The sequence below is a fragment of the Kitasatospora sp. NPDC092039 genome (genome assembly GCF_044756065.1).
Lineage (GTDB): Bacteria > Actinomycetota > Actinomycetes > Streptomycetales > Streptomycetaceae > Kitasatospora.
In genome coordinates, this window is the sequence record NZ_JBIVSD010000008.1 from 16,898 (window position 1) to 132,240 (window position 115,343).

Below are 115,343 nucleotides of genomic sequence, written 5' to 3' on the forward strand. Positions count from 1 at the left end.
GGCCTCGACGGCCTCCGCCTTGGGCTTGCGGGTCCGGGTGCGGGTGGCCTTCTTCGCCGGAGCCGGGGCCTCGGCGGCCTCCTCGGCGGCCGGGGCGGCCGCCTCGACGGCGGCCTCGGCGGCCGGGGCAGCGGCCTCGACGGCCTCCGCCTTGGGCTTGCGGGTCCGGGTGCGGGTGGCCTTCTTCGCCGGAGCCGGGGCCTCGGCGGCCTCCTCGGCGGCCGGGGTGACCGCCTCGACGGCGGCCTTGACGACCGTCACGGCCTCGGCCACGACGGCCTCGGCGACCGGAGCCGCCTCGACCGCCGCCACGGCCTCGGCAGCGGCGGCACCGCCGCGCGAGCGGCGACGGCGACGGCGCGGCGCGGCCTCGCCCTCGGCACCCTCGACGGCCGGAGCCGCCACGGCGGCCTCGGTCACGGCGGCAGCGGCCTCGCCCTCGGCGCCGACCGCCGAGCCCCGACGGGTGCGGCGGCGCTCACGGGTGCGGCGCGGCTTCTGCTCCTCGGTCTCGGCCGCCGCGGCACCGGCGCCCGGACGGCCGGAGCCGCCCTGACCGCCCTGGCCACCGCGACCACCGCGACCGCCGGCGCGGCCCGAACGGGCGCCGCGTCCACCGGTCTCGCCGAGGTCCTCGACCTCCTCCGCGTTGAGCCCGGCGCGGGTCCGCTCCGAGCGCGGCAGGACGCCCTTGGTGCCCGGCGCGATCTTCAGCAGCTCGTACAGGTGCGCCGAGGTGGAGTAGGTCTCCTCCGGGTCGTTGAACGGCAGGTCCAGCGCCTTGTTGATCAGCTGCCAGCGCGGGATGTCGTCCCAGTCGACCAGGGTGACGGCGGTGCCCGAGGCGCCGGCCCGGCCGGTGCGGCCGATCCGGTGCAGGTAGGTCTTCTCGTCCTCGGGGCACTGGTAGTTGATGACGTGGGTGACGCCCTCGACGTCGATGCCGCGGGCGGCCACGTCGGTGCAGACCAGCACGTCGACCTTGCCGTTGCGGAAGGCCCGCAGGGCCTGCTCGCGGGCGCCCTGGCCGAGGTCGCCGTGGACCGCGCCGGCGGCGAAGCCGCGCTGGGTCAGCTGGTCGGAGACGTCGGCGGCGGTGCGCTTGGTGCGGCAGAAGATCATCGCCAGCCCGCGGCCGTCGGCCTGGAGGATGCGCGAGACCATCTCGACCTTGTCCAGCGAGTGCGCACGGAAGATGTGCTGCTCGGTGTTGGCGACGGTCGTGCCGGTGTCGTCCGGGGCGGTGGCCCGGATGTGGGTCGGCTGGCTCATGTACCGGCGGGCGAGGTTGATGACCTGGCCCGGCATGGTGGCCGAGAACAGCAGGGTCTGCCGCTTGGCGGGCAGCATGGTGATGATCTTCTCGACGTCGGGCAGGAAGCCCAGGTCGAGCATCTCGTCGGCCTCGTCCAGGACCAGCGCGCGGACCTTGGACAGGTTCAGCTTCTTCTGCCCGGCCAGGTCGAGCAGCCGGCCCGGGGTGCCGACCACGATGTCGACGCCCTTGGTGAGCGCCTCCACCTGCGGTTCGTACGCCCGGCCGCCGTAGACGGCGAGGACGCGCACGTCGCGGACCTTGCCCGCGGTCTGGAGGTCGTTGGTGACCTGGGTGCAGAGCTCGCGGGTCGGGACGACGATCAGCGCCTGCGGGGCCTCGGAGAGCTGCTCCTCGGTGGCCCGGCCGGCGTCCACGTCGGCGCGCACGACGACCCGCTCGATCAGCGGGAGGCCGAAGCCGAGGGTCTTGCCGGTGCCGGTCTTGGCCTGGCCGATGACGTCGTGGCCGGTCAGCGCGACCGGGAGGGTCATCTCCTGGATGGGGAAGGGGTGGACGATGCCGACGGCCTCGAGTGCCTCGGCGGTCTCCGGGAGGATCCCCAGGTCGCGGAAGGTCGTCTTGATGGGTTCAGCGGTGGTGGACAGGGTGCTGCCTCTTCCGTGTGGAGGGGCCGAGAGCGAGCGGCGGGCGGGCAACCGCGCGGCTGCCTACGGGCCTGGGCGGCCCTGATACAGCTGCGCGGACGCACAACCGCGCCGGTCCCTGCGGCCGGCCGGTGCGCGCTGCCCTGTGCGGGGCGCGTCGCCGGCGGCGTCGGGGAGAGTTCCCGTGAGGGACCTGCGCGGGACCTCCGCCTCGGGGCGTGGTCTCGGCGGCCCTCGCTCGGCCACTGATGCGGTGCCAAGGCTTGAAGTCCAAGCCATGGTCGGAGCCGATCGGCTCTCCGACCGGGCATCCGCGTACGTGAGTACCCGTGCCTCCGGCGCGGACACGTCCGGCTGGACGGTGACGCTACGGGGGTCCGCGCGGGGTACCGAGACGGCGGTGACACCATGCGAACACGACGGGCTCCGTACCACCATACAGTCAGGCGACGACTCGAACACGTGACGCGTCTGACATTGCCCCCGGCAACCGCCACCGGACCGCCCGGTCCGGCCGGTCACCGGGCGTGCCCGGTGCTGGGGCGCGGGGGCCGGCGGGACTAAGGTTGCGGGTCATGGAGACCCATGGTGAGACGCAGGACGGGGCGGCCGGCTCGATCGGGGACTGGGCCGCGTGCTCGGCCGACCCCGGGTACCGGGCGGCGGTGCTGGACCTGCTCGGCGCGCTCGCGTACGGCGAGCTGAGCGCCTTCGAGCGGCTCGCCGAGGACGCCAAGCTGGCGCCCGACCTCGCCGACAAGGCTGCGCTGGCCCGGATGGCGTCCGCCGAGTTCCAGCACTACCAGCGGCTGCACGACCGGCTCGCCGAGATCGGCGCCGACCCGCAGGAGGCGATGCGGCCGTTCGTCGAGCCGCTGGAGCTGTTCCACCGGATGACGGCGCCCTCCGACTGGCTGGAGGGCCTGGTCAAGGCCTACGTCGGCGACGCCATCGCGACCGACTTCTACCGCGAGGTGGCCGTCCGGCTGGACGACGACACCCGCGACCTGGTGCTGAGCGTGATGTCCGACACCGGTCACGCCGAGTTCGCCGTCGACAAGGTCCGCCAGGCCATCGGGGCCGACCCCCGGGCCGGCGGCCGGCTCGCCCTGTGGGGCCGGCGGCTGATGGGCGAGGCGCTCAGCCAGGCCCAGCGGGTGGTCGCCGAGCGCGACGCGCTGTCCAACCTGCTGGTCGGCGGCGTCCAGGTGCAGGGCTTCGACCTGGTCGAGGTCGGCAAGATGTTCAACCGGATCACCGAGGCGCACACCCGGCGGATGGCCGCCCTCGGCCTGGCCTCCTGACTCTCGCTCCCGGCGCTTCGGCCCGGCTGCCGGGAGGGCCTCAGGCCGCCCGGTGCCGCCGGGCGCGGTGGGCGCCCGACCGGTGCGGGTGGTGCCGGTGCGCCGGGGCGCGCCCGGCGGCGAGGTCCGGCCGGGCCAGCAGCGAGGTGAGCACGCCCGCGGCCACCGCCGCGGCCGCCACGGACACCGCCGGCTGGCGCCCCTCCACGGTGAAGTGCGCGACCACCCCGCCGACCATGGCCGCCGCCAGCGCGGTGCCCAGGACCAGGGCCCGGGCGGCCCGGAAGTACGCGGGCAGGGCCAGCAGGGCGGCACCGGCCGTGACCAGGCCGACGAGGGCGAAGGCGATCGACTCGACCAGCAAGACTGCCTCCCGGGGGAACGGGCGTGCGGCACCGGCGCCGCACCCCTCGCCGTACCCCGCCCCACCCGGCCCTACACGCGACGGTGCCCCGCTCCCTCGCGGGAACGGGGCACCGGACGATCCGTGCGGCGGGCGCCTCAGGTGGTGCCGAAGCCGACTTTGCGGGCGGCCTGCTCGCCGATCTCCACGTACGCCAGGCGCTCGGCCGGGACGATGATGCGGCGGCCGTGCTCGTCGGACAGCGCGAAGATCTTCTCCGAGCCCTCCAGCGCCTTGGCGACCGCGCTCTGGACCTCATCGGCAGTCTGCGAGCTCTCGATCACGATCTCGCGAGGCGCGTTCTGCACGCCGATCTTGACCTCCACGGCTTCCGTCCCTCCGGGGTTGCAGCCTCCATGCACGGGCACCGGACCGCCTGGGACAAGCGTTCGCGGCGACCGTGCCGTACGGCTTCACCATAGAGCACCGGATCCCCGGCCAGGCGAAGGTCGGCGGATCAGCCCTGGTGGGCGGCGCCCTCGCCGGACTGCTCGCCCGGGTGCATCGGGAAGCCCTTCAGGCCGCGCCAGGACAGGCTGGCGACCAGCCGCACCGCCTCGTCGCGGGGGATCTCCAGGCCCTGCGAGAGCCAGTACCGGGCTGTGATCTGGGCCAGGCCGCAGACCCCGGCGGCGAGCAGCTTGGACTCCGCCTCGGGCAGGTCGGTGTCCTCCTGGATCACCTTGCTGACCAGCGTCGCGCTCGCCTCGGAGGCCCGCTCGACCCGCTCGCGCACGGCCGGCTCGTTGGTCAGGTCCGACTCGAAGACCAGTCGGAAGGCGCCGGACTCGCTGGAGACGTAGTTGAAGTACGCCTCCATGGTGTTGGCCACCCGCTGCTTGTTGTCGTTCGTGGTCGACAGCGCCTCGCGGGTCGACTCGACCAGGGCGTCGCAGTGCTTGTCCAACAGCGCCAGGTAGAGCTCCAGCTTCCCGGGGAAGTGCTGGTAGAGCACCGGCTTGCTCACCCCGGCGCGGTCGGCGATGTCGTCCATGGCGGCCGCGTGGTAGCCCTGCGCGACGAACACCTCCTGGGCGGCACCGAGCAGTTGTTCACGGCGGGCGCTTCGCGGCAGGCGGGCACCGCGCGGGCGCTCCTGCGCCTCCTGGATGGCCGTCACGGCGCTCCTCACTTCGGGGTCTGTTCGCTGCTGGCAAGAGAGCCGATTCTACTTTTCGGTAACCGCGCCCGCGTTCGGCGAAGGCGAGAAAAGACGATCGGCCTGGTTGTCAGGAGCCCACAATACGGCGCTGACCTCGGCCTCGGCAGTGGTGCGACGGAGGCGGCCGACGGCCGGACCACCCCGGGGGTCTCCGGCCGGGGCTCACTACCATCGTCCACCATGAGCAGCGCTGAGCAGCAGGTACGTACGGTCGAGGTCCCCGGCGCGGTGCTCGCGGTGCACCGCCCCGCCGCCGACGGCGCCCCCGGCGGGCGCGAGCCCGGGCTCTTCGTACACGGCCTCGGCGGCTCGGCCGCCAACTGGCAGGCCCTGATGGACCGGCTCTCCGGGCAGATCGACGGCGAGGCCGTGGACCTGCCCGGCTTCGGCCGCTCGCACCCGCCCGCCGACGGCAACCTCACCGTCTCCGGCCACGTCCGCGCGGTGATCGGCTACCTGGAGGCGGCCGGCCGCGGCCCGGTCCACCTGTTCGGCAACTCCCTGGGCGGCGCCGTCGCCGTCCGGCTGGCGGCCCTGCGCCCGGACCTGGTGCGCAGCCTCACGCTGGTCTCCCCGGCCCTGCCCGAGCTGCCCCCGCAGCGCTCGGCCTGGCCGACCGGCCTGCTCGCGGTGCCCGGGGTGCCCGCGGTGCTGCGCCGCCTGTCGGCGGGCGGGCGCGACGCCGAGGCGGCCACCGAGGACCTGCTGCGGCTGGTCTACGGCGACCCGGGCGCCCTGAGCCCGGCGGCCCGGGCCCAGGCGGTGGCCGACTACCGGCGCCGGCTGGAGGTGCCGCACGCGATGCAGGCGCTGGTCGGCTCGGCCCGCGGCATCGTCTCGGCGTACACCGAGCGCGGCGACCAGGCGCTGTGGCGGCAGGCCGAGCAGGTCGCGGCGCCGGTGCTGCTGGTGTACGGGCTGCGCGACAAGCTGGTCTCCTACCGTTCGGCCCGCCGCGCCTGCGCGGCCTTCGCGGACGCCCGGCTGCTGGTGCTGCCGGAGTCCGGGCACGTGGCGATGATGGAGCACCCCGACCAGGTCGCCCGGGCGGTGCGGGAGCTGATCGCGCGCGCCACGGGCTGAGCACGCACCGCGGGCCGATTGCGCGCCGTCGCCCGAAGACGCGCCGCGGGGGCTCAGGGCGCGCCGGGGCCGGACCGACCGCGCGCCCGGGCGGGCCGCGCGGGCGGCCGCGCATACCGCCCGGTAACGCCCCGGCCGGGGCCGAGGTCACGGCGGTTCACTCGATCAGGTGGCAGGCAGGCATGTGACCGATGGATCGGCCCGGGCCGGTCCTACCTTTCTGCTGTCGGACCGAACAGGTGTGGGGGAGTCGCGGCCGCCGGAGGGACCGGAGGGCGGCCGCGGCCGAGGGGTCCCGGCGGGTCGGGCCCGACCGCCGGAGCGGGCGGGTGCCCGGGGGAACGGAGCGCGGCGCGTCCGCGACCGGGCCGCCGGCGGGCCGCCCGCAGGCACCGCGGCGCCGGCCCGGGCGACCGGCCCCTCCCCCGACCGTCCCCGCCGCCGTGCGGGCCGCACCGGGCGACCGCCCGGGCCGCCCGGAAACCCGTCGATCCGTCCGCGATCCCGCCCAGCGAAACCGCTCTGCCCTGGAGGTCTCCCGTGCGCGTTGCCCTGCTCACCGAGGGTGCCCGTCCGCATTCCCAGCGTGGCGCCGGAGGCTGGTGCGAGCGGCTGGCCGCGGGCCTGCCGGAGCACGCGTTCGAGCGGTACCTGCTGACCGGCCGGGAAGCCCCGGACGGCGCCGCGGACCGGCCGTCGCCCCTCTGGCACGGCACCCACGAGCTGGCGCTGTGGGGACGCCGGCCGGGTGGCCGGGCCCCGGGCGCGGTGCGCAGACGCCGGTACGCCGGGGCGTACGAACGACTGGTGCGGGCGCTGGTGCTGCCGGGGGAGAGAGCCGGCTTCGGACCCGGGCTGTACCGGCTGGCGGCGCTCGCCCGGGAGGACGGCGCGCTGCCCGCCTTCCTGGCCTCCGCGCACGCCCGCCGACTGCTGGAACGGATCTGGCGGCTGCCCGGCGCGGACACCTCCGCCGGGCAGCCGCTGGTCCGCGACGTGCTGGTCGCGGCGGACCTGCTGGAGCAGTGCCTGCGCCCACTGTCCGCGCCCTGGTACGGCACCGGCCCCGGCGGCCTGGGCGCGGTCGACCTGTGCCACGTGGTCGGCGGCGGCCCGGCCGCACTGCCCGCCCTGGTGGCCCGGCACCTGCACGGAGTGCCGTTCGTGGTCACCGAGCACGGCCCGCACCTGCGCGAGCAGTACCTCGTCCGGCCGCTCCGAGCCGAAGGGCGCGCCGGTGCCGAAAGGGTGGGCCCCTGCTGCCCGGTGGCGGGCAAGGAGGGCGAGCGGCACGTGAGGGACGAGCACCGGAACGACGACCGTCGGCGCCGGGTCCGAGCGCCCGGAGGCGAGTGGGCGAGTCACGAGGCGCCGTACCGCTGGCCGGTGCGCGCCCTGCTGCTGTCCTTCTTCCGGGCGCTCACCGGGGAGACCTACCGGCAGGCCGCGGTACTCACCCCCGGCAGCGCCCACGACCAGCGGTGGCAGCACCGCTGCGGCGCCGACCCGGCTCGCACCCGGGTGGTGCACGAGGGCACGCCGGCGGTGGACCGCCCGGCCGCCGGGCCCGAGCCCGCGGCACCGACCCTGGTGTGGGCGGGCGCGCTGGAGCCGGGCCGGGACCCGGAACTCGCGCTGCACGCCTTCGCCCGGGTCCGCGCCGACCTGCCCGACGCCCGGCTGGTGGTGTACGGCGAGGAGACGGCGCCCGGCTACCGGGCGCACTGCGCGGCGGTGGCCGAACGGCTGGGGGCGGCTCCGGCGGTGGAGTTCGCCGGGCGGCCCGGCTCGCTCGCCGAGGCCTGGGAGACGGGCACCGTGGCGGTCTTCTCGGGGCGCTCCCAGCGCAGCGCCCGGCTGCTCGTGGACGCCATGCTCAGCGGCCGGGCGGTGGTCTCCACCGACGTCGGGGTGGCCCGCGAGGCGGTCGGGCCGACCGGACTGCTGGTGCCCGCCCGCGATCCGCGCGCCCTGGCCGGCGCCTGCCTCGCACTGCTGCGCGACGAGGAACGGCGGGCCAGGCTCGGGCTGGCCGGGCGGCTGCGCGCGCAGGAACGCTTCGCCGTGGAGCCGGTGATCGACGCCTTCCGGGAGATCTACCTGGAGCTGGTCTCGCGGTACCCGGCGTTCCCCGGCGCCGAGGACGGCCCCGCGCCGCGTCCGTTCGCCCGACCCGCCGAGTACTGGCTGGCCGACGGCCCGCGCGGCGGCGGCACCCCGCGGGACGGGAACGCGCAGGACACGAGCCCGGGGGCGGACGGCGTGCGGGAGCCGGCCGGGCGGCCGGCCGAACTCGCGGAGGCCGTCTGATGTCCGGCGACACCCTGCTCGGCGCCGGCGCGGACCCGGTGCGCGAGGTGATGGCGGAGCACCGCGAGCTGTGCGAGCGCGCCGTCGACCCGCTGGAGATCGCCGCCGGACTGGAGGAGGCCGGGCTCGGCCCGGACACCGCCGCCCGCTGCCGGCACGCCGACCTGTTCGCGCTGGCCGAGGAGCTGTACGCCCGGGTGCCCCGCCGCCCGCCGCCGCCCGGGCCCGCGGAGCCGCCGCCGCGCGGGGCCGCCGCCCGGGCCGCCCTGACCGCCGCCGCGCTGGCCGTGCTGCCCTGCACCGGGGTGGCCGCGCTCGGTCCGCGCTGGCCGGTGCTGCTGTCCGCCGCCGTCCCGCTGGTGCTGCTGCCCGCGCTGACCGCGCCGCCTCCACCGCCGTGCGCCGGGCCGGTCCGCCCGCCGGCCGCGCCGGGGCCCGCCCTGGGGCCGCCGCCCGAGCCCGCGCCGCGCCCCGGTTCCCGGCTGCGGCCGGCGGCGCTGGGCCACGGGCTGGGCCTGGCCGCGCTGCTGCTGCTCCCGTCGGCCGCGCCGGGCGGGGACCGCCCGCCGGCCGTCGCGCTGGTGCTGGCGGCGGCGGTGTCGGCCGGGTCGGCCGAGCGGGCGGCCCGCTGGTACCGGCAGGTCGGCCGCGGCCACCTGGGCGTGGCCGGCACCCTGGCCGAGTTCCGGGCCCGGATGCGGCCGGTGCTCCCGGTCGCGCTGGCCCTGCACCTGGCGGTGCTCGGGGCGCTGAGCTTCGCCGCGCTGGCCGTACTGGCCGTGGTCGCGCCGCGCCCGGGGCCGGGCCACGGCGGCGGGCTGCTGCACTTGGCGGCCGAGCGGGCCGGCCCCGCCCAGTGGGCGGTGCAGGGCGTGCTGGGCCTGCTGCTGGTCCTGCCGGTGCTGCTGGCGCGGTGCGGCCGGACGGCGGCCGCCGCGGCGGGGGCGTCGGCCGGGGCCGCCGCGGTGCTCGGGCCGCTGGCCCTGGGGCGCTCCGCCCCGGAGGCCTGGCTGCTCGGCGGCGGCACCGTCGCGGTGGCGCTGCTGGCGTACGCCGGGGCGGTGCTCGGCCGGGCCGGCTCGCACCGCTGAGCGCCGCCTGCCGAGCCGCCCCCCCGAGACGGCTCCGCCCGTCCACCCCGTCGATCCACCCCGGGATCCGCCGTGTGATCCCCGCTTTCGTCCCGTTCGTTGAACTCAGTCCGCCAGGTCGTCCCGAGCTGGCTTCGTGGAAGGACACCCCCGATGAGGGTGCTGCTGCTGGGCGCCGACGGCTTCATCGGCCGCCGGGTCACCGATCGTCTGCTGATGGACCAGGAGTTGCAGGTGACGGTGCTCGGCCGGCGCGACTCGGCCGACATCCGCTTCGACCTGACCACCGGGAGCCCGGGCGCGCTGGCCCGCTTCCTGGACGCGGTCGCGCCGCAGGTGGTGATCAACTGCGCGGGCGCCACCTACGGCAGCTCGCGCACCCTGATCCGGGCGAACACGCTGGCCGTCGCGACCGTCTGCGAGGCCATCCGGCGCAGCCGGGAGCCGGCCCGGCTGGTGCACGTCGGCTCGGCCGCCGAGTACGGGCCGGTGCCCGGCGGGGTGCCGGTGTCCGAGCAGGCCGAGCCCCGGCCGGTCGGCCCGTACGGGGTGTCCAAGCTGGCCGGGACGGAGCTGGTGCTGGCCTCCGGGCTGGACGCGGCGGTGCTGCGGGTGTTCGACGTGGTGGGCCCGGGGGCGCCGACCGCCTCGCTGTTCGGGCGGCTGGCCGAGGGCCTGCGGCGGGCGCTGGAGCGGGACGAGCACCAGGTGCGGATGCCGGACCTGTCCGGATACCGGGATTTCGTGGACGTGCGGGACGTCGCGCGGGCCATCCAGGCGGCCGCGGTGTCGGCCGCCACCGGGGTGGTCAACATCGGCAGCGGGCACGCCGTCCGGGCCCGGGACGCGGCCCAGCTGCTGGTGCGGGCCTCGGGCTTCGAGGGGCAGATCGTCGAGGAGAACCGGCAGGTCCTGCTGCCCGCGCAGGCCGCCGGGGCGGGCGGCGACCACCTGCCCGGCCACCACCTGCCCGGGCACCGTCCGGAGGGGCACCGCCCGGAGGGCAGGCCGGTGCCGGGCGAGCCGGTGCCCTGGCGGCAGGCGGACGTGCGCACCGCCCGGGACCGTCTCGGATGGCGGACGCAGGTGCCGCTGGAGGAGTCGCTCGGCGACGTCTGGCTGGAGACGGCCTGCCGGGTGTGAGCGCGCCGCGCAGTGCCCCGGGCCCGTCAACCACGGGCTCGGGGCGCCTTCTGGGCCCCCGTCGCCGGTTCCACGATCCGGCGCGGCCCGTCTCGCCCATCGGACGAGCTGTCTCGGAATAGCGAGGGGACGTGACACTGTTGGCCTAGAGAGCCACCCGCGTGGCGGAGCAACAACCCCACACCGAGGTTGGCCCTGGCCATCCGAACAAGACCCATCGGAGTCCCCGTGTCGTTGCCACCCCTGGTCGAGCCGGCCGACGAGCTCACCGTTGACGAGGTCCGCCGGTACTCCCGCCACCTGATCATCCCGGACGTGGGCATGGCGGGCCAGAAGCGGCTGAAGAACGCCAAGGTGCTGTGCGTCGGCGCCGGGGGCCTCGGCTCGCCGGCCCTGCTCTACCTGGCCGCCGCCGGTGTCGGCACGCTGGGGATCGTCGAGTTCGACGTGGTCGACGAGTCGAACCTGCAGCGCCAGGTGATCCACGGCCAGTCGGACATCGGCCGCTCCAAGGCGGAGTCGGCCCGCGACTCGGTCAAGGAGATCAACCCGTACGTGGACGTGGTGCTGCACGAGGAGCGCCTCGACAACTCCAACGTCATGGAGATCTTCTCCGGCTACGACCTGATCGTGGACGGCACCGACAACTTCGCCACCCGCTACCTGGTGAACGACGCAGCGGTGCTGCTCGGCAAGCCGTACGTGTGGGGCTCGATCTACCGCTTCGACGGCCAGGCCAGCGTCTTCTGGGCCGAGCACGGCCCCTGCTACCGCTGCCTCTACCCGGAGGCGCCGCCGCCGGGCATGGTCCCCTCCTGCGCCGAGGGCGGCGTGCTGGGCGTGCTGTGCGCGTCCATCGGCTCGATCCAGGTCAACGAGGCGATCAAGCTGCTGGCCGGCATCGGGGACCCGCTGGTCGGCCGGCTGATGATCTACGACGCCCTGGAGATGAACTACCGCCAGGTGAAGGTCCGCAAGGACCCGAACTGCGCCGTCTGCGGTGAGAACCCGACGGTCACCGAGCTGATCGACTACGAGGCCTTCTGCGGCGTCGTGTCGGAGGAGGCGCAGGCCGCCGCCGCCGGTTCGACCGTCACCTCGCAGCAGCTCAAGCAGTGGCAGGACGACAAGGAGGACATCTACCTCATCGACGTCCGCGAGCCCGGCGAGTACGAGATCGTCAACATCCCCGGCGCGGTGCTGATCCCCAAGAACGAGTTCCTGATGGGCGACGCGCTGGAGAAGCTGCCGCAGGACCGGAAGATCGTGCTGCACTGCAAGTCGGGCGTGCGCTCGGCCGAGGTGCTGGCCGTGGTGAAGGCCGCCGGCTTCAGCAACGCCGTGCACCTGGGCGGCGGCGTGCTCGGCTGGGTGAACCAGATCGAGCCGCACAAGCCGGTCTACTGACCGACGCTCCCCGCGGAAACGGGAAGGGCCCGCCGACCGGCGGGCCCTTCCCGTTTCCGCGGGGAGGCGCGGGCAGGCGCGGGAGGCTCAGGAGGACGGGGGCCGGCTCAGAGGGCGTTCCTGCGCTGGAGCACGTTGTAGGAGATCCAGCCGGGCAGCACCGGCAGCCAGAAGGTCAGCGCCCGGTAGAGGAAGACCGCCGGGGTGGCGATCGTGGGGGAGACGTCCGCGACGGTCAGGGCGCCGATCAGGGCGACCTCGACCGGGCCGATGCCGCCGGGCGTGGGGATCGCCGAGCCGGCCGCGTTGGCGGTCAGGAAGACCACCGCGACGGCCGAGAAGCTGACGTCGCCGCCGAAGGCCTGCACCGAGAAGTCCAGGCAGGCGGTGAAGGAGAGGGTCAGCAGCAGGATGCCGCCGAAGCCGGTGACCAGCTTGCTGGGCGTCTGCATCAGGTCGAGCATCCGCGGCACCACGCCGAAGAACAGCGAGCGCAGCCGGCCCAGGACGAACCGGCGCAGCGGCGCGACGGCGGCCACCACCAGGGCGAGCACGGCGGCGGTCAGCACACCGATGATCACCGCGCGGGAGGCGGAGAGGTCCCCGTTGGTCTGGCTGCCGGTGATCAGGCCGAAGCTGAACAGCAGCAGCAGGTGCCCGGCCAGGCCCGCCAGCTGGGAGGCGCCGACCGAGGCCACCGCCTGGCCGGAACGGATGCCGGCCTTCTGCAGGTAGCGGGTGTTGAGCGCGATGCCGCCGATCGCGGCGGGGGCGACCAGCTTGACGAAGGAGCCGGCCAGCTGGGCGGCGACGGTGCGCCGGAACGGCAGCCGCTCCGGGACGAAGCCGGTCAGGCTCATCGCGGCGGCGACGTAGCTGAAGGCGGCGGCGAGCAGCGCGGCCGCGGCCCAGGCCCAGTTCATCTGGGAGAGCTTCAGCTGGGCCGGCTTGATGGTGGTCAGGGCCAGGTAGGCGGCGAAGGTGAGCGCGATCACCATGATCAGGCTCTTCGGCTTCAGCCGTTCCAGCTTGGCCGGGGCCATCGGGGCCTCGGGGGCGATCTGGAGGATCTGGCCGCGGATGCGGCTCAGCAGGTCCTCGCCGGCCGCCGCGATGTCCTCCTCGGCCTGCTGCTGGGTGCGCTCGCCGGCCGCGACCTGCTCCAGCGCCCGGGCGCGCGCGGCGGCCTTGCGCTCCTTGGTGAGCTTGGCGAGGTCGACCCGGGTGGAGCGGCTCATGCCGACCGGCTGGAGCAGCGGCAGCGCCTGGGCCACCCGCTCGGCGCCGAGCACCGCGTTGGCGGTGGCGACGGCGCGCTCCGGGCCGATCCGCAGCGCGAAGGTGGTGAGCAGCTGGGCGACGTCGATCCGCAGGGTCAGGTCGGTGGCGGCGATGTCGCCGCCGGACAGGTTGACCAGGCAGCCGGTCCGCTCGTCCACCACCAGCAGCGACTCGCCGGTGAGCCGGCGGTGGGCGATCCGGCGCTCGTGCAGGGCGGCCACCGACTGCCAGATCGAGGCCATGACCGGGTCGGTGACCTCCTCGTCGGCCAGCTCGTCCAGGGTGCGGCCCTCGACGTTCTCGTACACCAGGATCGCGGCGTCCGGGCCGAGCTCGGAGGTGGCGACCAGCTGCGGTGCGCAGGCGCCCGAGGCGGCCGCCGCGTACGCGATCAGGGCCTCCTGCTCCAGCGCCTGGCGCAGCGACTGGGGGCTGCGGCGCACCGCGACCGAGCGCAGCCGCAGCCGCCGCCAGGCCCGGTAGAAGAAGCCGGAGGCCTGCTGCTCGCGGTCGATGATGTGCACGTCCAGCGGGGGGCCGCCCTGCTGGGTGACGTGGTAGCGGCGGGTGCCGCCGGGGGCGTCGGGGGCGCGCACGGCGCCGGCCGGGGTGAAGCCGACCTTGCGCAGGCCGATCATCAGGTGCTGGCCGGTGGGCCGGATGTTGGGGGAGCCGATCGCGTACAGCGTGCCGTAGGCGACGGACCAGCCGATCAGCACGGTGAGCATCAGCGACAGCGGGGTGGTGTAGCCGCCGAGCAGCTCGGTGACCCCGCTGAAGACCACCACCACCCACAGGGCGACCCGCCAGCGCGGCCGGCTCGACATGCCGACGGCGGTCATGTAGGCGATCACCGGGGCGAGGTAGCCGTGCACCGGGTCGGTGAGGGTGCCGTTGCTGTCCATCGGCAGCCGGGTCAGCGCGTCCCGGATGTGCTCGGAGGCGCCTTCGGCCACCCACCAGTCGATGCCGAGCGAGACGCCGTACGCCAGCACCGAGGCGAGCACGCCGTCGGCGACCCGCAGGCCGTCGCGTTTGATCAGCCGCTCGACGGCGAAGGCCAGCGGCACGGCGAGCACCGCGACGCTGGAGACCAGGCCGGTGAGGGTGGAGAACACCGCGGAGAAGTGCGGTGCGTTGGAGGCGATGTCCTGCTCGATGCCGGTGGTGGTCGAGGTGGCGATGCCGGCCAGCACGAAGACGGCGACTATCCCGAGGACGCCGGCCAGGAAGCGGATCAGGTCGGACGGGCGGTGCGCGCGGGCGGCGAGCAGCGGCTCGTCGACGTCCAGGTGCGGGGCGTCGTCCAGTGCGTCGTGGTCGCCGGACGGGGCGGCGGGGGCCGCCGGCTCCGCCGCCGGGGGTGCGGGGGTCTTGATCGTCCGGTCCTTGATCAGGGAGACTTCCGGCGTCGGCCCCGGTTCGGGCCGCCCTTCGCTCCCGCTCCCGGGCGCCGACGGCACGGCCGCAGCGGACTCGTCGGAGTCCTTGTCCACGCCCACGTCAGCCGTCCCGGTCATCTGGTCTTGTCCTCGTATCACCACTCACCGCCCCGGAAGATGGTGGCATGCCCCGGCCCCCCGTGCGGGACAGGGGCCGGATCGGGCGCGGCGGATCGTTCGTACGGGGCACCGGGCGCGCCCCCGTAGGGAAGAATGCCGCAGGTGACGGACGCAACACACGACGGTCCTCCGGGCGCCCTGCCGCCGTTCGCCGAACTGGTGCTCGACCTGACCGAGCGGATTCCACCCGGCCGGGTGATGACCTACGGCGACGTCGCCGAGTACCTCGGCCAGGGCGGCCCCCGACAGGTCGGCCGGGTGATGGCCCTGTACGGCGGCTCGGTGCCCTGGTGGCGGGTGATCCGCGCGGACGGCCGCCTGCTGCCCGGGCACGAGCAGCGCGCCCTCGCCCACTACGGCGAGGAGGGCACCCCGCTGCGCGAACTCGCCGACCCGCCCCGGATCGACCTCAGGCGGGCCCGCTGGGACGGCGAACCGATTTCGTAGGAAACCGCCGCACGGTCGGGATTGACGGGGCAGGATCGTAGGCTCGATGCGGGCGGGCCCGACGGGCCCGCCCCCGCCGTGCCCACCGTTCGACCCCAGGACCGTCTTAGTGAGTGAGCGAAGCGAGCGCGCCGCCGACAGGCGCGCTCGGGCGAACGCCCCTGCCGAGCGTGGCGAGGTGGGCGCGTGAGCTCCCCCTACCGGCTCGTGCGCAGCCCCCTCGTCCAGCCCGACCCACCCGTGCTGGACGCCTACCAGCGTGCCGTGGTCGAGCACGCCGGCGGGCCGCTGCTGGTGCTGGCCGGCCCGGGCACGGGCAAGACCACCACCCTGGTCGAGGCCGTCGCCCGGCGGATCGGGAACGGCACCGACCCCGAGCGGATCCTCGTCCTCACCTTCAGCCGCAAGGCCGCGACGGAACTGCGCGACCGGATGTCCGGCCGGCTCGGCGGCTCGGCCGCCGCCCCGCAGGCCACCACCTTCCACTCCTTCTGCTACGCCCTGCTGCGCGCCCACCAGGACCCGGAGGACTACGCCGAGCCGCTGCGGCTGCTCTCCGGCCCCGAGCAGGACGTCATGGTCCGCGAACTGCTGGCCGGCGGCGCCGAGGACGCCCGGCTCGGCCTGGGCCGGATCGCCTGGCCGCTGGACCTGCGGGCCTGCCTGACCACCCGCGGCTTCGCCGACGAGGTCCGCGCCGTCCTCGCCCGCAGCCGCGAGCTCGGCCTCGGCGAAGCCGAACTGGAACGCTTCGCCCAGGGCGTCCAGCGCCCCGACTGGGCCGCCGCCGCGCACTTCCTGGCCGACTACCTCGACGTGCTCGACCTGCGCGGCGTCCTCGACTACGCCGAACTCGTCCACCGCGCCGTGCTCCTCGCCGAACGCCCCGAGGTCGGCGAACAGCTGCGGCGGCGCTACGACGTCGTCTTCGTCGACGAGTACCAGGACACCGACCCCTCCCAGGTCCGGCTGCTGCGCCAACTGGCCGGCGGCGGGCGCGACCTCGTCGCGGTCGGCGACCCGGACCAGTCGATCTACGCCTTCCGCGGCGCCGACATCAACGGCATCCTCGACTTCCCGCAGACCTTCCGGCAGGCCGACGGCAGCCCCGCCGAGGTCAAGGTGCTGCGGGTCTCCCGCCGCTCCGGCGCCGTGCTGCTCGCCGCCTCCCGGGAGATCGCCCGCCGGATGCCGATGGGCCGGCTGCCCGCCGACAAGCTCGCCCAGCACCGCGCCCTGCTGCCCTCCCGCGAGGGCGGCCGGGTCGAGGTCTACACCTACCCGACCCCCGGCGCCGAGCTGGACTCGATCGCCGACCTGCTGCGCCGCGCCCACCTGGAGGACGGCGTGCCCTGGGGCGAGATGGCCGTGCTCGTCCGGGCCGGCGCCCGCTCCATCCCCGGCGTGCGGCGGGCGCTCGGCGCGGCCGGCGTCCCGCTGGAGATCGACGGCGACGACCTGCCGCTGCGCGAGGAGCCGGCCGTCGCCCAGCTGCTGCTCGCCCTGCGGGTCTGCGCCGAGCAGGCCGCCCGGGACCGCAACGGAGACCCGGACGCCCCCGACCCGCTCACCACCGATCTGGCGCACGCCCTGCTCACCGGCCCGCTCGGCGGCCTCGACGGCTCCGACCTGCGCCGCCTCGGCCGTGCCCTGCGCGAGGAGGAACGCGCTGCGCTGCGCGCCGCGGGCCGCCCCGCCACCGTCCCGCGCCCGGCCGGCGAACTGATCCGCGAGGCCCTCGCCGAACCCGAGCGCCTCGTCGCCCTCGACCCCTCGTACGCCCGCCGCGCCCGCGACCTCGGCACCCTGCTGCGCAAGGTCCGCGAGCAGCTGGCCGGCGGCAGCACCGCCGAGGAAGCGCTCTGGGAGCTGTGGGACGGCAGCCGCCGCTGGCGCGAGCGCCTGGAGCGGTCCGCCCTGCGCGGCGGCGCGGCCGGCCGCAACGCCGACCGCGACCTGGACGCGCTGTGCGCCCTGTTCGAGACCGCCGCCCGCGCCGAGGAGCAGGTCACCGGCCACCGCAGCGCCCTGGACCTGCTCGCCGAACTCGAAGCCCAGGACATCGCCGCCGACACCCTCACCGTCCGGGCCGTGCGCCCCGAGGCGGTGCGGCTGATGACCGCCCACCGCTCCAAGGGCCTGGAGTGGCGCCTGGTCGTGGTCGCCGGCGTCCAGGACGGCCTCTGGCCCGACCTGCGCCGCCGCGGCTCCCTGCTGGAGGCCGACCGGATCGGCCGCGACGGCCTCGCCGAACCGCTCTCCCCGGGCGCCCTGCTCGGCGAGGAGCGCCGGCTCTTCTACGTCGCCGCGACCCGCGCCAAGGAACGGCTGATCGTCACCGCCGTCAAGGCCCCCGCCGACGACGGCGACGAGCCGTCCCGCTTCCTGCGCGAGCTCTACCGCGAGGACGTCGACCCCAGGACCGGCAGGGTGGTCCGCCGCACCCCGCCGGTCACCGTCGAGGACGTCACCCACCGCCCGCGCCGCCCGCTGTCCGTCGCCGCGCTGGTCGCCGAGCTGCGCGCCGTCACCGTCGACCCCGCCCGCTCGCCCGCACTGCGCCGCGCCGCCGCCGAGCGGCTCGCCACCCTCGCCGCCGCCACCGACGAGGACGGGACCCCGCTGGTGCCCGCCGCCCGCCCCGAGCGCTGGTGGGGCCTGGACGACCCGACCTCCGCCCCCGAGCCGCTGCGCAGCGCCGACGCGCCGGTACGGCTCTCCGGCAGCGGGCTGGAGCAGCTGGAGAGCTGCTCCCTGCAGTGGTTCCTGGACAAGGAGGTCAAGGCGCGCGGCGCGGGCTCGGCCGCCCAGGGCTTCGGCAACGTGGTGCACGCCCTCGCCGACGAGGTCGGCTCCGGCCGCACCCCCGCCGACCTCGCCGTGCTCATGGAACGGCTGGACACCGTCTGGGACGCGCTGGCCTTCGACGCGCCCTGGAAGTCCCACCAGGAGAAGACCGAGGCCCGCTCCGCCCTGGAGCGCTTCCTCAACTGGCACGTCCTGGAGCGCGGCCGGGACCTCGTCGCCACCGAGCACGGCTTCGACGTCACCCTCGACGTCGGCGGCGTCTCGGTGCGCATCCGCGGCTCGATGGACCGGGTCGAGAAGGACGCGGCCGGGCGCGCCTACGTGGTCGACTTCAAGACCGGCAAGCAGGTACCCACCGACAAGTCGCTGCCCGACCACAAGCAGCTCGCCGTCTACCAGCTCGCCGTCCGGGCCGGCGCCCTCGACGAGCTGCCCGGCTTCACCGGGCACCCGCCGGACACCGGCGGCGCAGAACTGGTCCACCTGCGCGAGCCCGCCGCCAAGGCCGCCCAGGACGCCCCCAAGGTGCAGCGGCAGGAGCCGCCGGAGGGCGAGCCCTGGATCGAGAACCTGCTCGCCGAGGCGGCCGGGAAGGTCCTCGCCGAGCGCTTCGTCCCGCAGACCGGCGGCGGCTGCGACCGCTGCGCCTTCCGCCGCAGCTGCTCCGCCCAGCGCGACGGCACCCAGCTCGTCGAGTAGCCTCCCGACCCGTCGGCCCGGGGAGGGCGGCCGACCCGGCGGGACGGGATTGTCCGCCGCTCCGGTTACGGTTGCGGGGTGACCGCCGTGCTCAGCCATCCCGACCAGCTCAAGGAGCTGCTGGGGATCCCGTTCAACCGGGAGCAGATGGCGGCCATCGGCGCCCCCCTGGAACCGGCCGTGATCGTGGCCGGCGCCGGCTCCGGCAAGACCACCGTGATGGCCGCCCGGGTGGTCTGGCTGGTCGGCTCCGGCGCCGTACGGCCCGAGGAGGTGCTCGGCCTCACCTTCACCAACAAGGCCGCCGGCGAGCTCTCCGAACGGGTGCGCGCCGCCCTGCTCAGGGCCGGCGTGGCCGACCGGGACGCCGCCGAACCGCTCGGCGACCCGGAGATCTCCACCTACCACGCCTTCGCCGGCCGCCTGCTCAAGGAGCACGGCCTGCGGATCGGCATCGAACCGGACGTCCGGCTGCTCGCCGACGCCACCCGCTTCCAGCTCGCCGCCAAGGTGCTGCGCACCGCCCGCGGCCCGTTCCCCGCGCTCACCGGCACCTTCGCCAACCTGGTCGCCGACCTGACCGCGCTGGACGGCGAACTCGCCGAGCACCTGGTCGAGCCGCAGACGCTGCGCGAGTTCGACGAGCGGCTGCTGGACACCCTCGCCACCGTCAAGCTGACCAACGACGACCTGCGCGCCGTCCCGGCCACCGCCCGGGCCCGGCTGGAACTGCTGCGCCTCGTCGAGGACTACCGGCGCCGCAAGCGCTCCGCCGGGCTGATGGACTTCGGCGACCAGATCGCCGCCGCCGCGCGCCTGGCCCAGCAGCGCCCGGAGGTCGGCGAGCTGCTGCGCGGCCAGTTCCGGGTGGTGCTGCTGGACGAGTACCAGGACACCTCGGTCGCCCAGCGGCTGATGCTCGCCGGCCTGTTCGGCGCCGGACCGGAGGCGCCCGTCCCCGGCGGCGCAGGCCCGGACGGCACCCCGGACGACGGCGCAGGCCCGGACGACGGCGCAGGCCCGGAGGGCACCCCGCGCCGCGGCACCGGCGGCGGCCACCCGGTGACCGCCGTCGGCGACCCCTGCCAGGCGATCTACGGCTGGCGCGGCGCCTCGGTGGCCAACCTCGACGAGTTCCCCCGGCACTTCCCGAAGGCCGACGGCCGCCCCGCCGACCGCTACGCGCTCAGCGAGAACCGCCGCAGCGGCGGCCGGCTGCTCGCCTTCGCCAACGAACTCGCCGCCCCGCTGCGGGAGATGCACGAGGGCGTGGAGGCGCTGCGCCCGGCCCCCGGCGCCGAGCAGGACGGCTACGTGCGGGCGGCGCTGCTGCCCACCCACGCCGAGGAGATCGACTGGCTGGCCGACTCGATCGCCCACCTGGTGCGCACCGGCACCGCGCCCGGCCGGATCGCCGTGCTGTGCCGCGGCGGCGCGGCCTTCCCGGACATCCACGCCGCGCTGGTCGCCCGGGAGGTGCCGGTCGAGGTGGTGGGCCTGGGCGGGCTGCTGCAGCTGCCCGAGGTGGCCGACCTGGTGGCGGTCTGCGAGGTGCTGCAGGACCCGACGGCCAACGCCGCGCTGGTGCGCCTGCTGATCGGCCCGCGCTGGCGGATCGGCCCGCGCGACCTCGCGCTGCTCGGCCGCCGGGCCGCCGACCTGGTCCGGACCGACCGGCCCGAGGGCGTCGAGGCGCTGGCCGCGGCCGTCGCCGAGACCGACCCGACCGAGGTGGTCTCGCTGGCCGACGCGGTGGAGACCTTCCTCGACCCGGACCAGCCCGACGACCTGCCGTTCTCCGCCGAGGCGCGGGTGCGCTTCGCCCGGCTCGCCGCCGAGCTGCGCGAACTGCGCCGCTCGCTCGCCGACCCGCTGATGGACGTGCTGTACCGGGTGCTGTCCGTCACCGGGCTGGAGGTCGAGCTCGCCGCCTCCCCGCAGGCCCTGGCCGCCCGCCGGCGGGAGACCCTGCACGCCTTCCTGGACGTCGCCGCCTCCTTCGCCGACCTCGACGGCGACCCGGGCCTCGCCGCCTTCCTCGGCTTCCTGCGCGCCGCCCAGGAGTACGAGCGCGGCCTGGACAGCAGCCTGCCCGGCGGCGAGGACACCGTGAAGGTGCTCACCGCGCACAAGTCCAAGGGCCTGGAGTGGGACGTGGTGGCCGTCCCCGGCCTGGTGCGGGGCGCATTCCCGTCATCGAGCCCGCGCGAACGCTGGACGAGCACCAAGCGGGTGCTTCCGCACGCCCTGCGCGGCGACGCCGGAACTCTGCCCGACGTGCGCGGCGGGTGGAACGGGAAGTCGATGACGGCGTTCAAGAAGGAGCTGGCCGAGCACTCCGGCGTCGAGGAACTGCGCCTGGGCTACGTGGCGTTCACCCGGCCCCGGTCGCTGCTGCTGGCCTCCGGGCACTGGTGGGGGCCGAGCCAGAAGACCGTCCGCGGCCCGTCCGCCTTCCTGGAAGCGCTGCGCGAGCACTGCGAGCGGCCCGGCGCGGGCGAGGTCGAGCACTGGGCCGAGCAGCCGGAGAAGGGGGCCGAGAACCCGGCGCTGGCCGCCCCCGTCGAGCGCCCGTGGCCGCTGCCGCTGGACCCGGCCGCCCAGCACGCCCGCCGCCGGGTCGCCGAGGTGGTGCGCGCGCGGCTGGCCGGGCCCGTGGCCCGCCCGGCCGCCTCCGGGGCCGTCGGCCGGGCGCCCGGGGGCCCGTTGCCGGTGGGCCCGGCGCCGGCGGTCCCTTCGGCCCAGGGCGGGCCCGAGGCGGATGAGCTGGCCCCCGAGGAGCGGCGCCAGGTGGCCTCCTGGGACCGTGACCTGACCGCGCTGCTGGGGGAGTTGGAGCGCTCCCGGCGCACCGCGCGGGACGTGCCGCTGCCCGCCGCGCTGTCCGCCACCCAGCTGCTGCGGCTGGCCGCCGACCCGGACGGCTTCGCGCACGAGCTGGCCCGCCCGATGCCGCGCCCCCCGCAGCCGGCGGCCCGGCGCGGCACCCGCTTCCACGCCTGGGTGCAGTCCCGGATCGAGCCGCTGCTGCTGGTCGAGCCCGGGGCGCTGCCCGGCGCCGACGACGACGGCATCGAGGACGAGCAGGACCTGGAGCGGCTCAAGGAGGCGTTCCTGCGCACCCCGTACGCGCGGCGCGAACCCCACCGGGTGGAGGCGCCGTTCCAACTGGTGCTGGCGGGCCGGGTGGTGCGGGGGCGGATCGACGCGGTCTACCGGGAGGATGACGCGTTGTCGGAATCCGGTGGTGCGTCACGCTACGAAGTGGTGGACTGGAAGACCCACCGGGAGGAGACCGCCGACCCGTTGCAGCTCGCGGTCTACCGGCTGGCCTGGGCCGAGCACGCGGGCGTCGATCCCGAGCAGGTCACGGCTTCGTTCCTGTACGTCCGCAGCGGCCGGATCGTCCGTCCGACAGGACTTCCCGACCGAAAAGAGTTGGAACGGCTCCTGATCGGGAACAGTGACTATTGAGTCACGCAGAGCATCCAAGTCATCACGCCAGTGCCCGAAACCTGTGCGTCGTGCACGTTTCGCGCCTATTGTGGGGTCGGTAACCGGTCAACCCCCGAGCTCCGGCCGCCAGCGAGGCCCGTATTCCCTGACCCTCAGTCATCACCGCAGGTGCCCCCGGGCATCGGCGTCTTCTGCTGGAGAGACCGAAGTTGAGCGCGACCGGATGGATCAGAGAGCGGTTCACCGGGCCGACCCCGGGGCCCGCGCCGCGCGCGACCGGCACCTGGCCGAGGACGGCACTGGCGCTGCCGTTCATCGGCATGGTGCTGATCGTGGCCCTCGACTACCTCAGCGGCACCGAGGTGACGGTCGAACCGGCCCTCACCGCCGTACCCGCGCTGGCCGCCGTGGTCAGCCGCCGAACCTGGTACCCGCTCGCCATCGGTCTGGGCACCGAGGCGGCGGCCTTCCTGATGGCCTTCCGAGGCGACACCCTCGGCGAGTCCGTGCACGCCGCCAGCGTCTTCGCGATCCTGCTCGTCGCCACGATCGGCTGGGTCAGCGCCACCCTGAGGCTGCGCCAGGAACGGGCGCTGGCCGACGCCCAGCTGGTCGCCTCGATCGCCCGCCGGGTGCTGCTGCGGCCCGTCCCCGAACGGGTCGGCACCGTCCGGGCGGCCGTCCACTACGAGGCCGCCGCCGCCCACGCCCGGATCGGCGGCGACCTCTACGAGGTGGTCAACACCCGGCACGGGGTGCGGGCCGTGGTCGGCGACGTGCGCGGCAAGGGCCTCGGCGCGGTGGAGACCGCCGCCGCCGTGCTCGGCGCCTTCCGCGAGGCCGCCCACCAGGAGGCCGCCCTGGACCGGGTGGCCGGCTGGCTCGCCGTCAGCCTCGACCGCGCCCTGCACGAGAACGACCACCCGGGCGTGGAGGAGGAGTTCGTCACCCTGGTGCTGATCGGCGTCGGGCCCGACGGCGCCGCGGAGATCGTCAACTGCGGCCACCCCGCCCCGCTGCTGCTGCGCGGCGGGGAGGTCAGCGCGCTCGAACTCGCCGAGACCGTACCGCCGCTGGGCGTCCTCGACCCGGCCGACGTCCGCCCGCCGGTGCACCGGCTGCCGCTCCAGGGCGACGACCGGGTGCTGCTGTTCACCGACGGGGTGATCGAGGCCCGCGACCGCGCGGGCGTCTTCTACCCGCTCGCCGACCGCCTCCCGCACTGCGCCGCCGGCCGCCCGGCCGACGTCCTGCAGCGCCTGCACGAGGACGTGGTGCGCCACGTCGGACGCCAGCTCGGCGACGACGCGGCGATGCTGCTGCTCCAGTTCGACCCCCCGGCCACGCTCGGGCAGGAGGGCGCGCCCGCCGCGGCCACCATCCCCCAGCAGGCCGGGGTCCTGACGTCCCCGTAGCCGCCGCTACAGGGACACCTCGACCAGCAGCGGCCGGTGGTCCGACACCGCGGCGCGCGGCGCCGCGGCCGGGCCGACCGCCGTGCGCGGCACGCCGATCGCCAGCACGTGGTCGAACTGCACCGCGGGCCGGTGCGAGGGGTAGGTCGGCGTGCGCGCCAGGTCGTACCAGCCCTGCAGGCGGGCGCGCGGCTCGCGCACCCGGCGCCGGCGCGGCTCGGCCAGGGCCGGCCGGGCCCGCCGGGCCGCCCGCAGTTCGCGCACCCGCGCCCGCGGCGCGGTGCGCTCCAGCGCCGCCGCCCCGCCGAGCACCGTGCGCGGCACGGCGCCGACCAGGTTGAAGTCGCCCAGCACCAGGTACGGCTGGGGCAGGTCGGCGATCCAGCGGCGGATGCCGGCCAGCTGCGCCATGTTCCAGCCGGGGACGAAGGACAGGTGCGCCGCCACCACGGTGAACGGCCCGCGCTCGCCCTCCAGGACGGCCGCCAGCGCCGCGCGCGGCTCGTCCGGCACCGGGGTCAGTCCGCGCCGCCCGGCCACCCGCAGCGGCAGCCCGAACGGGGCGGGGGCGAACCGCCGGGCCCGCCAGTGCCGCACCGGAAGCCTCGTCAGCAGCGCCGTCCCGTACGAGGGCAGGGCGCCGTCGCCCACGTCGTCCGGCCCGTACACCCGCAGCCCGTTCGGGCCGGCCGGCTCCGGGACCCAGCCCGCCACCGGCGCGGGGCTGCCGTGCAGCGCGGCGGCGAAGCGCCAGTCCTTGGCGCCCATCGCCGCGGCCGCCACCGCCGCCTGGTCGGTGCCGCCGGAGCGCGACTGGTGCCGGTCCACCTCCTGGAGCGCCAGCACGTCGGCGTCCAGCGCGGCCACCGCGTCGGCCAACGGCGCGCCGGCGTCGGACGGGTAGGGCCGCGGGGCGCCGTCCGGGGCGAGCGGCTGGCCGTGCAGGAGGTTGAAGGTGGCGATACGCAACTGGCTCACACCGCACGACGGTACCCGCTCCCCGGGGCGGGCGGTCCCGGTCCCGGCTTGAGGCGGTAGGGCATACCGGGTATACATACTCGGTATGTCCATCCGTCACGGTCTGCTCGCCCTGCTCGACCAGGGCCCGCGCTACGGCTACCAGCTGCGCACCGAGTTCGAGGCGCGCACCGGCGCCACCTGGCCGCTCAACGTCGGACAGGTCTACACCACACTGTCCCGGCTGGAACGCGACGGCCTGGTCGAACCCGCCGGGGAGGACGACGAGGGCCACCAGTTCTACGCCGCCACCGACGCCGGCCGCGAGGAACTGCGGACCTGGTTCGACACCCCGGTGCCCCGCACCAGCCCCCCGCGCGACGAACTCGCGATCAAGCTCGCCATGGCGGTGACCGTCCCCGGCGTGGACGTCTCCGCCGTCGTCCAGGGCCAGCGCCGGCACAGCATCAAGGCGCTCCAGGACTACACCCGGCTCAAGGGCCGGGCCCTCGCGGGGGAGAAGCGCCCCGGCACGGCGCCCTCCGCCGGCAACGACCTCGCCTGGCTGCTCGTCCTCGACCAGCTCATCTTCCAGACCGAGGCGGAGATCCGCTGGCTCGACCACTGCGAGACCCGGCTCGCCCAGCAGGCCGAACTCCTGCAGAACCGAACCGCCGGGGCCGCCCGCGACGGTGCCGCGCCCGCCGAACGCGGCCGCCGCCTGCGCACCTGAGCCCCCGCGGCACCCGAACCACCAGGCTCGGCCCCGACTCCGAGCGCACACCCAGCACAAGGGGGGAATTCGTGTCCCACACCCAACAGGCCCGGCAGACGCCGGTGCTCCACCTGGAGAACGTCACCCGCGTCCACGGCCACGGCGCCGCCGAGGTCCAGGCCCTGCGCGGCGTCGACCTCAAGGTCCACCCCGGCGAGTTCGTCGCCGTCATGGGCCCCTCCGGATCCGGCAAGTCGACCCTGCTCACCCTGGCCGGCGGCCTCGACACCCCGAGCGGCGGCCGCGTCCTGGTCGAGGGCGTCGTCCTCGGCGGGCTCAACCGCAAGAAGCTCGCCCAGGTCCGCCGGCGCTCCGTCGGCTACGTCTTCCAGGACTACAACCTGATCCCGGCGCTCACCGCCGCCGAGAACATCTCGCTGCCGCGCGAACTCGACGGGCTGTCCACCCGCGCCGCCCGCCGCGAAGCCCTCACCGCCCTGGAGGAACTCGGCATCCCCGAACTCGCCGACCGCTTCCCCGACGACATGTCCGGCGGCCAGCAGCAGCGCGTCGCCATCGCCCGCGCCCTGATCGGCGACCGCCGCCTGGTCCTCGCCGACGAACCCACCGGCGCCCTCGACTCCACCACCGGCGAGGCCGTGCTCGCCGTCCTGCGCGCCCGCTGCGACGCCGGCGCCGCCGCCATGATGGTCACCCACGAGGCCCGGCACGCCGCCTGGGCCGACCGGGTCGTCTTCCTGCGCGACGGCCGGATGGTCGACGAGTCCGCCAGCCAGGACGCCGCCAGCCTGCTCGTCGCCGCCGCCACCAACAGCCAGAAGGTGGACGAGTGAAGCTCAGCGCCTGGCGGGTCGCCCTGCGCATAGCCCGCCGAGACGCCCTGCGCGCCAAGGGCCGCAGCGCCCTCGTCGTCGCCATGGTCGCCCTGCCCGTCCTCGGCGTCACCGGCGCCGACGTGGTCTTCCGCAGCGCCGAACTGTCCCCCGCCCAACAGGCGGTACGGATCATGGGCCAGGCCGCCGGCGAACTCGAACTGGTCGAACGCGGCTCCTCCGTCAAGCAGGCGCCCGACCCCGAGAAGGGCTTCAGCGTCCAGAGCCCCAAGGACGACGCCAAGGAGGGCCAGGCCCCCGCGTACACCGCCGCCCAGCGGCGCGCCCTCGACACCGCCCCCGCCGACCTCGCCCGCCAACTGCTCCCGGCCGGCGCCACCCTGGTGCCCGAACGCCAGGCCCCGTACACCGCGGCGAGCAGCAGGGACGGCCTGCTCACCACCCGGATCGCCGAGGCCGACCTGACCGACCCCGTCTGGCGGGGCCGGCTCGACCTGATCGACGGCCGCGCCCCCACCGCCGACACCGAGGCCGCCGTCACCTCGGACTTCCTCAAGCGCTCCGGGCTCAGGATCGGCGACCGGACCGCCGTCCGCGGCCTGGAGGGCAACCCCTTCACCATCACCGGCGTCTACGAGTACCCCGGCGAACTGCGCACCACCGAGATCACCGCCCGCCCCGGCACCCTGATCGACCGGCTCCCCACGCCGTCGGGCGGCGCCAAGGGCCCGGCCGGCCCCGACGGACCCACCCGCTGGCTGGTCAAGCTCCCGGCCGGAGCCGTGCTCGACTGGCACGAGGTCACCGAGGTCAACGAGTACGGCTTCCTGCTGACCTCCCGCGCCGTCCTGACCGACCCGCCGGCCCGCGCCGACGTCCCGTACTACGCGGAGTCGAGGACGCGCGGAGGCGACGGGACCAGCTACTTCAACCGCCGCGACGTCGTCGTCCTCGCCACCGTCGTCGGCATGGCCCTGCTGGAGATCGTCCTCCTCGCGGGCCCCGCCTTCGCCGTCGGGGCCCGGCGCTCCCGGCGGCAGCTCGGACTGCTCGCCGCGGCCGGCGGTGAACGCGCCAACGTCCGCGCGGTCGTCCTCGGCGGCGGCATCGTCCTCGGCGTCACCGGCGCCCTGACCGGCCTGGGCCTCGGCATCGGCCTGGTCGCCGCGCTGCGCACCCAGGCCGAGGAGTACTCCGGCCAGCGCTTCGGCCACTTCGACATTTCGCCGCTCGACCTGCTCGGCGTCCTCCTGGTCGGCCTCGTCACCGGGCTGCTGGCCGCCGTCGTGCCCGCCGTCCAGGCCTCCCGCCAGGACGTCGTCGCCGCGCTCACCGGCCGCGACACCCTCAAGCCCCCCAGCCGCAGGCTCGCCGTCCTCGGCCTGCTGATGCTCGGCACCGGCGCGGCCCTCGCCCTGTACGGCGCCACCAACGGCATCGGCAACAGCAGCTTCGCCGTCCTCGGCGGCTCGGCCCTCGCCGAACTCGGCATGGTCGTCCTGGTGCCCCACCTGGTCGGCCTGTTCGGCCGGCTCGGCCGCTGGCTGCCGCTCGGCCCCCGGCTCGCCCTGCGCGACTCGGTGCGCCACCGCGGCCGCACCGCGCCCGCCGTGGCCGCCGTGATGGCCGCCGTCGCCGGCTCCGTCGCGGTCAGCCTCTACATGGACAGCCTCGACGAGGAGTACCGGCGCGACTACGTCGCCTCCGGCCCGCCCGGGGCCGTCATGCTCGGCACCGGCTGGCTGGACCCCGCCGACGTCAAGCTGCTGCCGCAGATGCGCGAGGCCATCGAACACGGCATCCCCGACCTCGGCCCGCGCGCCGACGTCCAGCGCGTCCACCCCAAGGGCGACTGCTCCGAGGACGGCTACTGCGGCTACATCGGCGTCGAGGTGCCCAAGGAGGACCGCTGCCCCGCCCTCCTCCCGGGCGTCGACCTCCCCTTCGCCGAGCGCGAGCGGATCCTGGAGGCCGACGAGCGCTGCCACACCAACGACCGCCGCGGCGTCGCCTTCACCCCGCTGTCCGCCGGCGACGCCACCCTGCTGCGCAACCTCTACGGCGTCACCGACCCGAAGGCCGTCCAGGCCCTCGCCGACGGCAAGGCCGTGGTCTTCGACGCGCGCTACCTCAAGGACGGCAAGGTCGCCCTGGAGTACACCCTCCCGGGCACCGAGAGCACCGGCGGCTCCTCCGGGGACAAGCCCGTGCGCACCGAGACCGCCGTGGACGCCGTGCTCGCCGAGCCCTCGCTGCGCTCCCCCGGCCAGGCCGTGATCAGCCCGGCCACCGCAGCCCGGCTCGGCTTCAGCACCGCCCCGGGCGGATCGGTCTGGCTGCCCGCCGCGGTGCCCTCCGACAGCGCCCAGCAGAGGACCGACGGCGCGCTGGCCAAGCTCAGCGAGCACGACGTGATGAAGATCGAACGCGGCTACGAGTCCCAGGCCGACCTGGTCAGCCTCGGCCTGAACGTCTTCGCCGCCATCGTCGCCCTCGGCGCGGCCGGCATCGCCACCGGACTGGCCGCCGCCGACTCCCAGCGCGACCTGAGCACCCTCGCGGCGGTCGGCGCCGAACCCCGCATCCGGCGCACGCTGTCCGGCTTCCAGTGCGGGGTGATCGCCGCCATGGGCGCCCTGCTCGGCGTGGCCTGCGGCGTCGTGCCGGGCGTGGCACTGCGCAAGGTCGACGCCGCGTCGAGCACGTACCCCGGCATGAGCGCCGACGAGATCGCCAACAAGGCCACCCTGGTCTTCCCGTGGCCCACCGTCGCCGCCACCGTCGTGCTGCTGCCGCTGCTCGCGGCCGCCCTCGCGGCACTGATGACCCGCTCGCGGATCACCCTGCTGCGCCGTTCCGGCTGAGGCCGGAACCGTCTGCGCCACCCCCGTCCGCGGCACCGCCGCGGCGGGGGTGACGGACGTTACAGCCCCGACGGCGCCCGGCAGCCGGACCGCCGGGGCGGGCACCCGCACGGGCGAACTACAGTCGTCGGTATGACGAGAACCCCGGACAGCGTCGTCCGCTCCTACATCGACCAGCACCAGGCCGCCTTCCTCGCCGACCTCTCCGAGTGGCTGGCCATCCCGTCGGTCTCCGCCGACCCGGACCGGGCCGGCGACGTGCGGCGCTCGGCCGAGTGGCTGGCCGCCAAGCTGAGCGCGACCGGCTTCCCGGTGGCCGAGGTGTGGGAGACCGACGGCCTGCCGGCGGTGTTCGCAGAGTGGCCCTCCGGGGACCCGTCCGCGCCGACCGTCCTGGTCTACGGGCACCACGACGTGCAGCCCGCGGCCCGGGAGGACGGCTGGGACACCGAGCCGTTCACGCCGACCGTGGTCGACGGCCGGCTGTTCGCGCGCGGCGCCGCCGACGACAAGGGCCAGGTGTTCTTCCACACCCTGGGCGTGCGCGCCCACCTCGCCGCCACCGGCCGCACCGCGCCGGCCGTCAACCTCAAGCTGCTGATCGAGGGCGAGGAGGAGTCCGGCTCGCCGAACTTCCCCGCGCTGATCCGGCGCGAGGCCGGGCGGCTGGCCGCCGACGTGGTCGTCATCTCCGACACCGGCATGTGGTCCGCGACCACGCCGACCGTCTGCACCGGCATGCGCGGCCTGGCCGACGCCCAGATCGACCTCTACGGGCCGGACACCGACATCCACTCCGGCTCCTTCGGCGGCGCCGTCCCCAACCCGGCCCAGGTCGCGGCCGAGCTGGCCGCCGCCCTGCACGACGCCGACCGCAGGGTCGCGATCCCGGGCTTCTACGACGGGGTCGTCGAGCTGACCGAGCGCGAGCGCGAACTCTTCGCCGAACTGCCCTTCGACGAGGAGCAGTGGCTGAAGGTCGCCAAGTCGTACGGCACCCGCGGCGAGGCCGGCTACTCCACCCTGGAGCGGATCTGGGCCCGCCCGACCGCCGAGGTCAACGGCATCTGGGGCGGCTACACCGGCCCCGGCGGCAAGACCATCGTCCCCACCTCGGCGCACCTCAAGCTGTCCTTCCGGCTGGTCGCCGGCCAGGAGGTGGAGAAGGTCCGCGACGCGGTCCGGGCCTGGGTGGCCGAGCGGGTGCCCGAGGGCGTCCGGTACGAGCTGGTCTTCCCGGGCGCGACCCGGCCCTGCCTGACCCCGCTGGACCACCCGGCGCTCCAGTCCACCGTCCGCGCGATGGGACGGGCCTTCGAGCAGAAGATCCTCTTCACCCGTGAGGGCGGCTCCGGCCCCGCCGCCGACCTCCAGGACGCGCTGGGCGCGCCGGTGCTGTTCCTCGGCATCTCGGTGCCCTCGGACGGCTGGCACTCGGTCAACGAGAAGGTCGAACTGGACCTGCTGGCCAAGGGCGTGGAGACCGCCGCCTACCTCTGGGGCGACCTGGCCGAGAACTTCCGGCCGGGGGAATGACCCCCGCCGTGCGCACCACGGAAGCCAGATCACTCATCCGGATGATTCACCACGTGGGGATGGAACAGACGTGAGCACCGTGCCTGAGACCGAGCGCCCGCTGCACCTGGCACTGGCCCGGTCCGGGGTGGACCGGGCGGCCGAGCACCGTTTCGACGAGCCCTGGCTGGCCGCCGCCTGGAGCCACCCCAACACCCGGGTCCTGCCGATCGCCGGCGGCGAGGCCTTCGTGGTCGACACCGCGCAGGGCACCGAACTCGTGCTGCTGCCCTCCTTCGAGGCGCCGCAGAACGGCGACCGGTACTTCCTCGGCACCGACGAGGACGGCGTCTCGTACTTCGCGCTGGCCGGCGAGAGCCTGCCCGGGCGGCTGGACGGCGACGCCCGCCCGGCCGGGCTGCGCGAGGTCGGCGGGCTGCTGTCCGACCGGGACGCCGGGCTGCTGGTGCACGCCGTGGCGCTGGAGCACTGGCACCGGCTGCACAGCTTCTGCTCGCGCTGCGGGCACCCGACCGAGAAGGCCGGCGCCGGGCACGTGCGGCGCTGCACCTCCTGCGCGGCCGAGCACTACCCGCGCACCGACCCGGCGGTGATCATGGTGATCACCGACGAGCAGGACCGCTGCCTGCTCGGCCGCCAGGCGCTGTGGCCGGAGGGCCGCTGGTCGACGCTGGCCGGCTTCGTCGAGCCGGGGGAGTCGATCGAGCAGGCGGTGGCCCGCGAGGTGCAGGAGGAGGCGGGCGTGCGGGTCGGCGAGGTGCGCTACGTCGCCAGCCAGCCGTGGCCGTTCCCGTCCAGCCTGATGCTCGGCTTCACGGGCCGGGCGCTGCCCGGCGGCACCGAGATCACCGTGGACGGCGAGGAGCTGGCCGAGGCGCGCTGGTTCTCCCGCGAGGAGCTGCGGGCCGGGATGGCGGCGGGCGAGATCCTGCCGCCGTCCGGCATCTCGATCGCACGGCACCTGGTCGAGCTCTGGTACGGGGAGCCGCTGCCCTCGGCGGCGCGCTGGTAGTCCCGGCGGCGGGGCCGGTGGTCCCGGAGGCGCGCTGGTAGTCCTGGAGGCGGACCGGCGGCCCCGAGGCAGGAAAAGGGGGCGCGTGGCAAATTCCATGCGCCCCCCTTTTTCTCTCCAATCCCTTCCCGAATTCACCACGACCAGCTGTTCGTATCCGGACGGGCCAGTTCTGCTACCAGGAGGGGCCGGTGCGGGCGCGAAGTCAACCCGCTCGGACGATATTGCCGGAAACGGCTGAAACCGGCTCACCCCGCTCGCTACATTCACGAGGGTGACAATCCCCCGGGGCACCGCCCAATCCCCCAAATACCAGCGCCTCGCCGCGGACCTGCGCCGCCGGATCGCCGAGGGCGAGTTCACCGCCGACGCCGCCCTGCCGGTCGAGAGCGAACTGGAGCGCCAGTACGGCGTCGCCCGCAACACCGTCCGGCTCGCCGTCGACGTCCTGGTCAACGAGGGCCGCCTGGTCCGCCTCCAGGGCAAGGGCACGTACCTGCGCGAGCACCCCGTCCTGGACCACCGCGCCTACGGGCCCGGCCTGACCCCCGCCCCGCGCGACTGCCTCGCCACGCCCTCCGCCGTCTACCTCGGCGAGGCCGCCGAGGCCGGGCGGGAACTCGGCACCGACTTCGAGATGATGATCGTCCGGGCCCGGGTGGACATCGCCGAACGGCTCGGACTGCGCCCCGGCGAGGCCATCGTGGTCCGCCGCCAGCTGCGGCTGCTCGACCGCGAGCCGTACTCCATCGAGGAGAGCCACTACCGGGCCGGCCTCGCCGCCGGCACCCCGCTGATGGAGCCCGACCCGGTCGAGGGCGGCGACGAGGCGGTGCTCGCCACCCTCGGACGCACCGAGATCGGCGCGGTGGACCACCTGGTCGCGCGGATGCCGGGCCCCGAGGAGGCCCAGTGGTTCCAGGGCGGGCCCGGCGTCCCGCTGATGGTGCAGACCCGCGTCACCTACGACCGGCGCGGGCCCGTACGGGTCATCGAGACCCGCTACTCGGCCGACCGCAGCCGGCTCGTCTACGGCGTCGGCGACCTCGGCGCGCGCACCACCCTGCCCGCGCCCGCCGCGCCCGTCGACCCGGCCCGGGCCGACGCGCCGTGACGCGCGCCGGCCCCGGCCCGGCGGGGACGGGCCGGGGCCCGCGCCCTACGGGCTCGGGTCCTACGGGCTCAGCCCGGTCCGGCGCGGGCCTGATCGGGCGTCCTGCGGGCTCCGCCCCGACCGGCTCAGGCCGCCAGGGCCTTCTTGACCTGCAGCAGGCTCGGGTTCGTCATCACGACCTGCTCGCCCCCGCCGGCCGGCGTCACCAGCACCGTCGGAACGGTCTGGTTGCCGTTGTTCACCGACTCGACGAAGGACGCCGACGCCGGGTCCTCCTCGATGTTGATCTCGGTGTAGCCGATGCCTTCACGGTCCAGCTGGCTCTTGAGCCGGTTGCAGTACCCACACCAGGTCGTGCTGTACATCGTCACGCTGCCGGACATCGAGGGGGCTCCTTCGGAAGAGGGGTGCGTACGGTCTCCGGAGGGAACGTCCACCGGGCGGCGGGCATTCCGGCCCGCCGTCGACCGTCGTGCGGAGCGATCATCCTGCGATCGGACCGGGCCTGTGGACAACTCCGTCCGCGTTGTCCCACCGGGCTGAGAGGATGGAACGCATGCAGGAAGACCTCTTGAGCGGCAGCCCGTACGACGGCCCCCAGGGCTCCCCCTGGGCCGACCCCGGCGCCGCCACGGGCCCGGACGCCGTGCTCGCCGGGCTCGACCCCGAGCAGCGCGCCGTCGCCACCGCCCTGCAGGGCCCCGTCTGCGTCCTGGCCGGCGCCGGCACCGGCAAGACCCGCGCCATCACCCACCGGATCGCCTACGGCGTCCGCAGCGGCGTCTACCACCCCCAACAGGTCCTCGCCGTGACCTTCACCGCCCGCGCCGCCGGCGAGATGCGCGGCCGGCTGCGCCAGCTCGGCGCCGACGGCGTCCAGGCCCGCACCTTCCACGCCGCCGCCCTGCGCCAGCTCCAGTACTTCTGGCCCCGCGCCGTCGGCGGCCCCGTCCCCCAGCTCCTCGAACGCAAGGTCCAACTCGTCGCCGAGGCGGCCGGCCGCTGCGGCCTGCGCGTCCAGCGCACCGAACTGCGCGACCTCACCGCCGAGATCGAATGGGCCAAGGTCACCCAGACCGCCCCCGAGGACTACCCCGTCGCCGTCGCCAAGTCCGGCCGGGAGGCCCCCCGCGACCCGGCCGAGACCGCCCAGGTCTACCGCGTCTACGAGGAGGCCAAGAGCCGCCGCGGCAGCATCGACTTCGAGGACGTCCTGCTGCTCACCGCCGCCATCCTGGAGGACCGCCCGGACATCGCCGACCAGGTCCGCTCCCAGTACCGGCACTTCACCGTCGACGAGTACCAGGACGTCTCCCCGCTCCAGCAGCGCCTGCTCGACCAGTGGACCGGCCCCGACGGCGGCGCCAGCCTCTGCGTCGTCGGCGACGCCAGCCAGACCATCTACTCCTTCACCGGCGCCACCCCCGACTACCTGCTCAACTTCCGCAACCGGCACCCCGGGGCGACGGTGGTCAAGCTGGTCCGCGACTACCGCTCCACCCCCCAGGTCGTCCACCTCGCCAACGGACTGCTCGCCCAGGCCCGCGGCGAGGCCGCCCGGCACCGCCTGGAACTCGTCTCCCAGCGCGAGGCCGGCCCCGACCCCGTCTACACCGAGTACGAGGACGAGCCCACCGAGGCCGAGACCACCGGCCGCCGGATCAGGGAACTGCTCGCCGCCGGGGTGCGCGCCAGCGAGATCGCCGTGCTGTTCCGCACCAACGGCCAGTCCGAGGTCTACGAACAGGCCCTTGCCGACCTCGGCGTCCCCTACCAGCTCAAGGGTACGGAACGGTTCTTCGAACGCCCCGAGGTCCGCGACGCCGGCGTACTGCTGCGCGGCGCCGCCCGGGCCGCCTCCGACCCGCTCACCGACGGCGCCCCCGACCTGGCCGGCCAGGTCCGCGCCGTGCTGGCCACCCGCGGCTTCACCGCCGAACCTCCGGCCGGCTCCGGCGCCGTCCGGGACCGCTGGGAGTCGCTCGCCGCCCTCGTCCGGCTGGCCGAGGAGTTCGAACGCACCCGCACCGAGGCCGGCCAGGCCACCGACCTCGCCGCCTACGTCGCCGAACTGGACGCCCGCGCCGCCGCCCAGCACGCGCCCGCCGTCGAAGGCGTCACGCTCGCCTCGCTGCACGCCGCCAAGGGCCTCGAATGGGACGCCGTCTTCCTGGTCGGCCTCACCGAGGGCACCCTGCCGATCATCTACGCCAAGACCGACGAACAGGTCGAGGAGGAGCGCCGCCTCCTCTACGTCGGCGTCACCCGCGCCCGCAAGCACCTCAGCCTCTCCTGGGCGCTCTCCCGCTCCCCGGGCGGCCGGGCCAGCCGCAAACCCAGCCGCTTCCTGGACGGGCTGCGCCCCGGGTCCGCCGCCCCGGGCGCGCGCACCGGCGCACGCGGCGGGCGAGGGGGCGTCGAGCCCGGCGAACGCTCCGCCGCGCGGCGGGTCCGCGGACCGGTCAAGTGCCGGGTCTGCGACAAGGTGCTCACCGAGGCCGTCGAACGCAAGCTGCGCCGCTGCGAGAGCTGCCCGTCCACGATGGACGAGGGGCTGTACGAGCGGCTGCGCGAGTGGCGGGCCCGGCAGGCGAAGAAGCAGGGCGCGCCGGCCTACGTGGTGTTCACCGACGCCACGCTGATGGCGATCGCCGAGGACGTGCCCGCCGGGCGCGGCGAGCTGGCCGCCATCTCCGGGGTCGGGGCCATGAAGCTGGACAAGTACGGGGCGGCCGTGCTCTCGTTGTGTGCGGGGGAGGAGCCCGAGGAGGATCCGGACGACGTCGAGGACGGCGGTCCGGTCGATCCGGCGTGAGCCGGTCCGGGCGCGGTCCAGGGGGCCGCTTTTCGAGGGCTGCGCAACCCGATGTGTGACGTGCCGAAGAACTCGCGTGAAAAATAGTTTGCGCCGCGTACCGGGAGCGCAATAGCCTGCCGGAGCGGTCAAGGGGACGCGGTCGCACGGGGTGAAACCTGTGCCCACGCCCCTCGCCCGAGAGCTTCACCGAGACAGACATCCGAACATTCGGAGCCAGGGAGACCAGGCTCCGCGAGACGCCGAGAGGAGGCGAAGACAGTGGGAAACATCATGATCACCAAAATGACTGGCCAGACCGTTGTCGCTGCCTCCCTGCGTGCCGCCCGTCTGCGGGCGCTCGCCGAGCTCGGTGGAACCGGTCTGGGTCTCGACACCACCGGTGTCTCCGTCGCCCCCGTTGTCAGTGGTCTTGGACACACTGATCTGTGCTTCACGGGCAGCAGGAGCGTCGACGGCACCTTTGTCGAGACCGGTCTGTCCCGTGACTGGGCGTCGGTCGGCACGTCGTGCTCCCCGCGCGATGAGCGACCGATCCAGGCACCGAAGGCGGCCGTAGCCGCCGCCATGCATGGCGGCTATGCGCAGGTCATCGGTGCCGAAAACGCCCAGAAGCAGAACGAGCAGCAGATCAACCAGGCCAAGGCCGCCTTCATCGGCGCCATGGCCATCCGGATGCGGGCCTTCCGCGGCCCTGAACCCTGGAGAGAACGAACCTGAGCCAGCCTCAGGTCGGCACCTCCAGGGCCGCGGAACCCGTCACACCGGGATCCGCGGCCCTTCTGTTTTGTCCGGTACGCAAGACCACCCAGGCCCTCCGGGGCCTCCGGCCCAGCACCACCAGTCCCCTGGGCCGGAACCACTGAGAAAAGACGAGGAAGACGCCCACAGTGTCCACGGTCATCACACCGCCCACCCCGTCCGTACCGCCGACAAGCCAGATCACCAAGGCCGACCAGGCCGACCCCCCGGAGGTTCCTTCCATGCAGCTCAGCTCGATCGAGCAGGCCGAGTCCCTCGGTCTCCCCATCCCCTGCCGCGCCTTCGACCCCGAGGTCTTCTTCGCCGAGACGCCGGCCGACGTCGAGTACGCGAAGTCCCTCTGCGGCACCTGCCCGGTGAAGGACGCCTGTCTGGCCGGCGCACTGGAGCGGCGTGAGCCGTGGGGCGTCTGGGGTGGCGAGCTGTTCGTCCAGGGCGTCGTGGTGGCCCGCAAGCGTCCCCGTGGCCGTCCGCGCAAGACCGAGGTCATGGCGTGAACCCCGCCGACGAGCCCAGGGCCGTCCGCAGGGGAGAGCAGCCCCCGCTGGACAGCGCCCTCCGCCGATCCGTGCGGATCGCCGCCGCCAAGGCCGACGCCGCAGCCCGCATCCCGTTCCCGAGCAAGCACCACGAGCAGGACCACGACATGAACCCCGCCGCCGTCGATCCCACCGCCCGCGCCGAGCAGGCCACCGAACTCCAGACCCAGAACAGGATCCTCGAGATGCAACTCCTCCACGAATCCCTGGCCCGTGCCCATATGCAAGACAGGCTGCACGAGGCCGAGAACCAACGGCTCGTCACCCGGGTCATCCGGGCCCGCAGGCTCAGGCAGCGGGCCGAGCGGGCCTCGATGCGGGCCCGCAAGGCGCTCGCCGTCGCGCTGATGTAGAGCGCCCCCGTGGGCCCGTGTCCTTCGTGGGCCCTCGCCGGACTCCGGTCCACCCCCGTCGTGCCGCAGGCCGCTCCCCTTGGTGGGGGAGCGGCCTGCGGCCGTTGTCGCGGCGCCGGGGGTCAGTCCTCGCGGACCCGGGCGGGCTCGTCGGGCTCGGTGGACCTCGCCGGCCGGTGGTCGGCGAACTCCGGCAGCCACTCCAGCATCTCCGCGCGGAACGGCGCCTTGGCACCCAGCTGGCAGAGCACCCCGATGGTGCTCAGCGTCACCCGGTGGATCAGCAGGTACGCCGGGGGCAGGTTCAGCTGCTTGCCCAGGTTGTAGGCGGGCGAGCGCGGGTCGGCGATCCGGGCCGCCTGGGCGCGCATCCAGGTCCGGGTGAAGTGGAAGTTCTCCACCGCGGCCGGCTCGATGATCGGCAGCAGGTAGTCCAGTACCGCGTCCGGGTCCAGCCGGACCGAGGGCTTCACGAAGCCCTCCTCGCGCAGCATCCGGAGCACGCCCGCCGCGTCCCCGGCCAGCGCCATCCGCAGCGAGGCCCCGATCGGCGCGGGCAGCCCGCCGGGCAGCCGGTCCACGGTGCCGAAGTCCAGCACGCCCAGCCGCCAGCCCGACACCGGGCCGTCGTCCTTCAGCAGCCGGAAGTTGCCCGGGTGCGGGTCGGCGTGCAGCAGACCGGTCCGGGACGGGCCGGCGAACAGGAACCGGGCCAGTAGCTGCCCGGCGCGGTCGCGCTCCTCCTGGGTGCCGCCCGCGATCACCTCGGCCAGCGGGGTGCCGGCCATCCACTCGGTGACCAGTACCTGGTCCGCCTGGGCCACCACGCGCGGCACCACGATGTCCGGGTCGTCCGTGAACTCCTCGGCGTGCCGGCGCTGGGCCTGTGCCTCCAGCTCGTAGTCCAGCTCCTCCGAGACGCGCTCGCGCAGCTCGGCGATCAGCGGCTTGATGTCCAGCCCCGGAATCAGCGGGCCCAGCAGCCAGGCCACTCGGCTCAGCTGCGAGAGGTCCGCGAGCAGCGCGTCGCCCGCGCCCGGGTACTGCACCTTGACGGCGACCGTGCGGCCGTCGTGCCAGACCGCCCTGTGCACCTGGCCGATCGAGGCGGCGGCCGCGGGCCGGTCGTCGAACTCCCGGAACAGCTCGCGCCAGTCGTCACCGAGCCGCTGGGCGAGCGCGGTGTGCACCTTGGCGGCGGGCATCGGGGGAGCGGCGTCCTGGAGCTTGGTGAGCGCCGCCCGGTACGGCCCGGCGACCTCCTCGGGCAGCGCGGCCTCGAAGACGGACAGCACCTGCCCGAACTTCATCGCCCCGCCCTTGAGTTCACCGAGGACCTTGAACAGCTGGTCGGCGGTGGCCTGTTGGAGCTCGGCGGTGACCACCTCGGCGGAGCGGCCGCCGATCCGCCTGCCCAGGCCGAGCGTGGCGCGGCCGGCTATCCCCAGCGGCAGGGCGGCGAGCCGTGCCGTGCGGGTCACTGCCTTGCGCGGAAGATCGCTCACCCCGGGCCTCCATTCCCATGGCCCCCCGGTTCCGGGCGGCCGACCATCTCTACGCCATTGTGCCCGCTCCCCGCTACGCGCCCGCCGGAATTCCGCGGGGCGGGGCGGGAGCGGCCTCCCTTCGCGGGGAGTTGGGAGCTTGGTCCGGGTGGGGCGGGAGTGGTTTCCGGGGGGTGTGCGCAGGAAGTCGGCTCGGCCGACTTCCTGCGCGGAGGAAAGTTGTGACGTTGCTTGCTTCCCGGGGCCCCCTCCCCCCTCCCCCCACCCACCCTCACCACCCACCACCCGCCACACCCACCCACCACCCACCGCCCTGCCCACCCATCCACCCACCCGCCTCGTGCCCCGAGTGGTGGCTTCCCCGTTCCCGTGTGCAGGCCCACGCCCTGCCCGGGGCAGGGCGCGGGCCTCGGAAGGCCTCTCGTGCCCGCCCCCGTGGGGCGTCGACCCCGGTCCGGGGTTGGTCGGGACCACGGGCTCACCTGGCCGTCGGCTCGTCCGGCCGGGTGGGTGCCCGTGGTGCCGTGGGGAGGCCGGTGGCTGCCGAGCCGTGCAGCCGCCGGGCCTGCTCCCGTCAGTTCGGTCCTGCTCCTCCTGCTCCTCCGTCCCCGCTCCTCACGCCGGCGGCAGCGGCTGCCACAGGCAGCCGCAGTCCGGGTGCCCGCGCAGCCGCAGGCGCCGTGGCATGCCGTCCCCGGCCGAGACCTCGCACCAGCCGTCCACGCTCGGTGGCCGGCCGCCGTCCAGGAACACCTGGACGTGCAGTGCCGCCAAGCCGGCGACCGCCGTCGCCAGCGCCGTGTCGCACGCCGGGGTACGGGCCCGGCCGGGGCCTCCGTCGGCCAGCTGGGCCAGCACCCGTGGCCAGGCGGCGTCCTCGTCCTCCCGCCGCAGCACCAGGCAGTGCCCGCAGGCCGACATCCCGGGGATCACCAGCGGCCCGATGATGCCGAACTCCTCGACCACGCCCACGTAGAGGTGCGGCACCCCGGCCCGCAGCAGCAGCCGGGCCTCGTACGTCCCGCCCGCGAAGGCGGCGCTGCCGTCCCGGGGCGCGAGGACCACGAAGTCCGGTGGCGGGTCCCCGGGCCGGCGCCGGGGCACCGGGGCCGGAGGCCGGCCGGCGGCGCGCTGCACCGCCTCCCGGGCCGCCGTCGAGCGCAGCCGTCCGACGTCCCCGGGCGTCAGCCCGGCGGGGGAGCAGTCGCCGGGCTTCACCCGGCCGCCGTCCGCGACCGTGACCGTCCCGGTGCCGCCGGCGGCGAGCACCGCCGCCACGGCGGCGCCGACCCGGCCCGCGCCGCGCACCTCGATCCGGGTGTCGGCCCGGCGGCCCAGGACGGCCGGTGCGGCACCCGGGCCGGAGTGGACCAGGGAGAGCGAGGCGAGGTCCGGTTCGAGGACGGCCCGCTGCTGCGAGGGGAAGCGGGCCAGTGCCCGGGTGCCGGCCTCGGCGTCGTCCAGCAGGCCGGTCTCCTCCAGCCCGGTGAGCAGGGCGTCTGCCGGTTCGCGGCCGAGCCCGATGCGTTCGCCCTCGTCGAGGAGCTCCGGTCGGTCGCGCGTCCCGTCGAGCAGCGCGAGGAAGTCGCAGAGGGTCTTGTCGGCGTTGCCGAGTACCCCGGCGAACCGGGTGACGGTGCCGAACTGCAGGGTTTCCGAGTCCCGCCAGCTGCGGGACAGCGCGGGCTTGAGGGCGAGGCGCACGACGATCTCCCTTCCGATCGTTTCCAGACGGCTGACCGCAGCTTGCCCCATCGCGGCGGTGTCGTGCGGAAAGTTATCCACAGGGTCGTGCATATGATCACGCCATCCGTTCGCACGCCCTGTGGATAACCGGCCATCCTCCCCGGCGTCGGTTTCCGGACACCCGCCGTCGACTTTTCGTTCCCGATCACTCCATGAAAGATTCCGGCCATGGCAGCGGACTTCTGTCCGTGGTACGGGGTAACGTCGTGTGCCATGGCAGCCGAGCGGGACTCCCATCCACCGGCGTCGCGTCGGCGTGCCCGTGCCGCGTCCGGGTCGCAGGTGGCGGCGCCGAACACGCGCGGGCGCCCGGACCAGCGGCAGCAGCCGAGGCCGGCCCCGCCGCAGCCGCCGCCCACCGGCGCCGTGTCCTCCGAGGCGCACGACCGCAGCCGGGTCGAGGTGCGGCGCAGCGCCCGCCGCAGCCGTACCGTCTCCGCCTACCGCGAGGGCGACCGCACCGTCGTGCTGATCCCGGCCCGGATGTCGCACGCCGAGGAGCAGCGCTGGGTCGCGCAGATGCTGGAGAAGCTCGCCGCCCAGGAGTCCCGGCGGATCCCCGGTGACGAGGCCCTGATGGCCCGGGCCCGCGAGCTGTCGGCCGCCTACCTGGATGCCCGCGCCCGGCCCAGCCTGGTCCGCTGGGTCACCAACCAGAATTCCCGCTGGGGCTCCTGCACCCCCAGCGAGGGGACGATCCGCCTCTCCCACCGTCTCCAGGGCATGCCCGAGTACGTGCTGGACTACGTGCTGCTGCACGAGCTGGCGCACCTGCTGGTGCCGGACCACGGTCCGGCGTTCTGGGCCCTGCTGGAGGCCTATCCGCGGACCGAGCGGGCCCGCGGCTACCTGGAGGGCGTGGTCTCCGCCGCCCGGTTGCCGCACATCCCCGGCGCGCGGAACGCGGCCCCGAGTCCGGCCGGGCCGGATCCGGCGGCCTCCTGCGGCTGAGGCCGCGGCGGGATCAGGGCCGGGGCGGCGTGAGCCGGAGGCCGGTCGGTTCGACCGGAGGAACGACGGAAGGGGGCGCGGACCGACAAGGTCCGCGCCCCCTTCCGGTGTCGCACCTCAGCTGGTGAGCTGCCGTGCCCGGGCCACCAGGTCGCGCACCGAGTGGTCGGTGAGCTCCGGCAGCCGGTCGTAGTCGAACCAGCGCAGGTCCAGCGACTCCTCGCTGATCAGCGCCTGCGCGCCGGCCGGGGCCAGCGCGATGTACTGGACGTCCAGGTGGGTGTTCTCCGGCCGGTCCTTGCCGGTGCAGCGGACCAGGTGCCGGTCCAGCTTGGCCGGCACCGGGGCGCCGCCGCTCTCCAGCAGCACCAGGTCGGGGATGCCGGACTCCTCGACGGCCTCGCGCAGCGCGGCCGAGGCGAGGTCGCGGTCGCCCGGCTCGCAGTGCCCGCCCATCTGGAGCCACATGCCGACCTTGGGGTGCAGGGTGAGCAGCACCCGCCCGGCGGCCGCGTCGACGACCGCCGCGCTCGCCGTGATGTGCGCGGGCAGGCAGGAGCGGTAGAGGCCCTCCGGCTGCGCGGCGAGGTGCTCCAGGTAGTCGAGCCGCAGCCGCTCCTGGTCCTGGTCGGCGGGCCGCCACCCGGTCAGCGTGCGGACGGCGTCCGCGTGCAGGCCGGCGGCGGGGGTTCCGGTGCCGGCGGCCCCGGTGGCGGTCGTCTCGGTGGCCGTCATGCGGTGGGCTCGCCCTTTCCGCCGGTGCCGTCCTCGTCGCCCTTCGGATGCTCGTCCTTCTTGGTGAGGTCGGGCTTGCCGGCCGCGGCCTCGCCGAGCAGCTTGTCGAAGGCGTCGAAGTCGATGCCGCCCTCCAGGTCGTCGGCGGAGCCCCGGTGCACGAAGGCGTCCGGGTCGTCGAGGTCGGCGGCGGTGGGCAGCATGTCCGGGTGCTCCCAGAGCGCGTCGCGGCCCTCGATGCCGCGGGCGTCGGCGAGCAGCGCCCAGAGCCGGGAGGCGTCGCGCAGCCGGCGCGGGCGCAGTTCCAGGCCGACGAGGGTGGCGAAGGTCTGCTCGGCGGGCCCGCCGGCCGCGCGCCGGCGGCGGACGGTCTCGCGCAGCGCGCCGGCCTGCGGCAGGTGCGGTTCGGCGGCGGCGTGCACGACGGCGTCGACCCAGCCCTCGACCAGGGCGAGGGCGGTCTCCAGACGGGCGAGCGCGGCCTTCTGCTCGGGGGTGTCCTCGGGCTGGAGCAGCCCGCCGGCCAGCGCCTCCTGGAGGGCCTCCGGGTTGGTCGGGTCGAGCTGGCCGACCAGCTCCTCCATCCGGGAGGTGTCGACCTTGATGCCGCGGGCGTAGGCCTCGACGGCGCCCAGCAGGTGGGCCCGCAGCCACGGCACGTGGGCGAAGAGCCGCTGGTGGGCGGCCTCGCGCAGGGCGAGGTAGAGGCGGACCTCGTCGGCGGGCACGTTCAGGCCCTCGCCGAACTCGGCGACGTTCTGGGGCAGCAGCGCGGCCTTGCCGGCCGGGGCGAGCGGCAGGCCGACGTCGGCGGAGCCGACCACCTCGCCGGCGAGCGCGCCGAGCGCCTGGCCGATCTGGGTGCCGAACATGGCGCCGCCCATCGAGCGCATCACGCCCATCAGCGGCCCGGCCATGGCCTGCATCTCCTCGGGCAGGACGCCGCCCATGGCGTTGCCGACCCGCTCGGCGACCGGGTCCACCAGGTCCTTCCAGACCGGGAGGGTGGCCTCGATCCACTCGGCGCGGCTCCAGGCGACGGCGGTGCCGGCGCCGGAGGGGAACTCGGTGGAGCCGTCGAGCCACAGGTCGGCCAGGCGGACGGCCTCGACGACGGCGGAGCGCTCGGCCGCGCTGACCGAGCGGTCCTTGCTCTTGCCCTCGGCGGGCTCGGCGACCACGGTCTGGCGGGCGATGTTGGTGGCGAGGTCCCAGTTCACCGGGCCGCCCTCGAACGAGAGCATCTGGCCGAGCTGCTGGAAGGCGGCGCCGAGGTCGCCCGGGTTCATGCCGCCGAACATCGCGGCGAAGGGGTTGTCGGCGCCGGGGCCGCCCGGGGCACCGGGCATCCCGAACATCGCGCCGAAGGGGTTGCCGCCGCCGAAGCCGAACGGCTGCGGACCGCTGCCGGACTGCTCCTGGTCCTTCTTCTTCTGCGCGTCGTCGGGCTTGGCCTTGCCGTCCTCGGGCTCCTCGGGAGGAACGCCGAATCCGAAGGGAAGGTCGCTCACGGGGTCCTCGATCCGGTCGGCCGTCATGCGGGTGTGGCGGAAAAGTCTGCGCCCGGGGCGGCGGCGGAGTGGGGGACTCGGGGACGGCTCCCGTGCGGCAGGCCCGCGCCGGGTGCACCGCCGGGCCTTCGCCTCGGGCAGGATGGACGTACGTGACACACGTCCGTACGCACATAAAGCTAACCGTGGAGGATGGCCGGTGAGTTCCCCGCCCTCGGACGTTCGCTCTGGGCTGACCGGAGGAGAGGACGCGCCGGACACCACGGCGCCGCCGTCTCCAGCCTACGGCGGACGGCCGCTGACCGTGGCGGTCACCGGCGCCGCGGGGGTCCTCGGCGAGCGGGTGGCCGCCCGGCTGGTGGCGTCCCCGCACGTGCGCAGGGTCCTCGCGGTGGACGACCGGCGCGGCGATGTGCCGGGCGTCCAGTGGCGGGTGCTCGACGTGCGCGACCCGGCGGTGGCCGAGCGGCTGGCCGGGGTCGACGTGGTGGTGCACCTGGCGATGGACTTCGGCATGGAGTCCGACGCCCGGGCCCGCAGCGCCTACAACGTGCGCGGCGCCCAGACGGTGCTGACCGCGGCCGCGGCCGCCGGGGTGCACCGGGTGGTGCTGTGCACCTCGGCGATGGTCTACGGCGCGCTGGCCGACAACGAGGTGCCGCTCGCGGAGGACTCCGAGCTGCGGGCCACCGAGGAGGCCTCGCTGGTCGGGGACCTGCTGGAGATCGAGCGGCTGGCCCGCCGGGCGCCGCGCGCCCACCCGGGCCTCCAGGTGACGGTGCTGCGCCCGGCCGTGGTGGTGGGCCCCGGCGTGGACACCGTGCTGACCAGGCACTTCGAGGCGCCGCGGCTGCTGGTGGTGGCCGGTTCCCGGCCGTGCTGGCAGTTCTGCCACGTGGACGACCTGGCGGCGGCGCTGGAGTACGCGGCGCTGGGCCTGGTCGAGGGCGAGGTGACGGTCGGCTGCGACGGCTGGCTGGAGCAGGAGGACGTCGAGCGGCTGTCCGGGATCCGGCGGATGGAGCTGCCGGCCTCGCTGGCGCTGGGCACGGCGGCGCGGCTGCACCGGCTGGGCCTGACCCCGGCCCCGGCCGGCGACCTCGCGTACACGATGTACCCGTGGGTGGTGTCCGGCAGCCGGCTGCACGAGGCGGGCTGGCGCCCTGCGCACACCAACGAGCGGGTGCTGGCCGAGCTGCTGGAGCAGGTGTCGGGCAAGCACGCGGTGGCCGGGCGCCGGCTGGGCGGCAAGGAGGCGGCGACCAGCCTGGGGGCGGCCGGGGCGACGGTGGCGCTGGTCGGTACGGCGGCGCTGGTGCGCCGGGCCCGTAAGCGGCGGAGGTTCTGACCGGCCGCGCGAGCCGGTCGACCGGCGCCGCTTCTCACGATGCGAAATCTTCCCGTCGGGATGCGGAAGGCTCTTGCCGCGGACCGTCCCGGATGGGCAATCATGGGGTCATGTCCGAGAACCACGACCCCATCCGGCTGCTCGCCGTCCGCGACACCCCGCTCTCGCTGGACGAGGTGTACGAGGCGGTCGGCGACGACGCGGCCGGCGGCACCACCGTCTTCGTCGGGACGGTCCGGGACCACGACGGCGGCAAGTCGGTCTCCGTGCTGGAGTACAGCTGCCACCCCACCGCCGAGCGGGAGATGCGCCGGATCGCCGAGAAGGTGGCCGCGGACTTCCCGGTCCGGGCGCTCGCCGCGGTCCACCGGGTGGGCCGGCTGGGGATCGGTGACAGGGCCGTGATCGTCGCCGTCTCCTGCGACCACCGCGGCGAGGCCTTCGCGGCCGCCCGCCGGCTGATCGACGACCTCAAGCACGAGGTGCCGATCTGGAAGCACCAGGTCTTCGCCGACGGCGAGGAGGAGTGGGTCGGCGCCGGCGGCTGCTGAGACCGGTCGCGGCGCGCCGGAACCGGGAGGCACGACTCGCGCGTCCGTCGGGGCAGGCGCGCCGGGCCCTCACTCCAACGGGTCCGCGACGGCGCTGCGAATACTCCCTGGAAGTGAGCCGATCGGCCGTCCCGTAACCCGGACGGCGCCGGCCGCGTTGTCCGCCGGAGTGGTTAATCTGCTCATAGACACGACGAGCTGGGAGTACTGGTATGGGTGCGCTCGCCTGGCTGATCATTCCGGGTGTCGCCGGCATCGCCGCCGGCCTCTGGGCGGTGTGGGCCCAACGGGAGCCGCGGGCCACCGGGGACCCGGCCTCACTCGCCGAGCACCGGCGCTTCATGGCCGCCATGGAGCGCACCACCGCGGGCACCGCCGCCCCCGGTGAGGGCTCCGGCAGGTAGCCCGGCGGGCGCCCTTCGAGGCGGGTCCCGTACTGTCGAGGCATGCCACGCCGCTCCGCGACGATGCTCGCTGCCACCCTGCTGCTCATAGCGCTGCTCTGCGTCTCGGTGCTGATGAAGGTGCCGTACACGGAGATGAGCCCGGGGCCGACGTACAACACGCTCGGCAGCCAGGGCGGCAAGCCGGTGATCAGCATCAGCGGGCACGAGTCGTACCCGACGAGCGGTCACCTCAACATGACCACCGTCCAGGTCACCGGGGCCAAGTACGAGCCCAGCCTGGTCAACGCGGTGGTCGGCTGGCTGCGGGACGACGTGCTGGTGGTGCCGCACGACAACGTCTACCCCAAGGGGCAGTCGGACGCGGAGGCCAAGAAGCAGAACGCCGAGGAGTTCGCCTCCTCCGAGGACAGCGCCCGCACCGCGGCGCTCAAGCAGCTGGGCATCCCGGTCGGCAGCGAGCTGATCGTGAAGTCGGTCACCGCGGGCGCCCCGGCCGAGGGCCGGCTGCACGCGGGCGACCAGATCGTGGCCGTGGACGGCGTGCCGGCCGGCTCGGTCGAGCAGGTGGTCGCGGCCGTCACCAAGCACAAGCCGGGCGAGTCGGCGGTCTTCACCGTCGTCCCGCGGGTCAAGGACGCGAACGGCGCCGCCGCGGCGGGCGGGCGGACCGACGTCGCCGTCCCGACCGTACGGGCCAAGGACCTCGACCCCAAGGCCCCGGCCGAGCGGGCCGAGCTCGCGGTGGTGGGCATCGGCACCGGGATCCGGCACACCTACCCGTTCCAGATCGACATCGGCCTGCAGGACGTCGGCGGCCCGAGCGCCGGCCTGATGTTCTCGCTCGGCATCATCGACAAGCTCACCCCGGGCGGCGACCTCACCGGCGGCAAGTTCGTGGCCGGCACCGGGACCATCGACGACGACGGCAAGGTCGGCCCGATCGGCGGCATCTCGATGAAGCTGATCGCCGCCCGGGACGCCGGGGCCGAGTACTTCTTCACCCCGTCCTCGAACTGCGCCGAGGCGGGCAAGAACGTCCCGTCCGGGCTGACCCTGATCAGGACGGACACGCTGGACGGCGCGCTGAAGTCGCTGGAGCAGGTCCGCTCCGGGCAGACCTCCGCGCTGCCGTCCTGCACGGCCGAGTAGCTGCCGTCAGCGGCCGGGTGGCGGCGAAGCAGCCGCCGGACAGCGGCCGCCGGCCGCCGCCGGCAGCTGCCGGGGAAGGCGTCAGGCGAAGGTCGCCAGCAGCGCGTCGGTCAGGCCGGGCACCAGGTCGGGGCCGGTCAGCACCTCGCGGGCGACGTCCTTGGAACGCAGCCGCAGGGCGATCTCCTTCTTGCCGTCGCGGAGCACCGCGGCGGTGATCCGCACCTCCTCGCGCTTGGGGTGGTTTGCCACCCACTCGGCGAGCTGGGCGTCGCTGGCACCGCGCGGGCGGGACTGCTCGGCGCCCGGGGGCAGCATCAGGCGCTCGACGACCAGGGCGCAGCCGGCCACGGAGTCGGGCCAGGCGATGGTGCCGAGGAACTTGTCGAGCTCCATGCCGGCCGGCAGCTCGTCCTGCTCGATCGGGGTCAGGCCGGCCTGGTCGCCCTCGGCGAGGCCGAGCTGCTTGGCGATCTTCGGGTTGGCCTTGCGCAGGGCGGCGCTGTCCACCAGGGCGAACAGCCGGGCCGGGAGGTCCCAGCCGAGGGTGGCGGCGTACTCGTCGATCTCCAGCGCGGCCCGGGTCAGCGGGGTGGCGGCCGGGAGCTTGGAGACGTCGTCGGGGGAGTTGTTCAGATCAGACGCGTCGGACATGCCTCAATCCTCACACGCCGGGCGGGCCGCGCTCGCCGGGCGGTGCGCCGGGAGGGCGGTCGGGGGGACGGCGGGGAGGCGGGTCGGGAGGCGGCCGGGGTAGCCGGAGGGGCCGGGGCGGCGACGGCCGGGTGCGGTCGGATGTCGTAACCGTCTGCTAACGGTGGGAACTCGGCCAAAGCCTGGTTAAGTTTCTCTGACGACCGGACCCATTCAGACGACACAGCCGAGGTGCCACCGTGGTCTTCCAGATGCCCGAACGCTCAGGGCCGGGTTTCCGGCGCAGGGTAGGCCCGCCCTCCCGGCGGGCGCGGGTGGCCCTGCTGACCCTGGGCGTGCTCGCGGTGCTCTTCCTGCTGTTCGTCATGTTCGCGGGCTTCTGGACGGACTGGCTGTGGTTCAGGTCGGTCCACTTCTCCTCGGTGTTCACCACCCAGCTGTGGACGAAGGTCGGCCTGTTCGCGGTGTTCGGCGTGCTGATGGCGGTGATCGTCGGCTTCAACGTCTGGCTGGCGCACCGGCTGCGGCCGCCGCTGTCGGCGATGTCGGTGGAGCAGCAGAGCCTCGACCGCTACCGGGCCGGGCTGGCGCCGTTCAAGCGCTGGGCGCTGATCGGGATCTCGCTGGTGATCGGCCTGGTGGCCGGGGCAGCGGCCTCCGGGCAGTGGCGGACCTGGCTGATGTGGACGAACTCGACCTCCTTCGGTGAGAAGGACTCCCAGTTCGGCATGGACGTCTCGTTCTACGCCTTCGACCTGCCGTTCTACGAGTTCGTGCTGGGCTTCGCGTTCAGCGCGGTGATCGTCTCGCTGCTGACCTCGGCGCTGGTGCACTACCTGTACGGCGGGCTGCGGCTCCAGGGCCCGGGCCGCCGGGCGAGCGCGGGCGCGCAGGGGCACCTGGCGGTGCTGCTGGGCGTGTTCGTGCTGCTGAAGGCCGTCGCGTACTGGCTGGACCGGTACGCGCTGGCGGTGAAGACCGGCGCGTACAAGGGCGTCTCCGGCTGGACCGGCCTGCGCTACGTGGACGCCAACGCGTTCCTGCCGGCCAAGACCATCCTGTTCTTCGTCGCGATCATCTGCGCGGTGCTGTTCTTCCTGACCCCGATCCGCCGCACCTGGGCCCCGGCCCTGATCGGCCTGGGGCTGATGGTGCTGTCGGCGGTGCTGATCGGCGGGCTGTACCCGGCGATCGTGCAGCAGTTCCAGGTCAAGCCGAACGAGCAGGCCAAGGAGACGCCGTACATCCAGAAGAACATCGACGCCACCCGCCAGGCGTACGGGATCGCGGACGCGCAGACCACCCAGTACACCCCGCAGGGCACCACCAACGCCGACGCGCTCAAGCCGGACGCGCAGACCGTCGCGGACATCCGGCTGCTGGACCCGAACGTGGTCTCGCCGGCGTTCCAGTCGCTGGAGCAGCAGCGCAACTACTACGCCTTCCCGAACACGCTGGACGTGGACCGCTACGGCACCGGGCAGGGCAAGCAGGACAGCGTGATCGGCCTGCGCGAGCTCGACCTGAACGGCGTGCAGCGCAACTGGATCAACGACCACTTCAAGTACACCCACGGCTACGGTGCGGTGGTCGCCAAGGGCAACCAGGTCGACGACAAGGGCCAGCCGGTGTTCACCGAGTCGGGCCTGCCGGCCACCGGCACGCTGGGCGACTACCAGCAGCGGATCTACTACGGCGAGAAGACCACCACGTACTCGATCGTGGGCGGCGCCAACAAGGAGATCGACTACACCGATCCCAAGACCGGCCAGAACGCCGAGTACACCTACTCCGGCGGCAGCGGGGTCTCGCTGGACAACCCGCTGACCCGGGCCGCGTACGCGGTGCGCTTCGCCGAGCCGCAGATCCTCTACGCGGGGGCGATCACCGACGGCGCCAAGGTGATCTACAACCGGACGCCGAAGGAGCGGGTGGAGAAGGTCGCCCCGTGGCTGTCGATCGACGCCGACCCGTACCCGGTGGTGCAGGACGGCCGGGTGCTGTGGGTGCTGGACGGCTACACCACCTCGGACGGCTTCCCGTTCTCGTCGAAGACGACGCTGGGCGCCGCCACCAAGGACTCGCTGACCAACCAGCGCGGTGAGCTGCTGACCGTCGCCAACCAGGTCAACTACATCCGCAACTCGGTGAAGGCCACGGTGGACGCCTACACCGGCGAGGTGAAGCTCTACCAGTGGGACGAGAAGGACCCGGTCCTGAAGACCTGGATGAAGGCGTTCCCGGGCACCGTCGAGCCGAAGGCGGACATCCCGCAGACGCTGCTGCCGCACCTGCGCTACCCGCAGGACATGTTCAAGGTGCAGCGCGACCTGCTCGGCCAGTACCACGTCACCGACGCCAACTCCTTCTTCAACGGCAGTGACATCTGGCAGGTCCCGGTGGACCCGACCAGCGACACCAAGCAGGTCCAGCCGCCGTACTACGTGACGGTGCGGATGCCGGACACCAACGCCGCGAGCTTCTCGCTCACCAGCACCTTCGTGCCCAACCAGCGGCCCAACCTGGCGGCGTTCATGGCCGTCAACGCGGATCCGGGCGACGACTACGGGAAGATCCGCGTCCTGAAGATGACGGGCGAGAGCGGCGCCCCCGGCCCCGGCCTGGTGCAGTCGAAGTTCAACTCCCGCCAGGAGGTGGCCTCGCAGATCTTCGCGCTGAAGAGCGGCGGGGACGCCGAGCTGGAGTACGGCAACCTGCTGACCCTGCCGGTCGGCGGCGGGCTGCTCAACATCGAGCCGGTGTACGTGCGCGGGCGCGGGGCCAAGTACCCGACGATGCAGAAGGTCCTGGCGGTGTACGGGGACGACAACGTGGCGTTCGAGGACACCCTGGAGGCCGCGCTGAAGAAGGTGTTCGGCGGGGCGCCCCCGGCGACCACCCCGACCGTGCCGTCCACGCCGGGCACCCCGACCACCCCGACGACCCCGACCGCGCCCGCCACGCCGGCGCCGGGCGGGACGATCTCGCCGGAGCTCCAGAAGGCGCTCTCGGACGCGGAGAAGGCGTACAACGACAGCCAGGCCGCGTTCAAGAACGGTGACTGGGTGGCCTACGGCAACGCCCAGAAGGCGCTCGGCGACGCCCTGAAGGCCGCCGAGGCGGCCCGCGGCGGCAGCCCGGCGCCCGCCCCGACCGGCACGCCCGCCCCGGGTGCCACGGGCGGCGGAGCGCCCAGCCCGCAGCCGTAGCCGCTGAGCTGCGGCGACCGTTTTCCGTTCCACCCCGCGTCCGTGCTAGAGTTCAACTACCGACGCGGGGTGGAGCAGCTCGGTAGCTCGCTGGGCTCATAACCCAGAGGTCGCAGGTTCAAATCCTGTCCCCGCTACAAAGGCCAGAGGCCCGGAGGATCCTTCCTCCGGGCCTCTGGTGTTTCCCCCGCCGTCCGCCCGCCGCTCCCGTGGCGTTCCTCGTCCCGAAGCGGCGGGAACCGCTCCGGTACTATCGACCGTCGCCAAGGAGGACGGCAGCGGGGTTTGTGAGGTTGAAGTGTCGGGAAATCGACAAAGCGCCGAAGCAATTTCGTCGGCTTCGGGTCGGCCCCGCCGGAATTCGGCCGGGGCAGGTGTACGCGGGTACTGGGTGATGCGACGATGGGACACATGGGGGACGGCGCACGGCCGCTGACCGGCCGTCGGGTCCGGCGCCTCTCCTGGGAGTCCCCCCGGTCGCGCGCCGGGGCACGATGCCGCGACACTCTGGGGGAGCGGGAGTCGGCATGAGGCTGATCGGCAAGTCAGGCGCCAGGTCCGCGGCGGCCGCCGAGGCGGACACCGACGCCTGGGCGGAGAGCACCGCCAGCCGCCCCGGAGCCCTGCCCGCCCAGCGCACCAGCGGACTGTCCGAACGCCCCCCGACCGCGGGCTACGGCCCCGACAGCCTCGTCCACGTGTCGACCCGTCAGTTCGCCTCCGCCGTCGGCGCGTACGGGGAGCGGCCCGGCGCGGAGCAGGCCGCCGGCGCCGCGCTCGACCCGGCCGGCCTCGACTCGACCAGCTTCGAGACCGCCCTCGCCGCCCGCGAGTCCGCCGCCCTGGAGGCCCGCCACCGGCAGGCCGCCGACGGCGGCGACCCGGACGCCGCCGGCCGGCTCGGCACCCTGCTGCTGCGCCGCGGCGAACTGGAGGACGCCGAGCCCTACCTGCGCGCCGCCGCGGCCGCCGGGGTGCGCGCCGCCGCCAACAACCTCGGCGTGCTGCTGCACCAGCAGGGCCACCGGGCCGAGGCCGGCCAGTGGTGGCGCCAGGCGGCCGTGGCCGGCAGCGCGCCGGCCGCGCACGCGCTCGGGCTGCAGCTGCGCGACCAGGGCGAGGAGGAGGCCGCCGAGTACTGGCTGCACTTCGCCGCCGACCACGGCCACCCGCTGGGCGCCTACGCGCTGGGCGACCTGATGGAGCACCGGCGCGACGTGCGCGCCGAGCGCTGGTTCAAGGTGTCCGCCGACGCCGGGCACCGGGAGGCCTCCTACCGGCTGGCCCGGATGCGCGAGGCCGCCGGGGACAAGGAGACCGCCGAGACCTGGTACCGCACGGCCGCCGCGCGCAGCCACGCCCGCGCCGCGCTGCGGCTGGGCGTGCTGCTGGAGGAGCGGGCCCGCACCGACGGGTCGCTGCTGGAGGAGGCGGCCCGCTGGTACCGGCAGGCCGCGCAGAACGGGGAGCCGCGCGCGGCCTGCGCGCTGGGCTTCCTGCTGCGCGACTCCGGGGACCAGGCGGCCGCCGCCGAGTGGTGGCAGGAGGCCGCCGAGGCCGGGGACGGCAACGCCGCCAACGCGCTGGGCGCGCTGCACGCGAGCCGGGGCGAGGCCGCCGCGGCCGAGCACTGGTACCGCGTGGCGCTGGACGCCGGCGACCAGAACGGCGCCTTCAACCTCGGCCTGCTCTGTGCCGGGACCGGCCGCGAGCAGCAGGCCGAGCAGTGGTACCGCCGGGCCGCGTACGCCGGGCACCGGGAGGCCTGCAACGCGCTGGCCGTGGTGCTGCTGCAGCGCGGTGACGAGTCCGGCGCCCAGCCCTGGTTCTCCAAGGCGGCCGAGGCCGGCAGCGTGGACGGCGCGTTCAACCTCGGCGTGCTGCACGCCGGGCGCGGCGAGCACCGGCAGGCCCAGGAGTGGTACGCGCGGGCCGCGGCCGAGGGGCACGGCGAGGCGGCCCTGCAGCTCGCGGTCGTCCAGGAGCAGCGCGGCAACCTGGCCGGGGCGCTGGAGCGCTACCGGCAGGCGGCGGCCGGCGGGTCGGCTGAGGGCGCGTTCCGGCTGGCCTCGCTGCTGGACCGGCGCGGGGACGCGGACGCCGAGGCCGAGCACTGGTACGCGGTGGCGGCCGACGCCGGGCACCGCCGGGCGCAGGTGCGGATGGGCGTGCGGGCGGCCGAGCGCGGGGCGCTGGAGATCGCCGAGAGCTGGTACCGGCGGGCCGCCGAGGCGGGCAGCCGCAGCGCGGCGTTCAACCTGGGGCTGCTGCTGGCCCGGCAGGACAGCGAGGCCGAGGCGATGCTCTGGTACACCCGGGCCGCCGACGCCGGGCACGGCCGGGCGGCGCTGCGCCTGGCGCTGCTGGCGCTGCGCCGCGGGGAGCCGGTGCACGCGGAGAACTGGTGCCGGCGGGCGATCGACTCCGGGCCGGCCGAGGTGGCCGAGCGGGCCGGGCGCCTGCTGGGCGCGCTGAGCGCCGAGCTGAGCGCGTAGCCCCCGGTCGGGCCGGGCGCCGCTGGGCGCGCCGAGCGCCGCGCTGGTCGCGCAACTACGCGGTCAGGGGCGGCAGTTCGGGCACAGGCCGCGGTAGGTGACCTCGGCGGCGGTGACCGTGAAGCCGAAGCGTTCGGCGGCGGGGAGGGCGGCGAGCGGGTCGCCGTGCGGGTGGACGTCGCGGATCGCGCCGCAGCCCGAGCAGATCAGGTGCTGGTGGGCGCGGTGGGCGTTGGGGTCGTAGCGCTTGGCGCGGCCGTCGGTGGCGACCTCCAGGACCTCGCCGAGGCCGACGAGTTCGCCGAGCGTGTTGTAGACGGTGGCGCGGCTGATCTCGGGCAGTCGGGCGGTCGCCCGGGCGTGCACCTCGTCCGCGGTGAGGTGGACGTGGTCGCCGTCCAGGACCTCGGCGACGACCCGGCGTTGCGAGGTCAGTCGCCAGCCTCGTGCGCGCAGTCTCTCCAGCAGGTCGCTCATGCCATCCAGAGTAGGTCAGGCTCCGAGATTGGTTCCAGTATTGACTTGGACAAAGTCCAAGTTAGGATCGTGTCATCGAGACCGGATACCGCGGAGGCACTCCCATGACGACCCAGGACGAGCTGCGCCCGACCCTGACCACGGAGGCGGGTGCCCCCGTCGCCGACAACCAGAACACCGAGACGGCGGGCGTCGGGGGCCCCGCGCTCATCCAGGACCAGCTCCTGTTCGAGAAGCTCGCGCACTTCAACCGCGAGCGGATCCCGGAGCGCGTGGTGCACGCCCGCGGCGCCGGCGCGTACGGCACCTTCACCGTGACCGCCGACGTGACGCCCTGGACCCGGGCGGCGTTCCTGTCCGGGGTCGGCAAGCAGACCGAGGTCTTCCTGCGCTTCTCCACCGTGGCGGGCAACCTCGGCGCGGCCGACGCGGTGCGCGACCCGCGCGGCTTCGCGCTGAAGTTCTACACCGAGGAGGGCAACTACGACCTCGTCGGCAACAACACCCCGGTGTTCTTCATCAAGGACGCCGTCAAGTTCCCCGACTTCATCCACACCCAGAAGCGGGACCCGTACACCGGCTCGCAGGAGGCGGACAACGTCTGGGACTTCTGGGGCCTGTCGCCCGAGGCCACCCACCAGGTGACCTGGCTGTTCGGCGACCGCGGCATCCCGGCCTCGTACCGGCACATGAACGGCTACGGCTCGCACACCTACCAGTGGCAGAACGAGGCCGGCGAGCACTTCTGGGTCAAGTACCACTTCAAGACCGACCAGGGCATCCGCAACCTCACCCAGGCCGAGGCCAACGCCCTCGCCGGCGAGGACCCGGACAGCCACCAGCGCGACCTGCGCCAGTCGATCGAGCGCGGCGAGTTCCCCAGCTGGACGGTGCAGGTCCAGATCATGCCGGCGGCCGACGCGGCGAACTACCGCTTCAACCCCTTCGACCTGACCAAGGTCTGGCCGCACGCCGACTACCCGCCGATCGAGATCGGGAAGCTGGAGCTCAACCGCAACCCCGACAACGTCTTCGCCGAGGTCGAGCAGTCGGTGTTCTCCCCGGCGCACTTCGTGCCCGGCATCGGCCCGTCCCCGGACAAGATGCTCCAGGGCCGCCTGTTCGCGTACGCCGACGCCCACCGCTACCGGGTCGGCATCAACGCCGACCACCTGCCGGTGAACCGCCCGCACGCCACCGAGGCCCGCACCAACGGCCGGGACGGCCACCTGTACGACGGCCGCCACGGCCGGCAGAAGAACTACGAGCCGAACAGCTTCGGCGGGCCGGTGCAGACCGGCCGCCCGCTGTGGGCCGCGACCGCCGTCGACGGCACCACCGGCAACCACGTCGCGCCCTCGCACGCCGAGGACGACGACTTCGTGCAGGCCGGCGCCCTGTACCGGCTGTTCTCCGAGGAGGAGAAGCAGCGGCTGATCGCCAACCTGTCGGGCTTCATCGCCAAGGTCTCCGCCGACCGCGAGGACATCGTGGAGCGGGCGGTCGACAACTTCCGCAAGGCCGACGCCGACTTCGGGCAGCGGCTGGACGCGGCGGTCCGGGAGCTGCGCAAGCAGTAGTCCGTCGGGCCGGAGGACGGCGGCCCCCGTGACCGGCTCCCACCGGTCACGGGGGCCGCGCCGGCTCTCAGACCGAGAGCCGGCGCAGGGCCTCCTCGTGTAGCAGGCCGTTGGAGGCGACGGCGTCGGCGCCGCCCGGGCCGGGGACACCGTCCAGGCCGGTGAAGCGGCCGCCGGCCTCCTCCACGATGATGCAGTTGGCCGCCATGTCCCACAGCGACAGCTCGGGCTCGGCGGCGATGTCGACGGCGCCCTCGGCGACCATCATGTAGGACCAGAAGTCGCCGTAGGCGCGGGTGCGCCAGCAGGCGCGGGTGAGGTCCAGGAACGGGTCGAGGCGCCCGCGCTCCTCCCAGCCGGTGAGCGAGGAGTACGAGAAGGACGCGTCCTCGATCCGGGAGACGCCGGAGACGTGCAGCCGGGAGGCCTTGGCCAGGCTGCGGCCGCCGAACGCGCCCAGGCCCTTGGCGGCCCACCAGCGGCGCTGCAGCGCGGGGGCGGACACGATGCCGACCACCGGGCGCTCGACGCCGTCCGGGCCGTCCTCCAGCAGGGCGATCAGGGTGGCCCAGACCGGGACGCCGCGGATGTAGTTCTTGGTGCCGTCGATCGGGTCGATCACCCAGCGGCGCGGACCCGAGCCCTGGAGACCGAACTCCTCGCCGAGGACGGCGTCGCGCGGGCGGGCGCGCTGCAGCACGCCGCGCACCAGCTCCTCGGCGGCCTTGTCGGCGTCGCTCACCGGGGTGAGGTCGGGCTTGGTCTCGATCTTCAGGTCGAGGGCGCGGAAGCGCTCCAGGGTGACCGAGTCGGCCGAGTCGGCGAGGACATGGGCGAGTCGGAGGTCGTCGTGGTAGTCGGCCATGCCGGAAACCCTAGCGAGCCTCCTCCGATCGGCACAGCCGGGCTCGCGGAGCGGGGCGGACCGGGTGCGGCGCGCGGACGCCCGGCGCGGTGCCGCTCAGTGCGCCGTGCCGCTGAGCTGGAGGCCGATGACGCCGGCGATCACCAGCGAGATCGAGACCAGCTTGAGCACCGAACTGCTCTCGTTCAGGAAGAACATGCCGTAGATCGCGGTGCCGGCCGCGCCGATGCCCGTCCACACCGCGTAGGCGGGGCCGACCGGCAGGCTCTTCAGGGAGAGGGTGAGCAGGCCGAAGCTGCCGAGGGCGAACACGCAGAAGCTGATGGTGGGCCAGAGCTTGGTGAAGCCCTCGCTGAGCTTGAGGTTGATCGCGAAGCCGGTCTCCAGCAGGCCGGCCAGGACCACCAGGGCCCATGCCATCGCGTGCCCTCCCTGTCGATCGACGGTCGGGCCGGGGACGGGCCGACCTTCCTATGATCACCAGGTGGGGCCGCTCCGACACCTCGAACGGGCCACCAACCCCGGGGAGGGGCGCGGCGCCCGCGGGCTCAGTCGGCCTCGCCCTCCTTGCTGGCCAGCAGCCGGCGCAGCGAGTAGAGCCGGGCGGCCTCGGCGTGGCCGTCCTCGACCCAGGCGTCCAGCGCGCAGTCCGGCTCGTCGTGGCTGCACGCGCGCGGGCAGTCGACGGTGCCGGGCTCCAGGTCGGGGAAGGCGTGGATGACCCGGGACGGGTCGATGTGCGAGAGGCCGAAGGACCGGAAGCCGGGGGTGTCGATCACCCAGCCGGGATCCAGCGCCTTCTTCGAGCCCGGCTTGGCGCCGGGCGGCGGCGGCAGCCGCAGCGCCAGGGCGGAGACGGTGGTGTGCCGGCCGCGGCCGGTGACCGCGTTGACCCGCCCGGTCTGCCGCTGGCGGTCCGGGACCAGTGCGTTGACCAGGGTGGTCTTGCCGACGCCGGAGTGGCCGATGAACACCGTGGACAGGCCGCGCAGGTGCGCGCGGACGGCCTCGGCGCCGGTGGTCTCCAGCTCGTCGCGGCGGGTGACCACGTAGGTGATGCCCAGCGGGGCGTAGGAGTCCAGCAGCGACGAGGCCGGGGCGAGGTCCGACTTGGTGAGCACCAGCAGCGGCTCCATGCCCGCGTCGTAGGCCGCCACCAGGCAGCGGTCGATCAGCCGGGGCCGCGGCTCCGGGTCCGCCAGGGCGGTGACGATGGCCAGCTGCTCGGCGTTGGCGACCACGATCCGCTCGTACGGGTCGTCGTCGTCCGCGGTGCGCCGCAGCACCGAGCTGCGCTCCTCGACCCGGACGATCCGGGCCAGGGTGTCGGCGTCCCCGGAGAGGTCGCCGACCAGGTTGACCACGTCGCCGACGACGACGCCCTTGCGGCCCAGCTCGCGGGCCTTCATGGCGACGACCTCGCGCTCCTGCTTCGTCCCCGGGTCGACCAGGCAGGTGATCCGGCCGCGGTCGACGGTCAGCACCATCGCCTCGGCCGCGTCCTCGTGCTTGGGCCGGATCCTGGTCCGCGGCCGGGAGCCCCGGCGGGCCGGGCGGTTGCGGATGTCGTCCTCGTCGGCGTCCTTGCCGTAGCGGCGCATGTGCTCAGTCTCCGCTCAGAGGTCCGCCGCCGCTTCGCCGAGCAGTTCGGCCCACATCCCGGGGAAGTCCGGGAGGGTCTTGGCGGTGGTGGCCACGTTCTCGACCTCCACGCCCGGCACGGCGAGGCCGAGCACGGCCGCGGCGGTGGCGAGGCGGTGGTCCTCGTAGGTGTGGAAGGTGCCGCCCCGCAGCGGGCGGGGGCGGATCCGCAGGCCGTCCTCGGTCTCGGTGACGTCGCCGCCCAGGTCGTTGATCTCCTTGGCGAGCGCGGCGAGCCGGTCGGTCTCGTGCAGGCGCAGGTGGGCGATGCCGTACAGGTGGGACTCGGAGTCGGCCAGCGCGGCGACGGCGGCGATCACCGGGGTGAGCTCGCCGACGTCGTGCAGGTCCGCCTCGATGCCGTGGATCCGGCCGGTGCCGGTGAACTGGAGGCCCTCGTCGGTGAACTCGCAGGCGCCACCCATCCGGGTGTAGATCTCGCGCAGCTGGTCACCGGGCTGGGTGGTGTGCCGGGGCCAGTCCCGCACGGTGACCCGGCCGCCGGTCACGAGGGCGGCGGCGAAGAACGGCGCGGCGTTGGAGAGGTCCGGCTCGACCACCAGGTCGCGGCCGATCAGGGCGCCGGGGGTGACCCGCCAGACGTCCCTCTCGCCGCCGTCCTCGGGGGCGTCGACCTGGGCGCCGGCGAGGCGCAGCATCTCGACGGTCATCCGGATGTGCGGCAGCGACGGGACCGGGCCGCCGACGTGGCGGACCTCGATGCCGTGGTTGTAGCGGGCGCCGGAGAGCAGCAGGGCGGAGACGAACTGGGACGACGAGGAGGCGTCCAGCTCGACCGGGCCGCCGTCCAGCGAGCCGGTGCCGTGCACGGTGAGCGGGAAGGCGCCGCGGCCGCCGTCCTCGATCCGGGCGCCGAGCGCGCGCAGGGCGTCGATCACGCCGTGCTGGGGGCGCTCGTAGCAGCGCGGGTCGCCGTCGAAGTGCACCGGGCCGTCGGCGAGGACGGCGAGCGGGGGCAGGAAGCGCATCACGGTGCCGGCGTTGCCGACGTCGACCGAGGCGGGGCCGAGCAGCGCGGGGGCGGGGATGACCCGCCAGGCCTCGCCGCCGCCGGTGCCGCCGGAGTCGTTGTTGACCTTCTCCTCGATGGTGACCCCGAGGGCGCGCAGGCCGTCGGCCATCAGCTGGGAGTCGCGGCTGCGCAGCGGGCGGCGCACCCAGCCCGGCCCGTCGGCGAGTGCCGCCAGCACCAGGGCCCGGTTGGTGACCGACTTGGAGCCGGGGATGGTGACGGTGGCGTCGACGGGGCTGGTCGCGACGGGGGCGGGCCACAGGGTCTCGGTCATGGGGCAAGTCTAGGGGCCGTACGGGAACGGAACGTGACTCGCCCGCTCGCCCGATCGCAGCTCGGGGCGGGGCTCGCCCGCTCGCCTCCGGGTTCTCGGACCCGGCGCCGACGGTCGGCGCTCCGGCGCTCGTGCCGGGCCGGCCGTTCCTCCGGCGGGCCGGGTCAGGAGAGCGGCTGGAGCAGCCAGGCGGCGCCGAGGGCGAGGCAGGCGAGGGCGACGAGCAGGAAGACGGTGACCCAGGCGAGGGCGGGGACGTGGGTGAGGCGGGCGAGCTGGTCGGCGTCGGAGTCGCGGGCCCAGCCGATCCGGCGCTGGTGCTGGAGCTCCAGGACGGGGCGGACGGCGCCGAGGAGCAGGAACCAGCAGCCGAGGTAGGCGAAGCCGGCCTGGACCTCGGCGCTGCCGAACCAGGAGACCAGGAAGAAGGCGCCGCCGGCGACCAGCACGGTGAGGAAGCCGAAGGCGTTGCGGATGCGCAGCAGCAGGGCGAGCAGCAGCACGATCGCCAGCCAGAGCAGCAGGGTGATCCGGTCGGCGGCGAGCAGGGCGGCGCAGCCGAGGCCGAGCAGGGCGGGGGCGGTGTAGCCGGCGGCGGCGGTGAGGACCATGCCGGGGCCGGTGGGGCGCCCGTAGGAGAGGGTGATCCCGGAGGTGTCGGAGTGCAGCCGGATGCCGGCCAGCTTGCGGCCGGTGGCCAGGGCGACCAGGCCGTGGCCGCCCTCGTGGGCGATGGTCACGGCGTTGCGCGCGACGTGCCAGAGCGGCCGGGCCAGGACGGTGAGCAGGGCGGCGGCGCCGGTGGCCAGGACCAGCCAGCCGGGTGGGGCGGTCTGGGTGCCGGTCACCTGGTTCCACAGGTCGCCGAAGGTGTGGTGGTTCGCGTTCATCGGTGTCTTCCCGCCTCCGTCCGCCGCACTGGGCCGTCGCGTTGGGCCGTTCGGGGCAGCCTCCCATGCGGGGGACGGGCGGGAGGGGGCGGGAGGGGGCGGGAGGTTCTGATCCGGACGGACGGGTCCGGCACACCGGCGGCATGGCAAGCTGGCCCGCATGTGCGGTCGGTTCGCAGCCAGCAGCAAGCCCGAGGACGTCGTCGAGCTGTTCGACGTCGAGCACTGGGATCCCACGGAGACCCTGGACCCGAACTGGAACGTCGCGCCGACCAACAGCGCCTTCGTGGTGCTGGAGCGGCTGGGCCGGGAGCGGCCGCGGCCGCTGCGGCAGCTGCGGGTGCTGCGCTGGGGGCTGGTGCCGCAGTGGTCGAACTCCGCCGAGACGGCGGTGAAGATGATCAACGCCCGGTCGGACACGGTGCACGAGAAGCCCTCGTACCGGCAGGCCTTCGCCGCGCGCCGGTGCATCCTGCCGGTGGACGGCTACTACGAGTGGCAGACGGTGCCGGGGGAGCGCGGCAAGGCGCGCAAGAAGCCGTACTTCGTCTCCCGGGCGGACGGCACCCCGCTGGCGCTGGCCGGGCTGTACGAGTTCTGGCGCAACCGGGCGGTGCCGCCGGGGCACCCGGAGGCCTGGCTGGTGACGTTCACCATCGTCACCACGGACGCCGAGGAGGCGCTGGCGCCGATCCACGAGCGGATGCCGCTGTTCCTGGACCGGCAGGACTGGGACGAGTGGCTGGACCCGCGGCTGACCGACCCGGACGCGCTGCGCCGGCTGCTGACACCCCCGCGGCCGGGCGCGCTGCTGGCCACCCCGGTGTCGCCGGCGGTCGGCAGCATCCGCAACAACGGCCCGGAGCTCAAGGAGCCGTGGGCCGAGGCCGAGTACGAGACCACCCTGTTCTGACCCCACCCGGCCTGTCCCGACCGGTCCTGAACTGTTCCGATCTGTTGTGCACACCCCTGGAGTCACCGCGATGAGCACCACCGAACTGGTCCCCACCGAGGCCGGGGAGGCCCGGGTCAGCTACCACCGGGCCGCGCGGCCGCGGGCCGTGCTGGCGCTCGGCCACGGTGCGGGCGGCGGGATCGAGGCCCGGGACCTGGTGGCGCTGGCCGGGCGGCTGCCGGCCCGGGGGATCACCGTGGCGCTGGTCGAGCAGCCCTGGCGGGTGGCGGGCCGCAGGCTCGCCCCGGCGCCGAGGACGCTGGACCTCGGCTGGCGGCCGGTGGCGGAGCGGCTGGCCGGGCAGGGGCTGCCGCTGGTGGTGGGCGGGCGCAGCGCCGGGGCGCGGGTGGCCTGCCGGACGGGCGCGGCGACCGGGGCGGTCGGGGTGGTGGCGCTGGCGTTCCCGCTGCACCCGCCGGGCAAGCCGGAGAAGAGCCGGGCCGGGGAGCTGCTGGAGTCCGGGCTGCCGACGCTGGTGGTGCAGAGCGCGGCGGACCCGTTCGGCGGGCCGGCGGAGTTCCCCGGGCTGCCGGCCGGGCACGAGCTGGTGGCGGTGCCGTACGGCAGCCACGGCTTCGAGGTGCCGAAGCGGGCGCCGGTCGGTCAGCAGGAGGTGCTGGACCTGATCTGTTCGTCGGTGGGGGACTGGGTGCTGGGGCTGCTGTGAGGCCGTGAGCGGGGAGTTTCCACTCGATCACTCGTGCGAGTGAATGCCCGGTGCGACCGGGAATGCGGGCGGGGCCGGCGTGGTTGTCGTCTCCGTCAGCAGGAGTCACCGGTGAGAGGCAGGGCAGATGGGTTCGATCGCGTGCCCGGAACGGCCTGAGGAGCGCGAGGCCACCACGGCGTTCGCACCCTCCTGGTCGGAGTGGCTTGACGCGGGCGAGAAGCCCGTCAGCCCGATATCCTCCATTTCTGGGCGGCCCGCCGTGGGCCGTACCCGTCATGCCGAGGAGGTGGGTCCGGTCGTCGGGACCGAGCACGAGGCCGAGCCGGGCCGTGGCCCGGACGAGGCCCTGCCTGCGGGCGAGGCGCTCACCGGTGAGGAGCTGGCCGAGGCGATCGGTGAGGACACCTACCGGGTGTCGGCGGAGGAGAGCGAGGAGGCCCGGCGGGAGCGCTTCGAGCGCGACGCCCTGGGCTACCTGGATCCGATGTACTCGGCGGCGCTGCGCATGACGCGCAACCCCGCCGACGCGGAGGACCTGCTCCAGGAGGCGTTCGCCAAGGCGTACGCGTCCTTCCACCAGTTCCGTGAGGGCACGAACCTCAAGGCCTGGCTGTACCGCATCCTCACCAACACGTTCATCAACTCGTACCGCAAGAAGCAGCGGGAGCCCCAGCGCACCGCGGCGGAGGAGATCGAGGACTGGCAGCTGGCCCGGGCCGAGTCGCACATGTCGACCGGTCTACGCTCGGCCGAGACCCAGGCGCTCGACCACCTCCCCGACAGCGATGTGAAGGACGCGCTCCAGGCCATCCCGGAGGAATTCCGGATCGCCGTCTATCTCGCGGACGTAGAAGGCTTTGCGTACAAGGAGATCGCGGACATCATGGGTACTCCCATCGGTACGGTGATGTCCCGGCTGCACCGCGGCCGCCGTCAGCTGCGCGGCATGCTGGAGGATTACGCCCGTGAGCGCGGGCTGGTCCCGGCCGGCAGCGGGGCAGGGCAGGAAGCGAAGGGCTCGGGCTCATGAGCTGCGGCGATCCGCACGAAACCGAGTGTGGCGAGGTCCTCGACCACCTCTATGAATTCCTCGACAACGAGATGCCCGAGGGCGACTGCGCGAAGTTGCGGGTGCACTTCGAGGAGTGCTCGCCCTGCCTGAAGCAGTACGGGCTGGAGCAGGCGATCAAGGCGCTGATCAAGCGCTCCTGCGGGTGCGACGACACCCCGACCGACCTGCGGAGCAAGGTGCTGGCCAGGATCGACTCGATCCGGGCCGGGCAGCGTTCGGGCGAGCAGGTGGTGGTCGCGGTGGAGACCACCGTCGAGCTGCACGCCGAGTCGGCCCGGCCGGCGCCCGAGCCGGGCGGGGCCGCGGAGGCGAAGCCGGCCGGGCGTTCCGGCGCTCCGGTCGAGGCCGGCGCCCAGGTGGAGTGACAGCCCGTCGGGCGAACGTCCGTGCGGCGAACGTCCGTACGGTGGTCGGCCGGGTGGCCGACCGCCGGGCGCGGTGGTCCGTCGGCCCGCCGGTGAGGGCGGGTCGGACGGTTCGGGCAAGGAGGGCCGCGGCCCCGGGAGTGCGAGCTCCCGGGGCCGCTGCCGTTCCGCCCGGATGCGCCCTCACTCGATCGAGTGAGTTGGCGGTGCGCCAACTGCGCCGTTGCGCCATCATGCGTCCCCATGCGGGGGGCGGCGGCCTATTCTCCTGACGGACACTCACCGTCGGTCCGCCCGACGTGTCGAGGCAACACGGGGTCCGTACGGCGGGGAGGTCGAGATCGCTACCGACTGTGGAGGACCGACCCTGCCGCGGGGGGCGGCGCGCTACCTGGTGGCCGTCCCGGTGGCGGCACTGTGCTGCCTGGTGCCGCTGCTGCCGGCCGCGGCCGCCCCCGGGGTGCCGCACTGGCTCGGCGCGCCGGTGGACTGGCCCAAGGCCGGGCTGCTGGCCTTCCTGCACGGCTGCTGGGAGTCCCTGGCCCAGGGCCTGCCCACGCCCTGCCTGGTGCTGGTGCGCCGGCTGCTGCGCCGGCTGCTGCGCCGGCCGGCGCCGCCCGAGCGCGCGCCCGCCCGGCCCGGGGTCCACGCCTTCTTCCCGGTGCTGTTCGCCGGGGTGCTGATGCTCCCGCCGGCCGCCGCCGCCCTGGTCGCCGTCCCGGCCGCGCTGCTCGGCGGGCCGAGCGGGCCCGGCTGCCGCCCGCGCCAGCTGTTCAACGGCTCCCAGCTCGCGCTGTGCGCCTTCGCCTCCTCGGCCGCCTTCCACCTGCTGCACGGCCCGCAGCTGCTGCTCGGCTCCCGCTTCCCGGCCGCGCTGCTGCCCGGAATCGCCGCCGTCGCGGTGTTCTGCCTGGTCAACGGGGCGGTGGTGGGCGCGATGCTGGTGCTCAGCGAGGGCCGCCGGCCCAGGGTGCTGCTGCGCGGGGCGCACTCGGCGTGCGGACTTCCGGTGCTGGTGCACGCGGCCGGCGGGCTGATGGTCGCGGTGCTCTGGCAGGGCCCGTACGGCGCGTTCGCGGCGCTGCTCACGCTGCTGCCGCTGTCCATCTCGGCCTGGGTGTTCGCCCAGGGCCAGCGCGAGCGGGACGCCCACCAGGCCACCGTGCAGTCGCTGGTGCAGGCCGTGGAGATCAAGGACTCCTACACCCGGGGCCACAGCGAGCGGGTCGGGCGGGCGTCGGTGCTGATCGCCACTCAGCTCGGCATGGAGGACGAGCGGCTGCGCACCCTGCGCTTCGCCGGCATCCTGCACGACGTCGGCAAGCTCGGGGTGGCCACCGAGCTGCTGCGCAGAAACGGTCCCCTCACCGAGGAGGAGCGCCGGGCGGTGGAGATCCACCCCGTGTACGGGTACGAGCTGGTGCGCGGGATCGACTTCCTCGGCGAGGCCCACGCCGGGATCCTGCACCATCACGAGCGGATGGACGGCCGGGGCTACCCGAGCGGGCTGGCCGGCGAGCAGATCCCCGAGTTCGCCCGGATCATCTCGGTCGCCGACGCCTTCGACTCGATGACCTCCACCCGCTCCTACCGGCGCGGGCGCCCGGTCGGCGAGGCGGTCGCGGAGCTGGAGCGCTGCTCGGGCAGCCAGTTCGACCCGGTGATGGTGCGGGCGCTGATCGACGCGCTGGCCGGGCACGACTGGCAGCCGGTGGTGCACCCCGAGGACTGCATCCAGGCGGTGCCGGACATCCCGCTCGGGGTGCCCGAGCCGGTCCGGGCGGCGCCGGGCCGGGTGCCGACCCAGGGCGGGAACGTTCCCGCGGCCGGGCAGCCGTGAGGCCCCCCGGGCGCGCGGCCCGGGGACGTCAGGGCCTCGGGTGCTCGGCCGACGGGCGTCGGGCCGCCGGTCGGGCGGTCGACCGGGCGGCCGCCGGTGCCGCCCCCGGGCGGGCGGTGCCCGGGTCCGGGGCGCTCGCGCCCCGGGTGCTGCAGCGCGCGATCCTGGGCCGCGCGCCCTGCGGACGCACCGCGCGCGCCGTGCACGCGGCGGCCGCCGCCCTGCTGGCGCTCGCGCTGGGCGCGGTCGCGGTGCGCGGGGTCGCCGAGCCCGGGGTGGCGCTGGCGTTCACCACCCTGATCGCGCTCGGCGAGTGCGTCCGGATCACCCTTCCGGGGGATCGGGAGCAGGCGCCCATCGGCGCGGCCGGCGCGCTGGCGTACGCCCTGCTCGGGCCGCTGCGCGGGGTGCCGACCGCGCACGGCACGCTCCAGGTGGTCGCGGTGACCGGGACCGGCCTTGTGCTGGCCTGGCTGGCGGGCCTCGTCCTGCCGCGCCGCGTCCTGCCGGACGGCCCCGGGCGCCCGGACCGCCGTCCGGCCTGGGCCGACCCGGCCCGCCGCGACGGCGCCGCCCGCCGGCTGCTCGCCGTCGGCTTCGCCGCCGCCGTCTTCCAGCCGCTCTACAACGGCGGCACGGTCGACCGCTTCTCGCCCGCGGGCCCGGCGTACGGGGCGTTCCTGACCACCGTCGCCGCGCTGGCCGCGCTCTGCGACGCCACCCTGGCGGCGCTGCTGCGCCGCTCCGGCGGCGGACCGCGGTTCCCGGCGGCGCTGGAGGACGAGCTGCGCTCGCTGTTCGGCATCGGCTCGGCGATCGTCGCCACCGGGATGCTGGTCAGCCTCGCGGCCGGCGAGGTGGGGCTCTGGGCGCTGCCGCTGTTCTGCAGCCCGCTGCTGCTCGCCCAGGTGTCCTTCCGGCGCGCCGCCGCCGTGCGGGCCACCACCGGGCAGACCATCGCCAGCCTCGCCCGGGCCACCGAGGTGGCCGGCTACACCCCGCACGGGCACGCGCGCAGGGTCGCGGACACGGCGTGCGCGCTGGGCCGCGAGCTGGGTCTGGGCACCCGCGAGCTCGCCCTGTTGGAGTACGCCGCGCTGATGCACGACGTCGGCCAGCTGTCCCTGGTCGAACCGGTGCCGGACGGCGCCACCGCGCTGCTGCCCCGCGCCGAGCAGCAGCGGATCGCCCGGCTCGGCAGCGAGGTGATCAGCCGCACCGGGGTGCCCCGGCAGGTCGCCGAGCAGGTCGCCCGGCTGGCCGACCCGTGCACCGGGCCGGCCGCCGAGGGGCCGGTGCCGCTCGCGTCCCGGATCATCCGGGTCGCCAACGCCCACGACGACCTGCTCACGGCGGCCCGTGGCCGGGGCGTCGGGGAGGCGGTCGGACGGCTGGAGGCGCTGGAGGCGCTGCGGCTGGGCCGCGGCCGGGTCTACGACGCCCGCGTGGTGGACGCCCTGGTCCGGGTGGGCGGGCAGGCCCGGCGCTGAGGGGCGGTCCGGGGGCGCGTGGGGCCCGCGGGGCCCGGGCCGTCCGCCGCCGCCGCGGGCCCCGGGGAACCGGGCCGCGGGCCCCAGGGGTTGAGCGGGCGGGATCGGGCAGGCAGGCTGGGGAGGGGCGGGCCCCAACCTCGGCGGTGGGGAGCGCGGGCGGGGGCGGGCGTGGTTGGATGCGGTCGTAGCGTGGAACACCGACCCGGGGCACCGGGCCCGCACGCCGTCCGAGGCGGTACGGGCACGGTGGCACGGGACTTGAGCGGACGACGACGGCAGGGACGAACGTGAGGATCTTCCACCGGGCACGGCACCGGCCGTCCGCCACCTGGCGGCAGACGACCGACCGGGCCTTCACGCTGATCGGCGACGGCCGCTACGAGGACGCCGGCGCGCTGCTGGTGATGGCCGCCGACCTGGAGCCGTGGCTCTCCGACTCCTGGTTCAACCTCGCCCTGCTGCACAAGTTCCGCCGGGACTGGGAGCAGGCCCGCTCGGCCGGCCTGCGCGCCGTCGCCCTGCTGGACCGCGAGCACGGCGCCCCGGACTGGTGGAACCTCGGCATCACCGCCACCGCCCTCCAGGACTGGCCGCTGGCCCGTCGCGCCTGGCAGGCGTACGGGCTGAAGCTGCCCGGCGGCCCCGGCGGGCAGCAGGACGGCCCGGTCAGCCTGGACCTCGGCACCACCCCGGTGCGGCTCTCCCCGGACGGCGAGTCCGAGGTGGTCTGGGGCCGCCGGCTGGACCCGGCCCGGATCGAGGTGCTGTCCATCCCGCTGCCGTCCTCCGGCCGCCGCTGGGGCGAGGTGGTGCTGCACGACGGCGCCCCGCACGGCGAGCGGGTCACCGACGGCGTCGCCTACCCGGTGTTCGACGAGATCGAGCTGTGGGCGCCGTCCCCGGTGCCGACCTACGTGGTGCTGCTGCAGGCCGCCACCGCCGGGGACCGGGACGCGCTGGAGCGGCTGGTCGCCGACGCCGGCTACGCGGCCGAGGACTGGACGTCCTCGGTGCGGCTGCTGTGCCGGGCCTGCTCGGAGAGCCGGATGGCCTCCGACGACGGCGTCGCCGCCCACCACGACCCGCACGACGACGGCGACGCCGCCCACCCCGGCCACCTCAGCCACCTCAGCCAGGGCGGCGCGGCCGGGATGTCCTGGCTGGTCGAGCGCGAGTGCGGGATCGCCGCGCCGGCCCACCTGGTGCGCACCCTGCTGGACCGCTGGGTCGCGGCCGCCCCGGCGAGCCGGGCTTACCGGGATCTCGAAGAAGTGTGCTGAGTACCCTGGTGAGGTAACGCGTACACCGACGGAAGCGGAAGACATGGCGGAGCAGGCCGAGCAGCACGAGCACGAGCACGACGTGGAGGGGGCGGCGCCCGAGACGCCCGTGAAGGTGATCGGTGAGGAGCCCGACCTCGGCAAGGGCACCGCGCGCCCGATCACCGTCGTCGGCAACCCGGTGCTGCACCGCGAGGTCAAGGACGTCACCGCGTTCGACGGCGAGCTGTCCGCGCTGGTCGACGACATGTTCCAGTCCATGTACGCCGCCGAGGGCGTCGGCCTCGCCGCCAACCAGATCGGTGTCGACCTCAAGGTCTTCGTCTACGACTGCCCGGACGACGAGGGCGTGCGCCACATCGGCCACGTGATCAACCCGAAGCTGGAGGAGTACCCGGCGGATCGCCGCCGCGGCCTGGACGACGGCAACGAGGGCTGCCTCTCCGTCCCCGGCGCCTACGCCGAGCTGCCGCGCCCGGACTTCGCCGCGGTCACCGGCGTCGACAAGGACGGCAAGCCGATCCGGGTCGAGGGCACCGGCTTCTTCGCCCGCTGCCTCCAGCACGAGACCGACCACCTCTACGGCACCCTCTACATCGACAAGCTGTCGAAGCGGGACCGCAAGGACGCCCTGCGGCAGATGGCCGAGGGCACCCCGAAGTACGCGACCGTGCCGAACGAGTAACCCGCCGAGGCCAGTCGGGGGGCCGGTCCGGGGATTCCCGGACCGGCTCCCGTCCTTTCGTGTCGGTCGTGTACCGGGGAGCGCTCGACCTGCCGTCACCCTGGGCGGCGAAGCGGCCGTGTCCGCTGTCTGCCGTATCGTTCCCGTGTCCGCCGCCCCACGAACCGGAGCCTTCCCCCGTGTCCTCGCCCGCGCCCTCCCCCCGCCCCGTCCGCGTGTTGCTGGTGGAGGACGACGAGCTGATGCGCCGTTCCTTCACCGTCGCCCTGGAGCGCTACGGCTACGAGCTGCGCGCCGCGGCGGACGGCCTCACCGCGCTGGAGCTGTTCCGGGACGAGCCGTTCGACCTGCTGGTCCTGGACGTGATGCTGCCCGGCCTGGACGGGATCGGCCTGTGCCGCAGGGTCCGGGAGAGCAGCCTGGTGCCGGTGCTGATGATGTCGGCGCGCGGTGACGGGCTCGACGTCGTCGCCGGTCTGGAGGCCGGGGCGGACGACTACGTGGTCAAGCCGGTGGACACCTACGTGCTGGTGGCGCGGATCCGCTCGCTGCTGCGGCGGGCGACGTACGCGACCGCCGCCCCGCCGGAGGAGGCCGCCGGCGGGGAGGTGTTGGTCTTCGGGGACCTGACCGTAGACACCGCCGGCATGGAGGTGTCCGTCGGCGGGGAGCCGGTGGCGCTGACCCCGACCGAGCTCAAGCTGCTGCTGGAGTTCGCCGCCCGCCCCGGGGTGGTGCTGGAGCGGCACACCCTGCTGCGCAACGTCTGGGAGTACGGCTGGGACGGCGACAGCCGGGTCGTTGACCTGTGCGTGCAGCGGCTGCGCCGCAAGCTCGGCCGGGAGCGGATCGAGACGGTCCGCGGCTTCGGCTACAAGCTCAGGCGGTGAGCATGCCGCCCACCTCTCCACCGCCCACCTCTCCACCGCCCACGTCCCCACCGCGCAGGACCTCCCTGCGCTGGAAGATCGCCGCGCTGGCCGCCGCCACCGCCTGCCTGGTCGCGGTGGCGGTCGGGGTGCTGGTGCACCTGTGGACCGACCAGGACATCCGCTCCCGGGCCGAGATGCGGGCCTTCAACGCGGTGTACGCCGCCATGGACGTCTACCGGCGCACCGGATCGCTGTCCGAAGGCGCGGAACTCGACCCGGCCGAGCTGCCCGCGCGACTGCGGCACCCGGCCGACGACCAGCGGCACACCGCCTACGACGGCGGCGCCGGCCCGAGCTACTGGGCCGCCCAGCGCACCGGCGGGCCGGGCAGCCCGGTGCTGGCCGTACGGGTCAACATGGCGTCGGAGCTGTCCAACCTGCCCCGGCTGGACGTGGCGATGGCGGTCGCCTCGCTGCTCGCGCTCGCGGTGGCGGTGCCGCTCGCCGGGTACGGGGCCGGGCTGCTCGCCCGCCGGCTGCGGCGGGTCGCCGAGACCGCGGGCCGGATCTCCGCCGGGGACGTCGACGCCCGCACCGGCCCCACCAAGGGCGGCGACGAGGTGGCCGAGATCGCCGCGACGGTGGACGCGATGGCCGACAGCCTCGGCCGACGGCTGCGCGCGGAACGGCAGTTCACGGCCGACGTGGCGCACGAGCTGCGCACCCCGGTCGGCGGGCTGCTGGCCGCCGTCGACCTGCTGCCGGCCGGGGAGACCGAGGACCTGATCCGGGGCCGGGTGCGGGACCTGCGGGGGCTGGTCGAGGACCTGCTGGAGGTCTCCCGGCTGGACGCCGGGGCGGAGCGGCCGGTGCACGTCCGCGTGCCGCTCGGGGAGGTCGTGCGGGAGGCGGTGGCGCGCACCGGGGCCGGGGCCGAGGTCCGCGTCGGGGAGCCCCTGCCGGTGGAGACCGACCCGCGGCGGCTGGAGCGGATCGTCGGCAACCTCGTCCTCAACGCCCACCGGCACGGCGCCGCCCCCGTACGCGTCACCGTCGAGGGCCGTACCGTCGTGGTGCGCGACCACGGCCCCGGCTTCCCCGCCGAGCTGCTGCGCCACGGCCCGCGCCGCTTCCACACCGGCGCCGCCGAGCGCGGCTCGGGCCACGGGCTGGGGCTGACCATCGCGGCGGGACAGGCCCGGCTGCTCGGCGCCGAGCTGCGGTTCGACAACGCGCCGGACGGTGGCGCGGTGGCCACGCTGCGGCTGCCGGACTGAGCGGCGCCCGTTCGGCCGGGTGGCCGGTGCGGCTGGGCGGTGGGAGCCGCTGAGCGGCCCCTGCTCGGTCGAGCAGTGGGGCGGCGGCTGCTACAGAACCGCTGCGAAGCGGAGCGGGCGCCGATACCCGGCGGAGCGGGGCCCCGATACGTGGTCCGGACACCCTTCGAAGTGCACCGATTCGCCCTTCGACAGGAGCCCTCCCCGTGACCGCCCACGCCCTCACCCCGTTCGTGACACCCGGGATCGCCGCCGCCACCGCCGACCTGACCAAGGTCTACGGCAGCGGCGACACCCGGGTCACCGCCCTGGACGGGGTCAGCATCGCCTTCCGGGAGGGCGAGTTCACGGCGATCATGGGCCCGTCCGGCTGCGGCAAGTCGACCCTGCTGCACTGTGCCGCCGGGCTGGACACCCCCACCTCCGGCTCGGTCCGGATCGGCACCACCGAGCTGGGCGCCCTGGGGGACCGGCAGCTCACCCGACTGCGCCGGGACCGGGTCGGGTTCGTCTTCCAGGCGTTCAACCTGCTGCCCACGCTGACCGCGCTGGAGAACATCACCCTCCCGCTGACGCTGGCGGGGCGGCGTCCGGACCGGGAGTGGCTGGATCGGGTGGTCGCGATGGTCGGGCTCTCCCAGCGCCTCGGCCACCGCCCGGCCGAGCTGTCCGGCGGGCAGCAGCAGCGCGTCGCGGTCGCCCGGGCGCTGGCCGCCCGCCCCGCGATCGTGTTCGGCGACGAGCCGACCGGCAACCTCGACTCCCGCGCCGGGGCCGAGGTGCTGGGCTTCCTGCGGGACTCCGTACGGGAGTTGGGGCAGACGGTGGTCATGGTCACCCACGACCCGGTGGCCGCCGGGTACGCGGACCGGGTGGTGTTCCTGGCCGACGGGCGGCTGGTCGACGAGATGGCGCACCCGACGCCGGACCGGGTGCTGGACGTCATGCTGCGTTTCTCCGGGGGCGCCCCCGGGACCCCCGCCCTCGCCGACTGAGCCCGTCCGTCCGCCCCCTGCTCCTACTTCCGAAAGCCACTCATGCTGACCACAGCCCTGCGCAACGTCCTCGCGCACAAGGCCCGGCTGCTGATGACCGTGCTCGCGGTCTGCCTCGGGGTCGCGTTCGCCTCCGGCACCCTGGTCTTCGCCGACTCCACCGCCGCCGCCCAACGAGCCGCCGCCACACGGAACTTCGCCGATGTCGCGGTCAGCGTCACCGCGAACGAGCCGGACGTGCTGACCGACGGCCTCGCCCGCCGGCTCGCGGGGGTGCCCGGCGTCGCGGCGGTCCGGCCGACCGCGGACGGGAGCGCCACCCTCAACGCGGCGGACGGCACCCCGCTGCGGGTGAAGCGGGGGACCAACCTCGCCGCCGGCTACGAGTCCGGGCGCCACCCGCTGGCGGAGGGCCGGGCCCCGGCCGCCGAGGGCGAGATCGCCGTCGACCGGGACACGGCGGCCGCGGGCGGCTACCACCTGGGAGACCAGGTCACGCTGGCCACGGACGGCCCGGTGATGACGGCCCGCCTGGTCGGGATCGTGGCCACCGCCGACACCCGGGTCACGGCCGGCGGCACGCTCACCCTGTTCGACCGGGCCACCGCGCAGAAGCTGTTCGCGGCTCCGGGGGAGTACACCGGCATCGACCTCGTCGCCGCTCCGGGTGTCGGCCAGTACGAACTGGCCCAGCGCGTCGCGGCGGTACTCCCGGCCGACCGGGCGCAGGCCACCACCGGGCAGGCGCAGGCGCAGCAACAGGCCCTCTACGTCCGCACGTTGACCCGCGGCTACCAGAAGATGCCGATGGTCTTCGCCGGGGTCTCGCTGTTCATCGGGTCGTTCCTGGTGGTCAACACCTTCACCATGCTGGTCTCCCGGCGGGGCCGGGAGATCGCGCTGCTGCGGGCGGTGGGCGCCACCCGGCGCCAGGTGGTGCGCTCGTTGCTGGCCGAGGCCGTCCTGGTCGGGCTGGCGGCGTCGGCGGTCGGGTTCGCGCTCGGGCTCGGCATCGCGACCGTCTTGCCCGGCCTGCTGAGCACCGACGGCAGCCGGCTGCCCGAGGGCCCGCTGGTGATCGGAGCCCGGCCGGTGGCGGCCGCGCTGTTCGTCGGCGTCGGGGTGACGGTCCTGGCGGCCTGGCTGCCCTCGCGGCGGGCGGCGCGGATCGCGCCGGTCGAGGCGCTGCGCGCGGTCTCCCGCCCCGCCGGGGGCTCCCGGCTGCGCGCGGCGGCCGGTACGGCGCTGCTGCTGCTCGGTGCCGGCCTGCTGGTCTCGCTGTCGGCCTCGGCGAAGGACGCCTCCGAGGAGAACCTGCGCAGCGCGATGCTCGGCTGCGGGACGCTGGTCGTCGCGCTGCTCGTCCTGGCGCCCTCGCTGGCCGTCCCGGTGATCCGGCTGGCCGGGCGGCTGACCGGCCGGTTCGGGATGACCGGGCGGCTCGCGCGGGAGAACGCCCTGCGCGACCCCCGGCGTACCGCGGCGACCGCCGCCACGCTGCTGATCAGCACCGCGCTGGTCAGCGGGCTCGCCACGATCGGCGACTCGACCGGCCGGGCCCTGGACCGGCAGGCGGCGGCCGGGCTGGGCGCCGACTACGTGATCAGCACCGGCAACACGATGACGGGCATCGACCCGGCGGCCGTCGGGCGGGTGTCCGGGGTGTCCGGCGTGCGGGAGGCGAGCGCGGTCGCGGACTCGACGGCGGTCGTCGGGGGCCGGGTCCGGGAGGTCTCCGGGGTCGATCCCGCCGCCGTCTCGCGGTTCATGAAGCTCGACTTCGTCAGCGGCTCGGCCGAGGACCTCGGGCCCGGCCGGATCGCCCTCTCGGTGAGCACCGCCCGGGAGAGCGGGGTCGACGCGGGCGGGCGGATCGAGGTTCGGATGGGCCGGAGCAAGGAGCCCGTGATGTACACCGTGGCGGGCGTCTACCGGGACAACCCCACCGCGCGGGACGCCGTCGGCGCCCGGGACGGGGTGCAGCGCGACAGCTACAAGCCCGGCTCCGTCCAGCGGATCCTGGTGCGCGGCGAGGGCACGTCCACGGCCGCCCTGCGGACGGCGGTCGGCGACAACCCGCTGCTGAAGGTGCAGGACCGGGCCCAGCTGGTGCGCGAGGCGGCGGGGACGGTGGGCGAGTTGCTCACGCTGATGTACGGGCTGCTCGGCATCGGTGCGGTGATCTCCGCGCTGGGCATCGTGAACACCCTGGCCGTGTCGGTCACCGAGCGGACCCGGGAGATCGGGATGCTGCGCGCCCTCGGCATGGACCGGCCCGGCATCCGTCGGATGATCCGCCTGGAGGCGGTGACGGTCGCCGCCTTCGGCACCCTGCTGGGCCTGGCCGGCGGCCTGTTCGGCGCCTGGGCGGTCGGCGCCCTGGCCGGCGGCGCGATGGACGGGTACGCGCTGGCGCTGCCCTGGGGGACGCTGGCGCTGGTGTGCCTGGCCTCCCTGGCGATCGGCGCGCTGGCGGCCGCGCTGCCCGCCCGCCGGGCGGCGGCGCTCGGCCCGCTGGAGGCCGTCGCGCAGGGCTGAGCGGCGAGCCGTCCCCGCCCGGCGTTCACGCGCCGGGCGGGGACGGTCGGGTTCCGTACGGGCGGTGGCGTTCCGCCCGGCCGTCAGCCGGGTGTGCCCGCGCCGGCCGTCGTGGCCGCCCGGCCGTCGGACGGGGGTGCGGATCAGGACTCGCCGTGCTGGCCGCGGGAGAAGATGGTCGGGCTGCCGGGGAGCTCCGGGTTCGCGCCGAGGTGGTCGGCCAGGTCGCGCACGCCCTCGGCGAGCGTGACCGCCGGTCGGTACCCCAGGCCCGTGAGCTTGGAGATGTCGCCGACCAGCCGGTAGGTGTCGTCCTCGATCTCCGGGATCACGCTGACCTCGGGTGGGACGCCGGTGGCCTCCCCGATCACGTTGACGAGGTCGCGCATCGACACCTCGGTGCCGGAGCCGATGTTGAACACCTCTCCCGGTTCGGCCCGGTCGGCGATCGTCAGCAGCCCCTGGACCAGGTCGGTGACGTGGACGAAGTCGCGGGTCTTGCGGTCGATGTCGCCCACGATCTGGATGGGCCGGTGGTTGAGGTGCCAGCGCAGGAAGCGTCCGACCTCGACCATCGCCTCGTGCGGGTTCTCCCCTGGGCCGTAGACGCAGAACGGGCGGCCGACCACCACCGGCAGCCCGCAGGCCCGGTGGAGGGCGAGGCAGGTGATCTCACCGCTGAGCTTGGACGCCCCGTACGGCACGAAGGGGCGGGTCGGGTGGTCCTCGTCCATCGGGAACCGCCGGGGTATGCCGTAGACGGACGCGGACGAGACGTAGACGACCCGGCGTACGGACGCCTTGAGGAGGGCCTCGGCGAAGGAGAGCGTGCCGAGCGCATTGATCTCGAAGTCCAGGCGGGGCTGGGTCACCGACAGGGTGCCGTTCGCGTTGGCGGCGACGTGGAAGGCCAGGTCGGCGTCGTCCACGGCCTCGGCGATGGCGTCGACCTCGCGGATGTCCAGCATGTGCAGGGTGGCCCCGGACGGCGCCGAGATGCTCGTCGCGGTCCGGGCGTTGTCGATGATCGCCACTTCCTTGCCCAGGAAGAGGAGGGCGTTGGTCAGGTGCCTGCCGACGAAACCCAGTCCGCCCGACACCAATACCTTGTCGTATTCTTCGAGCATATATTCGATATATCAGCCGTTGAACACGCCCGCGCTCCAGGCCTGCGGAACCGCGGCCGTCCGGGTGAAATATCGGGCGGACAGGAATGGGGCCGGTGCGGACCACTCGTCCGCACCGGCCCTCGGCCTCGGTTCAGGACTCCTACGGGATGAAGAGCCACTCCGGACCGTAGGTGGAGTGGGGGTCGCTGGGGAGCTTGACGGCGTTGATCCGCTCTGCGGTGTCGCCCAGGGCGCCCATGTCGCTGATCGCGTCGAACAGCCGGTCCGGGGTTCCGCCCCAGGCGTCGTGGAGGGCCTTCAGCATGTCGGTGTAGGTGGCGTTGAACTCCTGCAGCACGGCGGCGGTGGCCGCGTCGGGTGCGTTGGCGGGGTCGTTCGCCCAGCCGCCGGCGGGGACGCGGGCGACCGGTGCGGTGGGCGGGAGCGGAACGTCGGGGCCGGTGAACTCGAACTTCCCGGTGGCGGGGTTCTTCACCAGCTTCTTGCCGACGGCGATCTCCTTGAAGGCGTAGTAGTGGGCGAGTTCGTCCGTGGGCCCGGGGAAGGGATTGTTCGGGGAAGCCGTGGTGCCCTCGCCCTGGGTCTGGATGATGTCGATCGCCTTCAGGACGTCGTCGATGGTGTTCATCGCGACGATGTCGTTGCCCGCGCCGTGGCCCGACCCGAGCGGGAAGGTCACCTGGTTCTGCCCGGTCAGCAGGTGCGCGAAGTTCGGGAAGACATCGGCGATGCGCTGGTAGAAGGCGCCGATCGTGTTGCCGTCCGCGGCGAAGGCCAGCGGGTTCTCGGGCTTCTCGATGTCGGAGAAGAGGGTGGCCGACTCGCGGGTCAGCCCGCTGAGGAAGACCTCCAGCCCCGGGTTGACGCCACCGGGCAGCTCGCCGGGGTACTTGGGGACGGTGAGCGGGTCGATGAGGGCTACGGTGCCGCCGATGCTGGTGAGCATGTTGCAGACCAGGCCGAAGTGCGACATCTCGTCGAAGACGATCTCGCGGATGGTGCGGCGGACGGGCTGGGTCTTGTCGGTGATCGACCAGAGCGCGGTGGCGTAGGGCGGGATGGTGGAGAGCTCCAGCATGACCGCCCGCTGGAGCGCGTCCTTGAGCTCCTGCTCGCTCCAGTCCTCCTCGGCGATGTTCATGAGCTGGACGATCGCGTCGCTCTCGTAGTCCAGGATGCCGGTCGTCGCCACGGGGTACCCCTTTCGTTCGGCTGTGCGCCGGACCGTAGCCGGGGCTCGGTCGTCCGCAGGCGTGGAACGGCGGTGCGGCCCGGGAGTTCATCCGGACGGGCGCGCGTGGACCTGCGGCCGCCCCGCCCGGCGTTCATGCCGGGCGGGGCGGGGGAGTCCTGGCCGGCTGACCGCGGCTCGAACGACCCGGGCGGGTCGGCGCCGCTCCTCCCGGCCGAGGCCTGGTCGTCCTTCCTCTCCGGGGTCAGGTCCGGGGAGTTTCCGACCGACTGATGTCACAGCGGTGCCCCGCACGGGCTGTGGCCGTGCGGGGCACCGCTGTCGTTCGTTCTTCTCTAGAAGTCGTCGTCGAAGGCGACGGTGCCCTCGACGGCGACCTGGTACGCCGACACCCGGCGCTCGAAGAAGTTGGTCAGCTCCTGGACGTTCTGGAGCTCCATGAAGCCGAACGGGTTCGTCGACCCGTAGCGGATCGGCAGGCCGAGGCGCGCGAGGCGCTGGTCCGCCACCGCCTGCAGGTACTCCCGCATCGACGCGGTGTTCATGCCGGGCAGGCCGTCACCGCACAGGTCCTGGGCGAACTGGAGCTCGGCCTCGACGGCCTCCTCCAGCATCTCCGTGACCTGCTTGGCCATCTCGTCGTCGAAGAGGTCGGGCTCCTCCTCGCGGACGGTGTCGACCACCGACATGGCGAAGTCCATGTGCATGGACTCGTCGCGGAACACCCAGTTGGTGCCGGTGGCCAGGCCGTGCAGCAGGCCCCGGCTGCGGAACCAGTACACGTAGGCGAACGCGCCGTAGAAGAACAGGCCTTCCACACACGCGGCGAAGCAGATCAGGTTGAGCAGGAACGCCCGCCTGTCCTCCTTCGTCTGCAGCGACTCGATGTGGTCGACCGCGTTCATGTACTTGAAGCAGAACTGGGCCTTCTGGCGGATGGAGGGGATGTTCTCCACCGCGGCGAAGGCCGCGTTGCGGTCCTCCGGGTCGGGCAGGTAGGTGTCGAGCAGCGTCAGGTAGAACTGGACGTGCACGGCCTCTTCGAACAGCTGCCGCGAGAGGTACAGCCGCGCCTCCGGGGAGTTGATGTGCTTGTAGAGGCTCAGCACCACGTTGTTGGAGACGATCGAGTCGCCGGTGGCGAAGAACGCGACCAGTCGCCCGATGAGGTGCCGCTCGCCCTCGCTGAGCTTCGCCAGGTCCGCGACGTCCGAGTGCAGGTCCACCTCCTCCACCGTCCAGGTGTTCTTGATGGCGTCCCGGTACCGGTCGTAGAACGACGGGTAGCGCATCGGGCGCAGGGTCAGCTCGAAGCCGGGGTCGAGCAGCATCTTGCGGTCTTCGGACTGGGACATTACTGGCAGGCCTCGCAGGACTCGGGGTTCTCCAGGGAGCAGGCGATGGCGGCTTCCTGCTCCGGGGTGAGGGTCGGGCTGTTCACGGGCACGGGCGCCGGCGCGGCGGCGCGGGCGGTGCCGGACGCGGCCTGGGCGATGCGGGTGGCCGGGCGCGAACGCAGGTAGTAGGTGGTCTTCAGGCCGACCTTCCACGCGTAGGCGTACATCGAGCTGAGCTTGCCGATGGTCGGCGCCGCCATGAACAGGTTCAGGGACTGGCTCTGGTCCAGGTACGGCATGCGGGCCGCCGCCAGGTCGATCAGCGCGCGCTGCGGCAGCTCCCAGGCCGTCCGGTACAGCGAACGGACCTCGGCGGGCAGCCAGTTCAGCTCCTGCACCGAGCCGTTGGCGTCGCGCAGGGCGTCCCGGGTCTGCTGGTCCCAGACGCCCAGCTCCTTGAGCTCGCGCACCAGGTACGGGTTGACCTGGAGGAACTCACCGCTCAGCGTCTCGCGCTTGAACAGGTTGGACACCTGCGGCTCGATGCACTCGTACACGCCGGCGATGGAGGCGATGGTCGCGGTCGGCGCGATGGCCAGCAGAAGCGAGTTGCGCAGGCCGGTCTCGGCGATCCGGGCGCGCAGCGCCGTCCAGCGGTCGGCCCACTGCGGGGCGGCGCTCGGGAAGTGGTCGATGTGCAGCTCGCCGCGGGCGGCGCGGGTCTCGCCGTACGCCTCGTGGCGGCCCAGCTGCTCGGCCAGGTCGGCGGAGCGCTCGTAGGCGGTGAGCATGATGCGCTCGGCGATCAGCGTGGACAGCTGCTTCGCCTCGGCGGAGTCGAAGTCGATCCGCAGCTGGAAGAAGACGTCCTGGAGGCCCATCACGCCCAGGCCGACCGGCCGCCAGCGGGAGTTGGACGTCCCGGCCTCGGTGGTCGGGTAGAAGTTGATGTCCACCACGCGGTCGAGGAAGGTGACGGCGGTGCGCACGGTGGCGTCCAGCCGCTCCCAGTCCATGGCGCCGAGCAGGTCGGCGGCCGAGGCGCCGGAGGCCACGTGGGCGCCCAGGTTAACCGAGCCCAGGTTGCAGACGGCGGTCTCGGAGTCGTCCGTGACCTCCAGGATCTCGGTGCACAGGTTGGAGGAGTGCACCGTGCGGCCCGGCAGCGCGGTCTGGTTGGCGGCGCGGTTGGAGGCGTCCTTGAAGGTCATCCAGCCGTTGCCGGTCTGCGCCAGGGTCCGCATCATGCGGGCGTACAGGGTCTGCGCCGGGATGGTGCGCACGGCCTTGCCGGCCTGCTCGGCCTTGCGGTACGCCTCGTCGAAGTCGGCGCCCCACAGGTCGACCAGCTCGGGCACGTCGGCCGGCGAGAACAGCGACCAGTCCTCGTCGGCGTTGACCCGGCGCATGAACTCGTCCGGGATCCAGTGCGCCAGGTTGAGGTTGTGGGTGCGGCGGGCCTCTTCGCCGGTGTTGTCGCGGAGCTCCAGGAACTCCTCGATGTCGGCGTGCCAGGTCTCCAGGTAGACGCAGGCCGCGCCCTTGCGGCGGCCGCCCTGGTTGACGGCGGCGACCGAGGAGTCGAGGGTGCGCAGGAACGGCACGATGCCGTTGGACTTGCCGTTGGTGCCGCGGATCAGGCTGCCGCGCGAGCGGATGCGCGAGTAGGACAGGCCGATGCCGCCGGCGTGCTTGGAGAGGCGGGCGATCTGCGCGTAGCGGTTGTAGATCGAGTCCAGGTTGTCCAGCGGCGAGTCGAGCAGGTAGCAGCTCGACATCTGGGGGTGCCGGGTGCCGGAGTTGAAGAGCGTCGGCGAGGAGGTCAGGTACTCCAGGCGGCTCATCAGGCCGTACAGCTCGGCCACCTCGCGCACCGACTGCTCGCTGTCGCCGACCGCCAGGCCGCAGGCGACGCGCAGCAGGAAGTGCTGCGGGGTCTCGATCACCTTGCGGGTGATCGGGTGGCGCAGCAGGTAGCGGGACTGCACGGTGCGCAGGCCGAAGTACTCGAAGCGGTCGTCGCCCGCGGGGTCGACCAGCGCGTCCAGGGCGGCGGCGTGCTTGGCGACGAAGGCCGCGGTGGTGTCGCCGATCAGGCCCTCGGCGTGGCCGACGGCGATCGAGGCGGAGAAGGACGTCGAGCCCTGGCTGTTCGCCTCGTCGACGATCTCCAGGGCGAGCAGGCGGGCGGCCAGCTTCGAGTACTGGGGGTCCTCGGCGATCATCGACGCGGCGGCGTCCACGGCCAGCCCGCGGAGTTCGGCGAAGTCCGAGCCGGCGTGGCGGCCGCGCAGCGCGGCGGCGGCGACGTGGCCGGGGTCGACCTCGGTGAGGTCGGTGCTGCGGTCGGTGAGCAGCCGCAGCAGGGCGCCGCCGGGGTCGGAGACCGTCGGGTCGGTGAAGGCGGTACCGGAGCCCTGGGCGGGCAGGGTGGCTGAGGCAGCGGTGGTCAAGGCGCTCTCTCCTGGCGGCGATCGGCGGCGGTGATCGGGGGCCACCGGGCCGATCGGGGCAGGGGAGCACGGCACGAACGCAGACGGCGTCGCGCGACGGTGACTCCCCGGCCCGCCCGCGAGGCCCGGAGGGGTAATGCTCGTGCCGGCGCGGCCTCTGCGGGAGGGCCGTGGCGCACGCCGTCGGCAGGTACTCGGACTCGCGGGCACGGCTGCTGGAGCCGCCCGCACACCGCTGCGGGGCAGTCCCGGATTCGCACCGGGTTCCCCTGCATCGACAGCAGGAGTGAGCATACATGTAGTGCCGCCGGACTGCGGTGGCACCATATGTTGTGGCTGTCGTGTCGCGGGTGCGGATGTGGCGGGCGCCCGGTCAGTGCTTGAGATAGACCTTGTACGTACTCGAATCACCGGTCGGCGAGGTGAATTGGGCGATCAGCCGGTAGTGCCCGGCGTCGGCCAGGGCCGCGCTCAGGGCCCGGTCGGTGGCCCTCGGCGCGGTGCTGTCGAGGACGACCATGGTGAACCAGCCGTCGCGGATGGCGGCCACGCTGCCGTCGTCCCCGTGGTGCTGGACCCCGGCGCCGTCGCGGTACTCCGTACCGGCCCGCGCGGAGACCCACTGCTCGGGCCTGGAGACGCTCCCCAGGTAGTACTCGGCGAGTCCGTCGACCTCGGTGAGGTAGCGGCCCTGGGGCTCCGTGTGGACCCGCAGGACGGCCAGCAGGCGGCCGGAGTCGGGCCCGTTCTGGTAGCGCAGGGCGGACTGCTCCAGGCCGAGGGCGAGCAGGGCGACCCAGACCAGGATGCCCAGCTGGGGGTGGCGGAAGTGGGCGCCGACCAGCCGGGTCAGGCCGACCCCGGCGAGCGGGGCGGCGAGCAGCATGCCGTAGCCGAGGTGGCGGAACAGCGCGCCGGAGGTGCCGGTCCACAGGTGGGCGGCGGGCACGAGCAGGGCGGTGACGGTCAGCACGGCACCGAGCAGGGCCCGTTGGCCCCGGGTGGTGGGGACGGGGTCCTTCTCGGCCGCGTCGTGCTCGTTCATCTGCTCGCGGCGCGCGTAGGCGATGGTGCCGGCCACCGCGAGGACGGTGAACAGGCCGGCCCACTGGAGCGTGCCGAGCAGGATCGAGCCGGCCGAGCCGGGGGCATTGCCCTGCGAGGGCGACCACCCGGCGACCCGGCCGAGCGTTCCGTACGGGAGCAGCAGGACGAGGGTGCCGGCGCCCGTCAGCAGCGCGCGCAGGGCGGCCGGGCCGGCCCGGTGCCGCGGCCGGGCGCAGGCGAAGGCGAGGGCGACCAGGGCCGGGACGGCGAAGGCCGCGGAGTAGGCCACGGCGCAGGCCAGCGCCGCGGGTGGGGCGGCGAGCAGGGCCAGGGCCGGGTGGCGGCGGGCGGTGAACACCGTGGTCCAGGCCGCGAGGGCGACCAGCAGCACGGCGAGGGACTCGGGCGCGGCGTAGAAGCCGACCACGACGGTGGACTGGAGGACGGCGTACACGCCGATGGCGCAGATGGCGACCCGCTCGTTGAACAGCCGCCGGGTCAGCGAGTACAGCAGCACCGTGGTGAGCAGCGCGAAGCCGAGGCTGAGCAGCCGGGTGCCCCAGATGCCGCTGGCGTCGGCGGCGGCGCCCGCCAGCGGCGGGTAGAGCCAGGGCGAGCCGTGCACCCGGTCGACCAGGTCGGTGGTGACCGGGGTGCCGTGCATCAGGTTGGCCAGCTGCTGGCGACCGGCGACCATGGCGGCGGCCTCGTCGGGGTGGGCGGCGGCCAGCAGGCGCAGCGAGAGCGCGGCCTGGACGGCCAGGACGGCGCCCAGCAGGCCGCGGGCGATCCAGCGGCGGCGGGGGCTGGTGCCCGGGTCCCAGCCGATCGCGGGGACCTGCGGGATGGTGTACGGGGCCAGTTCGATGCCGTCGGGGTTGTCGACGGGCACGGGCGCCCGGCGCCTACGGCGCTCCGGGCCGTCCTGCGCGGGGATGTCCGGCACCGGGGCGGCGGGGTGGTCCGAGGTGGGGAAGAGGTCGTTGTCCATCAGGGGTTCCGGATGTCGAAGCCGTAGCGGGGGGCGGACACCCGCTTCTTGAAGGCGGCGAGGGTCTCCGGAACGGTCTCGACCCGCCAGTCCGCCCGCTTGACCATGTTGAACCAGATGAAGCCGACGATGTCGTCGTGCGCCTCCATCCCGGAGAACAACTGGTCGACGAAGGCCTGTTGGTGTCTGCCCTGCTCGGTCGCGGTCTCGCTGATGAAGAAGGGCTTGTCGCAGAAGGTGCGGATCTCGGCCATGGTGGGGCCGTACAGGCCCTCGAAGGTCTTGGGTCCGTCGTTGGTGAAGTAGCCGGTCATGCCGGCCCAGTCGACGTAGGTGTCGCCGGGGTAGTACGGCGCCAGGCGGGTGTTGGGCGCGGGGACGGTGATGTTGGGACTCCAGACCCAGATCACGTTGGTGGCGCCGGCCTGGTCGAAGAGGTCGTGGACGTGGCGCCAGGCGGCCACGAAGTCCTGGGGGGTGGCGGCCTGGCGGCCCCACGGATACCAGTCGCCGTTCATCTCGTGGGCGATGCTGATGGCGATCGGCAGGTTCAGCTTGGCGACGGACTTGGCGACGCCGCGCACGTAGTCGTCGGTGTCGCCGGCCGCGATCGAGGCGAGCGAGCGGTCGTGCGGTTCCCAGGCCATGAAGGGCAGTGCGCCGGCCTCGTGGATCCGGCGCACGCCGGCGGTGTCGAAACCGCCCTTCCAGTGGGCGTAGTACTCCATGATGTTGGGCTGCTTGCCGATCGCGGAGCTGTAGCCGGGCAGCGCGTCCATCGTGGCGGGGACGTCGGGCAGGGCGGCGCCGAGGTACTTGTGGCTCGGCTTGAGCAGCGGCGTGACGTCGTACGGGACGCCGGCCGGCTGGGTCTTGGGCGCGGCGGGTGCCGCCGGTGCGGCGCTGCCGGTGGCACCCGGGCTCGCGGTCGCGGCGCCGGGGGCGGGGGTCGCGCCGGGGGAGGCGGCGGCCGGCGCGGGCTGGGCGAGGTCCCTCTGCATCGCGAAGCCCGGGTCCTCGGGGCCGCACGCGGTGGCGAGCAGCACGCCTGCGGCGGTCAGCAGCGGGAGCGCCAGCCGGCGACGGAGCCGGCCGGCCCGTCGGAGGTGGGCGGTCATGGCGATCACACTGCTTCCGTGGGGCGCGGCTGGACGAGGACCCGGCCGACGATGGTGGCGTAGAAGAGGCCGGAGGCGAGGACGAGGGCGAAGTTCAACGGGCCCATGGTGAGCATCCGCCAGATGCTCAGCAGCACCCAGAGCAGGGACGTGCCGCCGCCCCAGGCGATGACGCCGATCCAGAACCGGCGGGTCTTGTTGCGCTTGGCGCCGCTGGATCCGGTCGGCTGCCAGGCCATCCGGTTGCGGCGCACGATGTCCCAGATGGCGAAGACGTGCGCCCAGCCGTACATCATGCGGGCGGCCCAGGCCTCCAGCCGGTAGGGGTTGCGGTGCCAGAGCGGGAAGACGACCGTGGCGTAGATCAGGCCGGGCAGCACCAGCGCGGTGTTCTCCCAGCGGATCAGGTCGGGGCGGGCGAGCAGCAGGACGATCGGTATGAGCGGTGAGACGACGGTGAACAGCGCCGTGTGGATGTAGTAGAAGAAGCCGGACAGGTAGCAGGCCCGGGTGACCGGCCGCAGCTTGGTCTGCCAGAACTTCCTGCTGCCGAGCAGGCTCATGGAGCCGGTGCACCAGCGGTACTGCTGGTTGAAGAAGCCGCCGACGTTGTCCGGGCAGACGCCGGTGGCCAGCGCGACGGGTATGTACTGGAGGTCCCAGCCGAGGCGGCGCAGGTCGAAGCCGGTGTGCACGTCCTCGGAGTGGCCGATCAGCGTGGTGCCGCCGTTCTCCTCCAGCGCCGCGCGCCGGTACACCGCGCAACTGCCCACGCAGATGGCGCCGTCGTTGCGCTGCCGGGAGACCTGGACGGTCCGGTAGAACAGCTCCTGGACGGCGCCGGCACCGCGCTCGATCCAGTTCTGCGAGTCCAGGATGCGGAAGAACTGCGGGGACTGGACGATGCCGAGGCGGGGGTTGGCCTCCATGTAGGGGAGCATCTCGTTCAGCAGGTCCGGCCGGGGCGCGAAGTCGGCGTCCAGGATGAGGATGTAGTCGCTGTCGGAGTTGCGGAAGCCGAACTGGAGGTTGCCGGCCTTCTTGAACCAGCCGAGCTTGTCACGGGTGCCGTACACGAACCCGAAGTCGACGGCCATCTGCGCGAGCTGCGGGCTGTTGCTGTCGTCGAGGACGTACGGGGTGACGTCGCCCGGGTAGTGGTCGCGCAGCCGGGCGACGTGGGTCCAGGTGTTGTGCAGCACCTCGATCGGCTCGCCCGCGACCGGCAGGAAGACGTCGACGGTCGGATGCCGCTCGGGCTTCCAGGACTTGACCAGGGCCCGGTGGGCGGAGAGGTCGAAGGTCTCGTTGAAGCCGTGCACCCAGCGGGAGATCAGGTAGTAGACGATGGTGAAGGCGAGCGGCGGTATGAAGAAGAGGAACCACGGCGTCGCGCTCAGCAGCCCGATCTCGCTGGCCACCATGCAGCCGAAGCTGATGAGGGAGAAGCAGGTCAGCACCCACAGGTTGGTGCGGGCGTAGAGGTACTTCTCGGTGTTGTCCGGGGGCTGGGGGAGCAGGCCCCACCGGTTGCGGGCGGCCGGGTCGCGCCGGCTGCGGCGTCGTGAGACCGGCGGCTGACCGCTTCCCGCGAGTCGCGCGCCCTCGGTGACAGTCACGTGCTCTACTCCCCCGAAGCCGTACTGAGTCTGAACCGTCCCCGCGCGGCGGCCGTTATCGCTCGGGCGACAGGGGGGACGCCAGGATCGTACGGGACCGATCGCACGGAGTTCGCTCCCCCCTCTTCCGCCGGAGACCCGGAACCGATATCGAGTTCCGATCGTGATGTGAACGGGGGTGCGGCCGGAGCGCTTGTGTACGGTTGTCCGCTCGACGGGCGAGGACGGTTCGGGGAACAGTGATGATCATCGAGGACGGCGCGGCCGGGCGTGCGGCGAGGGGCCTGCGGGCGGTCGCCGCGTTCGGTGCGCTCGCCGTGCTGCTGGCCGGGTGCAGCGGCGAGGTCGGGGCGGTGGAGCCGCCGGCCGCCACGGCGACGGCGGCGTCCGGGCCGGGTCTCTGCTCGACCGCGCAGGAGCCGTTCCCGAAACTGGCGATGGACGGCGGCACCAAGGTCCTCGAACCGAACCCGTGGAACACCGCGGGCACGGTCTGCGTGGACCCGGTGGGGGACAGCGGGTTCACGCTGTCCGGGAGCGACGACTTCGTCCCGAAGAACCCGCTCGCCCCGGGCGCCTACCCCAACGTCTCCACCGCTCCGGGCGCGAGCGGACTGCCGGTGCCGGTCAGCGCGCTCGGCGACGCCACCGCCGACTGGGACGCCAACGGCCGGGTGAGCGGCTCATTCAACCTCTCCTTCGACCTCTGGTACGGCTCCAGCCCGGACAACTGCCTCCCGGGGGAGAGCGCCGAGGTGATGATCTGGCTGGACGCCACCGACAACGTGCGGCCCGCCGGTGAGAAGGTGGCGGACGCCCTGCCGTTCGGGGACGCGAGCTACCACGTCTACCAGGCGCCGATCACCGGCCCGCACAGCGTGATCAGCTACGTGCGCACGGCGCCCACCCACACCACCCGAGGCCTCAACCTGCGGCTGTTCACCGCCGACGCGATGGCCCGCGGGTACGTCCCGAAGGGCTCCTACCTGTGCCGGGTGCAGGCGGGCTTCGAGGTCTGGAGCGGCGGGACCGGCCTGCGCAGCAACTCCTTCGCCTTCCACAACCGGGTCGGCCTGCCGGCCGGCGAGGTCCCGGCGGGAGCCCCGGGGATCTGCCTGCGGCACGGCGGCGGCGGGATCGCCGGCACCCCGGTGGCCGTCGGATCCTGCGGCGACCAGGCCGTCTCGACCGGCTGGACGGTGGGTAACGACGGTTCGCTGCGCGGCGGAGCGGCCTGCCTGGCGCCGGCCGCCGATCGCTCCTCGGTGACGCTGGCCGAGTGCACCGGCGGCCCGGCGCAGCGCTGGGTCACCGCCCCGGGGCAGCGGCTGAGGCACCAGGACACCGGGCTGTGCCTGGGCACCGCGGGCGGCGCGCTCGCGGACGGTACGGCGGTGCTCCTGCGGCCGTGCGCGGACACCGTCTCGCAGCGCTGGAAGCTGCCGTACAACGGCGTCGCGTGAGCCGGCACCGCGCGCCGGGAGGGGCGGCAGCACCGACGTTTCGTCCGCGCACCCCCCATGGGCGTGTCGGGGCGGATGCCCTAGCATTCGGGCCATGAGCGATCGACCGGTACCGAGTGGCGAGCCGGGCCAGCCGCCCACGCCACCGCAGCAGGCACCGGCCGGGGGGGCCGCTCCGGCCACCGGTGTGCCACCGCAGTCCCCGAGCGGAGCATTCGGCCCCGCGTCCGGCTACGGGCCACCGCCCGCCGCGCCCGCGCAGCCCCAGCAGATGACGCCGCATCCGGCCGCGCAGCCGGTGCCGCCCGTACCGCATCCGGGCGGTGGGCCCGCGCCGGTCGCGCCGGGGCCGGTGCAGCCCGGTCCGGTGGCACCGCAGCCCGGTCCGGTGGCGCCGCAACAGGCGCAGGCCGGCCAGCCGCTGCCGGTCCAGCCGCAGGCGCCGATGCCGGGCCAGCCCGTCGGCCAGCAGCCGTTCCCGCCGGGCGGGCAGCCGCCCCAGCCCGTGGCGCACTGGCAGCAGCAGGGCGGCTTCCAGCCGCCGGTCCCCGCGTCCAACCCGCCGGCCTCCTCGGCCGGCACCCCGGACTGGGAGGCGCTGGCCGAGCAGAACGAGCAGGCCGCCAAGCGCGGCCGCCGGCTCAAGCTGATCGGCGTGGCGACCGCCGTGGTGGTGGTGGCCGCCGCCGGTGGCGGCGGGTACTGGTACTTCCAGCACGGCAAGGAGAAGAAGCCGGTGGCCCAGGCCACCGGCACCCCGAGCCCGACTCCCTCCGGCCCGTCGAGTCCGGCGAGCGCACCGCCGGTCAAGGGCATCGACAGCCCGCCGACCGTCGGCACGCTGCCCGCCAAGAAGGGCGCGGCCGCGCTCAACCTGGGGGCCGACGCCAAGCAGGGGACGATGGCCGGCTTCTCCGGACAAGTCCTCAAACTGCCCAGCGGTCAGGACTCGTTCGCCTCGACGTCCACGCCGGTCGTCGACGTGAGCAAGAGCTTCACCGTCTCCGCGCGGGTGCTGGTCGATGTGCCCAACGGCAACCGCAGCGCGGTCAGCCAGGGCGACGGCCAGTACTACTCTTACGCGCTGGGCCGGGCCAACAACAACGGGCACGACCAGTGGTACTTCAAGGTCCAGGTGCCGGGCGGCGGTTCGGCGATCGCCTGGTCCAAGGGCGACGCGACGGTCAACCAGTGGGTGCTGCTGACCGGCGTGTACGACGACCCGTCCGGCCAGATCACCCTGTACGTCAACGGCGCTCCGCAGTCCTCGGCCAAGTCGGCCGGGGTGCCGCCGAGCGGCGCCAACACCCTCCAGATCGGCCGGCTGAGCTCCAACTCGCAGTGGGCCGATCCCTGGCACGGCGCGGTCGCCGACATCCAGGTGTGGGACCAGGTGCTGCCCGAGGCCGACGTCGTCAAGATCGTGGCCGGTCCGAGCTCGCCGCCGTCCATCGCGCCGACCGGCGCCTGGCTCGGCGGCTGAGCCCGCCCGGCGAGGGTCCTGCGGCCCGGTGAGGACGACCCGCAGGACCCGCCACAGGGCCGACCGGCCCTCGTGAACCTCGGCCGCCGCCCCCGGCAGTGTGGGGCGGCGGCCGAAGCGCGCCCCGGGGCGCGCGCCCCGCCGAGGGCGCGCGTCCGGATGCGAAGTCCCAGATGAGGAGCAGTACTGATGAGCGCGGACGGCCGCTGGATCCGGCCCGAGTCCACCCGCAAGCCCGTCCTCGGCGGGGCCGGGCCGGGTGGGGCGGCCCTCGGCGAGCGCGACCGGACCGCCCCCGGTCCGGCCCAGGCCTACCCGGCCGACCGGCGCCGCCGTAAGCCCGGGCCGCCCCCGGTCCCGCACCCGGCCCGGCCGGCCCTGCGGGCGGACTGGCTGCCACTGCTGGCCGTGCTGCTGGTCCAGGCGGCGCTCTCCTACCACCTGATCCTCAGCAACACCGCCTTCATCGACGAGGGCACCTACATCTACGCGGGCTACCAGGAGGTCGCGCACCTGCGGCACGGCACCCCGGTGTCGACGTACGAGACCTTCTTCTCCGGCTCCCCGCTGATCTACCCGGTGGTGGTGGCCGTCGCGGACTTCGTCGGCGGGTTGAACGGCGCCCGGCTGCTGAGCCTGGCGTTCATGCTCTCCGCCACCGTGGCCGTCCACCTGGCCACCCGGCGGCTGCACGGCTCGCTCGCGGCGTTCTGCGCGGCGGCGGCCTTCGTCGCGCTCGGCCCCACGCAGTTCCTCGGCGGCCTGGCCACCTACGACGCGATGGCGCTGGCGGTGCTCGCCTGGGCCGGGTACTTCGCGGTGCGGCTGACCACGGGCGGTGGGTACCCGAGTCTGGTCGCCTCCGGGCTGCTGCTGGCCCTGGCCGGCGCCACCAAGTACGCCGCGCTGCTGTGGGTGCCGGTGGTGGCGGGCATCGCGGTGCTGGCCGGCCCGCGCGGCTCGCTGCGCCTCTGGGAGGCCTGGCGGCGCGGGCTGCTGGTCCTGCTCACCTTCGTGCTGGCGGTCGGCGCCGCGGCGCTGGCGGCCGGCGAGAAGTACGTCAACGGCTTCGACCACACCACGCTCAAGCGCGCCCCGGGCCACGACTCGTACTCCTACGTGGCCTCGGAGGCCGCCCGCTGGGTCGGCCCGCTGCTGGTGGTCGCGCTGGCCGGGGTGCTGGTGCAGCTGGTGCGGGCGCGGCGGCGCGGCGGCACGGCCTGGCCCGAGTTCTGGCTGGCGCTGCTGCTGCTCCTGGCCGGGCTGATGGCGCCGGTGAACCAGATCCGCATCCACACCTGGCTGTCCCTGCAGAAGCACGTCGACTTCGGCGCCTGGTTCTCCTGCATCGTGGTGGGCCTGGTCCTGGCTCGTACGGTGCTGTGGCTGAAGGGCCGTCTGCACCTGGTGGCCGGAGTGGCGGCCGCCGCCCTGGTGGTCGGTCCGCTCGCCTGGGTGGGCGCGGCCCAGGGCCGCGAGATGTACGGCGAGTGGTCGAACTCGAAGGAGTTCGTCGCCGCCCTGGAGCCGTACATCGTCAAGGGCGACGACCGGTACCTGGTCGAGAACTACAACGTCCCCGCGTACTACCTGCGCAAGCAGACCAACTGGCAGCAGTGGCACGACCTGGTGGCCGTCTTCCGCCGGGACCCGGCCACCGGACAGATGCAGAACGGGGTGCCCGCGATCCAGGCCGGCATCCAGGCCCACGAGTGGAAGGTCGTGGTCCTGGACTTCACCCAGACCGCGGCCATCGACAAGGCGATCCAGCCCACCCTGAAGGCCGCCGGGTACCGGGTGGTCACCGTGGTGACGAGCGGGAAGCACGGCCGGTACACCGTCTACGTGGCGCCCGGGCACGACAAGAAGCCGTGACGGCCGCTCAGGGCCTGCCGGCTCAGAACGCCATGGTGTAGACCATCAGGTCCATCCCCGGGTACGGGGCCCAGTCGCGTTCGGGCGTGCGCAGGAAGCCGATGCGTTCGTAGACCCGGTGGGCGGTGGTCATCTCCGGGCGGGTGGAGAAGGCCATGCCGGCCAGGCCGAGTTCGCGGCTGCGGGCCACGGTGGCGCGGACCAGGGCCTCGCCGACGCCGCGGCCGCGGGAGGCGGCGGCGGTGGCGAGCATCCGGATCTCGCCCTCCCGGGGGGAGGCGATGTCCGCCCACTCGGTGCCGCCGACCGCGAAGGTCACGCAGCCGAGGACGCCGGCTCCGGCCGCGTCGACGGCGACCAGGAGTTCGGCCTCGCGGGCCCGCCGGCCGGCGTCGCGCAGCTGCTCGACGTAGCCGCTCGTGGGCTTGGTGTAGCCGTCGCCGACGAAGGCCTCGACGGTGATCCGGCCCGCGTCGTGGAGGTCCTCCGGGAGGGCCTGGCGGATGAGGAAGTCCATCGGGCCAGTGTGCCGGAGCCCTCTGCCGGGCGGTGCTCCGGGGTCGAACGGACCGGCGGGCGGCCCGGACCCCGGCCCCGGCTGCCGGAGGGAGGCCGGGGGAGCGTCAGTCCGCCTCGACCGCCAGGTGCCCGACCCCGTTCCAGCCGTCCGGCCGCAGCCGCCCGTCCTGGGCCCGCCAGAGGCTGGTGGAGCAGTTGTGCACCGGCCCGAGCGCGGTGAGCTGTTCCTCGGTGAGCCGGTCCAGCGCGTAGCGGAGCATCAGCACCGTGCAGTCGTGGGCGACCAGCAGGACGGGCCGTCCGGCCTCCTCCTCGCAGAGGTCGCGCAGCAGGCTGCGCACCCGCAGGGCGACGTCGGTCCAGGACTCGCCGCCGGGCGGGCGGTAGTACAGCTCGCCCATCTTGCGCCGCCGGGCCGCCTCCTCGGGGTGCTTGGCCTCGATCGCGGCCTTCGGCAGCATCTCCAGGACGCCGAGCTCGCGGTCGCGCAGCCGCTCGTCGTACCGGACGGGCAGGGTGACCGGGACGGCGCCCAGTCCGGCGGCCTGGGCGAGTGCGATGCGGGCGGTCTCGGCGGTGCGCACGTACGGCGAGCACCAGACGCTGCGCGGGCGGTCGGCGCTGGGCAGGCCGGCCCACCAGTGGCCGAGGGCCTGGGCCTGCCGGCGGCCGTGCAGGGACAGCGGGATGTCGGCGTCGCGGCAGCTGATCGGGACGCTGAGCGCTCCGGCGGCCTCGGCCAGCTGGAACTCGACGTTGGCGGTGGACTCCCCGTGCCGGGTGGCGATCAGCACGGACGGCAGCCGGCCGGCCGCCGCCGGGCGGTGGGCGGTGCCGTGCTGGCCGTGGCCGCCGGGGTGCTGGGCGTGGTTGGTGCCGTGCTGGGCGTGGCCGGTGCCGTGCTGCCCCGGGCCGCCGGGGTGCTGGCCCTGGCCGGTGCCGGGCTGGCCCTGCGCGGTGCCGTGGTGGTGCTGGCTCTGGGTGGACTGGTGCTGGCCGTTGAGGGTGGTGCCGAGTTCTGCCATGGCCGCGAGCTCCCCGTGGTCGATCAGGTTCCGGCCGGATGCCGGTCCGGTCTGGTGGTGCCCGGCGTGCACGCCCGTTCATACATATGATCGCGCCGCCTTCTCCAGTGTTCACGGAGAAGGCGGCGCGATCACAGGGCGCGTACGGCGCGAATCAGTGCGCCGCTACGGGCTCCGGCGCGTTCTTCAGCTCGTCGTCGCCGGCTTCGGCGCTGTAGTCGGACGGCTTGGTCTCGTCCGGGAGCACCGGCGCCTTGACCGCCCGCAGCACCAGGGTGAGCGCCACCGCGACGATCAGGTTGAGCGCGAAGGCGGTCACCCCGATGTAGCCGATCTCGCCGATGCCGGGGATCTCGGCCGCGTTGCCGCCGAAGTGCTTGGTGGCCTTGCTGGAGATCCCGTACGCCTCCCAGGTGCCGTAGACCATGCCGGCCGCCCAGCCGGCGAACAGCGCCCAGTGGTGGAACCAGCGGGTGAACAGGCCGCCGACGATCGCCACGAAGGTCTGCAGGATCCACAGGCCGCCCAGCAGCTGGAGGTTGATGGCGGCCTGCTTGTCCATGCCCAGCACGAAGACCAGCGCGCCGACCTTCACCAGCAGCGAGACCAGCTTGGCGACCCTGGTCTCGTCGGCGGGGGTGGCGGCGGGCTTGAGCCAGTCCTTGTAGACGTTGCGGGTGAACAGGTTGGCCGCCGCGATGGACATGATGGCGGCCGGCACCAGCGCGCCGATGCCGATCGCGGCGAAGGCCACGCCGGTGAACCAGTCCGGGAACATGTCGGCGAACAGCTGGGGCACCGACAGCTGGGCGTTGTAGCCCTTGACGCCCTTGCCGACGCCCGCCGCCAGCGCCATGAAGCCGAGCAGGGCCAGCAGGCCCAGCATCAGCGAGTAGGCGGGCATGATCGCCATGTTGCGGCGCACCGTCTTGCGGGACTTGGAGGCCAGGACGCCGGTCACCGAGTGCGGGTACATGAACAGCGCCATCGCCGAGCCGAGCGCGAGCGTGGCGTACGTCCACTGCTTGTTCTCGGGGATGGTCAGCGAGCCGGCCTTGGTCTCCTTGAAGTGCTGCGCGGCCGTGTCGAAGATGTGCCCGTAGCCGCCGAGCCGGATCGGGATGTAGATCACCGCGACGATGATCACGATGTAGACCAGGGCGTCCTTGACGAAGGCGATCAGCGCCGGGGCGCGCAGGCCGGAGGAGTAGGTGTAGGCGGCCAGCACGCCGAAGGCGATGAACAGCGGGAGGTCCTTGACGAACCAGTTGGCGTTCTCCCCGCCGCCGACCCCCAGCACGTCCAGGACGGCCTGGATGCCGACGAGTTGCAGGGCGATGTACGGCATGGTGGCCAGGATGCCGGTGAGCGCGACCACCAGCGACAGCGGCCGCGAGCCGTACCGGCCGCGCACGAAGTCGGCCGGGGTCACGTAGCCGTGCACCCGGGAGACCGACCAGAGCCGGGGCAGGAAGAGGAAGACCAGCGGGTAGGCGATGATCGTGTACGGCACCGCGAAGAAGCCCGCCGCGCCGGTCGCGTACACGGCCGCCGGGACGGCGACGAAGGTGTACGCGGTGTAGAGGTCGCCGCCGAGCAGGAACCAGGTCACCCAGGTCCCGAAGCTGCGGCCGCCCAGGCCCCACTCGTCCAGGTGCGCCGCGTCGCCCGCGCGGCGCCAGCGCGAGGCGAGGAAGCCCATCACCGTGACCAGGGCGAAGAACAGCACGAAGACCACGAGGGCCGGCACGTTGACGTCCTTCATCGGGCACCGCCCTTCCGGGCCGCCGCGCGGGCCTTCTCGTCCCGGGTGATCAGCAGGTAGGCGGCGACCGTGAACACGGCCGACACCGGCACCCAGAGCAGCTGGTACCAGTAGAAGAACGGCATCCCGGCGACCGCCGGGTCGCTCTTGTCGTACGAGGACACCCAGAGCATCGCGACGATCGGCACGAGCAGGGCGAGCGCGGCCAGCACCCGCTCGGGCGTCACGGCCGGGACGGGATCCCCGGCTGGCTCGGGCATGACATCTTCGACGAAGGGACGATCAGAGGGCATCTTCGGCTCCGCTCCGGAGGGTTCCCCGTCGGCGCCGCAGCCCGGCCGGCGCCGAGCGCCGTACGGGCCCGCCGAGCAGCACCATCGGTGATCGGCAGTCAGATCATTACGGCTGCGCAATCTAGAGCATGGGGTGATCCATGTCACCGGGATTGACGGAAGTTCCCACCAGTCGGACGGAACCGGCCGGTGTCCACTGCCGCGGGACCGGAAACGGGTGTCCGCCGCAGGCCGCCGCCGTGGTGTCGTGGGAACGCGGACAGAACGCAGAACAGAACGCGGAGAGCGGAACGCGAAAGGGCACCGGCGCGCAGGTCGCGCGCGCCGGTGCCCGAAGTGCGGTGGGGGAGTGCGGCTACTCCGGACGCTTCAACCGGGTGATGAACTTGTAGCGGTCGCCCCGGTAGATCGAGCGGACCCACTCGACCGGGTCGCCCTCGGCGTCGAAGGAGTGCCGGGAGAGCTGGAGCATCGGCAGGCCGAGGTCGGAGCCGAGCAGCCCGGCCTCGCGCGGGTTGGCCAGGGTGGTCTCGATGGTCTCCTCGGCCTCGGCCACGGTGACCCCGTACACCTCGCGCAGCGCCGCGTACAGCGAGTTGTGCTTGGCCAGGTTGCGGCGCAGGGCCGGGAAGCGCTTGGCGGACAGGTGGGCGACCTCGATCGCCATCGGGTCGCCGTTGGCCAGCCGCAGGCGCTCGATCCGCAGCACCCGGCCGCCGGGCTTGATGTCGAGCAGCGGGGCGAGCCGGTCGTCGGCGGTGATGTAGCCGATCTCGATCAGCCGGGAGGCGGGCTCCAGCCCCTGGGCCCGCATGTCCTCGGTGTAGGAGGTCAGTTGGAGGGCCTGGGCGACCTTGGGCTTGGCGACGAAGGTGCCCTTGCCCTGGATGCGCTCCAGCCGGCCCTCGACGACCAGCTCCTGGAGGGCCTGGCGCACGGTGGTGCGCGAGGTGTCGAACTGGGCGGCCAGGGCGCGCTCGGGCGGTACCGGGGTGCCGGCCGGCTGGGTCTCGGTGAGCTGCAGCAGGTGCCGCTTCAGGCCGTAGTACTTGGGGACGCGCGCGGTCGGGTCGGTGCCGGCCTGCGTCGGGAGGTTGTTCACCTCGGGGTCGTCGACCTGGGCGGTGGATCCCCCGTCGCTGCTCATCGGACCTGTTCTCCCGCTTCTCGCGGGGCCTTCAGCGGCCCCGCCACATCGTTAACGGATCACATCGTTGCATGTATGGCTACGGAACGAATACCTCATCACGCGATGAACGATGTGCGGTGTCGGCTTGATAACGGGTGGTCGAGATCGGTCGGACAGCCGTTGACAGGCCCATTGGTCTAGGCCAAGCTCCAGGCAGCTGGTCTACACCACTAGACCGGTAACTATGAATCCCCCCACCCGTTCGAAGGGGTCCGCGGCACCTTTCCCCCCGCTTTGTGTGGGTCTGCCGCTGCCGCCCGACGGGGGCAACCCAGGCATCCCTCAGGAGGATGGCGTGAAGCGTCAGCTCATCGCGGCGGTCGGCGTCGCAGCAATGGTCGTCGGCCTGGCGGCTTGCAGCTCGGACGGCAAGAAGAGCGAGGGTGACTCGAAGTCGTCCTCCGCCTCCGCGGCCGACAAGTACAAGGGCAAGACGCTGAAGGTCTGGACCATGAGCGGCTCGGCCCCGAAGGGCTGGACCGACGGGGTCAAGGCCGAGTTCGAGACCACCTACCCGGGTTCGAAGGTCGAGTTCGCGACCCAGGAGTGGGGCGGCATCGGCGCGAAGGTCACCGCCGCGCTGTCCGAGGGCTCGGTAGACGTCCTGGAGGTCGGCAACACCCAGACCGCCGGCTACGCCTCCTCGGGCGGTCTGCTCGACATCACCAAGGACAAGGCCGCGCTGGGCGGCGAGACCTGGGCCGCCAACCAGAACGAGTCCACGATCCTGGACGGCAAGCAGTACGCCGCCCCGTGGTACGTCACCAACCGCGTCGTCGCCTACAACAAGGACCTGTGGGCCAAGGCCGGTCTGACCGACACGCCGAAGACCCTGGACGAGTTCTACGCCGACCTGGAGAAGCTGAAGGCCACCCCGGGCGTCGTCGACCCGATCTACATGCCCGGCCAGGAGTGGTACGTCTACTTCGGTCTGCTCACCAGCGAGGGTGGCAAGATCGCCAAGAAGGACGGCGACAAGTGGGTCGGCGGCCTGGGCTCGCCCGAGAGCCAGAAGGCCTTCGAGACCTACAAGAAGCTCCAGGGCTACTCGGCCACCGGTCCGAAGGACAAGGACGAGGCCACCCCGCAGCAGAAGGACGTCTTCGGCCAGGGCAACGTCGGCACCATGATCGGCCTCGGCTGGGAGCTCCCGGACGAGAAGGCCATCCCGAAGGACAAGATCGGCTTCTTCCCGCTCCCGGGCAAGACCGCCGACAAGCCCTCCGGCGTGTTCCTCGGCGGCTCGAACCTCGCGATCGCCTCGCAGAGCAAGAACACCGACATGGCGAAGGACTTCCTGAAGATCGCCCTCAACGACAAGAACGAGGGCGTCGTCGCCGCGGCGGGCAACATCCCGAACAAGGCCTCGCTGAACAGCCAGATCACCGGTGACTTCGCCAAGGCCGCCCAGTCGGCCGCCGCGGTCGGCGCGATCACCCCGAACACCCCGAACTGGGCGAGCGTCGAGGACAACCCGAACCCGATCAAGGAGTTCCTGACCGCTGCCCTCCAGGGCGGCGACTTCGCCTCCACGGCCAAGAAGTACGACGACGAGATCGCCAAGAAGCTCAACCAGAAGCAGTAAGCACTGAGCGGCGTCGCTCACCGACCCCCGGCGGGGGGCCGGTGGGCGACGCCTGTCCGTCGTGGCCAGGTTGTGAGGAAGTGAGAACGATGGCTGTGCATTCGGAGCGGGTGCAGACACAGTCCCCGGAGCCGGGGGAGGCTGCTGTGGCCAGTATGGAGACGAGCGCGTCGGGCGGCGGCTCGAAGGCTTCGGCGCCGAAGGGCGCGAGATCGGCGGGCGGCCCCAGCCTGGGCTCACGCCTCGCGCCGTACCTGCTGCTGCTGCCGGCCACCGTGGCGACCCTGGCCCTGCTCGGCTGGCCGCTGCTGAAGACCGTCCTGCTGTCGTTCCAGAACCTCAACAGGCGCCAGCTCGTCCTGCACCTGACCGAGTGGACCGGCTTCGACAACTACAAGGAGCAGCTGACCGACCCGGACTTCTGGGCGGTCACCGGCCGGACCGTCGCCTTCACCGCGATCAACGTGGTGCTGATCATGGTCGGCGGCACCCTGATCGGCCTGCTGCTGAACCAGCTCGGCAAGAAGATGCGGCTGGTGCTCCAGATCGCGCTGCTGCTGGCCTGGGCCATGCCGGTGGTCGCCGCGACCACCGTCTACACCTGGCTGTTCGACTCCCAGTGGGGTGTCGTCAACTGGATCCTGGACCAGCTGGGTTGGCACTCGATGCGCGACTACAACTGGCTCAGCGACCCGTACTCGACGTTCTTCATCATCATCCTGCTGATCGTGTGGATGTCGATCCCGTTCGTCGCGTTCAACATGTACGCCGGTCTGACCACCATCCCGAAGGAGCTCTACGAGGCCGCCCGGATGGACGGCGCCGGCTCCGTCAAGATCTTCACCGCGGTGATCTTCCCCAACCTGAAGCCGTTCTTCCTGGCCACGACCTTCCTCGAGGTCATCTGGGTGTTCAAGGCCTTCACCCAGGTCTACGCGGTCAACGCCGGCGGTCCGGAGAAGCTGACCCGGACCCTGCCGGTGCACGCCTTCCTGGAGGGCTCGGCCGGCCAGCACTACGGCATCGGCTCCGCGATCGCGGTGCTCACCATCCTGATGCTGGGCGTGCTGATGGCGTACTACTTCCGCATCATGATCAAGCAGGAGGACGAGCTGTGAGGCGCTCTCTCTTCGGACGTACCTGGCTGAACGTGACCGCGGCCGTCCTCGCCGTCTTCTTCGTCTTCCCCGTCTACTGGATGTTCGCGACCGCGTTCAAGCAGAACAGCGACATCATCAGCCCGACGCCGGTGTTCATCCCGCTCGACGCGACCTTCGAGCACTTCTCCACCGCGGTCAACGCGCCGAACTTCTGGACGTACGTCCTCAACAGCGTCACCGTCACCGTCGGCGCGGTGCTCGGGTCGCTGGTGATCGCGACCCTGGCGTCCTTCGCCGTCGCCCGGATGAAGTTCCGCGGCCGCAAGGCCTTCGTGCTGGTCATCATGATGGCCCAGATGGCGCCCTGGGAGGTCATGACCATCGCGGTCTACATCATCTCCCGCGACAACGACATGCTGAACAGCCTGGTGCCGCTGACCCTCTTCTACATGATGATGGTCCTGCCCTTCACCATCTGGACGCTGCGCAGCTTCATCGCCGCGGTGCCGAAGGAGCTGGAGGAGTCGGCCATGGTGGACGGCTGCACCCGCTCCCAGGCCTTCGTGAAGGTGATCTTCCCGCTGCTGGCCCCGGGCCTGATGTCGACCTCGCTGTTCGGCTTCATCACGGCGTGGAACGAGTTCCCGCTCGTCCTGATCCTCAACAAGGACGAGGGCAAGACCCTGCCGCTGTGGCTGTCGTCCTTCAAGACGGCCTTCGGCAACGACTGGGGCGCCACCATGGCCGCGTCCACGATGTTCGCCATCCCCGTGCTGATCCTGTTCGTCTTCCTCCAGCGCAAGGCGGTCGGCGGTCTGACCGACGGCGCCGTGAAGGGCTGAGTCCACGTGAGCATCCTCGTTCCCACCGTGCCGGACAGCGACCAGCTGCACCGCGACGCCCTGACCGTCCTCCAGCCCGGCTTCGTCGGCACCGAGCCGCCGGAGTGGCTGCGCCGCCACCTCGCCGCGGGCCTCGGCTCGGTCGCGCTGTTCGACCGCAACGTGGTCGACCTCGACCAGCTGTCCGCGCTCACCCGGGCGCTGCGCGCCGAGAACCCCGACCTGCTGATCGCGATCGACGAGGAGAGCGGCGACGTCACCCGGCTGGAGGCGGGCTCCGGCTCGTCCTGGCCCGGCAACCTCGCGCTCGGCGCGATCGACGACCCGGCGCTGACCCGGGACGTCGCCCGCGAGCTGGGCCGGGCGCTGGCCGCGGCCGGCGTCAACTACAACTGGGCGCCCACCGCGGACGTCAACTCCAACCCGCGCAACCCGGTCATCGGGGTCCGCTCCTTCGGCGCCGACCCCGAGCTGTGCGCCCGGCACACCGCCGCCTGGGTGGAGGGCCTGCAGTCGGCCGGCGTGGCCGCCTGCTCCAAGCACTTCCCCGGCCACGGCGACACCGCGGTGGACTCGCACCACGGCCTGCCGGTCATCGACGTCGACCTGGACGTGCTGCGGGCCCGCGACCTGATCCCGTTCCAGGCGGCGATCGCGGCCGGCACCAAGGCCGTGATGACCGCCCACATCATGATCCCGGCGCTGGACCCGAAGCTGCCGGCGACCCTGAGCCCGACCGTGCTGCGCGACCTGCTGCGCGCCGCCCCGGCCGACGGCGGCCTCGGCTACCAGGGCCTGATCGTCAGCGACGCGATCGAGATGGGGGCCATCGCCGACACCTTCGGGATGGGCGAGGGCACCGTGCTGGCCCTGGCGGCCGGTGCGGACGCGATCTGCGTCGGCGGCGGGCTCGCCGACGAGGAGACCGTGCTGATGCTGCGCGACGCCATCGTGGCGGGCGTGCGCTCCGGCCGGCTCGCCGAGGAGCGGCTGGCGGACGCCGCCGCGCGGGTCCGGTCGCTGGGCAGCTGGGGCCGGATCGCGGCCCAGGGCGAGCGGATCGAGCCGGACCTGGCGGTCGGCCTGCGGGCCGCGCGCCGGGCGCTCAAGGTGGTCCGGGCGCCGGGCCTCGTGGTGCCGCCGGTGAGCGAGCGCCCGTACGTGGCCTCGTTCTCGGACGAGCCGAACATCGCCGTCGGCGACGTCACCCCGTGGGGCGTGGCCGGCATGCTGGCCGACCGCTTCCCCGGCACCCGCACCCGCGAGGTGTCGGCGGCCGAGGCCGCGCCGGAGCTGCTGGACGCCCTGGTCGGCGAGCTGGTGGCCGGCGCCGAGGGCCGCCGCCTGGTGCTGGTGGTCCGGGACGCCCACCGGCACGCGTGGATGGCGGCCGCGCTGAGCCGCCTGGTGGCGGCCCGGCCGGACGCCGCCGTGGTCGAGATGGGCCTGCCCCAGTCCGAGCCGGTCGGCGCGCTCCACATCGCCACCCACGGCGCCGCCCGGGTCTGCGGACTGGCGGCCGTGGAGGTCCTCACCGGACAGCCGGGAGCGGTCGGCTGACCCTTCGCCGAGACGTCACCGGGCGTGTCCGGGGGACGTCGGCCCGCGGGCCCGTCATGCGCATGCCGCATGGCGGGCCCGTTCCGTTTCCCGGGTGTTGACCTGCGGATTCACTGAATGACCGTGTTCCCTCAAGTGGGCCTTAAATCCACCTTAAGATCTACTGAGGGTGACAGCGCGACGACTGGCCGCCACGCGGTACAACAGCTCTGCAACGGCCGCCCCGAGTAAGGCTTTTGATCGTTGACACCACCTATGGTCTAGGCCAGAGTCCAAGCATCCGGTTCGAGATTCAACCTCGCCGGATGTGGTATCGGCCCTCCCTGAAGCTCTTCGCCGCCCCCTGTCCGGACTCTCCGCCGCGGGCGCCAATCACGCTGCCGGCGGGCAACACGGCTCTACACCCCTCGGAGGATGGCGTGAAGAAGCGTCAGCTCATGTCGACGCTCGGGACCATGGCCCTGGCGGTCGGTCTGACGGCCTGTTCCTCGTCCGCGAAGCCCGCGGGCGGCGGCGCGGGCGGCTCCGCGGACGCGAAGGCGGCCGGCGGCTCGGTCACCGTCTGGCTGATGGACGACGCCCAGAAGAACTGGCCGGACCTCGTCCAGCGGGTCAACGACGAGTTCGCGGCGAAGTACCCCAACGTCAGCCTCAAGCTGGTCTACCAGGGTTGGGCCGACAAGGTCGGCAAGCTCGACAAGGCCATCGCCGAGGGCAACGCCCCCGACGTGGTCGAGCTGGGCAACACCGAGACCATGAAGTACGTGCTCTCCGGCGCGCTGGCCCCGGTGGACCGCAGCACCTTCGACAACTCCGACAGCTGGATCAAGGCGCTCGCCAACACCTGCACCTACCAGGACAAGCTCTGGTGCGTGCCCTACTACGCCGGCTCCCGGGTGGCCATCTACAACTCCGCCACCTTCCAGCAGGCCACCGGCAGCGCCGACTTCCCGAAGACCGAGGCCGACCTGCTGGCCGCGCTGGACAGGATCGCGGACAAGAACAAGGCGGACAAGGCCTTCTCCCCGCTCTACCTGCCCGGCCCGTACTGGTACGCCGCGATGAGCTACGTGGCCGCGTACGGCGGCAGCATCGCCAAGTTCGACAGCTCCGGCAACTGGCACGGCACCCTGCACGACCCCAAGTCCCAGCAGGGCGTCAGCCACTTCGTCGACCTGGTGCGCAAGTACAACAAGGGCGACCTGGCGGTGAACGAGCAGAACCAGTTCGAGGCGATGGCCCGCGGGCGCGCCGCGTCCTTCTACGGCAACGGCTACGAGGCGGCCAGCGTCACCGCGCCGGTCACCGGCGACCCGAGCATCAAGGACGCCGTCAAGCTGGCCACCATGCCCGGCCCGGACGGCAAGCCGCTGCCGACCTTCATCGGCGGCTCCGACCTCGCCGTCACCGCCAAGTCCCAGCAGGTGGCGCTGGCCACCGACTGGATCCGGATGTTCACCAGCACCAAGTCCGAGCAGGCGCTGGCCGACAAGGACATCCTGCCGAACAACCTGACCCAGCTGAACCCTCTGAAGAACAAGCCGGCCACCGCCGCCGCGGCCAACGCCGTCCCGGACGCCTGGTTCACCCCGCTGGCCCCGGGCTGGGGCGCGGTCGAGAAGCAGAAGATCATCCCGGACATGCTGGTCTCGATCCTCAAGGGCAAGTCGGTGGACCAGGCCACCAAGGAAGCCGACGCGGCGATCGACCAGCTGATCAACAAGGCGTCCTGACCTTCCGCCGCCGCCCGTTCCGGTGCGTCCCTCCCGTCTCCGCGGGGGCGTGCCGGAGGGCGCGGTGCCGAGGACGCGCCGAGGGCGCGCAGACGGGCGCGAGAGCGTGCGGACGGAGGTGCCCGGCGACGGGCGCGCCCGTAGGATTGCGGAACGCAGAACCGCAGCGAGTGTGCGGACTCGCCGCCGTGGAGGTCCCCGCCGGGCAGCCGCCCGGGCGGGGTCGAACCGTCCCATCGGAGGCAGACCCAGATGTCCGACCCGCAGACCGTTCCCGGCCGGATCATGGCGGCGGAGATGGCCGAGCAGCCGGCCGTCCTCCAGCGCATCCTCGACGAGGGTGCCCCGAAGATCCGCGAGGTCGCCGCGCAGATCGCCGCCCGCGGCCCGCGCTTCGTCCTGCTCACCGCGCGCGGCACGTCCGACAACGCCGCGCTGTACGCCAAGTACCTGATCGAGATCCTGCTCGGCAAGCCGGCCGGCCTGACCTCGATGTCCACCACCACCGCGTACGGCGCCAAGCCGGACCTGACCGACGTCCTGGTCGTCACCGTCAGCCAGTCCGGCGGCTCGCCCGACCTGGTCGCCTCCACCAAGGCCGCCCGCGAGGCCGGTGCCGTCACCCTCGCGGTGACCAACAACGCCGCCTCGCCGCTCGCCGAGGTCTCCGAGTTCCACATCGACGTGCTGGCCGGCGCGGAGAAGGCGCTGCCGGCCACCAAGACCTACACCGCCGAGCTGCTGGCGCTCTACCTGCTGGTCGAGGGGCTGCGCGGGGGAGACGGTTCGGCCGCCGAGGGGCTGCCGGGGCTGGCCGCCGGGGTGCTGGCCCGCAAGGCCGAGGTGAAGGCGCTCGCCGAGCGCTACCGCTTCGCCCAGCGCCTGGTCATCACCTCGCGCGGCTACGGCTACCCGACCGCCCGCGAGGCGGCGCTCAAGCTGATGGAGACCACCTACATCCCGGCCACCCCGTTCTCCGGCGCCGACCTGCTGCACGGCCCGCTGGCGATGGTGGACAACGTCTCGCCGGTCATCGCGATCGTCCCGGACGGCAAGGGCGGCGAGGCCCTCCAGCCGGTGCTGGACCGCCTGCGCGGGCGCGGCGCGGACCTGGTGGTGGTCGGCCAGCAGGCGCAGGTCGAGGCCGCCTCGGCGGGGTTCGCGCTGCCGGCCGGCGTGCCCGAGGAGCTGCAGCCGATCCTGGAGATCCTGCCGCTGCAGCTGCTGGCCCACGAGGTCACCATCGCCCGCGGCCAGGACCCGGACGCCCCGCGCGCGCTGGCCAAGGTCACCGAGACGCGGTAGCCCGCCCCGCGCGCGAGCCGGTCCCCGGTCCACAGGCTGTGGACCGGGGGCCGGTTCTCTGAGCGGCGGAGACGTGGTTCCGGGGGCCTGAGGAGGCCGAGGAGGGGGGCGGTGCGGGAGGGCGCCGCCGACGGGGCGGAGGAGGCCGGAAACACTACGGGCCACGGCGCCGACACGGGACCCTCAACCCATGCGGCACCGCAGCCCGGAGCTGTCGTCGGGCACCGGCTCCGATCGAGAACTGTGCGGGGTCCTCGTTCGGCGGCGTCCGACCGAGGAGGGGCCGCGCGCGGTCAGGGCAGTTGCGCGGGGGCCTCTCCTTGGTGCCCTTTCATTGTGGACTAGACCAATCTCGGTTGTCCAGGCCTCTCGGCAAATTGGTCTAAACAACTCCGGTGGGACGGGCAGGGCCGGCGACCTCCCGCCGGCGCCCCCACCGGACCTCCGGGCAGGCCCCCGCGGGGCCCGGCCGGAGGTCCGCCCGCCGGTCCGCCGCGCCCCGCCCGGACCGGCGGCGCTACCCTCGCCATGTGCCCTCGCTGAACGAACTCGTCCGCCGCCACACCACCCTGACCGGGGCCGACGTGGAATGGCTCCACCACCTGGTCGCGGAGTGGCAGCTGCTCTCCGACCTCTCCTTCGCCGACCTGGTGCTGTGGATCCCCACCTGGGACGGCATCCGCTACGTCTCGGTGGCGCAGATGCGGCCCAACACCGGGCCCACCTCGTACCAGGACGACATGGTCGGCCACCTCGTCCCGCGCGGCCGCCGCCCGCTGCTGGACGCCGCCTTCGACGAGGGCCGGATCGTGCGCGAGGGCGACCCGGAGTGGCGCGAGGAGGTCCCGGTCCGGGTCGAGTCGATCCCGGTCCGGCGCGAGGGCAAGGTGCTGGGCGTGATCGCCCGCAACACCAACCTGCTGACCGTGCGCACCCCGAGCCGGCTGGAGCTCACCTACCTCCAGAGCGCCTCCGACCTGGCCCAGATGATCGCGGCCGGCTCCTTCCCTTTCCCCGGCGTCGAGCAGGCCGACATGGACGCCGCGCCCCGGGTCGGCGACGGCCTGATCCGGCTGGACGCGGACGGCATAGTCACCTACGCCAGCCCCAACGCGCTCTCCGCGTACCACCGCCTCGGCCTCACCACCGACCTGGTCGGCAGCCACCTCGGCCGGGCGACCGCCGACCTCGCCCCGCCGTCCCGCTCGGCCGTCCACGAGGCGCTGGTGAAGCTGGCGAGCGGCTGGGCGCCACGGCAGACCGAGGTGGAGGCGCAGGGGGGAGTGGTGACCCTGCGGGCGATCCCGCTCAAGCCCAAGGGCACCCTGACCGGTTCGCTGGTGCTCTGCCGGGACGTCACCGAGCTGCGCCGCCGCGACCGCGAGCTGATGACCAAGGACGCCACCATCCGGGAGATCCACCACCGGGTGAAGAACAACCTGCAGACCGTCGCGGCCCTGCTGCGGCTGCAGTCGCGCCGGATGGACTCGGAGTCCGGCCGGGCCGCGCTGGACGAGGCGGTGCGCCGGGTCGGCTCGATCGCGATCGTGCACGAGACGCTCTCCCAGGCGCTGGACGAGCAGGTGGCCTTCGACGAGATCGCCGACCGGGTGCTGGCGATGGTGATGGAGCTGTCCCAGGACGGCCGGGTGGCGACCCGCCGCACCGGCAGCTTCGGCATCCTGTCCGCCGAGGTGGCCACCCCGCTGTCGATGGTGCTGACCGAACTCCTCCAGAACGCCCTGGAGCACGCGTTCGGCCCGACCGCCTCCGGGAACCTGGAGGTCAGCGCGCTGCGCGGGCGCGCCCCGGCGACCGGGATGGGCTGGTCGGACAGCTGGAACGGCGGGGCCCGGCCGGAGGAGTACCTGCTGATCACGGTGCAGGACGACGGCCGCGGCATGCCGGAGGGGTTCGACCCGAAGACGGCGGGCAACCTCGGGCTGCAGATCGTCCGGACGCTGGCCACCGGTGAGCTGGGCGGCACCTTCGACATGGTGGCGGGCCCCGACGGCGGAACGAAGGTGGTCCTGGAGATCCCGGTCCGCTGAGGCCCCGGTCCGTTGGGGAACCCGTCGCACGAAGGCGCGGTGGGGGCGTGCGCTCGGCGGAAGCGCCGGGTGCGTGCTCCGCGCGCCGAGCGCGGAAACAGAAACGAGGCCCTGTCGACCGGGGGGGGTGGGTCGACAGGGCCTCTCAACCCGTTCCGGCCGTCGGGGGGAGTCGGCCGGAACGGGGGCTCTGGGTGGTGCGACACCCCGCCGGTGCGTTGCACACGGTGAGCGCCACAGCTCCACGATATTGCTCTAAGTGAACAGTATCAAGTGCCTGCGGCGGGTCGGTGTCGCGGGACCCGGCTGGGCGGGGTCCTTGGTGCGGAAGGCTTCACCAGGAGGTGCAGGGAAGCCTTTGATCATGTGTCGATCGGTACGGCGGTTACTGCGGGTGCTACGGCGTGTGATCGCGACGCGATCAGGCGGTGCGGGCGCGGTTGCGGGCGGCGCGGCGCTTCATCGCGCGACGCTCGTCCTCGCTCATGCCGCCCCAGACGCCGGCGTCCTGACCGGTCTCGAGCGCCCACTGGAGGCACTGCTCCATCACCGGACAGCGGCGGCACACGGCCTTGGCTTCCTCGATCTGCAGCAGAGCAGGACCGGTGTTCCCGATCGGGAAGAACAGCTCCGGGTCCTCTTCGCGGCAGACAGCGCGGTGGCGCCAGTCCATGGTCGTCCAACTCCTCCTGCCGCGGGGGGTGGCCCGATCGGCATAATCGAATGGCTTGTGAATGTGAACGCTTTCACGAATCCCGCAACAGCAAAAGAGACCAAAGGCCCGCCGGGCCCGGGTGGTCTGTGCTGAGGGGGATTCGGCGATTCGAGGGACGCCCCGCGGTCGGTGCTCCTGTGGTACCGGAGTCGCCGTCGCTGCGATGTGTCCCGATCGCCATGTAGAGGTTCGCAAACCTCGGGCTCGGATACAACCCCCTTCGGGGAGGAATTTTGGATTCTTCGGTGTCGCCTAGCTCACAGCCAGTACTTCTATGGAGTGAAGGGGGCTTGTGCGTTCGAGAAGAAGGAGGAACCCCCCTTCCGGTCACACAATCACACGCAGTGCCCGCCGTACGCCTGTGAAACTGACGCGACTCCTGTCTCCAAGATGGTCCCCGTCGACCTGGAACGGCGCCGCTTCCTCCGAAACCAAGGTGAAGTGTCTGACGTCGTGATAGGAGACGACGTGCTTCCCGGACGGGCCGGCCGGAGGGGTGCCGTCGCTCGAAGGCGTGTACGACCGCAGGATCTGACGGACCGTTCGAGCCGTGCCGAACGCCGTCATCCGGGTGATGCCGAAGACGTCCAGGTCCGTGTCGAAGGAGGCGAGCGGTGAGGGGTAGACCGGGCGGTTGCCGAGGAAGGTCCAGGGCGAGGTGTTGCTGACTATCGACAGGACCAGGCCCGGAACCCGCTCGTGGCCCGGCAGCTCCAGGGAGACCGGGCCGGAACGGCGCTGCTCACGCTGGGTGAAGTAGTGCCGGAGCGCCTGGCCGACGTACAGGGCGTGGGTGGACTTGCGCCCGGCCCTGCGCTGCTCCTCGACCCGGCCGACCACGCCGGCGTCGAAGCCGAGGCCGGCGGTGAAGGTGAACCAGCGGTCCGGCAGTCCCTCGGTCATCGCCTTGCCCAGCCCGATCGGCCGCTCCCGGCCGTGCTCCAGGGCGTCCAGCAGGGCGCCGGTGGCCTCCACCGGGTCGTTGGGCAGGCCCAGCGCGCGGGCGAACACGTTGGTCGAACCGCCCGGCACCACGGCCAGTCGCGGGACCTTCTCGCCCGGGCCGTGCGCCAGCAGCCCGTTCACCACCTCGTTGACCGTGCCGTCCCCGCCCAGCGCCACCACCAGGTCGACCGTGCCGTCCTCCGCCGCCTCGCGGGCCAGGTCGCGCGCGTGGCCCCGGTACTGGGTCTCGGCGACCTCCAGCTTGAGGTCGCTGCGCAGGGCGTGGATCAGCACGTCCCTGGTCCGGCCACTGGTGGTGGTGGCCTTGTGGTTCACGACCAGGAGAGCGCGCATGGGGAAAGCCTACGGGTCGGTACGGACCGACCGGCGGCTACCCTGCTGGAGTGACCGCAGAAACCTCCGCACCCGCACCCTCGGCCGGCTCCGGCCGTCCGGCCTCCCTGACCCTGGGCGCCGCCATCACGGCCCTGGAGGGCGCGGCCCTGGCCGTCGTCGGCGTCTGGGACATGGTGGCCGCGCTGTCCGGCCAGGCCAAGCAGCTGGCCCTGAACGAGTTCGGCGGCGCGGTCATCGTGCTGCTCGGCGTGCTGCCGGTGCTGGCCGCCCTCGCGCTGCTCAAGGAGCGCCGCTGGGGCCGCAGCCCGGCGGTGCTGACCAACTCGATCTGCCTGCCGGTCGCCTACTACATGTTCCAGAGCGGCGGCGCGATGGTCGCGGTCGGCGTCCTGGTCGGCGTGCTCGGCCTGGTGGGCATCGGCTGCCTGCTGAACCCGAAGTCGACGGCGGCCCTGTACGCCCAGCAGGAGAGCTGAGCGCGCAGGGCCGCCGGCCGGTCGTGCGGCCGCCCCGCCGGAGCTGAGCGGCCGTCAGTCCTACTCCTCCACCAGGAGCTTCTCCCGCAGCTGGGCCAGGGTCCGGGCGAGCAGCCGGGACACGTGCATCTGCGAGATCCCCACCTCGGCGGCGATCTGCGACTGGGTCATGTTCCGGAAGAACCGCAGCACCAGGATCTTCTGCTCCCGGGGCGGCAGTTGGGCCAGCAGCGGCTTGAGCGACTCGCGGTACTCGACGCCCTCCAGCGCCTCGTCGGTCGCGCCCAGGGTGTCCGCGACGGCCGGCGACTCGTCGTCGCTGTCCGGCACGTCCAGGGACAGCGTGGAGTACGCGTTGGCGGACTCCAGGCCCTCCAGGACGTCCTCCTCGGAGATCCCCAGGTGCTCGGCCAGCTCGTGCACCGTGGGGGAGCGGCCGTGCCGCTGGGAGAGCTCGCTGGTCGCCGTGGTGAGCGACAGCCGCAGCTCCTGGAGCCGGCGCGGGACGCGCACCGCCCAGCCCTTGTCGCGGAAGTGCCGCTTGATCTCGCCGACGATGGTCGGCGTCGCGTAGGTGGAGAACTCGACCCCGCGCTCGTGGTCGAAGCGGTCCACCGACTTGATCAGGCCGATGGTGGCGACCTGGGTCAGGTCGTCCAGCGGCTCGCCCCGGTTGCGGAAGCGCCGGGCCAGGTGCTCGACCAGCGGGATGTGCATCCGCACCAGCTGGTTGCGCAGCTCGACCCGCTCCGGGGAGCCCTCGGGCAGTGCGGACAGCCGGACGAACAGCGCGCGGGCGGCCTCCCGGTCCGGGGCGCCGGTGCGGGGCGAGCCCTGGGCGGGCACGGCGCCGTGCAGCTCGGTCTCGGCCGCCGCGTCCGTCTCGGCCGGCGCGTCCGTCCCGGCCGCCGGGGCCGCCGGGTCCACCGGGTCCGGCGGGGGCGCGGCGGCAGGCGTCGGCTCGGACGTCGGCTCGGTGGGGTGGCTCATCCGCTGGGCGTCCTTCGGGTGCGCTTCGTCGTTGGCGGCGAGGCCGGGAACGCTCGCCTGGGTCGGTACGGCAGGTCCCGCCGTCGCGAGGCCGGTACGGTCCAGATCACTCACGGCCATTCCCCCGTTCCGTTCCGGGAGCACCGGGGCCGGCTGGCCCCGGAATCGTCTCGTTGGTCGTACCGCGTGGGTGGCGGTACCGGGGACCGTCCGTCGGGCCCCGGGGCGGGGGAGCGGCGGACGGCCCTTGCGCGGGTGCTGCTCGGTGCTGCTCGGTGGTGCGGTGCGGTCGGCCCGGCTAGTGGGCGGAGGAGCCGCCGCGCTTCTTGTGCAGGCTGATCGACACGGTCTTGTCCTCGCCGACCGAGGAGTCGACCTCGCCGGCCAGGGCGGAGAGCACCGTCCAGGCGAAGGTGTCCCGCTCGGGGGCCTTGCCGTCGGTGGTCGGGGCGGAGACGGTGACCTTCAACGAGTCGCCGACCAGCCGGAACTCGCAGGACAGCACGGAGCCCGGCACCGCCTGCTGGAGCAGGATGGCGCAGGCCTCGTCGACCGCGATCCGCAGATCCTCGATCTCGTCGAGCGTGAAGTCCAACCGGGCGGCCAGCCCGGCCGTCGCTGTTCGCAGGACGGAGAGGTAGGCCCCCGCTGCGGGCAGCCGGACCTCCACGAAGTCCTGAACACCGAGATCGCCGTCGATCTGGGACACCCTTGCCTCCTGGGTGACGCGCTGTACTTGCTTGGTACCCCGCTTGTTACCGCTTGCTACCCCTGGAGGGGGTCCGGCGTCGCGGATCCGCCATCGTTCTGCCTTCCGCACCCCGGTTCGGGAGTTACTCATGGTAAGGCATTGCGACGCAGGGTGGCAGACCCTTTCTCCGGACTGCGCAGGGCCGTTCAGCGCCGTCCGGCGGCGGCCAGGGCCTCGTCGGTGAGCCGGTACACCGTCCACTCGTCCATCGGCACCGCACCGATCGACTTGTAGAAGTCGATCGAGGGCTGGTTCCAGTCCAGGACCGACCACTCGACCCGGGAGTAGCCGCGTTCGACGGCGATCCGGGCGAGTTCCAGCAGCAGCGCCTTGCCGTGGCCGCCGCCGCGCGCCCGGGGACGGACGTACAGGTCCTCCAGGTAGATCCCGTGGGTGCCGCGCCAGGTCGAGAAGTTGCGGAACCAGAGCGCGAAGCCGACCGGTTCGCCGGTGGCGTCGTCCTCGGCGATCAGCCCGAACACGGCCGGGTCTGCGCCGAACAGGGCCTCGCGCAGCTGCTCCTCGGTGGCCTTCGCCTCGTGCAGGGCCTGCTCGTAGTCCGCGAGTTCGCGGATCATGGCGTGGATGACGGGGACGTCGGTGGCGACGGCGGTGCGGATCATGCCTGTGAGCCTACTGCTCGGGACCGGTCTCGTCCCAGGCCTGGACGGAGGTCTGGTCGACGATCCGGCCGTCCCGCAGACCGGCCATCGAGGACATCAGCACCCGGACGCCGTCCGGGTAGCGGCAGGACTCCAGGAACGCGACGTGGTCGCCCTGGACCACCACCTGTTCCAGTTTGTGGCTCATCTCGCGGCCGTAGACGTCGTCCAGCATGGCGCCGATCTCCTCCCGCCCGTGCATCACCAGGGGGTGGCTGGGCTGGGTCTTGCGATCGACCACGCGCAGTTCGGCGTCCTCGGCGTAGAGCGCCAGGAGGACCTCGGCGTCGCAGCGCTCGATGCCCTCGCGCAGTGCACGGGTGTCGAAGGCGGCGGGGGCCGCCGTGGTGGTCATGGTCTCGCTCCTCCGGTCGGGTTCCGTCGGCTCGTACCTTGAGCGTACGCCCGGCGGTCCGTGCCCGGGGGAGCGGGATCCGGGCCGGTCAGCGGGCCGGCACGGTGCGCAGGTAGCCGGCCAGCGCGCTGATCGCGGCCGGGTTGCGCGGGCTCTCCACCAGGTCGACGTAGTCCATCACGAAGATCCGGTCGTTCCTGATCGCGGCCACGTTCGCCAGCGGCGGGAAGGACGTGAGGAACCGCCGCTTCTCCTCGGCGCCGGTGTCGCCGTAGTTGTTGATCACGATCACCTCCGGGTCGCGCCGCACCACGCTCTCCCAGCCGGCCGTGACCCAGCTGTCGGTGAGGTCGCCCATCACGTTGGTCCCGCCCGCCCTGGCGATGATCTCGTTCGCGGCGGCGAACTTCCCGGCGGTGTACGGCTTGTCCTGCCCGCTGTCGTACAGGAAGACGGACGGGCGGCGCTCGGGCCGGGGGACGGCGGCGATCTGCGCCTTGAAGTCGGCGACCAGCCGGTCGGCGCGGTCCCTGACGTCGAAGATCTCGCCGAGGTTGGCCAGGTCGGTGTAGAGCGCCTCCAGCGGGTCCATCACGCCGCGTTCGGTGCCCTTGCCGCTGCGGCAGGACTCGCTGAGCACGTACGAGTCGATGCCCAGCGTCCGGAAGGCCTGCGGGGTGACGCCCCGGCCCTCGTCGAAGCCGTAGTGCCAGCCGGCGAAGACCAGGTCGGCCTTGGCGTCCAGCGCGATCTCCTTGGTGATCTGCTGCTTGGAGAGCCACTTCGTCCGCTGGTAGCCGTCCTTCCAGGCGACCTGGTCGATCCTCCCCTTGTCGTCGGGCATCACGTAGCCGGCCATCCGGTCGGCGAGGCCGAGCGAGAGCATCAGCTCGGTGATGCCGACGTCGTTGGTCACCGCCCGGGCGGGCTTGCGGTCGAAGGTGAGCTCCTCGCCGCAGTTCCGCACCGTCACCGGGTAGTGGGCGGAGGCGGTGGCGGCCTCCTTCGGGGCGATCTCGGCGCCGCAGCCGGCGAGTCCGAGGGCGAGCAGGGTGGTGACGGCAACGGCCTTGGTGCGCACGGTGGTTCCTCCGGGGGACGGATCAGGCGGAGTGGTCGAGGCGGTCGAACAGCAGCTGGAGGGCGCCGGTCCCGGGGTGCCGCACCGGGGTGGCCCGGACGCCGAACACCTCGGCGAGCAGGGCGGGTCGGAGCACCTCGTGGGGCGGACCGGAGGCGACGATCCGGCCGGCCCGCAGCACGTACAGCAGGTCGCAGTGGCCCGCCGCGAGGTTGAGGTCGTGCAGCGCGGTGAGCACCGTCGGGCCGGCCTCGCGGGCGAGCGCCAGCACCTCCAACTGGTGGGCGATGTCGAGGTGGTTGGTGGGTTCGTCCAGCACCAGCAGGCGCGGCTCCTGGACCAGCGCGCGGGCGAACAGCACCCGCTGCTTCTCGCCCCCGGACAGGCTCAGGAAGCCCCGGTCGGCGAGGTGTCCGGCGCGCACCTTGCGCAGTGCCTCGGCGCAGCGCTCCGCGTCCCCCGCGGCCGGGCCGCCGAAGCCGCGGCGGTGCGGCAGCCGGCCCATGGCGACCACCTCGGAGACGGTGAAGTCGAACTCGGCGGAGTGCTCCTGGGTCAGCGCGGCCACCCGGCGGGCGCTCTCCCGGGCGGTGAGGGCGTGCAGGTCGTCGCCGGCCAGCCGGACCACGCCGCCGGCCGGCTCCAGCACCCGGTAGACGCAGCGCAGCAGGGTCGACTTGCCGCTGCCGTTCGGGCCGATCAGCCCGACCACCTGCCCGGCGGCGGCCGCCAGGGACACCTCGTGGACCAGCCGGGTGCCGGCCAGTTCCACCGAGACGGCGTCGACGGCGAGGTCCTGGGCCCGCGTCGGCCCGGTCCCGGCCGCCGCCTCGATCACGTCGGTCACCGGTTGCCTCCGAAGGCCTGGCCGCGGCGGCGCATCATCACCAGGAAGGCGGGCACGCCGAGGACCGCGGTGAACACCCCGACGGGCAGTTCGGCGGGTGCCAGCAGGGTGCGCGAGGCGATGTCCACCCAGACCAGCAGCAGCGCCCCGGCGAGCGGCGCGACCACCAGTACCCGGCGGTGACCGGCGCCGACCAGCATCCGCGACAGGTGCGGCATCAGCAGCCCGACGAAGCCGATCGCCCCGCTGACGGCGACCACGGTGCCGGTGACGGCGGCGGTCACCACGAACAGCTCGCGGCGCAGCCGGTCCGGGTCCACGCCGAGCGAGGCGGAGGTCTCGTCGCCCATCGCGAGCGCGTCCAGCCGCCCGCCGGCGCCGGTCAGGTAGGCGAGGCCGGCCAGCACCGTGGCGGCGGCGATCGGCACCTTGCCCCAGGTGGCGCCGCCGAGGCTGCCGAGCAGCCACATCATGGCGTCCCGGGCGGCCTCGCCGCGGTCGGCGGCGAAGACCATCAGGGTGGTGGTGGCGGAGAAGCCGTAGGACAGGGCGGTGCCGGTGAGCACCAGGCGCAGCGGGGTGAGCCCGTACGCGGTGCGGGCGGCGAGGTAGACCAGCGTCATGGCGGCCAGGGCCGAGCCGAAGGCGGAGGCGGAGACGGCCCACACCCCGAGCGAGGCGAAGGCCCCGAACAGCAGGACGGCGTTGGCGCCGACGGCGGCGCCGGAGGAGACGCCGAGCACGAAGGGGTCGGCCAGCGCGTTGCGCACCAGCGCCTGGACGGCGACCCCGCAGGCGGCCAGCCCGGCGCCGACGACGGCGGCCAGCACGGTGCGCGGCAGCCGGATCTCCCAGACGATCGCGTACGCGGCCGCCTCGCCCGCGTCCAGCCGACCACCCGTCAGCCCGGCGCCCAGCAGGCGCAGCACCCGGGGCAGGCCGAGGCCGGAGGAGCCCAGGGCGACTCCGCAGACCAGCGACAGCAGCAGCGCGACGGCGAGGCCGACGGCGAGCGGGGCGACGGGTGTGCGCCGGGCGGGCGGGCCGGCTGCACGGTCTGCGGGTGCGCGGTTCACGGGGACGCCTTGCCTCGGGCCGCGGGTGCGCCGGGGCGGGCGCGGGCCGCAGGTGTGCCGGGGCGCCGTTCCCCTCGCAGTCCGCGGCGAGTTGTCGGGAGGTCAGCGGCCGAGGGCGATCGGGCTGGCGCGGTCGTACGGGCTGGTACGGCCGCGCTCACCGTTGCGGGTCAGCGCCGGATTCACACCGGACTTCCCCCTCGGACGCCCTGGCAGCATAACAGCCACTCAGGGCAGGCAACCCTTACCGGGGGTGGGTCGGGCGGTGAACGCGCGACCGCCCCCGTCCGGCTGTGCGGACGGGGGCGGTCGGGTGGCGACGCGTCAGGCTCAGGCCTGCTTGGTCTCCCAGAAGATCTTGTCGACCTCGGCGATCAGGTCCAGCAGGGCCTGGCCGGTGGCCGGGTCGGTGGACGCCTTGGCGGCCGAGGCGGCCTTCAGGGTGTCGTTGATCAGCTGGTGCAGCTGCGGGTACTTCTCGAAGTGCGGGGCCTTGAAGTAGTCGCTCCACAGCACCGAGATGTGGTGCTTTACGGCCTCGGCGCGCTGCTCCTTGATGATGATGGCGCGGGCGCGGAAGTGCGAGTCCTCGTTGGCCTGGTACTTCTCCTGGGTGGCCTTGACCGACTCGGCCTCGAGCTTGGCCTGGGCGGGGTCGTACACGCCGCAGGGCAGGTCGCAGTGGGCGTGGGCGGTGGCGCGCGGTGCAAACAGACGAGAGAACATGGGAGTCCTTCCTTAGATCGTCTTCCCGCGCCCGAGATTACCCTTCCGTCCTCGCGGTTTCGCGGTCGGGCGGCGGGCCTAGGGCAAAAGACGGACCCGGAACCGGGGTAATCCGGACATCGGGCCGGTGACGGTCCGTACGGCAGACTGGGGGCGGGGCGGAGCGGGAGGAGGAGTCGTGGCGCGGAGCACGCGACCGGAGGGCGCCGGAGCCGGCGGACGGGACCGGGGCGGCGCGCTGCCGTTCGGACTGGTCGACGTGGCCGGGCCGTCGATGGTACCGACCCTGCGCGAGGGCGACCAGCTGCTGGTCCGCTACGGCGCGCCGGTCCGGCCGGGGGCGGTGGTGCTCTTCCGGCACCCCTTCCAGCAGGACCTGCTGGTGGTGAAACGGGCCGTCGAGCGCCGGTCCAAGGGCTGGTGGCTGCTCTCCGACAACCGTCCGGTGGACAGCGACAGCCGCAGCTACGGCGCCGTCCCGGACGAACTGGTGCTCGGCCGGGTGCTGCTGCGGCTGCGGCCGAGCCCGGCCTGGCTGGCGCCGGGGCGCCGGCTGGAGCGGCTGTTGCTCACCCCGCGGCTGGCCCGGGTGCCGGGCCTGGCCCGCCGGCTGGGCGCCTGGGTGGACGGGGTCTAGGACCTCCAGGACCTACTCGCGGGCCGCCGCCTCCGCCTCCTGGCGCTTGCGGGCCCGGTAGGCGGCCACGTTGGCGCGGGTCGCGCAGCGGTCCGAGCAGTAGCGGCGGGAGCGGTTGGTCGAGGTGTCCAGGTAGGCGTTGCGGCAGGGCGCGGCCTGGCAGATGCCGAGCCGGTCGGCGCCCAGCTCGGTCAGGTGGACGGCCAGGCCCATGCAGGCGACCGCGCTGAAGTGCGCGGTGGCGGTCGGCGAGTTGTCGGCCAGGTGCAGGTGCCAGCGCGGCCGTCCGGCGTCGTCCAGGTAGTCGTGCCCGGAGATCAGCGGGCTGACCGGGTACTCCATGAGCAGGCTGTTCAGCAGGTCGACGCCGCGGATCTCGTCCCCGTCGGCGGCGGCCTCGAAGACCCCGCGCAGCCGGGTCCGTACCGCCCGCAGCCGGGGCAGGTCGGACTCGTCGGCGAGGGCGGCGGCCCGCGAGGAGTCGGAGAACAGGGCGCGCACCGCCTCCACGGAGGTCAGCGCGTCGGTGCCGCGCTCGGGCTCCTCGGTGTTCACCAGCCGGACGGCGAGGTCGGCGTAGGCGGCGAGCTCCACAGGGGTCCTTCCAGGATTCGGTAACGGGCTGACTGCCTCCAGCCTATTACCCGGATGGGGATTCCAGCCTATTACCCGGGCGGGGAAAGGGACGGCGCCCGGCAGGACGGGTCTGCCGGGCGCCGGTGGTACGGGCTTCAGAGCACCTTGGACAGGAAGGCCCTGGTGCGCTCGTGCCGGGGGTCGGTGAGCACCTCGCGGGGGTTGCCGGACTCGACCACCACACCGCCGTCCATGAACACCAGCGCGTCGCCGACCTCGCGGGCGAAGCCCATCTCGTGGGTGACGACCACCATGGTCATGCCCTCCTCGGCGAGGCCGCGCATGACGTCGAGGACGTCGCCGACCAGCTCCGGGTCGAGCGCCGAGGTGGGCTCG

At 73.7% G+C, this 115,343-nt stretch carries 94 protein-coding genes, 1 tRNA gene and 2 riboswitches (1 of these 97 cut by a window edge); of the genes, 53 read left to right on the forward strand and 42 right to left on the reverse strand.

The window, feature by feature from the left end:
• Positions 1 to 1,809, reverse strand: a 1,809-nt coding sequence (locus ACIQI7_RS17505) for a DEAD/DEAH box helicase (RefSeq protein ID WP_401110546.1), incomplete at its 3' end; no start/stop codon positions are given.
• A 689-nt stretch (positions 1,810 to 2,498) separates the two neighbouring features.
• Here ACIQI7_RS17505 and ACIQI7_RS17510 point away from each other — a divergent pair.
• Entirely contained in the window at positions 2,499 to 3,227 is a 729-nt protein-coding gene (locus tag ACIQI7_RS17510) for a ferritin-like fold-containing protein (protein ID WP_401110548.1), read from the forward strand.
• A 40-nt stretch (positions 3,228 to 3,267) separates the two neighbouring features.
• Here ACIQI7_RS17510 and ACIQI7_RS17515 read toward each other — a convergent pair whose 3' ends face one another.
• From ACIQI7_RS17515 to ACIQI7_RS17525, 3 genes are all read right to left on the reverse strand, one after another.
• On the reverse strand, positions 3,268 to 3,591 hold the full coding sequence (locus tag ACIQI7_RS17515; protein ID WP_401110550.1) for a hypothetical protein: 324 nt from the start codon (positions 3,589 to 3,591) through the stop codon (positions 3,268 to 3,270).
• A gap of 137 nt (positions 3,592 to 3,728) precedes the next feature.
• A complete protein-coding gene (locus tag ACIQI7_RS17520; protein ID WP_401110553.1) occupies positions 3,729 to 3,956 on the reverse strand; it encodes a DUF3107 domain-containing protein in 228 nt (75 codons plus the stop codon).
• Positions 3,957 to 4,087: 131 nt separating this feature from the next.
• A complete protein-coding gene (locus ACIQI7_RS17525) occupies positions 4,088 to 4,750 on the reverse strand; it encodes a TetR/AcrR family transcriptional regulator (protein WP_387749949.1) in 663 nt (220 codons plus the stop codon).
• Between the two features lie 222 nt (positions 4,751 to 4,972).
• Between ACIQI7_RS17525 and ACIQI7_RS17530 the strand changes: the two genes are divergently transcribed.
• From ACIQI7_RS17530 to moeZ, 5 genes are all read left to right on the forward strand, one after another.
• The gene (locus ACIQI7_RS17530) at positions 4,973 to 5,875 is read left to right on the forward strand and encodes an alpha/beta fold hydrolase (RefSeq protein WP_401110556.1); all 903 of its coding nucleotides are present in this window, start codon (positions 4,973 to 4,975) and stop codon (positions 5,873 to 5,875) included.
• Between the two features lie 540 nt (positions 5,876 to 6,415).
• Complete coding sequence (locus tag ACIQI7_RS17535; RefSeq protein WP_401110558.1) at positions 6,416 to 8,185, forward strand: DUF3492 domain-containing protein; 1,770 nt, start codon at positions 6,416 to 6,418, stop codon at positions 8,183 to 8,185.
• Positions 8,185 to 9,276 (forward strand): hypothetical protein, encoded by a 1,092-nt coding sequence (locus ACIQI7_RS17540; protein WP_401110559.1) that lies wholly within the window; start codon positions 8,185 to 8,187, stop codon positions 9,274 to 9,276. Before ACIQI7_RS17535 ends, ACIQI7_RS17540 begins: the two co-directional genes overlap by 1 nt.
• A 153-nt stretch (positions 9,277 to 9,429) precedes the next feature.
• The gene (locus ACIQI7_RS17545; RefSeq protein WP_401110562.1) at positions 9,430 to 10,419 is read left to right on the forward strand and encodes an NAD-dependent epimerase/dehydratase family protein; all 990 of its coding nucleotides are present in this window, start codon (positions 9,430 to 9,432) and stop codon (positions 10,417 to 10,419) included.
• A gap of 228 nt (positions 10,420 to 10,647) precedes the next feature.
• On the forward strand, positions 10,648 to 11,826 hold the full coding sequence (gene moeZ, locus ACIQI7_RS17550; RefSeq protein WP_401110565.1) for an adenylyltransferase/sulfurtransferase MoeZ: 1,179 nt from the start codon (positions 10,648 to 10,650) through the stop codon (positions 11,824 to 11,826).
• Positions 11,827 to 11,933: 107 nt separating this feature from the next.
• On the opposite strand, the gene ACIQI7_RS17555 is transcribed toward moeZ, so the two are convergent.
• The gene (locus ACIQI7_RS17555) at positions 11,934 to 14,627 is read right to left on the reverse strand and encodes a flippase-like domain-containing protein (protein ID WP_401110568.1); all 2,694 of its coding nucleotides are present in this window, start codon (positions 14,625 to 14,627) and stop codon (positions 11,934 to 11,936) included.
• A gap of 135 nt (positions 14,628 to 14,762) precedes the next feature.
• On the opposite strand from ACIQI7_RS17555, the gene ACIQI7_RS17560 reads away from it, so the two are divergent.
• From ACIQI7_RS17560 to ACIQI7_RS17575, 4 genes are all read left to right on the forward strand, one after another.
• Positions 14,763 to 15,116 (forward strand): MGMT family protein, encoded by a 354-nt coding sequence (locus ACIQI7_RS17560; RefSeq protein ID WP_401110570.1) that lies wholly within the window; start codon positions 14,763 to 14,765, stop codon positions 15,114 to 15,116.
• 186 nt (positions 15,117 to 15,302) lie between these two features.
• The gene (locus tag ACIQI7_RS17565) at positions 15,303 to 18,623 is read left to right on the forward strand and encodes an ATP-dependent helicase (protein WP_401110573.1); all 3,321 of its coding nucleotides are present in this window, start codon (positions 15,303 to 15,305) and stop codon (positions 18,621 to 18,623) included.
• 78 nt (positions 18,624 to 18,701) lie between these two features.
• A complete protein-coding gene (locus tag ACIQI7_RS17570; protein ID WP_401110576.1) occupies positions 18,702 to 22,097 on the forward strand; it encodes a UvrD-helicase domain-containing protein in 3,396 nt (1,131 codons plus the stop codon).
• A gap of 191 nt (positions 22,098 to 22,288) precedes the next feature.
• Complete coding sequence (locus ACIQI7_RS17575) at positions 22,289 to 23,494, forward strand: PP2C family protein-serine/threonine phosphatase (protein WP_401110579.1); 1,206 nt, start codon at positions 22,289 to 22,291, stop codon at positions 23,492 to 23,494.
• A gap of 6 nt (positions 23,495 to 23,500) precedes the next feature.
• Here the strand turns inward: ACIQI7_RS17575 and ACIQI7_RS17580 are convergent, their stop codons facing one another.
• Positions 23,501 to 24,472 (reverse strand): endonuclease/exonuclease/phosphatase family protein, encoded by a 972-nt coding sequence (locus ACIQI7_RS17580; RefSeq protein WP_401110581.1) that lies wholly within the window; start codon positions 24,470 to 24,472, stop codon positions 23,501 to 23,503.
• Positions 24,473 to 24,557: 85 nt separating this feature from the next.
• Between ACIQI7_RS17580 and ACIQI7_RS17585 the strand changes: the two genes are divergently transcribed.
• The 6 genes from ACIQI7_RS17585 to ACIQI7_RS17610 all read left to right on the forward strand — a co-directional run bounded on the left by ACIQI7_RS17585 (position 24,558) and on the right by ACIQI7_RS17610 (position 32,546).
• Positions 24,558 to 25,184: a PadR family transcriptional regulator gene (locus ACIQI7_RS17585; RefSeq protein ID WP_401110583.1), complete on the forward strand. Its 627-nt coding sequence runs from the start codon at positions 24,558 to 24,560 to the stop codon at positions 25,182 to 25,184.
• Between the two features lie 71 nt (positions 25,185 to 25,255).
• Positions 25,256 to 26,020: an ABC transporter ATP-binding protein gene (locus tag ACIQI7_RS17590; RefSeq protein ID WP_401110585.1), complete on the forward strand. Its 765-nt coding sequence runs from the start codon at positions 25,256 to 25,258 to the stop codon at positions 26,018 to 26,020.
• Entirely contained in the window at positions 26,017 to 28,884 is a 2,868-nt protein-coding gene (locus tag ACIQI7_RS17595) for an FtsX-like permease family protein (protein WP_401110587.1), read from the forward strand. The genes ACIQI7_RS17590 and ACIQI7_RS17595 overlap by 4 nt, the downstream gene beginning before the upstream one ends.
• Before the next feature lie 132 nt (positions 28,885 to 29,016).
• Positions 29,017 to 30,420, forward strand: coding sequence for a dipeptidase (locus ACIQI7_RS17600; protein ID WP_401110590.1), 1,404 nt, complete (start codon positions 29,017 to 29,019; stop codon positions 30,418 to 30,420).
• 70 nt (positions 30,421 to 30,490) lie between these two features.
• On the forward strand, positions 30,491 to 31,432 hold the full coding sequence (gene nudC, locus ACIQI7_RS17605; protein ID WP_401110592.1) for an NAD(+) diphosphatase: 942 nt from the start codon (positions 30,491 to 30,493) through the stop codon (positions 31,430 to 31,432).
• A 274-nt stretch (positions 31,433 to 31,706) separates the two neighbouring features.
• Positions 31,707 to 32,546 carry a GntR family transcriptional regulator gene (locus ACIQI7_RS17610; protein WP_401110595.1) on the forward strand — a complete coding sequence of 280 codons (840 nt, stop codon included), beginning with the start codon at positions 31,707 to 31,709 and terminating at the stop codon, positions 32,544 to 32,546.
• A 125-nt stretch (positions 32,547 to 32,671) separates the two neighbouring features.
• Here ACIQI7_RS17610 and ACIQI7_RS17615 read toward each other — a convergent pair whose 3' ends face one another.
• Complete coding sequence (locus ACIQI7_RS17615; RefSeq protein ID WP_387749999.1) at positions 32,672 to 32,929, reverse strand: mycoredoxin; 258 nt, start codon at positions 32,927 to 32,929, stop codon at positions 32,672 to 32,674.
• Positions 32,930 to 33,093: 164 nt separating this feature from the next.
• On the opposite strand from ACIQI7_RS17615, the gene ACIQI7_RS17620 reads away from it, so the two are divergent.
• From ACIQI7_RS17620 to ACIQI7_RS17635, 4 genes are all read left to right on the forward strand, one after another.
• Complete coding sequence (locus ACIQI7_RS17620; RefSeq protein ID WP_401110599.1) at positions 33,094 to 35,361, forward strand: ATP-dependent DNA helicase UvrD2; 2,268 nt, start codon at positions 33,094 to 33,096, stop codon at positions 35,359 to 35,361.
• Between the two features lie 273 nt (positions 35,362 to 35,634).
• Positions 35,635 to 36,081 (forward strand): hypothetical protein, encoded by a 447-nt coding sequence (locus ACIQI7_RS17625; protein ID WP_401110602.1) that lies wholly within the window; start codon positions 35,635 to 35,637, stop codon positions 36,079 to 36,081.
• Between the two features lie 170 nt (positions 36,082 to 36,251).
• Positions 36,252 to 36,620, forward strand: a complete 369-nt coding sequence (locus tag ACIQI7_RS17630; protein WP_374120130.1) for a WhiB family transcriptional regulator — start codon at positions 36,252 to 36,254, stop codon at positions 36,618 to 36,620.
• A complete protein-coding gene (locus ACIQI7_RS17635; protein ID WP_387750007.1) occupies positions 36,617 to 37,015 on the forward strand; it encodes a hypothetical protein in 399 nt (132 codons plus the stop codon). Before ACIQI7_RS17630 ends, ACIQI7_RS17635 begins: the two co-directional genes overlap by 4 nt.
• Before the next feature lie 122 nt (positions 37,016 to 37,137).
• Here the strand turns inward: ACIQI7_RS17635 and ACIQI7_RS17640 are convergent, their stop codons facing one another.
• Entirely contained in the window at positions 37,138 to 38,520 is a 1,383-nt protein-coding gene (locus ACIQI7_RS17640) for an ABC1 kinase family protein (protein ID WP_401110607.1), read from the reverse strand.
• Positions 38,521 to 39,135: 615 nt separating this feature from the next.
• Positions 39,136 to 40,224: a ThiF family adenylyltransferase gene (locus ACIQI7_RS17645; RefSeq protein ID WP_401110610.1), complete on the reverse strand. Its 1,089-nt coding sequence runs from the start codon at positions 40,222 to 40,224 to the stop codon at positions 39,136 to 39,138.
• 408 nt (positions 40,225 to 40,632) lie between these two features.
• Here ACIQI7_RS17645 and ACIQI7_RS17650 point away from each other — a divergent pair, with 408 nt between their 5' ends.
• Entirely contained in the window at positions 40,633 to 41,217 is a 585-nt protein-coding gene (locus tag ACIQI7_RS17650) for a M48 family metallopeptidase (RefSeq protein WP_401110613.1), read from the forward strand.
• A gap of 117 nt (positions 41,218 to 41,334) precedes the next feature.
• Here ACIQI7_RS17650 and ACIQI7_RS17655 read toward each other — a convergent pair whose 3' ends face one another.
• Both ACIQI7_RS17655 and ACIQI7_RS17660 read right to left on the reverse strand, forming a co-directional pair.
• Positions 41,335 to 41,952, reverse strand: a complete 618-nt coding sequence (locus ACIQI7_RS17655) for an NUDIX hydrolase (protein WP_401110616.1) — start codon at positions 41,950 to 41,952, stop codon at positions 41,335 to 41,337.
• Positions 41,949 to 43,463 carry a zinc-dependent metalloprotease gene (locus ACIQI7_RS17660; RefSeq protein ID WP_401110619.1) on the reverse strand — a complete coding sequence of 505 codons (1,515 nt, stop codon included), beginning with the start codon at positions 43,461 to 43,463 and terminating at the stop codon, positions 41,949 to 41,951. The genes ACIQI7_RS17655 and ACIQI7_RS17660 overlap by 4 nt, the downstream gene beginning before the upstream one ends.
• Positions 43,464 to 43,662: 199 nt before the next feature.
• Here ACIQI7_RS17660 and ACIQI7_RS17665 point away from each other — a divergent pair, with 199 nt between their 5' ends.
• The 4 genes from ACIQI7_RS17665 to ACIQI7_RS17680 all read left to right on the forward strand — a co-directional run bounded on the left by ACIQI7_RS17665 (position 43,663) and on the right by ACIQI7_RS17680 (position 46,918).
• The gene (locus tag ACIQI7_RS17665; protein WP_387750025.1) at positions 43,663 to 44,811 is read left to right on the forward strand and encodes an NAD-dependent epimerase/dehydratase family protein; all 1,149 of its coding nucleotides are present in this window, start codon (positions 43,663 to 43,665) and stop codon (positions 44,809 to 44,811) included.
• Positions 44,812 to 44,921: 110 nt separating this feature from the next.
• Positions 44,922 to 45,362 (forward strand): molybdenum cofactor biosynthesis protein MoaE, encoded by a 441-nt coding sequence (locus tag ACIQI7_RS17670; protein ID WP_401110622.1) that lies wholly within the window; start codon positions 44,922 to 44,924, stop codon positions 45,360 to 45,362.
• A gap of 212 nt (positions 45,363 to 45,574) precedes the next feature.
• Positions 45,575 to 45,766 carry a hypothetical protein gene (locus ACIQI7_RS17675; protein WP_387750031.1) on the forward strand — a complete coding sequence of 64 codons (192 nt, stop codon included), beginning with the start codon at positions 45,575 to 45,577 and terminating at the stop codon, positions 45,764 to 45,766.
• Between the two features lie 42 nt (positions 45,767 to 45,808).
• Positions 45,809 to 46,918: a PDZ domain-containing protein gene (locus ACIQI7_RS17680; protein ID WP_401110625.1), complete on the forward strand. Its 1,110-nt coding sequence runs from the start codon at positions 45,809 to 45,811 to the stop codon at positions 46,916 to 46,918.
• Positions 46,919 to 46,999: 81 nt separating this feature from the next.
• On the opposite strand, the gene ACIQI7_RS17685 is transcribed toward ACIQI7_RS17680, so the two are convergent.
• The gene (locus tag ACIQI7_RS17685; protein WP_401110628.1) at positions 47,000 to 47,572 is read right to left on the reverse strand and encodes a PPA1309 family protein; all 573 of its coding nucleotides are present in this window, start codon (positions 47,570 to 47,572) and stop codon (positions 47,000 to 47,002) included.
• Between the two features lie 251 nt (positions 47,573 to 47,823).
• Here ACIQI7_RS17685 and ACIQI7_RS17690 point away from each other — a divergent pair, with 251 nt between their 5' ends.
• From ACIQI7_RS17690 to ACIQI7_RS17700, 3 genes are all read left to right on the forward strand, one after another.
• A complete protein-coding gene (locus tag ACIQI7_RS17690) occupies positions 47,824 to 50,781 on the forward strand; it encodes a UPF0182 family protein (RefSeq protein ID WP_401111033.1) in 2,958 nt (985 codons plus the stop codon).
• A gap of 63 nt (positions 50,782 to 50,844) precedes the next feature.
• A tRNA-Met gene (locus ACIQI7_RS17695) sits at positions 50,845 to 50,918 on the forward strand.
• A gap of 390 nt (positions 50,919 to 51,308) precedes the next feature.
• Positions 51,309 to 53,276 (forward strand): tetratricopeptide repeat protein, encoded by a 1,968-nt coding sequence (locus ACIQI7_RS17700; RefSeq protein ID WP_401110631.1) that lies wholly within the window; start codon positions 51,309 to 51,311, stop codon positions 53,274 to 53,276.
• Positions 53,277 to 53,339: 63 nt separating this feature from the next.
• On the opposite strand, the gene ACIQI7_RS17705 is transcribed toward ACIQI7_RS17700, so the two are convergent.
• Positions 53,340 to 53,753: a Fur family transcriptional regulator gene (locus tag ACIQI7_RS17705; RefSeq protein WP_387750046.1), complete on the reverse strand. Its 414-nt coding sequence runs from the start codon at positions 53,751 to 53,753 to the stop codon at positions 53,340 to 53,342.
• A 104-nt stretch (positions 53,754 to 53,857) separates the two neighbouring features.
• Between ACIQI7_RS17705 and ACIQI7_RS17710 the strand changes: the two genes are divergently transcribed.
• The gene (locus ACIQI7_RS17710) at positions 53,858 to 55,333 is read left to right on the forward strand and encodes a catalase (RefSeq protein ID WP_401110635.1); all 1,476 of its coding nucleotides are present in this window, start codon (positions 53,858 to 53,860) and stop codon (positions 55,331 to 55,333) included.
• A 67-nt stretch (positions 55,334 to 55,400) separates the two neighbouring features.
• On the opposite strand, the gene hisN is transcribed toward ACIQI7_RS17710, so the two are convergent.
• The 5 genes from hisN to ACIQI7_RS17735 form a co-directional block, all read right to left on the reverse strand.
• On the reverse strand, positions 55,401 to 56,198 hold the full coding sequence (gene hisN / locus ACIQI7_RS17715; RefSeq protein WP_387750052.1) for a histidinol-phosphatase: 798 nt from the start codon (positions 56,196 to 56,198) through the stop codon (positions 55,401 to 55,403).
• Between the two features lie 96 nt (positions 56,199 to 56,294).
• The gene (locus tag ACIQI7_RS17720) at positions 56,295 to 56,618 is read right to left on the reverse strand and encodes a DMT family transporter (RefSeq protein WP_387750055.1); all 324 of its coding nucleotides are present in this window, start codon (positions 56,616 to 56,618) and stop codon (positions 56,295 to 56,297) included.
• Positions 56,619 to 56,746: 128 nt separating this feature from the next.
• A complete protein-coding gene (gene rsgA, locus ACIQI7_RS17725) occupies positions 56,747 to 57,799 on the reverse strand; it encodes a ribosome small subunit-dependent GTPase A (RefSeq protein WP_401110639.1) in 1,053 nt (350 codons plus the stop codon).
• A 15-nt stretch (positions 57,800 to 57,814) separates the two neighbouring features.
• Entirely contained in the window at positions 57,815 to 59,146 is a 1,332-nt protein-coding gene (aroA, locus tag ACIQI7_RS17730; protein WP_401110642.1) for a 3-phosphoshikimate 1-carboxyvinyltransferase, read from the reverse strand.
• 164 nt (positions 59,147 to 59,310) lie between these two features.
• Positions 59,311 to 60,036 carry a M50 family metallopeptidase gene (locus tag ACIQI7_RS17735; RefSeq protein WP_401110645.1) on the reverse strand — a complete coding sequence of 242 codons (726 nt, stop codon included), beginning with the start codon at positions 60,034 to 60,036 and terminating at the stop codon, positions 59,311 to 59,313.
• A gap of 160 nt (positions 60,037 to 60,196) precedes the next feature.
• On the opposite strand from ACIQI7_RS17735, the gene ACIQI7_RS17740 reads away from it, so the two are divergent.
• The 12 genes from ACIQI7_RS17740 to ACIQI7_RS17795 all read left to right on the forward strand — a co-directional run bounded on the left by ACIQI7_RS17740 (position 60,197) and on the right by ACIQI7_RS17795 (position 74,078).
• Positions 60,197 to 60,949 carry an SOS response-associated peptidase gene (locus ACIQI7_RS17740; RefSeq protein WP_401110648.1) on the forward strand — a complete coding sequence of 251 codons (753 nt, stop codon included), beginning with the start codon at positions 60,197 to 60,199 and terminating at the stop codon, positions 60,947 to 60,949.
• A gap of 70 nt (positions 60,950 to 61,019) precedes the next feature.
• Positions 61,020 to 61,658 carry an alpha/beta family hydrolase gene (locus ACIQI7_RS17745; RefSeq protein WP_401110651.1) on the forward strand — a complete coding sequence of 213 codons (639 nt, stop codon included), beginning with the start codon at positions 61,020 to 61,022 and terminating at the stop codon, positions 61,656 to 61,658.
• 289 nt (positions 61,659 to 61,947) lie between these two features.
• On the forward strand, positions 61,948 to 62,691 hold the full coding sequence (locus ACIQI7_RS17750; RefSeq protein ID WP_387750071.1) for a sigma-70 family RNA polymerase sigma factor: 744 nt from the start codon (positions 61,948 to 61,950) through the stop codon (positions 62,689 to 62,691).
• On the forward strand, positions 62,688 to 63,098 hold the full coding sequence (gene rsrA / locus ACIQI7_RS17755) for a mycothiol system anti-sigma-R factor (RefSeq protein ID WP_401110654.1): 411 nt from the start codon (positions 62,688 to 62,690) through the stop codon (positions 63,096 to 63,098). Before ACIQI7_RS17750 ends, rsrA begins: the two co-directional genes overlap by 4 nt.
• 406 nt (positions 63,099 to 63,504) lie before the next feature.
• Entirely contained in the window at positions 63,505 to 64,938 is a 1,434-nt protein-coding gene (locus tag ACIQI7_RS17760; RefSeq protein WP_401110656.1) for an HD-GYP domain-containing protein, read from the forward strand.
• 164 nt (positions 64,939 to 65,102) lie between these two features.
• On the forward strand, positions 65,103 to 66,428 hold the full coding sequence (locus tag ACIQI7_RS17765; RefSeq protein ID WP_401111036.1) for an HD-GYP domain-containing protein: 1,326 nt from the start codon (positions 65,103 to 65,105) through the stop codon (positions 66,426 to 66,428).
• Positions 66,429 to 66,718: 290 nt separating this feature from the next.
• On the forward strand, positions 66,719 to 67,711 hold the full coding sequence (locus ACIQI7_RS17770) for a tetratricopeptide repeat protein (RefSeq protein WP_387750078.1): 993 nt from the start codon (positions 66,719 to 66,721) through the stop codon (positions 67,709 to 67,711).
• Between the two features lie 43 nt (positions 67,712 to 67,754).
• Complete coding sequence (gene def, locus ACIQI7_RS17775; protein WP_401110659.1) at positions 67,755 to 68,396, forward strand: peptide deformylase; 642 nt, start codon at positions 67,755 to 67,757, stop codon at positions 68,394 to 68,396.
• Positions 68,397 to 68,638: 242 nt separating this feature from the next.
• Positions 68,639 to 69,286, forward strand: a complete 648-nt coding sequence (cseB, locus tag ACIQI7_RS17780; RefSeq protein ID WP_401111039.1) for a two-component system response regulator CseB — start codon at positions 68,639 to 68,641, stop codon at positions 69,284 to 69,286.
• A 2-nt stretch (positions 69,287 to 69,288) separates the two neighbouring features.
• The gene (locus ACIQI7_RS17785; RefSeq protein ID WP_401111044.1) at positions 69,289 to 70,545 is read left to right on the forward strand and encodes a sensor histidine kinase; all 1,257 of its coding nucleotides are present in this window, start codon (positions 69,289 to 69,291) and stop codon (positions 70,543 to 70,545) included.
• A gap of 206 nt (positions 70,546 to 70,751) precedes the next feature.
• Positions 70,752 to 71,540, forward strand: a complete 789-nt coding sequence (locus ACIQI7_RS17790) for an ABC transporter ATP-binding protein (RefSeq protein WP_401110662.1) — start codon at positions 70,752 to 70,754, stop codon at positions 71,538 to 71,540.
• A gap of 42 nt (positions 71,541 to 71,582) precedes the next feature.
• Positions 71,583 to 74,078, forward strand: a complete 2,496-nt coding sequence (locus ACIQI7_RS17795) for an ABC transporter permease (protein ID WP_401110665.1) — start codon at positions 71,583 to 71,585, stop codon at positions 74,076 to 74,078.
• Between the two features lie 143 nt (positions 74,079 to 74,221).
• Here the strand turns inward: ACIQI7_RS17795 and ACIQI7_RS17800 are convergent, their stop codons facing one another.
• The 7 genes from ACIQI7_RS17800 to ACIQI7_RS17830 all read right to left on the reverse strand — a co-directional run bounded on the left by ACIQI7_RS17800 (position 74,222) and on the right by ACIQI7_RS17830 (position 84,770).
• Entirely contained in the window at positions 74,222 to 75,205 is a 984-nt protein-coding gene (locus ACIQI7_RS17800; RefSeq protein ID WP_387750083.1) for an NAD-dependent epimerase/dehydratase family protein, read from the reverse strand.
• Positions 75,206 to 75,347: 142 nt separating this feature from the next.
• The gene (locus ACIQI7_RS17805) at positions 75,348 to 76,400 is read right to left on the reverse strand and encodes a ferritin-like protein (protein WP_401110668.1); all 1,053 of its coding nucleotides are present in this window, start codon (positions 76,398 to 76,400) and stop codon (positions 75,348 to 75,350) included.
• Between the two features lie 335 nt (positions 76,401 to 76,735).
• On the reverse strand, positions 76,736 to 77,755 hold the full coding sequence (locus tag ACIQI7_RS17810; RefSeq protein WP_401110671.1) for a ribonucleotide-diphosphate reductase subunit beta: 1,020 nt from the start codon (positions 77,753 to 77,755) through the stop codon (positions 76,736 to 76,738).
• On the reverse strand, positions 77,755 to 80,166 hold the full coding sequence (locus ACIQI7_RS17815; RefSeq protein WP_401111045.1) for a ribonucleoside-diphosphate reductase subunit alpha: 2,412 nt from the start codon (positions 80,164 to 80,166) through the stop codon (positions 77,755 to 77,757). Before ACIQI7_RS17815 ends, ACIQI7_RS17810 begins: the two co-directional genes overlap by 1 nt.
• Positions 80,167 to 80,357: 191 nt before the next feature.
• Positions 80,358 to 80,517: riboswitch (cobalamin riboswitch) on the reverse strand.
• A 46-nt stretch (positions 80,518 to 80,563) separates the two neighbouring features.
• Positions 80,564 to 82,228: a glycosyltransferase family 39 protein gene (locus ACIQI7_RS17820; RefSeq protein WP_401110674.1), complete on the reverse strand. Its 1,665-nt coding sequence runs from the start codon at positions 82,226 to 82,228 to the stop codon at positions 80,564 to 80,566.
• The gene (locus ACIQI7_RS17825; protein WP_401110676.1) at positions 82,228 to 83,346 is read right to left on the reverse strand and encodes a glycoside hydrolase family 26 protein; all 1,119 of its coding nucleotides are present in this window, start codon (positions 83,344 to 83,346) and stop codon (positions 82,228 to 82,230) included. The genes ACIQI7_RS17820 and ACIQI7_RS17825 overlap by 1 nt, the downstream gene beginning before the upstream one ends.
• Before the next feature lie 5 nt (positions 83,347 to 83,351).
• Positions 83,352 to 84,770 carry a glycosyltransferase family 2 protein gene (locus tag ACIQI7_RS17830; RefSeq protein ID WP_401111048.1) on the reverse strand — a complete coding sequence of 473 codons (1,419 nt, stop codon included), beginning with the start codon at positions 84,768 to 84,770 and terminating at the stop codon, positions 83,352 to 83,354.
• A 437-nt stretch (positions 84,771 to 85,207) separates the two neighbouring features.
• On the opposite strand from ACIQI7_RS17830, the gene ACIQI7_RS17835 reads away from it, so the two are divergent.
• The 3 genes from ACIQI7_RS17835 (at position 85,208) to ACIQI7_RS17845 (ending at position 89,786) form a co-directional block, all read left to right on the forward strand.
• Positions 85,208 to 86,428 carry a ricin-type beta-trefoil lectin domain protein gene (locus tag ACIQI7_RS17835; protein WP_401110679.1) on the forward strand — a complete coding sequence of 407 codons (1,221 nt, stop codon included), beginning with the start codon at positions 85,208 to 85,210 and terminating at the stop codon, positions 86,426 to 86,428.
• A 388-nt stretch (positions 86,429 to 86,816) separates the two neighbouring features.
• A complete protein-coding gene (locus ACIQI7_RS17840) occupies positions 86,817 to 87,911 on the forward strand; it encodes a LamG domain-containing protein (protein WP_401110682.1) in 1,095 nt (364 codons plus the stop codon).
• A 189-nt stretch (positions 87,912 to 88,100) separates the two neighbouring features.
• A complete protein-coding gene (locus tag ACIQI7_RS17845; protein ID WP_401110685.1) occupies positions 88,101 to 89,786 on the forward strand; it encodes an ArnT family glycosyltransferase in 1,686 nt (561 codons plus the stop codon).
• A 22-nt stretch (positions 89,787 to 89,808) separates the two neighbouring features.
• On the opposite strand, the gene ACIQI7_RS17850 is transcribed toward ACIQI7_RS17845, so the two are convergent.
• The 5 genes from ACIQI7_RS17850 to ACIQI7_RS17870 form a co-directional block, all read right to left on the reverse strand.
• Complete coding sequence (locus ACIQI7_RS17850; RefSeq protein WP_401110689.1) at positions 89,809 to 90,303, reverse strand: GNAT family N-acetyltransferase; 495 nt, start codon at positions 90,301 to 90,303, stop codon at positions 89,809 to 89,811.
• A gap of 106 nt (positions 90,304 to 90,409) precedes the next feature.
• On the reverse strand, positions 90,410 to 91,330 hold the full coding sequence (locus ACIQI7_RS17855; protein ID WP_401110692.1) for a histidine phosphatase family protein: 921 nt from the start codon (positions 91,328 to 91,330) through the stop codon (positions 90,410 to 90,412).
• A 154-nt stretch (positions 91,331 to 91,484) separates the two neighbouring features.
• Positions 91,485 to 93,095 (reverse strand): monocarboxylate uptake permease MctP, encoded by a 1,611-nt coding sequence (gene mctP, locus ACIQI7_RS17860; protein ID WP_387750117.1) that lies wholly within the window; start codon positions 93,093 to 93,095, stop codon positions 91,485 to 91,487.
• Positions 93,092 to 93,355: a DUF3311 domain-containing protein gene (locus tag ACIQI7_RS17865; protein ID WP_387750119.1), complete on the reverse strand. Its 264-nt coding sequence runs from the start codon at positions 93,353 to 93,355 to the stop codon at positions 93,092 to 93,094. Before ACIQI7_RS17865 ends, mctP begins: the two co-directional genes overlap by 4 nt.
• Positions 93,356 to 93,743: 388 nt before the next feature.
• Positions 93,744 to 94,535, reverse strand: a complete 792-nt coding sequence (locus tag ACIQI7_RS17870; RefSeq protein WP_387750122.1) for a GntR family transcriptional regulator — start codon at positions 94,533 to 94,535, stop codon at positions 93,744 to 93,746.
• A 337-nt stretch (positions 94,536 to 94,872) separates the two neighbouring features.
• On the opposite strand from ACIQI7_RS17870, the gene ACIQI7_RS17875 reads away from it, so the two are divergent.
• From ACIQI7_RS17875 to ACIQI7_RS17905, 7 genes are all read left to right on the forward strand, one after another.
• A complete protein-coding gene (locus ACIQI7_RS17875) occupies positions 94,873 to 96,162 on the forward strand; it encodes an extracellular solute-binding protein (RefSeq protein WP_401110697.1) in 1,290 nt (429 codons plus the stop codon).
• Between the two features lie 89 nt (positions 96,163 to 96,251).
• Positions 96,252 to 97,280 carry a carbohydrate ABC transporter permease gene (locus tag ACIQI7_RS17880; RefSeq protein ID WP_401110699.1) on the forward strand — a complete coding sequence of 343 codons (1,029 nt, stop codon included), beginning with the start codon at positions 96,252 to 96,254 and terminating at the stop codon, positions 97,278 to 97,280.
• Positions 97,277 to 98,104, forward strand: a complete 828-nt coding sequence (locus ACIQI7_RS17885) for a carbohydrate ABC transporter permease (protein WP_387750130.1) — start codon at positions 97,277 to 97,279, stop codon at positions 98,102 to 98,104. Before ACIQI7_RS17880 ends, ACIQI7_RS17885 begins: the two co-directional genes overlap by 4 nt.
• Positions 98,105 to 98,110: 6 nt before the next feature.
• Positions 98,111 to 99,664, forward strand: coding sequence for a glycoside hydrolase family 3 protein (locus ACIQI7_RS17890; RefSeq protein ID WP_401110703.1), 1,554 nt, complete (start codon positions 98,111 to 98,113; stop codon positions 99,662 to 99,664).
• A 437-nt stretch (positions 99,665 to 100,101) separates the two neighbouring features.
• A complete protein-coding gene (locus ACIQI7_RS17895) occupies positions 100,102 to 101,397 on the forward strand; it encodes an extracellular solute-binding protein (RefSeq protein ID WP_401111051.1) in 1,296 nt (431 codons plus the stop codon).
• Positions 101,398 to 101,649: 252 nt separating this feature from the next.
• Entirely contained in the window at positions 101,650 to 102,702 is a 1,053-nt protein-coding gene (locus ACIQI7_RS17900; protein ID WP_401110705.1) for an SIS domain-containing protein, read from the forward strand.
• Positions 102,703 to 103,232: 530 nt separating this feature from the next.
• Positions 103,233 to 104,753: a sensor histidine kinase gene (locus ACIQI7_RS17905; protein ID WP_387750140.1), complete on the forward strand. Its 1,521-nt coding sequence runs from the start codon at positions 103,233 to 103,235 to the stop codon at positions 104,751 to 104,753.
• Between the two features lie 421 nt (positions 104,754 to 105,174).
• On the opposite strand, the gene ACIQI7_RS17910 is transcribed toward ACIQI7_RS17905, so the two are convergent.
• Positions 105,175 to 105,426: a WhiB family transcriptional regulator gene (locus ACIQI7_RS17910; protein WP_014138019.1), complete on the reverse strand. Its 252-nt coding sequence runs from the start codon at positions 105,424 to 105,426 to the stop codon at positions 105,175 to 105,177.
• A 369-nt stretch (positions 105,427 to 105,795) separates the two neighbouring features.
• Positions 105,796 to 106,767: a diacylglycerol/lipid kinase family protein gene (locus tag ACIQI7_RS17915; protein ID WP_387750143.1), complete on the reverse strand. Its 972-nt coding sequence runs from the start codon at positions 106,765 to 106,767 to the stop codon at positions 105,796 to 105,798.
• Positions 106,768 to 106,817: 50 nt separating this feature from the next.
• Between ACIQI7_RS17915 and ACIQI7_RS17920 the strand changes: the two genes are divergently transcribed.
• Entirely contained in the window at positions 106,818 to 107,246 is a 429-nt protein-coding gene (locus ACIQI7_RS17920; protein ID WP_401110709.1) for a hypothetical protein, read from the forward strand.
• Between the two features lie 60 nt (positions 107,247 to 107,306).
• On the opposite strand, the gene ACIQI7_RS17925 is transcribed toward ACIQI7_RS17920, so the two are convergent.
• From ACIQI7_RS17925 to sodN, 8 genes are all read right to left on the reverse strand, one after another.
• Entirely contained in the window at positions 107,307 to 108,350 is a 1,044-nt protein-coding gene (locus tag ACIQI7_RS17925) for an RNA polymerase sigma factor SigF (protein ID WP_401110712.1), read from the reverse strand.
• Between the two features lie 184 nt (positions 108,351 to 108,534).
• The gene (locus tag ACIQI7_RS17930) at positions 108,535 to 108,945 is read right to left on the reverse strand and encodes an anti-sigma regulatory factor (protein ID WP_387750151.1); all 411 of its coding nucleotides are present in this window, start codon (positions 108,943 to 108,945) and stop codon (positions 108,535 to 108,537) included.
• A 188-nt stretch (positions 108,946 to 109,133) separates the two neighbouring features.
• Entirely contained in the window at positions 109,134 to 109,610 is a 477-nt protein-coding gene (locus ACIQI7_RS17935; protein WP_401110716.1) for a GNAT family N-acetyltransferase, read from the reverse strand.
• A gap of 10 nt (positions 109,611 to 109,620) precedes the next feature.
• Positions 109,621 to 110,004: a nuclear transport factor 2 family protein gene (locus tag ACIQI7_RS17940; RefSeq protein WP_401110719.1), complete on the reverse strand. Its 384-nt coding sequence runs from the start codon at positions 110,002 to 110,004 to the stop codon at positions 109,621 to 109,623.
• An 88-nt stretch (positions 110,005 to 110,092) separates the two neighbouring features.
• The gene (locus ACIQI7_RS17945; RefSeq protein ID WP_401110722.1) at positions 110,093 to 111,085 is read right to left on the reverse strand and encodes an ABC transporter substrate-binding protein; all 993 of its coding nucleotides are present in this window, start codon (positions 111,083 to 111,085) and stop codon (positions 110,093 to 110,095) included.
• A 22-nt stretch (positions 111,086 to 111,107) separates the two neighbouring features.
• Positions 111,108 to 111,932 (reverse strand): ABC transporter ATP-binding protein, encoded by an 825-nt coding sequence (locus ACIQI7_RS17950; RefSeq protein ID WP_401110724.1) that lies wholly within the window; start codon positions 111,930 to 111,932, stop codon positions 111,108 to 111,110.
• Positions 111,929 to 113,008, reverse strand: coding sequence for a FecCD family ABC transporter permease (locus ACIQI7_RS17955; protein WP_401110727.1), 1,080 nt, complete (start codon positions 113,006 to 113,008; stop codon positions 111,929 to 111,931). Before ACIQI7_RS17955 ends, ACIQI7_RS17950 begins: the two co-directional genes overlap by 4 nt.
• Before the next feature lie 92 nt (positions 113,009 to 113,100).
• Positions 113,101 to 113,249, reverse strand: a riboswitch (cobalamin riboswitch).
• Positions 113,250 to 113,338: 89 nt separating this feature from the next.
• Positions 113,339 to 113,734 carry a superoxide dismutase, Ni gene (gene sodN, locus ACIQI7_RS17960; protein WP_401110730.1) on the reverse strand — a complete coding sequence of 132 codons (396 nt, stop codon included), beginning with the start codon at positions 113,732 to 113,734 and terminating at the stop codon, positions 113,339 to 113,341.
• Positions 113,735 to 114,008: 274 nt separating this feature from the next.
• Between sodN and sodX the strand changes: the two genes are divergently transcribed.
• Positions 114,009 to 114,371: a nickel-type superoxide dismutase maturation protease gene (gene sodX / locus ACIQI7_RS17965; protein ID WP_401111054.1), complete on the forward strand. Its 363-nt coding sequence runs from the start codon at positions 114,009 to 114,011 to the stop codon at positions 114,369 to 114,371.
• A 12-nt stretch (positions 114,372 to 114,383) separates the two neighbouring features.
• Here sodX and ACIQI7_RS17970 read toward each other — a convergent pair whose 3' ends face one another.
• Together ACIQI7_RS17970 and ACIQI7_RS17975 are read right to left on the reverse strand one after the other, a co-directional pair.
• Entirely contained in the window at positions 114,384 to 114,965 is a 582-nt protein-coding gene (locus ACIQI7_RS17970; RefSeq protein WP_387750169.1) for a CGNR zinc finger domain-containing protein, read from the reverse strand.
• A gap of 137 nt (positions 114,966 to 115,102) precedes the next feature.
• Positions 115,103 to 115,343, reverse strand: the end of a protein-coding gene (locus ACIQI7_RS17975) for an amino acid ABC transporter ATP-binding protein (RefSeq protein ID WP_401110734.1). Its footprint extends 563 nt past the window's final position; only the last 241 of its 804 coding nucleotides appear in the window; its start codon lies beyond the right edge, outside the window; its stop codon occupies positions 115,103 to 115,105.

Bases quoted from the DNA above. Each gene is read 5' to 3' on its own strand.
- ACIQI7_RS17880 (WP_401110699.1), top strand. From the start codon at position 96,252: ATGGCTGTGCATTCGGAGCGGGTGCAGACACAGTCCCCGGAGCCGGGG.
- ACIQI7_RS17940 (WP_401110719.1), bottom strand. From the start codon at position 110,004: ATGACCACCACGGCGGCCCCCGCCGCCTTCGACACCCGTGCACTGCGC.
- ACIQI7_RS17620 (WP_401110599.1), top strand. From the start codon at position 33,094: ATGGAACGCATGCAGGAAGACCTCTTGAGCGGCAGCCCGTACGACGGC.
- ACIQI7_RS17675 (WP_387750031.1), top strand. From the start codon at position 45,575: ATGGGTGCGCTCGCCTGGCTGATCATTCCGGGTGTCGCCGGCATCGCC.
- ACIQI7_RS17585 (WP_401110583.1), top strand. From the start codon at position 24,558: ATGTCCATCCGTCACGGTCTGCTCGCCCTGCTCGACCAGGGCCCGCGC.
- ACIQI7_RS17810 (WP_401110671.1), bottom strand. From the start codon at position 77,755: ATGTCCCAGTCCGAAGACCGCAAGATGCTGCTCGACCCCGGCTTCGAG.
- def (WP_401110659.1), top strand. From the start codon at position 67,755: ATGGCGGAGCAGGCCGAGCAGCACGAGCACGAGCACGACGTGGAGGGG.
- sodN (WP_401110730.1), bottom strand. From the start codon at position 113,734: ATGTTCTCTCGTCTGTTTGCACCGCGCGCCACCGCCCACGCCCACTGC.
- ACIQI7_RS17705 (WP_387750046.1), bottom strand. From the start codon at position 53,753: ATGAGCGACCTGCTGGAGAGACTGCGCGCACGAGGCTGGCGACTGACC.
- ACIQI7_RS17735 (WP_401110645.1), bottom strand. From the start codon at position 60,036: ATGAACGCGAACCACCACACCTTCGGCGACCTGTGGAACCAGGTGACC.
- ACIQI7_RS17820 (WP_401110674.1), bottom strand. From the start codon at position 82,228: ATGGACAACGACCTCTTCCCCACCTCGGACCACCCCGCCGCCCCGGTG.
- ACIQI7_RS17865 (WP_387750119.1), bottom strand. From the start codon at position 93,355: ATGCCCGAGCCAGCCGGGGATCCCGTCCCGGCCGTGACGCCCGAGCGG.
- ACIQI7_RS17740 (WP_401110648.1), top strand. From the start codon at position 60,197: ATGTGCGGTCGGTTCGCAGCCAGCAGCAAGCCCGAGGACGTCGTCGAG.
- ACIQI7_RS17800 (WP_387750083.1), bottom strand. From the start codon at position 75,205: ATGCTCGAAGAATACGACAAGGTATTGGTGTCGGGCGGACTGGGTTTC.
- ACIQI7_RS17680 (WP_401110625.1), top strand. From the start codon at position 45,809: ATGCCACGCCGCTCCGCGACGATGCTCGCTGCCACCCTGCTGCTCATA.
- ACIQI7_RS17835 (WP_401110679.1), top strand. From the start codon at position 85,208: ATGATCATCGAGGACGGCGCGGCCGGGCGTGCGGCGAGGGGCCTGCGG.
- ACIQI7_RS17540 (WP_401110559.1), top strand. From the start codon at position 8,185: ATGTCCGGCGACACCCTGCTCGGCGCCGGCGCGGACCCGGTGCGCGAG.
- ACIQI7_RS17900 (WP_401110705.1), top strand. From the start codon at position 101,650: ATGTCCGACCCGCAGACCGTTCCCGGCCGGATCATGGCGGCGGAGATG.
- mctP (WP_387750117.1), bottom strand. From the start codon at position 93,095: ATGAAGGACGTCAACGTGCCGGCCCTCGTGGTCTTCGTGCTGTTCTTC.
- ACIQI7_RS17560 (WP_401110570.1), top strand. From the start codon at position 14,763: ATGCCGCAGGTGACGGACGCAACACACGACGGTCCTCCGGGCGCCCTG.
- ACIQI7_RS17655 (WP_401110616.1), bottom strand. From the start codon at position 41,952: ATGACGGCCACCGAGACGACCGCCACCGGGGCCGCCGGCACCGGAACC.
- ACIQI7_RS17720 (WP_387750055.1), bottom strand. From the start codon at position 56,618: ATGGCATGGGCCCTGGTGGTCCTGGCCGGCCTGCTGGAGACCGGCTTC.
- ACIQI7_RS17685 (WP_401110628.1), bottom strand. From the start codon at position 47,572: ATGTCCGACGCGTCTGATCTGAACAACTCCCCCGACGACGTCTCCAAG.
- cseB (WP_401111039.1), top strand. From the start codon at position 68,639: ATGCGCCGTTCCTTCACCGTCGCCCTGGAGCGCTACGGCTACGAGCTG.
- aroA (WP_401110642.1), bottom strand. From the start codon at position 59,146: ATGACCGAGACCCTGTGGCCCGCCCCCGTCGCGACCAGCCCCGTCGAC.
- hisN (WP_387750052.1), bottom strand. From the start codon at position 56,198: ATGGCCGACTACCACGACGACCTCCGACTCGCCCATGTCCTCGCCGAC.
- ACIQI7_RS17530 (WP_401110556.1), top strand. From the start codon at position 4,973: ATGAGCAGCGCTGAGCAGCAGGTACGTACGGTCGAGGTCCCCGGCGCG.
- ACIQI7_RS17910 (WP_014138019.1), bottom strand. From the start codon at position 105,426: ATGGACTGGCGCCACCGCGCTGTCTGCCGCGAAGAGGACCCGGAGCTG.
- ACIQI7_RS17935 (WP_401110716.1), bottom strand. From the start codon at position 109,610: ATGATCCGCACCGCCGTCGCCACCGACGTCCCCGTCATCCACGCCATG.
- ACIQI7_RS17615 (WP_387749999.1), bottom strand. From the start codon at position 32,929: ATGTCCGGCAGCGTGACGATGTACAGCACGACCTGGTGTGGGTACTGC.
- ACIQI7_RS17690 (WP_401111033.1), top strand. From the start codon at position 47,824: ATGCCCGAACGCTCAGGGCCGGGTTTCCGGCGCAGGGTAGGCCCGCCC.
- ACIQI7_RS17795 (WP_401110665.1), top strand. From the start codon at position 71,583: ATGCTGACCACAGCCCTGCGCAACGTCCTCGCGCACAAGGCCCGGCTG.
- ACIQI7_RS17510 (WP_401110548.1), top strand. From the start codon at position 2,499: ATGGAGACCCATGGTGAGACGCAGGACGGGGCGGCCGGCTCGATCGGG.
- rsgA (WP_401110639.1), bottom strand. From the start codon at position 57,799: ATGCGCCGCTACGGCAAGGACGCCGACGAGGACGACATCCGCAACCGC.
- ACIQI7_RS17710 (WP_401110635.1), top strand. From the start codon at position 53,858: ATGACGACCCAGGACGAGCTGCGCCCGACCCTGACCACGGAGGCGGGT.
- ACIQI7_RS17745 (WP_401110651.1), top strand. From the start codon at position 61,020: ATGAGCACCACCGAACTGGTCCCCACCGAGGCCGGGGAGGCCCGGGTC.
- ACIQI7_RS17670 (WP_401110622.1), top strand. From the start codon at position 44,922: ATGTCCGAGAACCACGACCCCATCCGGCTGCTCGCCGTCCGCGACACC.
- ACIQI7_RS17830 (WP_401111048.1), bottom strand. From the start codon at position 84,770: ATGGTGGCCAGCGAGATCGGGCTGCTGAGCGCGACGCCGTGGTTCCTC.
- sodX (WP_401111054.1), top strand. From the start codon at position 114,009: ATGGTACCGACCCTGCGCGAGGGCGACCAGCTGCTGGTCCGCTACGGC.
- ACIQI7_RS17855 (WP_401110692.1), bottom strand. From the start codon at position 91,330: ATGGCAGAACTCGGCACCACCCTCAACGGCCAGCACCAGTCCACCCAG.
- ACIQI7_RS17700 (WP_401110631.1), top strand. From the start codon at position 51,309: ATGAGGCTGATCGGCAAGTCAGGCGCCAGGTCCGCGGCGGCCGCCGAG.
- ACIQI7_RS17785 (WP_401111044.1), top strand. From the start codon at position 69,289: ATGCCGCCCACCTCTCCACCGCCCACCTCTCCACCGCCCACGTCCCCA.
- ACIQI7_RS17915 (WP_387750143.1), bottom strand. From the start codon at position 106,767: ATGCGCGCTCTCCTGGTCGTGAACCACAAGGCCACCACCACCAGTGGC.
- ACIQI7_RS17850 (WP_401110689.1), bottom strand. From the start codon at position 90,303: ATGGACTTCCTCATCCGCCAGGCCCTCCCGGAGGACCTCCACGACGCG.
- ACIQI7_RS17600 (WP_401110590.1), top strand. From the start codon at position 29,017: ATGACGAGAACCCCGGACAGCGTCGTCCGCTCCTACATCGACCAGCAC.
- ACIQI7_RS17825 (WP_401110676.1), bottom strand. From the start codon at position 83,346: ATGACCGCCCACCTCCGACGGGCCGGCCGGCTCCGTCGCCGGCTGGCG.
- rsrA (WP_401110654.1), top strand. From the start codon at position 62,688: ATGAGCTGCGGCGATCCGCACGAAACCGAGTGTGGCGAGGTCCTCGAC.
- ACIQI7_RS17870 (WP_387750122.1), bottom strand. From the start codon at position 94,535: ATGAGCAGCGACGGGGGATCCACCGCCCAGGTCGACGACCCCGAGGTG.
- ACIQI7_RS17555 (WP_401110568.1), bottom strand. From the start codon at position 14,627: ATGACCGGGACGGCTGACGTGGGCGTGGACAAGGACTCCGACGAGTCC.
- ACIQI7_RS17545 (WP_401110562.1), top strand. From the start codon at position 9,430: ATGAGGGTGCTGCTGCTGGGCGCCGACGGCTTCATCGGCCGCCGGGTC.
- ACIQI7_RS17845 (WP_401110685.1), top strand. From the start codon at position 88,101: ATGAGCGCGGACGGCCGCTGGATCCGGCCCGAGTCCACCCGCAAGCCC.
- ACIQI7_RS17625 (WP_401110602.1), top strand. From the start codon at position 35,635: ATGATCACCAAAATGACTGGCCAGACCGTTGTCGCTGCCTCCCTGCGT.
- ACIQI7_RS17895 (WP_401111051.1), top strand. From the start codon at position 100,102: ATGTCGACGCTCGGGACCATGGCCCTGGCGGTCGGTCTGACGGCCTGT.